This is a genomic window from Pseudomonas monachiensis (genome assembly GCF_047345015.1).
Lineage (GTDB): Bacteria > Pseudomonadota > Gammaproteobacteria > Pseudomonadales > Pseudomonadaceae > Aquipseudomonas > Aquipseudomonas monachiensis.
The window spans coordinates 4,631,155-4,744,115 of sequence record NZ_CP178857.1 but is presented as its reverse complement, the minus strand read 5'-3'; the positions used below and the strand labels follow the sequence as shown (position 1 = coordinate 4,744,115).

Genomic DNA, 112,961 nt, shown 5'->3' with positions numbered 1-112,961 from the left:
CCGGGTATCGACGGTCTGTTCTTCACCGGTTCCAGCCGCACCGGCAATCACCTGCACCAGCAGTTCGCCGGTCGTCCGGACAAGATCCTCGCGCTGGAAATGGGCGGTAACAACCCGCTGGTGGTCGATCAGGTCGCTGACCTCGATGCCGCGGTGTACACCATCATTCAGTCGGCGTTCATCTCCGCTGGCCAGCGTTGCACCTGTGCCCGCCGCTTGCTGGTGCCGCAAGGTGCCTGGGGTGATACGTTGCTGGCGCGCCTGGTGGCGGTCAGCTCGACCATTGAGGTCGGTGCTTTCGATCAGCAACCGGCGCCGTTCATGGGCTCGGTGGTTTCCCTCGGTGCGGCCAAAGCGTTGATGGATGCGCAAGAACATCTGCTGGCCAACGGCGCCGTGGCGCTGCTGGAAATGACTCAGCCTCAGGCTCAATCGGCCTTGCTGACCCCGGGCATCCTGGACGTGAGCGCCGTTGCCGATCGTCCTGACGAAGAGCTGTTCGGCCCGTTGTTGCAGGTGATCCGCTACGCTGATTTTGAAGCGGCGATCGCTGAAGCCAACGACACCGCCTACGGTCTGGCCGCCGGCCTGCTGTCGGATTCCGAAGCGCGTTACCAGCAATTCTGGCTGGAAAGCCGTGCCGGTATCGTCAACTGGAACAAGCAACTGACCGGCGCCGCGAGCAGCGCGCCATTCGGCGGCGTCGGCGCCTCGGGCAACCACCGCGCCAGCGCCTACTACGCGGCTGATTACTGCGCGTACCCGGTGGCCTCGCTGGAAACGCCGAGCCTGGTGATGCCGTCGGCCCTTACGCCTGGCGTGAAAATGGCGTAACGCCCATTCGCGGGCAAGCCCGCTCCCACAAGGACTGCGTCGAACACAAAATTTGTGAACACTGCTGAACCTGTGGGAGCGGGCTTGCCCGCGAAGGCCGCGACTCGGTCGCACTGAACAGTTAGTTACTGAAGCCTATAACAACAGATTCTCGTGGAGCCTCGCTGATGAAATCCTATGAAGTCAATTTTGACGGTCTAGTGGGGCCGACCCATAACTACGGCGGCCTGTCCTACGGCAACGTCGCGTCCCAGAGCAACAGCCAGCAGTCTTCCAACCCCAAGGAAGCGGCGCTGCAAGGCCTGGCAAAGATGAAAGCGCTGATGGAAATAGGTTTCCAGCAAGGCGTACTGGCACCGCAAGAGCGCCCGGATGTGGCCGCACTGCGTCGCCTGGGCTTTGGCGGCACCGACGCTCAAGTGATCGAGCGCGCCGCCAAAGACGCGATGCCGCTGCTGGTGGCCAGTTGCTCGGCCTCGAGCATGTGGGTGGCCAACGCCGCCACGGTCAGCCCGAGCGCCGACACCGCTGATGGTCGCGTGCATTTCACCGCCGCCAACCTCAACTGCAAATACCACCGCAGCATCGAACACCCGACCACCAGCCGCGTGCTGGGGGCGATGTTCGCTGACCAGCAACACTTCGCCCACCACGCCGCCTTGCCGGCCGTGGCGCAGTTCGGTGACGAAGGTGCGGCCAACCACACCCGTTTCTGCCGTGAATACGGCGAAGCCGGTGTCGAATTCTTCGTGTTCGGTCGCAGCGCGTTCGATACTCGCTACCCGGCACCGCAGAAGTACCCGGCGCGCCAGACCCTCGAAGCGTCCCAGGCCGTTGCCCGTTTGCACGGCTTGAGCGATGACGGCGTGGTCTACGCCCAGCAGAACCCGTCGGTGATCGATCAGGGCGTGTTCCACAACGACGTGATTGCGGTCGGTAATGGCGAAGTGCTGTTCTATCACGAGGACGCGTTCCTCGAGACCGAGAAGATGCTCGCTGAATTGCAGAGCAAACTCGCCAAGGTCGGTGGGAAATTTCAGTCCGTCTGCGTACCGCGCTCCGCAGTAAGCGTGGAAGACGCCGTTCGTTCCTACCTGTTCAATAGCCAACTGCTGTCGCGTCCTGACGGCTCCATGCTGTTGATCGTGCCGGAAGAATGCCGTGGCAACGAGCGTGTCTGGCAGTACCTGCAGGGTTTGACCGGCTCAGGCGGCCTGATCCGCGAAGTGAAGGTCTTCGATCTCAAGCAGAGCATGCAGAACGGCGGTGGCCCGGCTTGCCTGCGGTTGCGTGTCGCACTCAACGAAACCGAACTGGCGGCCGTCAACCCAGGGGTTATCATGACGGCACCGTTGTACGGCACACTGACCGAATGGGTCGAGAAGCACTACCGCGACCGCATGACCGAAAACGATCTGGCGGACCCGCAATTGCTGCTTGAGTGCCGGACGGCACTGGATGAACTGACGCAAATCCTTAAACTGGGCGCGGTTTATCCATTCCAGATCAATTGATCGACGGCGCGCCGCCTTCTATGGCAGCGCGCTGCTTCATCTCAAACGAGAGCGTAAAGATATGAGCGATACCCTGCAGCTGATCCTTGAAGACACCGACGGCACGCAACTGGAGACTTCCTGCACCCGCGTCGCGGTCCTGTGGCAAGGCAAAGAGCTGTGGATCCAGCAGGACGGCCGTGGCCAGTTGCTGATCGGCGTAGACGTCGAAGAAGGCGACGCCGAATACGCAAACCTGCTGTTGCGCCCATTGGCGACTAATCTGGTAAGTCTGCAACTGGAGATGGAATCGGCTGAACTCGGCGACGACGAGGATCACGTTCACGGCCCGGATTGCAACCACGACCACTAAGGAAACCGCTCTATGCTCGCCCTCGGCAAACTGCTTGAACTGACCCTCGCCGGCCGCGAACCGGCGGAGAAGACTCAACTGACTGTCGAAGGCGTGCGCATGCGCTGGTTGAGCGAAGGTGCGCTGGAAGTCCGGCCACCTGAAGCCCGTGACAATGGCCTGGACCTGCTGCTGTCGGCGGGGATCCACGGCAACGAAACAGCGCCGATCGAATTGCTCGATCGCCTGTTGCACGACATTGCCCGCGGCGACTTGAAGCCGCGCGCACGTATTCTGTTCCTGTTCGGCAACCCGGAAGCGATTCGCAAAGGCGAGCGTTTCGTCGAGCAGGACGTCAATCGGCTGTTCAACGGCCGTCATGAACAAAGCAGCGGTTGCGAAGCCCTGCGCGCCTGTGAACTGGAGCGTTTGGCAGCGAGCTTCTTCAGCCTGCCGGACCGTCAGCGCCTGCACTACGACCTGCACACGGCGATTCGTGGCTCGAAAATCGAGCAGTTCGCCCTGTATCCGTGGAAAGAAGACCGCCAGCATTCCCGTCAGGAGCTGGCGCGCCTGCGTGCTGCCGGCATGGAAGCGGTGCTGTTGCAGAACAAACCGTCCATCGTGTTCAGCTCCTACACCTACGACAAACTGGGGGCCGAGGCCTTCACCCTGGAGTTGGGCAAGGCGCGGCCGTTCGGTCAGAACGACGGGGTCAACGTCTCGCTGCTGGAGAAGCGCCTCAAGCAGATCATTGAGGGCACTGAACCGGAACTGACTGAGGACGCGCTGGACGGTTTGCAGCTGTACAGCGTGGCACGGGAAATCATCAAGCACAGCGACAGCTTCCGCCTGAACCTGCCGGCGGACATCGAGAACTTTTCGGAGCTTGAAGTGGGTTACCTGCTGGCGGAAGACATCGCCAACACCCGCTGGATCATCGAGGAAGAGGGCGCCCGGATCATCTTCCCGAACCCCAGGGTGAAGAATGGTTTGCGTGCCGGCATCCTGGTTGTGCCAACCACCGACGCAAACCTGGCCTGACACAACCCCTGTAGGAGCTGCCGAAGGCTGCGATCTTTTGATCTTGTTCTTTTCAGATCAAAAGATCGCAGCCTCGTTGCACTCGTCAGCTCCTACAGGGTTTTGCGGTGTTAGACCGCTACCGCACGCGGCTCACTGCGACGTAGCGTGCGGATCTTCATCAGCGTATCCGCACAGGTCTTCGCCGCTTCCTGGCCTTTATGCTGGAAATGTTCGAAGAAGAACTTCTGGTGCTCTTCACCGGCATGGAAGTGGTGCGGGGTCAGGGACACCGAGAACACCGGCACTTCGGTTTCCAGTTGCACCTGCATCAGGCCGCTGACCACCGACTGGGCGACGAACTCGTGGCGGTAGATGCCGCCGTCCACCACCAGGGCTGCGGCGACGATGCCGGCATAACGACCGGTCTTGGCCAGCAACTTGGCGTGCAAGGGCATTTCAAAGGCGCCGCCGACTTCGAAGAAATCGATGTCGGATTCCTGATAACCCTGGGCAATCATTTCGGCGACGAAGCCTTTACGGCTCTGATCGACAATATCCTTGTGCCAGCAGGCCTGGATGAACGCTACGCGCTCGCCATGATGGTGTTTGCTTTTGCTGTCGATTGCGGTGGGTTGCATGTTCTGACTCCTGTTTGTGTGAAAAACAGGGCGTTATGAATCGAAGGGGATCTGAGGGTGCGCTCGCACGAATGCCGGCGGACGGCCCTTTGTTGTCAATCCCGTTCTCTCTTCATCCGGACTATGACCGTCGGCCCCGGGATCACACCGGGTCTGCTGACCTTGTCGCCAACCACCGCCGAAGCAGCGTCGTCGCCAAGCGCTCGCGGGCTATGCGCTTTGCACGCAATTACCGCCGGTGGGGAGTTGCACCCCGCCCTGAGAACGTTTTTGCCGCCCAAATTGTTTGGCTGCGCAGCGTTTTTATCACATATTTGCGGTGTGCGCATGGCCCCTTTTGGATGATTGCTATCGAGTATTTCGCTTTATTAGTGAGCATTATCCCAGCCCAAGGGTTGATTAATCGTCGCCATGCCCGCAGTAATTCCTGACTGAAAGGGATTTCCCCTGCTTACCGAGGCCAGATTCATGAGCGTTATCGATCTTCGCAGCGACACCGTTACTCAACCTTGCGCCGGCATGCTCGACGCGATGGCCAAAGCCGCCACCGGCGATGACGTGTATGGCGAAGATCCGACGGTCAATCACCTGGAAGCCGAACTGGCCCAGCGCCTGGGTTTTGCCGCGGCACTGTTCGTGCCGACCGGCACCATGAGCAACCTGTTGGGGTTGATGGCCCATTGCGAGCGCGGTGACGAGTACATCGTCGGCCAGCAGGCCCACACTTATAAGTACGAAGGGGGTGGAGCGGCGGTGCTGGGGTCGATCCAGCCACAGCCGCTGGAAGTACAGGCCGATGGTTCGCTGGACCTGGCGCATGTTGCCGCCGCGATCAAGCCGGACGACTTCCATTTCGCCCGTACCCGTCTGCTGGCGCTGGAAAACACCATGCAAGGCAAGGTCCTGCCGCTGGAATACCTGGCCCGGGCGCGCAGTTTCACACGCGAACATGGCCTGCAACAGCACCTGGACGGCGCACGTCTGTACAACGCGGCAGTGAAACTGGGTGTGGATGCCCGGGAAATCACCCGGTATTTCGACTCCGTCTCGGTGTGCCTGTCCAAAGGCCTGGGCGCACCTGTCGGTTCGGTGCTGTGCGGCTCGGCCGAGCTGATCGGCAAGGCCCGGCGCCTGCGCAAGATGGTCGGTGGCGGCATGCGTCAGGCCGGGATTCTCGCGGCGGCGGGGCTGTATGCGCTGGATAACAATGTAGCGCGCCTGGCCGATGACCATGCCAACGCGCAGTTGCTGGCCGAGGGCCTGCGCGGGGCCGGGTTCGAGGTCGAGCCGGTGCAGACCAACATGGTTTACGTGCAGATGGGCGACCAGGCCGAGGCGATCAAGGCCTTTGCCGCCGAGCAGGGGATCAAGCTCAGTGCCGCCGAGCAGGGGATCAAGCTCAGTGCCGCCGCTCGTCTGCGCATGGTCACGCACATGGACGTCAGCCGTGCGCAAATCGAGCAGGTCGTCGCGACATTCGTCGACTTTTCGCGCAAGTGATAGCGTTAGCACTCCAATTGACCGTTTCTATCGTATAAACACGCTGTACCCCGCGCGCAGGGCCGATATAATGCGGCCCTTTGCCGTCGCTTCGTCTGTTGACGTTTCGAACAGGCCTTTGGCCGCAGCCTCCGTGGAAGAACCTAATGAAAAGCGCAGAAATCCGTGAAGCCTTCCTTCGCTTCTTCGAAGAGCAAGGCCACACCCGTGTAGCCTCCAGCTCTTTGATTCCGGGCAACGACCCAACCCTGCTGTTCACCAACGCGGGGATGAACCAGTTCAAGGACTGCTTCCTGGGCCAGGAAAAGCGCGCGTACACCCGCGCCGTCAGCAGCCAGAAATGCGTGCGCGCCGGCGGCAAGCACAACGACCTGGAAAACGTCGGTTATACCGCTCGTCACCACACCTTCTTCGAAATGCTGGGTAACTTCAGCTTCGGTGATTACTTCAAGCGTGACGCGATCACCTACGCCTGGAACTTCCTGACGTCCGACAAGTGGCTGAACCTGCCGAAGGAAAAGCTCTGGGTCACTGTCTACGCCAGCGATGACGAGGCGTACGACATCTGGACCAAGGAAATCGGGGTTCCAGCCGAGCGCATGGTGCGCATCGGCGACAACAAGGGCGCGCCGTACGCCTCCGACAACTTCTGGACCATGGGCGATACCGGCCCGTGCGGTCCTTGCACCGAGATTTTCTACGATCACGGCGCCGACATCTGGGGTGGCCCACCGGGCTCGCCGGAGGAAGACGGCGACCGTTACATCGAAATCTGGAACAACGTGTTCATGCAGTTCAACCGCACCGCCGATGGCGTGTTGCACCCGTTGCCAGCGCCGTCGGTCGACACCGGCATGGGCCTGGAGCGGATCAGTGCCGTGCTGCAGCACGTTCACTCGAACTATGAAATCGACCTGTTCCAGAGCCTGCTGAGCGCGTCGGCCAAGGCCATCGGTTGCACCAACGATGCCCAGGCTTCGCTGAAAGTCGTGGCTGACCACATCCGTTCCTGCGGCTTCCTGATCGCCGACGGCGTGCTGCCGTCCAACGAAGGCCGCGGCTACGTGCTGCGCCGGATCATCCGTCGCGCCTGCCGTCACGGTAACAAGCTGGGCGCCAAGGGCAGCTTCTTCTATCAGATCGTTGCGGCCCTGGTCGCCGAGATGGGCGAAGCGTTCCCTGAGCTGAAATCCCAGCAGGCGCACATCGAACGCGTGCTGAAGGCCGAAGAAGAGCAATTCGCCAAGACCCTGGAGCAGGGCCTGAAGATTCTCGAGCAGGATCTGGCTGAACTGAAAGGCGAAGTGGTGCCGGGCGACGTGGTGTTCAAACTCTACGACACCTACGGTTTCCCGATGGACCTGACCGGCGACATCGCTCGCGAACGCAGCCTGACCATCGACGAAGAAGGTTTCGAGCGTGAGATGGAGGCCCAGCGCGTCCGTGCCCGTTCCGCCAGTTCCTTCGGCATGGACTACAACAGCCTGGTCAAGGTTGACGTGGCCACCGAGTTCACCGGTTACATCGCTCATAGCGGTTCCGCCAAAATCGTTGCGCTGTATAAAGATGGCCAGTCGGTCGACGTATTGAGCGAAGGCGATGAGGGCGTGATCGTTCTCGACAAGACGCCGTTCTACGCCGAGTCCGGTGGCCAGGTCGGTGATTGCGGTTACCTGCAGGCGGGCAGCGCGCGTTTCGACGTGCGCGACACCACCAAGACCGGCGGTGCATTCCTGCACCACGGTATCCTGGATTCGGGTAGCCTGATCGTCGGTACGCCGGTCGAGACCCACGTTGACGCCGAGGTGCGTCACGCCACGTCGTTGAACCACTCCGCGACTCACTTGCTGCACGCTGCATTGCGCCAGGTGCTGGGCGATCACGTCCAGCAGAAGGGCTCGCTGGTCGACAGTCAGCGCCTGCGTTTTGACTTCAGTCACTTCGAAGCCATCAAGCCTGAACAACTGAAAGCGCTGGAAGACATCGTCAACGCCGAGATTCGCAAGAACTCCGAAGTTGAAACCGAAGAAACCGATATCGAAACCGCCAAGCAGAAAGGCGCCATGGCGCTGTTCGGCGAGAAATACGGCGACAACGTGCGTGTACTGAGCATGGGCGATTTCTCCGTCGAGCTGTGCGGCGGTATCCACGCCAACCGTACCGGCGACATCGGCCTGCTGAAAATCATCAGCGAAGGCGGTGTGGCATCGGGTGTGCGTCGTATCGAAGCCGTCACCGGTGCGCAAGCGCTGGCTTACTTGAATGCGGCGGAAGAACAACTCAAGGAAGCGGCCAGCCTGGTCAAGGGCAGCCGCGACAACCTGATCGACAAGCTGTCGGCTGTGCTGGAGCGCAACCGTCTGCTGGAGAAGCAACTCGAGCAGTTGCAAGCCAAGGCTGCCAGTGCCGCGGGCGACGATCTGTCGGCCCAGGCGCTGGACGTCAAGGGCGTGAAAGTGCTGGCCGTGCGTCTGGACGGTCAGGATGGCAAGGCGCTGTTGGCGCTGGTCGATCAACTGAAAAACAAACTCGGCCGCGCAGTGATCCTGCTCGGCAGTGTCCATGAGGAAAAGGTCGTTCTGGTTGCAGGCGTAACCAAAGACCTGACTGGCCAACTCAAAGCCGGTGATTTGATGAAGCAAGCCGCTGCGGCAGTGGGCGGGAAGGGTGGTGGTCGTCCAGACATGGCGCAAGGCGGCGGTACCGACGCTGGCGCACTGGATGCGGCACTGGCCCTGACCGTTCCGTTTGTAGAGCAGGGTCTATAAGGCAGTACTTGCGGCCCACAGTCTAGTGGTGGGCCGCGACGCTGTTTGAGTGATTATTTGGGCGCCCTTCATGGGCAGAGGCGGCTTTGAAATGGCTTTGATCGTACAGAAATTTGGAGGCACCTCGGTCGGCACTGTCGAGAGAATCGAGCAGGTCGCCGACAAGGTTAAGAAATTCCGCGATGCCGGCGATGACCTGGTGGTTGTGCTGTCTGCAATGAGCGGCGAAACCAACCGTCTGATCGATCTGGCCAAGCAAATCAGTGGCGACGGCCAACCGGTTCCGCGCGAGCTGGACGTGATCGTTTCCACCGGTGAGCAGGTGACGATTGCCCTGTTGGCCATGGCGCTGATCAAGCGCGGCGTGCCGGCGGTGTCGTACACCGGCAACCAGGTGCGGATCCTGACGGATAGCGCGCACAATAAAGCGCGTATCTTGCAGATTGATGACCAGAAGATTCGCGGTGACCTGAAGGCGGGTCGTGTGGTGGTTGTCGCCGGTTTCCAGGGCGTCGACGAGCACGGCAACATCACCACCCTGGGTCGTGGCGGTTCCGACACCACCGGCGTGGCGCTGGCGGCAGCCCTGAAGGCTGACGAATGCCAGATCTACACCGACGTCGACGGTGTCTACACCACCGACCCGCGTGTGGTGTCCGTGGCTCAGCGCCTGGACAAGATCACCTTCGAAGAGATGCTGGAAATGGCCAGCCTCGGCTCCAAGGTGTTGCAGATCCGCGCGGTCGAGTTCGCCGGCAAGTACAACGTTCCGCTGCGCGTACTGCACAGCTTCAAGGAGGGTCCGGGCACCCTCATTACTATTGATGAAGAGGAAACCATGGAACAGCCGATCATTTCCGGTATCGCTTTCAACCGCGATGAAGCCAAGCTGACCATCCGTGGCGTGCCAGACATCCCGGGCGTTGCCTTCAAGATTCTCGGCCCGATCAGTGCCGCGAACATCGAAGTCGACATGATCGTGCAGAACGTTGCGCACGATAACACCACCGACTTCACCTTCACCGTGCACCGCAACGACTACCAGGCGGCGCAAGCCGTGCTGGAAAAGACCGCTGGCGAGCTGGGTGCCCGTGAAGTCGTGGGCGACACCAAGATCGCCAAGGTGTCGATCGTCGGCGTTGGCATGCGCTCTCACGCAGGCGTGGCCAGTCGCATGTTCGAATCCCTGGCCAAGGAAAGCATCAACATCCAGATGATCTCGACTTCGGAAATCAAAGTCTCCGTAGTGATCGAAGAGAAGTATCTGGAACTGGCTGTGCGCGCTCTGCACACGGCTTTCGAACTGGACGCACCGGCCCGCCAGGGCGAGTGATGCGTTTGCCAAAAGGCGCGGTCTGACCGCGCCTTTTGTTTTTTTGAATGGCGTGACCCCCGAGGCTGTTCTTTTGCTCGCGCTAGTCAATACTCAGGCATGTAGGGCTGCGATCGCTCCGGTTGTGGGTCGAGTGCCTTTTTTTTGCAGACTGTTGTCCCTGAAATGTAATGCGTGAGGAGAAAGGTATGCTGATTCTGACTCGTCGGTGCGCAGAAAGCCTGATTATCGGTGATGGCGAAATCACCGTGACCGTGCTCGGCGTCAAAGGAAATCAAGTGCGCATCGGTGTTAATGCCCCCAAAGAGGTGGCTGTTCACCGGGAAGAAATTTACCTGCGTATCAAGAAAGAGAAGGACGAAGAACCAAGCCATTAATTTTTATCGTTTTTTATGTTTGCAAACGGGGAAGAAGCTGGTTAATATACGCCCCGTGTTGCGGAGAGCTGGCCGAGTGGCCGAAGGCGCTCCCCTGCTAAGGGAGTACACCTCAAAAGGGTGTCGGGGGTTCGAATCCCCCGTTCTCCGCCATTATTTGCGTAGTACGTTGTAATCTGGCTTCTTCGGTAAGTTGTTGAAATTACTAGAAAAAGTGTTTGACATAGAGATTAGACGGCCTATAATGCGCGGCAACAAATGCACTCGTAGCTCAGCTGGATAGAGTACTCGGCTACGAACCGAGCGGTCACAGGTTCGAATCCTGTCGAGTGCACCATTTAAGAGTTAGTTGCAGCAATGCAGGTAACTTGGCTTCAACCAGTTGTGATCTGGTATAAAAACACAAATGCACTCGTAGCTCAGCTGGATAGAGTACTCGGCTACGAACCGAGCGGTCACAGGTTCGAATCCTGTCGAGTGCACCATACAAACAAAAAGCCCGCATTTTATGCGGGCTTTTTGCCGTCCGGGATTTGGCTTTTCCTTTCGTGCATCCCCTCTCGTCGAACTCCACCTGTGCTGCGATCTCGCTGGTTGTCGTAGCGATAGCTGGTGGGCGAATTGCGAATGCTGATCCTGTCCGGCTTGCCGAGGGCGCTTTCGACGTCTTGCTGGCTCATGCCGGTGATTGATGATTGCCTCTACACGCTCCCCGGCGTCCTCCGTGACGTTCCTTTTCAAGGGTAGCGACTACAATTTCGAAAAGGAGGTGTGTTTTCTTTTCTGGAAGCGTCGTCGCATTTTCCAGGATCAGGACGATGCTCAAGTTTGTTGTGCAAGCGCTTGTTTCAGCCGAGATTTTTTAACGTTTAAAACCGTCAGGCGGTGTATCATTGCGCCCGTCAGCCCCGCCGGGGCTTGTGGAATACCTCCATGGACTTACCCAGTAGTTACTCAGTACCCCATTTCACCAATCATGAATTGACTGATTGATCCTTCCGGCGTGCCCCGCTGCTGGGAGTGGAGTTCGCCTATGTCCGATGTTGAAGTAAAGAAAACGCAGGAAAGCTTGCAGGATCGCCTGGCTCAGGTGGTCGAGTTGCTGCAGCGCCAGCGAGTTGTAGAAGACCTGACTCACCGCCAGGAAGGCCCGCATCATGACCGGGTCGAGAACCTGGTCCACCGGCAGAACCTTGTCGAGTTGCAACGCAAGCTCGATGACCTGCACTCCGCCGACGTCGCCTACATCCTTGAAGCCTTGCCGCTGGACGATCGTCTGACGCTCTGGCAATTGGTCAAGGCCGATCGCGACGGCGACATCCTCCTTGAAGTATCCGATTCGGTCCGTGAATCGCTGATCGCCGACATGGACGATCACGAGCTCCTGGCAGCCGCCAAGGACATGGATGCCGACGAACTCGCTGACCTGGCCTCCGAGCTGCCGCGAGACGTCGTCCATGAGCTCATGGAGACCCTCGACCAGCAACAACGCGAGCGTGTGCGTTCGGCTCTGTCCTACGACGAGGAGCAGGTCGGTGCGCTGATGGACTTCGAGATGGTGACCATCCGCGAGGATGTCAGCCTTGAAGTGGTCTTGCGTTATCTGCGCCGTCTCAAGGAGTTGCCGGGTCACACCGACAAACTGTTCGTGGTCGATTACGACGGCGTCCTCAAGGGGGTGTTGCCGATCAAGCGTTTGCTGGTCAACGATCCGGACAAACAGGTTTCCGAGGTGATGGCCAGCGATCCGGTGAGTTTCCACCCGGACGAAGACGCCTACGATGCCGCCCAGGCGTTCGAGCGTTACGACTTGATCTCCGCCCCCGTGGTCGACAAGAACGGCAAGCTGATCGGCCGTCTGACCATCGATGAAATGGTCGACCTGATCCGTGAAGAGAGCGAAAGCGAAGTTCTCAACATGGCGGGTTTGCGTGAAGAAGAAGACATTTTTGCGTCGGTCTGGAAATCCCTGCGTAACCGTTGGGCCTGGCTGGCGATCAACCTGATTACCGCGTTCGTGGCTTCTCGGGTCATCGGTTTGTTTGAAGGTTCGATCGAGAAACTCGTGGCGCTTGCGGCATTGATGCCGATCGTGGCGGGAATTGGCGGCAACTCGGGTAACCAGACCATCACCATGATTGTTCGGGCCATGGCGCTGGACCAGGTGAGCACCGGCAACACCTCGCGTCTGATGCGCAAGGAATTGGCGGTCGCGCTGATCAACGGCGTGATCTGGGGTGGAGTGATCGGTGTGGTTGCCTACCTGTTGTATGGCAGTTGGTCATTGGGTGTGGTGATGACCGCAGCGATGACGCTCAACCTGTTGCTCGCGGCGTTGATGGGGGTCTTGATTCCGATGACCCTGGCGAAAATGGGGCGCGACCCGGCGATGGGGGCCAGTGTGATGATCACGGCCGTGACCGACAGCGGTGGCTTCTTCATCTTCCTGGGGCTGGCGACAATCTTCCTGCTTTGAAGTCCGTTTCTCTAAAAAACCCGCCGTCTGGCGGGTTTTTTTGTGCCCGGATTTCAGGCAAAAAAAAGCCAGCGATCAGGCTGGCTTGGGCTTTCTGGCTGAATCAGGACGCGTCGGCGGCCATTTCAGCGTCATGGGCGATCAGCGAAACCAAGGCGTTCTGCTGTCGATGGGAGAGTTGGCGGAAGCGCTGCAGCAACTCACGTTCGTGCAAGGAAAGCTCCGGGCTGTCCAGGCGCATGCTCAACTCTTCTCCCAGTGCGCCTTCCTGAATAAGACTCTGCTCAAGGCGCGCAATGATTTCGGAGTTCATGCTGCGATGATGATTGCGAGCCACCTCGGCAATGCGTTCACGCATTCCGTCTGGCAGACGTACGACGAACTTGTCAGCCGTACGGCTGGAATAAATTGCCTGTTTCAATGGGCGCATATATTTAACCGGTTAGTTCAGGGGAGCGGTTTCGGGATTGGCCGCAGGATGTCTGGTAGGACAAGCGCTCTGACCAAATGTTCAACCTGAATTGATAGAGGCGCGCATCATGCCTCAAACCAGCCAGATCCTTGGCGTCAATTCTGTGACAAATATTGAACTGGATAAAGGCGTTCTGCCAGCACCAATTATCAGAAATGCGGACTGGTTTGAAAACTTCGACCAGGCCGTATCACTTCGTGCTTTCTCTACCCGACGAAAGGATTCCGGCGGGCAGGAAAAAGTGAACTCGATCCCTGTTCCTTGTCTTTACAGGATAGTGGCAAATTGCCGATTTACTAGGGGGAGTGGCATGGAGGGGGTGAATTCAGGATGGATGGCAGGCCCTGGCAGCGGGGCTGCCATGTCGGGATCAGCGCAGTACCGGATCAAACTTGATCTTGCGTCCGGCGATCAATGCGAGCACGAACAGCGTGCTGAATACGCCACAGGCGATCAGGGGGAGGGTGACGACCATGTCCTGGGTCAATGACAGATGAAAAATGCCGCTCGACAAGGCGAGGATGAAGAAACTCGCGGCTGATCTGGACATGCTGTACTCCTGGTGAGGGTCATTCAAAATACCAAACGTTCGGCAGGCGGAGCCGGCACCAGGATGTTTTCCTGGCTGACAAAGCCGTTCTGGTCGCTTGTCACAGCCAGCTGTGGCGCCTTCTGCAACTGAAGGTAATGCGGCATGCGTTGGGCAACCTGCGTAGTGCTGCTCTCGGGAACAAAATGAACTCCCGCTAAAGCCGCCAGTGCGATGGCATACGAGAGTGAAAGGGCGCTCTTCATGGGGGGCGGGTCTCGGTTGTTCTGTGAGAACAAAGGAAGCAGCTCGCATGCCAGAGTTTATCGGCAATTAAATTCTTTAAAAACAATGAATTAAGTTATTTTTGGTAAAGCGCCCATATTGCATTTTGCAATGATGGCTTTTTGCAGTGATGCAATTTGCACGGTAAACAAGTCCGCGCCCGACCGAGGCGTCTGCCTACACTTAAAAAGCCTACGGACGACATGACAAAAGCCAGCCCGGCCGTTAACATGCACGCCGTCCATCGCACCGCGTATCGTCGCGGTCAACCTGTGTCTCAGTAGCTCAATTGGATAGAGCATCCCCCTCCTAAGGGGAAGGTTGGCAGTTCGAACCTGCCCTGGGACACCATATTTTTCAGCTCCCCTCCTGTTCCAACGCTTCCTTTTCACGACGTGCAGATAACGTTCGAAATCTCAGGTCCCCGGGATCTATCGACGCCATCAACCCTGCCTTGGCGACTTTCCGTTTCCTCTTCCACGTAGTCTGAATCTCCCATCCCGTCTGGGAGTATCCGCCGATGTGCCGCCTGCGGCGCATGTTCATAGTTGTGACCAATAGATCAGAAAATGGTCCAAGGTCGACCTCGATGACTGGACCCCGCTCAGGAGAAAGTCATGACTATGCGCAAAAAAACCTCATCGCCAACGAATGACCTGACCAGTAACGCCGGTGACCATCTTTCGCCCGTCAGCCACGACTGGACTTTTACCTACATTCCGACCGTCACCACCAACCTTAATGACTACGCACCCGGCAGCACGGCCATCATCACGGCCAGTGGTTTCGCCGCCGGCAGCACAGTGACGCTCGAAGTGGACCACGCCATCGGTGCCGGCGCGGATGGTGTGTGGGGGACATCCGACGATGTGCTCGATACCAACACCGGCGCGGGTCACGAGCCCTGGTCCGTGACCGACGGCGGTGCTGGCGATCTAGATGGCCAGGTCAACGGCAGCGTCACCACGTCCTGGTACGTGAATCCCGACGATTCGGCAGGCGCAACGTTTCTGCTCACAGCAGCCGCTGCGGGCGCCGATGGCGTGGTCGGCACCGGTGACGACGCGGTGGCGTCAACCTCGTTTACGGACAGCGTTTTGGGCGTCCTGGCGACCGGCGAGGACGTCACGTTGGACGAAACGGCGGGGTTGCAGAACGCCACTGCCACTCCAGCCCCCGCGGGGGACGCTGACGACAACGATATTCTGGTGGCGTCCCTGCCTTCGACCTTCACTACCCGTTTAGCCGCACTGGGGGCCGGTACCGCCACGGGCGCGGCCTTGAGTGGCTATACCGGTGCCATTGGCAACACCGGCAGTAATGCATTCACCATCACCGCTGACCCCGGCGCAAGCATTACCGATATCAGCTTCGTCGGCACCACCGGCGCGCCGCTCAATGGCGAGGACAGTGGACTCGATACCCTCGATGGCACCAGCATCCTTCTCTATACGGATACGAACAACAACATCGTCGTGGGCCGAGCCGGGAGCGCCGCCGGCGCGATCGTGTTCGCTGCCTATATTGAAGAAACCGGAACACCGGTCACGGGTGGCAAGATCTGGACCGTGGAATACCAACCGCTCAAGCATCCCGTTATGACGAATGCCGATGACTCGCTCAATCTGGCGGATAAGCTTTTCATCGGCGCCAGCCAGGACCTGGAGTTCAGCCTGGCCAATGCGCCCTCCGGTCAGAACCTGTTCCTGATGTTCACGAAGGCGAACCCGAACGTTGTCGATGTCGGTGGTGTGTTGCGGATCACCGATCCCACCATCATCGCCACCGGCAAGGACCCCGCAGACCAGTCAAGTGGCGTCAATATAACGACTGGTGACACGATCAATACCAGCCAGGCGGGGGGGCCGACCACCTTCGGCACCAACAATCAGATGATTGTGGAGCAAGAGGGCATCCGCTTCTCGTTCGTCACGGGTGCCAGGCAGAATGTGACCATTCCCAACCTGGACCAGAACGAAGCCGATCTTGAAGCCAACGTCGACTTTACCGGTGTCTTCAATGCGAAATCGGCCAGTTTCGACGTCGTGCAACTGCAAAGCGGCAAGAGTGCCGTGGTAAGGGTCAGCGCATTCAGCACCGCTGCTGAGCCTGGTGTGAATTTCATCAATGGGTATGGCAATGATGCGTCTGTGTCCATCACCAATGTTCGCGTCTTCAACAGCACCGGGCAGGTGATCGAGAACTCAAACGGCTCGGTGAATGATCCGGGCATTGTCATCAGCTTTAATGCAGGGGTCGCGACCATCACCGGCGTTAAAGCCGGCTACCAGATTGAATACACCACTACGGGGGATCACAATCGCGTACTCGTGGAGAACGGGGCCGCCGTCAATGCCAAGGGCAATGAGCACGCCGATTTTGATATCGGTGGTTTCACGCTGGTCCAGGCCTCTGTTTCGACAGCCGAAATCGGCTCCAGGATCATCTTCGACGACGACGGGCCGAGCATCAGTACCACCGGTGTGGAGCCGACGCTGACGGTGGACGAAACGGTACTGGCGACCAACGATACCCAGAGCTTCGCCGCCAACTTCAACTCGGCGTTTGGCGCCGACGGGGCCGGTACCCTGACCTATGCGCTGGGCGTGGTGGCCGGGGCTTCCGGGCTGATCGACACGGCCTCGGGCCAGGCGGTGAACCTGTCGCTCAACGGCGCGGTGGTCGAAGGGCGTACAGCCCTCAGTAACCTGCTGGTGTTCACGGTCAGCGTGGCCGCCAATGGCAACGTCACGCTCGACCAGGCCCGCGCCGTGGTGCATGCCGACCCAAGCAATCCCGATGATTCGAGGAGTTTGACCTCGGACAACCTGGTAACGCTGACGGCGACCAAGACCGATGGGGACGGCGACAGCGCCCTGGCAACCCTGAACATCGGGCAGAACCTGGTGTTCAAGGACGACGGACCGAGCATCACCACCACCGGTGTGGAGCCGACGCTGACAGTGGACGAAACGATACTGACGACCGACGCCACCCAGAGCTTCGCCGCCAACTTCAACTCGGCGTTTGGCGCCGATGGGGCCGGTACCCTGACCTATGCGCTGGGCGTGGTGGCCGGGGCTTCCGGGCTGATCGACACGGCCTCGGGCGAGGCGGTGAACCTGTCGCTCAACGGCGCGGTGGTCGAAGGGCGTACGGCCCTCAGTAACCTGCTGGTGTTCACCGTCAGCGTGGCCGCCAATGGCAGCGTCACGCTCGACCAGAGCCGCGCCGTGGTGCATGCCAACACAAGCAATCCTGATGATTCGACGAGCCTGACCTCGGACAACCTGGTAACGCTGACCGCGACCAAGACCGACGGGGACGGCGACAGCGCCCTGGCGACGCTGAACATCGGGCAGAACCTGGTGTTCAAGGATGACGGACCGAGCATCACCACCACCGGCGTGGAACCGACGCTGACGGTGGACGAAACGGTACTGGCGACCAACGATACCCAGAGCTTCGCCGCCAACTTCAACTCGGCGTTTGGCGCCGACGGGGCCGGTACCCTGACCTATGCGCTGGGCGTGGTGGCCGGGGCTTCCGGGCTGATCGACACGGCCTCGGGCCAGGCGGTGAACCTGTCGCTCAACGGCGCGGTGGTCGAAGGGCGTACAGCCCTCAGTAACCTGCTGGTGTTCACGGTCAGCGTGGCCGCCAATGGCAACGTCACGCTCGACCAGGCCCGCGCCGTGGTGCATGCCGACCCAAGCAATCCCGATGATTCGAGGAGTTTGACCTCGGACAACCTGGTAACGCTGACCGCGACCAAGACCGACGGGGACGGCGACAGCGCCCTGGCAACCCTGAACATCGGGCAGAACCTGGTGTTCAAGGATGACGGACCGAGCATCACCACCACCGGCGTGGAACCGACGCTGACGGTGGATGAAACGGTACTGGCGACCAACGATACCCAGAGCTTCGCCGCCAACTTCAACTCGGCGTTTGGCGCCGACGGGGCCGGTACCCTGACCTATGCGCTGGGCGTGGTGGCCGGGGCTTCCGGGCTGATCGACACGGCCTCGGGCCAGGCGGTGAACCTGTCGCTCAACGGCACCGTGGTCGAAGGGCGTACAGCCCTCAGTAACCTGCTGGTGTTCACGGTCAGCGTGGCCGCCAATGGCAACGTCACGCTCGACCAGGCCCGCGCCGTGGTGCATGCCGACCCAAGCAATCCCGATGATTCGAGGAGTTTGACCTCGGACAACCTGGTAACGCTGACCGCGACCAAGACCGACGGGGACGGCGACAGCGCCCTGGCAACCCTGAACATCGGGCAGAACCTGGTGTTCAAGGATGACGGACCGAGCATCACCACCACCGGCGTGGAACCGACGCTGACGGTGGACGAAACGGTACTGGCGACCAACGATACCCAGAGCTTCGCCGCCAACTTCAACTCGGCGTTTGGCGCCGATGGGGCCGGTACCCTGACCTATGCGCTGGGCGTGGTGGCCGGGGCTTCCGGGCTGATCGACACGGCCTCGGGCGAGGCGGTGAACCTGTCGCTCAACGGCGCGGTGGTCGAAGGGCGTACGGCCCTCAGTAACCTGCTGGTGTTCACCGTCAGCGTGGCCGCCAATGGCAGCGTCACGCTCGACCAGAGCCGCGCCGTGGTGCATGCCAACACAAGCAATCCTGATGATTCGACGAGCCTGACCTCGGACAACCTGGTAACGCTGACGGCGACCAAGACCGACGGGGACGGCGACAGCGCCCTGGCAACCCTGAACATCGGGCAGAACCTGGTGTTCAAGGATGACGGACCGAGCATCACCACCACCGGCGTGGAACCGACGCTGACGGTGGATGAAACGGTACTGGCGACCAACGATACCCAGAGCTTCGCCGCCAACTTCAACTCGGCGTTTGGCGCCGACGGGGCCGGTACCCTGACCTACGCGCTGGGCGTGGTGGCCGGGGCCTCCGGGCTGATCGACACGGCCTCGGGCCAGGCGGTGAACCTGTCGCTCAACGGCGCGGTGGTCGAAGGGCGTACGGCCCTCAGTAACCTGCTGGTGTTCACGGTCAGCGTCGCCGCCAACGGCAGCGTCACGCTCGACCAGAGCCGCGCCGTGGTGCACGCCAACACAAGCAATCCGGATGATTCGACGACGTTGACCTCGGACAACCTGGTAACGCTGACCGCGACCATCACCGACAAGGAGGGCGACAGTGCCCTGGCGACGCTGAACATCGGGCAGAACCTGGTGTTCAAGGACGACGGCCCGAGCATCACCACCACCGGCGTGGAACCGACGCTGACGGTGGACGAGACGGTACTGGCGACCAACGATACCCAGAGCTTCGCCGCCAACTTCAATTCGGCGTTTGGCGCCGATGGGGCCGGCACCCTGACCTACGCGCTGGGCGTGGTGGCCGGGGCTTCCGGGCTGATCGACACGGCCTCGGGCCAAGCGGTGAACCTGTCGCTCAACGGCACCGTGGTCGAAGGCCGCACGGCCAGCGGCAACCTGCTGGTGTTCACGGTCAGCGTCGCCGCCAACGGCAGCGTCACGCTCGACCAGGCCCGCGCCGTGGTGCATGCCGACCCAAGCAATCCCGATGATTCGAGGAGTTTGACCTCGGACAACCTGGTGACGCTGACCGCGATCAAGACCGACGCAGACGGCGACAGCGCCCTGGCAACCCTGAACATCGGGCAGAACCTGGTGTTCAAGGATGACGGCCCGGCACTCAGTTTCGGCAACCTGATCGGGACCGGTAGCGTCCTGGCGCAATCCGGATTCTGGAATATGGCGACGGGAGCCGACGGGCTGGGTGCGGCCGGTCTGGACATCTCGTTGGTCAATGATCAGTTCACCCTCGTCAGGCCCGACAACACGACCACGACCGGGACCGGCACGCTCACCGAGCAGACGCCATCACCGGACGCCAATGGCGCGTACCAGTTCGCGGGAACCTTGACCGGTGATTTCGACAACAACGCTGCAACGGCGAATACCACCGTCGACTACACGCTGACTGCTTATACCGATGGTCACTATGCACTGGATCTGGTGCAGGGCTTCAGTTCGACGATCGTGCTCAGCAGTGCCGACGGCTCGCTCGCTGCCGGCGGCCCGGATTCGGTGCGCACCTTGTTGATTCCTCAGACGAATGACCCGGCTATTCCTTCGACATCCGAGGAGATCGTGTTCTTTTCCGCGAAGGCACTGGCCTCGACCGCGGACATCCTGAGCGGCATCGGGCTCGGAGCCCCCGACCCCACCGAAGCCACGCTACAGACCAACCCCCTGCCGTCGTACATCGACCCTGCATCCATGAACGTCAGCACGTCCGGCATCGGCGTCGGCAACAACGTCTTCCAGGGCGATAACCTGGCGGCCATCAGCGCCGCCGATGAAAGTTTCGTGATCAATCCAGAGACCCTGCTGACGGGCATGAAGGTCTTCATCGACAACTCCGTGGCGGGTTACAACACGGCGACCGAAGATCTGTACTACAGGATCTACTACGCCGATGGCACGTTTTCGAACCAGGTCGAGGTGAACACCCTGACGCCAGAGGCTGGCGGGCAGGCGTCCTTCCTCATCCAGAAGGAGGGTACGTCACTGATCGACGCTGTTCAGCTGACGATGGGCCGGGGCGATGTCAAGATCCCGGTGATCCAGTTCATTCAGCAGAGCGAGAGTCTGGCCAGCGATGCCCAGCTGGCGTTCAGCGCAACGCTGACGGACAAGGATGGGGACTCGGCGACCAGTGCGTTTGCCGCCAATTTGTTCGCCAACGACCCGACCAACGCATCCTTCGACTTCTCGCTGGCGGGCACGATCGGTAAGCAGGATGCGTTCAACATCGACCTGTCAGTCAATGACAACCTGTACCAGGTCACCGGCTTCGATACGGGTTCAGGCGTGCAAGACAAGCTGGTGCTCAACGGCGACCCGAACGCCGTTGTCCAATCGATCAACAACGCCGGCGCAGATAGCGTCGTGACGGTTGCCGAGACTGGCGGACAAACAACGACCATCACCGTGGTCGGGGCCCATGTTGAGAATACCGACATCTTTTTTGGCAGCGCCTGAGGCTTTGCGCGTGTGAACGGATGCGAGGGTGGCCCAGGAAACCACCCTCGCATTCTTTTTGCGGTTCCGATACGAGATCCCCATGATCGCTACGCTGTGAACTGGCGAGCAGCACAAGGCTTGAAAAGCGCGGCGGGTAGGTACGGGTGGACGTGGCAGATTTTACGAAAACGACATCAGTATTGCGGGGCACTCTGTCCCGGGATACCGACAAGGACGGCAAAACGGTGACGGTCTACTCCCTGAAAGTGGGGGGCAGACCGTTTTGTATCGACTTGAAACTCATTCCAGTTCCACCCAGGCGGACTCGGTCGGTGCTTCGTTGGTGAGCCCGTGTTTCAGCGCATACATCAGCAAGTCGATGCGGTTGATGAGATTAAGCTTTTGATAGATGTTGCTGAGGTGGTTGTGCACGGTGTGCTCGCTGATCCCCAGGCGCCCGGCGATGCTCACATATTTGGCGGACGGTTCGCCCACGATGGCGCGAATCAGTTCTCTCTCGCGCAGCGTCAACCGCGCCTGTTTTGCCCGCTCCAGATTGCATTTTATGGGTGTTTGCCCGGTCGCGGCATAACCGGAAAGGCCGCCAGCCCAAGCTCTATCCATTGCGAAGTCGCTATGGTGGACCTTGAGGATGGCCTGGATAATTGATTCCGTCGGGTCTTCCGCCAGCACGATGCCGCGAGCGCCAGCCTCTATCGCCTGGGCAGCGGGGACAACTTCATACAGGCCCTTGAGCAGCAGCACTTTCATTTCGGCGCTACGGGTGAGTCCCGCGACGACATCCAGAGGATTCAGCGCATCCGGAAAGAAACTGAAAAAAATCACATCGGGCCGCAGCTGATCGGCAAGATCCAGCGCCTGGGTATAAGTGGTGGCTTGCGCTGTCACTTCCATCCGGGGTTTTCTGGCATTGATCAAATCGTGAAGGCCCATGAGTACGAGGGGACGACAATCGATCAACATCACGCCAATTGACTCTCTTTGGTCAGTCATGATCTTCCTGACCCTCTTGAAAAACCAGTGAAGGCCTCCCCCCGCAGGACTTTGCGAGGCAGAAACTTGCCCACTTGGGCGGTGCGATTGAAGGACGGAATTGAACGCAGGGAGGCCGTAATGAAGCCCTCCCAGGCATTGGCAACCATCGACCCCGGGACCATTTCCATCAACAGCACTGGCACGTGGGGCGAACGTTTCCAGAAGGCAGTCAAAGCCCGGGAGAGAAGATCAATACGAATAATTATCAGTGGTTTACACATGATGATGTGCTCCCTCCCGCCTCTCAACTGATTCTAGGTCAGCTCGGAGCGCTTCCAACCTACCCATCCGTCAGTGCTCGATCCAGTCCCGGTGCGGACAGGCCTGACCGATGTTCTCGAGACGGGGAGTAACCCTCGAAAATCAAGGTATTAGGCCTGCCATAGATGGCCAGTGGCCAAGGTCGGATCCACATCATGATCGTCAATTAATCGACGAGTGGCGTTAACTTGGGAGCGCTAATATCGACTTAGTCAATTTGTCGGCGATATCTGGCTGGTTAGCCACCTTTTTTTGTGCACGAGGTCTCGTTTTCAGTAACGCCTTCGCATATTCAGATTGAGCGTTGGGGAAGGCTCTCAAGGGAATGCCATGGCTGGCCGATAACATGGGCAGTCAAGAGCCTCTTCGTCTCTTTCGGTCGATGCATATGCTGATTGGCGATGAGAAAGTGTGTTGATGGCTAAGGGCTACCAGCTATCATCTGCGCGCCAAAACAGGGGCTGCGAAGCTGAGTCCGTCCGTGTATTTGCCTTTGGGTTCTTCTTCTTAAATTGCCTGGAAATCTTCGATGCTGTCGTATCACCAAAAGCGTTTTCTGATCGTCGATGATTTCTCGGACTTCCGCAGTTCGGTCAGGTCGATGCTGCGTGAACTGGGCGTCAAGGAAGTGGACACTGCCGATACCGGCGAGCAGGCGCTGAAAATGTGCTCGCAGAAAGCCTACGATTTCATCTTGCAGGACTTTCACCTGGGTGACGGCAAGAAGAACGGCCAGCAGGTGCTCGAAGACCTGATGGAAGAAAAGCTGATCAGCCATGAATCGGTGTTCGTCATGGTCACCGCCGAAACCAGCCAGGCCATGGTGCTCAGTGCGCTGGAGCATGAGCCCGATGCCTACCTGACCAAGCCGTTCAACCGTTCCAGCCTGGCCCAGCGCCTGGAGCGCCTGGAGCAACGCAAGACCCTGCTCAAGCCGATCCTTCAGGCCCTCGACCGCGGTAAGCCGATGGAGGTGCTCAACGCCTGTATCGCCCTGTGCAAACAAGACATCCGCTATTCGCCACTGTGCCTGCGCTTTCGCGCCGATGCCCTGCGCGACCTGAATCAGAACGAAGCGCTGGAGCGTCTCTACGACAGCATCATCGCCGACCGCCCGTTGCCATGGGCGTTTGCCGGGTTGGGCAAGTTGTTGTTCAAGCGTGGCCAGGTCGGGCAGGCCAAGGGCATTTATGAAAAAGCCCTGAAAGTCTTCCCGATGATGCCGTCGCTGTATGACGGCATGGCGGATGTACTGGTCGCCGAAGGGGATACCAAGGGTGCGCAGCGCGTCCTGGAAGAGGCGATTCGCCTGTCGCCGCTGGCGGTGCGTCGCCAGGCATTGCTCGGCAAGCTGGCGATGACCAACGAGGACTTCGACACGGCGGCCAAGGCCTATCGCCAGGCAGTGAGCCAGGGCGCGCAGTCACGGTTCAAGGATGCTGAAAGCAACCTCGGCCTGGCCCATGCGTTGATCAGCAAGGGCAGCGAACGGGGCCTGGACACGCGGACCCGCCTGGAAATCAACACCACATTGAGTGCCGTGGCCAAGGAGAACCCCTCCGATCCGGGCCTGCAAATCCGGGCGCGCCTGATGAAGGCCACTAGCCTGTTGCTCAACGATGCAGAGACGGCCGACAAGCTCACCGAACAAGCCTTGTTGCGTCTGGACGGCATGGAGCAATTCATGAGCGCCGAAGCGGCCTTGCTGGTGGCCAAGCAGCTGAAACTGCTCGGGCAGACCGAAGCCGGCACCGCGATGCTGAAAAACTGCGTGGAAATCTACGGCGACGATCCGGTGGTCATGAAGGACATCGCCAAGCAGACCGACGACCCGAGCATCCTCAATTCCGGCAACGCCGCCGCGGAACTCAACCGTCAGGGCGTGCGCGTGTACAAGACCGGCAATCTGGTGGAGGCCCGGCAGGTATTCCGCAAGGCCCTGGCGATGCAACCGAAGAACATCAGTATCGCCCTGAACATGGCGCAGTCATTGCTGCATGGCACCGATACCAGCGTTCCTTCGGCGGAGCTGGAGGAGTGTCGGACCTGTCTGAAAATGGTCGGCCTGATGCCCGACACCGACGCGCGTTATCCGCGTTACCAGAAGCTGAAAAGCAAGGCGCTTGGCCAATGAATGACAACGAGCAGGCACTGGATTTCTCCACGGTGATCGCCTCTACCGTGCACGACATGAAGAACTCGCTGGCCATGCTGATGCAGGCTCACAGCCAGTGGCTGGGGCAATTGCCGGAGTCGGCGCGGCAAGCGCCGGAGCAGGGCGTGATGGACTTCGAATTCGCCCACCTCAACGGCATGCTGGTGCAGTTGTTGGGGCTGTACAAGCTCGGCGTCAACCAGATGCCATTGCAACCGGCCTACCATGAACTGGACGACTTCATCGAAGCTCAACTGGCCTGTCATCAGGAGGTGTTCGCCAGCCGCGGCATCATGGCCACCTATGAAGTGGACCCGCTGAGCCCTCTGGGTTTCTTCGATCGTGAGTTGATCGCGTCGGTATTGGCCAACTGCATCAACAACGCCATTCGCTTTGCACGGCATGCCGTTCTGATCAGCGTCAGCGACGATGCCGGGCAACTGGTGTTGACCATCAATGACGATGGCGAGGGGTATCCGGCGCAGATGATCGAGCGTCAGGCCGATTACGTGCAGGGGATCAATCAAAGCACCGGCAGCACCGGGCTGGGCCTGTACTTTGCCGGGCGAATTGCCGCGCTGCATCAACGCAACGGCGTGGGTGGGCGTACAGAAATCAGCAATGGCGGGCCGTTGGGCGGTGGAGTGTTTCGCCTTTACCTGCCCTGACCGGCAGCATATTTTTCGACGCTGCTTGAAATTCCGAACACGTGGAGCCTATTTTGTACGGTCGCCGTTCGCGGCCCGCACAATAACAAGGATAGCGTCATGACGACCGTTGGCCTGAGTTCACTCGCGCAGCGATTGACGGGCATTGATCAAGTTGAATGTGTCACGCCGGATTTGAATGGCGTTCCACGGGGCAAGGTGATGACCGCCGAGGGTTTTCTCGACGGTCGACGTTTGCAGATGGCGCGGGGCGTGCTGCTGCAATGCATCATGGGCGGATATCCGCCGGCGCGGTTTTACGGCAGCGACGATGGCGACCTCGCGTTGATCCCGGACCCTGCACAAATCCACCGCTTGCCCTGGAGCCATCCACCGCGGGCCTTGGCCATTTGCGATGCGGATGAACTGGGCACCACCACCAGCTCCAATCTGTCGACCCGTGGCCAGCTCAAGGCGGTGATTGCCCGTTACGCGGTTCGCGGCCTGGCGCCTGTGGTGGCGACCGAGCTCGAATTTTTTGTCTTCGCCCCCAACACCGATCCGACCCTGGCTTTTCAACCGCCACTGGGGCTGGACGGTCGCCGCGAAGACGGTCAGTCGGCGTTCAGCGTCAGTTCCAACAACGGCTTGCGGCCGTTCTTCAATGAAGTCTACGAGTGCATGGCGGCCCTGGGGTTGCCCCGCGATACCTTCATGCACGAAATGGGCGTCAGCCAGTTCGAGATCAATCTGCTGCACGGTGATCCGCTGTTGCTGGCCGACCAGACATTCCTGTTCAAGCACTTGCTCAAGGAAGTGGCACTCAAGCACGGCCTGAGCGTGGTGTGCATGGCCAAGCCGTTGGCGCATACGCCGGGCAGTTCGATGCATATCCACCAGAGCGTGGTCGAGATCGATTCGGGACGTAATGTGTTCAGCGACGAGGCGGGCCAGGAGACGGCCACTTTCCGCCACTTCATTGCCGGTCAGCAAACGTGCATGGCCGATTTCACCGCGTTGTTTGCGCCGAACGTGAACTCCTATCAGCGCTTGTGCCATCCTTACGCCTCACCGAATAATGCCTGCTGGTCCCACGACAACCGGGCGGCGGGCTTGCGCATTCCGGCCAGTTTGCCGGTGGCCCGTCGGGTCGAGAACCGCTTGCCGGGGGCCGATGCCAACCCGTACCTGGCGATTGCCGCAAGCCTGGCGGCGGGGTTGCATGGCATCCAGAAGGCATTGGAGCCGAGCGCGCCGATCCAGGGTGAGTTCGACGTGCCGGATAATCTTTCGTTGCCGTGTACCTTGCATGCGGCGCTTGAGCGTCTGAAACGTAGCCAGTTGGCCAAGGAACTGTTCGGCACGGAATTCATCGAAGGCTACATCGCTTCGAAGACCCTGGAACTGACCAGTTTCCATGATGAAATTACTCCCTGGGAAAGGCGTGTTTTAGCAACCCAGGCCTGACGTCCCGTCGACATCCGGCTATCGTTTAGCGATAGCCGATTCTCACTGCAAGGAGCCGCTCGGAACGCCGATGCGCCAAATCTGGAAATCCTTTCGAGCGCTGTATTTCGCCTCGCTGATGATGTTGATCGGCTCGGGCCTGTTGAGTACTTACCTGGCGTTGCGCCTGGCTGCCGACCATGTCGACAGTCTGTGGGTCGGTGCGCTGATGGCTGCCAACTATTTCGGCCTGGTGCTGGGAGGCAAGATCGGTCACCGGTTGATTGCCCGGGTCGGGCATATCCGGGCCTATTCGGCGTGTGCCGGGATCGTTGGCGCGGCGGTGCTCGGCCATGGCCTGGTGGACTGGTTGCCGGCCTGGCTGTTTTTGCGGGTGATCGTCGGCCTCGGCATGATGTGCCAGTACATGGTGATCGAGAGCTGGCTCAATGAACAGGCCGATGCCAATCAGCGCGGCATGGTCTTCAGCGGATACATGATCGCTTCGTACCTGGGGTTGGTGCTGGGGCAGTTGATTCTGGTCATGCACCCAGGGCTGGGGCTTGAATTGCTGATGTTGGTCGCCCTGTGCTTCGCGCTGTGCCTGGTACCCGTGGCCCTGACCCGGCGCATTCACCCGGCACCTTTGCACCCGGCACCGATGGAGCCGCGCTTCTTTATCAAGCGTGTGCCACAGTCCTTGAGTACGGTATTGGGCGCAGGGCTGATCATCGGTTCGTTCTATGGTCTTGCGCCGTTGTATGCCTCTCAACAGGGGCTGACCACCGAGCAGGTCGGTCTGTTCATGGGTAGCTGCATTTTTGCCGGGCTGTTGGTGCAGTGGCCGCTGGGCTGGTTATCCGACCGTTATGACCGGGCCTTGCTGATCCGCTGTTTTGCCATGTTCCTGGCGGTCGCGGCGTTACCGCTGGCGATCTTGCCCAAGGTGCCGCTGGAGGTGTTGTTCGCCGTCGGCTTCCTGTGCTCGCTGGTGCAGTTCTGCCTGTACCCGCTGGCGGTGGCGTTCTCCAATGACCATGTCGAGGGGGATCGCCGGGTGTCGCTGACGGCGATGCTGCTGGTGACCTACGGTGTCGGTGCCAGTATCGGGCCGCTGGCGGCCGGGGTGCTGATGAAGCTGTTCGGCAGCCAGAGCCTGTATGCATTCTTCACGTTCTTTGCGTTGGTGCTGGTCTGGCGGATCCGGCCGAAAGCCGTGACCAACCTGCATCAGGTGGACGATGCACCGTTGCACCACGTGGCAATGCCGGACAGTATGTCCAGTTCGCCGCTGGTGGCTGCGCTGGATCCGCGGGTCGATGAACAGGTGGTGCAGGACCAGATGTGCAATCCGGTGAATCCGGAACCGCCAGCCGAATCAGGACCTGAATCCGATCAGCCGCCAGAAGACCCTGACTCCGGCCGCGAGCAAAGCTTTACCGAAGCCAGGCCTTAATACCGGGGCACAAAAAAAACGGGCAGTCACCGCAAGGGACTGCCCGTTTTCTTGTTGGCGCTCTATCACATGTCGTCTTTGTCGAAGCGGCGTGCTTCGCGTTGCAACTGGTAGACAAAGCGTTCGACCTGACGCTGCACCAGCCCGCTCATGTTGTGAAAGCGAACGCCGGCGAAGGTGGTGGAAATCCTTTCTTCGAAGTGCAGATAACGCAACTCGACCGGTGCGGTCATCTTGCCGAAGGGCAGGTCGGCGTTGAAACGGTCGTAGACCTGACCCAGTTGCAGGCTGCCGGTGATGTCGCCGTCGAAGCGCAGTTTGCAGCCGGTAGCGGAAATATCCAGCAGCTTGCCGCTGATCGGCGCCTTGAGCTTTTCGCCGTCCAGGTTGACGTTGACCAGCTGTGCCAGCTTCAGCGCGGCGCGGAACGCATTGCGGCGCTGGTGGTACACCACTTCATGGGGCAGGGGGCCGCGGTAGCAGCGGCTGCCACCGGATTCGTCGATTTTCAACTGGCCGTTGCTTTCCCAGGCAATGCGTACGCCTTCGTGGAAGCCTTCGACCCTGAACGGCTCGCCCGCCAGCAGGTAACGCTCGCCATCACGGGGAATCATTTCGTCCAGGGCAATCATGTTGCTGTCACGGTCCAGGTCCACCAGGTAGCTCTGGAAGCGCTGGCTGCGCTCATGGAACGTGATGATCAGCGGGTCATGGCTTTCGAGCAGCTGGCGCAGGTTGCTGGAGATTTCCAAGGGCGTGGAGAGCACCTTGGGTGGCTGCGGAGCATCATCCACGGATAAGGCATTGGACACGGTTAATCAATCTCCAGACAAAATTTGACTACGGCAGACTAGCAGTTTGCCAGTATGTTGCGCGTCTTGATAGAGCGAGGGCGTTGACCGCTTCATGCCTGACTGAGCGGGCGTGGCTTGGCAAGCTTGGAGAATGTTCCGCTGGCATCGTAAAGCGCCGGGGTTTCACCGCCGGTGAGGATTTTCAGCTGGGTGGCTGTAGCGGCCTGCTGAGTGAGGATCGACTGGCCGTTGTTGGCGTTGATGGCCTGGCACTGGGCCAGGAGATCGGTCAGCACGTCACTTTGCGCCAGCAACTGCTCGCCAATGCTCGACTGGCCGGCCAATTGCTCAAGGCCGCTGCGGTTGGTCGGCAGGTTGAGGCTGGCGAGGATTTCACTGCGCTTGCGGCCATGCTGTTCGAGCAAAACGATCAACGCCTGTTTCTGCGCCAGGATGTTCTCGAGCAATGGCATGTCGCGGCCATGCAATGCGAGGGATTCGGTCTGCAGTAACTCCAGCAGGTGTTGCGCTGGGGCAAAGTCGTCGGTGATCAGTTGCAGTAGATGAGTGTCGTGCATGGCTGGCCTTGGGTTTTAAGCGTCCAAAAGCCTGGCGCCGGCGGTGGCCTAGCGCTGGGCTTCGAAGTTGAGCAGTTTGCTGGCTACACGGTTGCTGTCGACTTTATAGCTGCCATCGGCAATCGCTGCTTTCAACTCGGCCACGCGGGCGTTGTCGACGGCAGGCTGATCGCGCAGCTTGTCAGTGACCTTCTGCAACTGTTGAGCCTCATTGCTGAGATGTACCGATTCCCCGCTTTTGACGGTGCCGGCCTGTTCGGCCGCGGACTCCAGCGGCGCGGATTTGCCGGCTTCGGCGCTTTCCTTGCTGGCGCTGGTACGTGTACTGCCCGTCAGGGACGAGGAGCTGTTCAAACGGCTGAAATCGATGACCATGATAAAAAACCTCTGGGAATTTGGACGCTTGCCATGGTTTCGGCCATTCCCTGGAAAACTTTAGGCTCATTTATCAATGAACCTTGCGCGCGTCAGCGCTTGCCCTGCATGGAGCACAGTCTAGGGAACAGCCGCGGCAAGCGCCACATTCAGATGAACAGAGCGCCTTACATGGACACTTCCACCTGCCCCGGTGCCATGACCTGCGCCTTGATGACTCGTTGGGAGTTGAGGTTTTTCACCCGGATTTGCTCGCTCAGGCTGCCGTTTGACAGCGCTTCGCCCGGCATGCGCACGCTGAGGGTGCCGCTGCGGGCGGTTATCACCACTTGATCGCCCTTGCGAATGACTTCGGCCTGCTCGATGTTCACCAGGGTAATTACCTGGTCGGCGACCATTGGTCGGGTCAGTCGCTGGCCGATCGCCTGATCGAGGGAGGTCAGGTAGCCCTGGCTGATGAGGCTGATATCGCGCTCGCGCAGGATCACGTCTCCAGGTTCGACAATGGCGGCGCGGCGCAGTGGCCGGGCGCTGGTCACGACCTCGCGAAACAGGCGGACTTGAGCGGGTACGAACACTGTCCAGGGGGAAGTACCCTCGCAGCGAACCTTGACCGTGACCCGTCCCAGCGGCTTGGGACTCTCGAGCGTTGCTGTCAATTCCTTGTCGCACATGGGCATGTGCATGCGCGGATCGAGCGGGTTGACCTGGATCTCGTAGCGACCTTCCGTTTGACTGGTAGCCAGATAGTCTTCTACGGTGAATTCAAGAAAGCCCTGAGTGACGCCGATAAGCATGTCAGGCAAGGTAACCGCGTCAGCAAGGGCAGGGCTGCCAGCGTTGAACAGGCAAACAGCCGCCAGCACGCCGGGCAATTTGCGGTAGGGTGTGGTCAGGCGTCGAAAAAATGTCGGTTCTGTGTTCATAACGATTAAAAAAGCAAGCGCCGTGCCGTTTAGTGATGAAGGCGCGTCGCAACAACACTTGGCGTTGGTGTAGGAGTCTGGGCATGGCTGGTGTAATGGATTCGGTAAACCAGCGCACGCAACTGGTGGGGCAGAATCGCCTTGAGCTGTTGTTGTTCCGTCTCGACGGCCAGCAACTGTACGGGATCAACGTGTTCAAGGTTAGGGAGGTGCTGCAATGCCCCAAACTGACGCTGATGCCCAAATCCAGTCCTGTCGTGTGCGGCGTGGCGAACATCCGGGGGGCGACCATTCCGATCCTTGATCTGGCGATGGCGACCGGCTCCGGCGCGTTGAAGGACAAGAACAACCCCTTCGTGATCATCACGGAGTACAACACCAAGACCCAGGGGTTCCTGGTCCGTTCGGTGGAGCGCATCGTCAACATGAACTGGGAGGAGATCCATCCGCCGCCCAAGGGCACCGGGCGCGATCACTACCTGACGGCGGTGACGCGGGTCGACAATCAGTTGGTCGAAATCATCGACGTCGAAAAGGTGCTGGCGGAAGTGGCTCCGACGCCGGAAGCGATTTCCGTTGGTGTGGTGGATGTCGAAACCCAGCACAAGGCGCTTTCGTTGCGCGTGCTGACGGTCGACGACTCGTCGGTGGCGCGCAAGCAGGTCACGCGTTGCCTGCAAACGGTCGGCGTCGAAGTGGTGGCGTTGAACGACGGTCGGCAAGCGCTGGACTACCTGCGCAAACTGGTCGACGAGGGCAAGAAGCCGGAAGAAGAGTTCCTGATGATGATCTCCGACATCGAGATGCCGGAGATGGACGGGTACACGCTGACGGCGGAAATCCGCAACGACCCGCGCATGCAAAAGCTTCATATCATCCTGCATACTTCGTTGTCGGGGGTATTCAATCAGGCGATGGTCAAGAAGGTCGGTGCCGATGACTTCCTGGCCAAATTCCGTCCTGATGACCTGGCATCCCGGGTAGTCGACCGGATCAAGGCAGCAGATATCAGCTAGGGGCCCGTGCCCCTGGCAGTCAACACGATTTAAGAGGCGGCATCATTGTCTACGGGTAATTTGGATTTCGAACAGTTCCGGGTATTCCTGGAAAAAGCCTGTGGCATTTTGCTCGGTGAAAACAAGCAGTACCTGGTCTCCAGCCGTCTCAACAAACTGATGGAACAGCAAGGCATCAAGTCTTTGGGCGAACTGGTTCAGCGCATGCAGACCCAGCCGCGCAGCGGTTTGCGCGAGCAGGTGGTGGACGCCATGACCACCAACGAAACCCTGTGGTTTCGTGACACCTACCCGTTTGAAGTCTTGAAGAACAAGGTACTGCCCGAAGCGATCAAGGCCAGTCCCGGCCAGCGCCTGCGCATCTGGTCGGCGGCGTGCTCGTCGGGCCAGGAGCCGTATTCGCTGTCGATGTCCATCGACGAATTCGAGCGGGTCAACATGGGCCAGTTGCGGATGGGCGTGCAGATTGTTGCCACCGACCTGTCCGGTACCATGCTGAACAACTGCAAGACCGGCGAGTACGACAGCCTGGCCATCGGCCGCGGTCTTTCGCCCGAGCGCCTGCAGCGTTATTTTGACCCGAAAGGGCCGGGGCGCTGGGCGATCAAGGCGCCTATCAAAAGCCGTGTGGAGTTCCGTTCATTCAACCTGCTGGACAGCTACGCGAGCCTCGGCAAGTTCGACATCGTGTTCTGCCGCAACGTACTGATCTACTTTTCCGCCGAGGTGAAGAAGGACATCCTGTTGCGCATCCACAGCACGTTGAAGCCGGGCGGTTACCTGTTCCTCGGTGCTTCCGAAGCGCTGAACGGTTTGCCGGATCATTACCAGATGGTCCAGTGCAGCCCGGGGATCATTTACCAGGCGAAGTGATGCAAAAGCGCCGCGCATAAAAATGGGAGTCCTCCGGGACTCCTTTTTTATGCGCGGCGCTTTTGCATCACGTAGGAGCTGTCGCAGGCTGCGATCTTTTGATCTTGATCTTGAAAAGCAAAATCAAAAGATCGCAGCCTTCGGCAGCTCCTACAGGGGGGAGTGTGCGTAGGACAAGCGGCAGAAAAGCGGCATCCGGCGGAAAACCGTTGCCGCTTTTCTGGCATTGCCGCGTTGCCATGGCCGGCAAAGCCCCGGTTTCCGGGTTTTTTTGAATTGGCATGGGGCTTGCTAAGTTGATCCTACGAAAAATCAGGTCACCCGAAGGTTTCCCGACATGAGCATCAGCTTCGATAAAGCGCTCGGTATCCACGAACAAGCCCTGGGCTTCCGCGCCCAGCGTGCCGAAGTCCTGGCCAACAACATCACCAACGCCGATACCCCGAACTACAAGGCTCGGGATCTGGACTTCTCGAAAGTGCTCGCCGAGCAGAACGAGAAAACCAAAGGCGGCACCTTCGCCTTGAACATGACCAACAACCGTCATATCGAAGCTGAGGGCCTGGGCAATGGCGACGAGTCGTTGCTGTATCGCACGCCGATGCAACCGTCGATCGACCAGAACACCGTGGACGCCCAGCTTGAACAATCAGCGTACGCGGAAAACGCGATCGGTTTCCAGGCCAGCTTCACCCTGCTCAACAGCAAATTCAAAGGGCTGGTGTCAGCCCTGCGCGGAGAGTAAGCCATGTCTCTATCCAGTGTTTTCAACATTGCCGGTAGCGGCATGAGTGCGCAGACCACGCGTTTGAACACCGTCGCTTCGAACATTGCCAACGCCGAGACCGTCTCGTCGAGCATCGACCAGACCTACCGTGCGCGTCACCCGGTATTCGCCACCATGTTCCAGGGCGGGCAGAGCGGCGGCAGCGATTCGTTGTTCCAGAGCCAGGACGCCGCCGGTCAGGGTGTTCAGGTGCTGGGTGTAGTTGAAGACCAGAGCAACCTCGAGGCGCGCTACGAGCCGAATCATCCGGCGGCCGATGCCAAGGGTTACGTCTACTACCCGAACGTCAACGTGGTGGAGGAAATGGCCGACATGATTTCCGCGAGCCGTTCGTTCCAGACCAACGCCGAAATGATGAACACCGCCAAAACCATGATGCAGAAGGTCCTGACCCTCGGTCAGTGATAAGGGGCGACTCAGATGAGTGTTACCGATTCCACCAGTGGTTTGAGCCTCAACGACATCCTGGCCAACTCTTCGATCAAGACCACCACCACGACTGACGGCCTCGCGTCGGCCACCGGCAGCGCCACGGGCAGCAAGGCCCTGGGCAAGGATGCGTTCCTGCAGTTGCTGGTTACGCAGTTGAAAAACCAGAACCCGCTGGAACCCCAGGACAACGGCGAGTTTGTCGCTCAGTTGGCGCAATTCAGCAGCCTGGAAGGCATCACCACGCTCAACGATACGGTGACCGGCCTGGCCAGCAACTACAACTCGTCCCAGGCCCTGCAGGCGTCGTCGCTGGTGGGCCGTTCGGTCATCGCTCCGGGCGACAAGGCCGTAGTCGATACCACCAAGAGCCTCAGCGGCACGGTAGTCGTGCCGTCTTCAGTGGCGTCCGCCACCCTGAAGATCACCGACTCGGCCGGCAAGACCGTGCGCACCATCGACCTCGGTTCGCAGAAAGCCGGCAACGCCAGCTTCATCTGGGATGGCAAGAACGATGCGGGTGAGACGGTAGCCGCTGGCACCTACACCTTCGGTGCCACGACCACCATCGATGGCAAGTCCGTCGCGTTGATCACTAATCTGCCGGCGACCGTCAACAGTGTGACCATCAGCCAGACCGGTGGTGAGTTGATGCTCAATCTGGCCGGGCTGGGCAGCATTGCCCTGTCCAAAGTACAAACCATTGGTATGTAGAGCCGACTAACACGGCATAAAGGAGTGGATGATGTCTTTTAATATCGGCCTTAGCGGTCTCTATGCAGCCAACAAACAACTGGACGTGACCGGCAACAACATCGCCAACGTCGCGACCACCGGTTTCAAATCGTCCCGTGCAGAATTCGAAGACGTGTACTCGGCGACCCGCCTGGGCACCGGCAGCAAGACAGTCGGCAACGGCGTGCGCCTGGCTAACGTTTCCCAGCAGTTCGGCCAGGGTGACGTGAGCAACACCGGCAACGTGCTCGACATGGGTATCCAGGGCAACGGTTTCTTCGTACTGAGCAACAACGGTTCGTTGACCTACAGCCGTGCCGGTACGTTCAAGACCGATAAGGAAGGCTACGTCACCAACAGCGACGGCACTGCCCGTCTGCAAGGTTACGGCGTGGACTCCAACGGCAAGATCGTCAATGGCGTGCTGACCGACCTGCGGATCGACACCTCCAACCTGGCGCCGAAGTCCACCAGCACCGTGTCGTCGACGATCAACCTGAACTCCACCTCGGCGGTGATCGACCAGACGGTTGCGGCGAACAAGTTCGACCCGTCCAAGACCGAGACCTTTACCAAGTCGTTCAGTACTCCGATCTACGATACGCAGGGTAACCAGCACACCATGGATCAATACATGGTCAAGACTGGCGCGAACACCTGGGACACCTACACCCTGATCGATGGCCGCAATCCCGATGGCAGTGATCCAACCGTCACTGATCCGATCGCTTCGACCATGTCGTTCGACTCCACCGGTAAACTGACCTCGGTGAGCACGCCAGTGACGCCGCCAACCACGCCACCGACTTCGGTGATCAGCAGTGACCTGAAAATCACCAACTGGACCCCGGGCAGTGTCACCAATGGCGTCTGGACAGCCAACGGTGCCGCAGCCGATCCTGCAGGTCTGACTATCGCCATGGCCAACACCACCCAGTTCAACGCCGACACCGCGCGTTCGATTCCGGCGCAGAACGGTTACGCCACGGGCCAGATCACCAACTTGACCATTGATGGCAGTGGTGTGCTGCTGGCCAACTTCAGCAACAACCAGACCAAGCCGATCGGCCAGATTTCCCTGGCCAGCTTCACCAACGAGCAAGGCCTGCAGCCGGTAGGCGGCACCAGCTGGAAAGAAACCTACGCGTCGGGCATTCCGGGCTACGATGCGCCGGAGACCGGTACCCTGGGTTCGATCGTTTCCAACTCCCTGGAAGAGTCCAACGTCAACCTGACCAACGAACTGGTCGACCTGATCAAGGCACAGAGCAACTACCAGGCGAACGCCAAGACCATCTCCACCCAGAGCACCATCATGCAGACCATCATTCAGATGACTTGATGCTGGATTGAGCTGTGCAAGGAGCCCCTCGAAAGAGGGGCTTTTTTGTGGCCTGAGGTTTTATGCTGGATGTGATGGCCTCTTCGCGGGCAAGCCCGCTCCCACAGTTGATCGTGTTTATCTGGAAAGACTCGGTCCCCTGTGGGAGCGGGCTTGCTCCGGGCGGCGTTCCGACGAAAGCGTCAGATCAGTCACCCATTTCCTCGAGGCAAAAGAAAACCCCCGACCCGCCAGAGGCTGATCGGGGGTTTCGAGTAAGCGCCTTGCGGCGCTCACGGGCTCAGCTTATTGGCAAGCTTCGCAATCCGGCTCGTCGATGGCGCAAGCCTTTGGCACTGGAGCGGGACCTGCAGGAGCCGCCAGAACCGAGTCGTCACCGTGGTTGCCGCCGCTGGAAACAGCGTTCAGCTTGCCGGTGTTGATGGTCGACTTCTCGGTGCTGGTCGCGGCCAGGGCACGGAGGTAGTAAGTGGTTTTCAGACCACGGTACCAAGCCATGCGGTAGGTCACGTCCAGCTTCTTGCCCGATGCGCCGGCGATGTACAGGTTCAGCGACTGAGCCTGGTCGATCCACTTCTGACGACGGCTGGCGGCGTCGACGATCCACTTGGTGTCCACTTCGAAGGCGGTCGCGTAGAGCTCTTTGAGTTCTTGCGGGATGCGCTCGATCTGCTGCACCGAACCGTCGTAGTACTTCAGGTCGTTGATCATGACCGAGTCCCACAGGCCGCGAGCTTTCAGGTCGCGAACCAGGTACGGGTTGATCACGGTGAATTCGCCCGACAGGTTCGATTTCACATACAGGTTCTGGTAGGTCGGTTCGATCGACTGCGAGACGCCGGTGATGTTGGCGATGGTCGCGGTCGGTGCGATGGCCATGATGTTGGAGTTACGAATGCCTTTCTGTACACGGGCGCGAACCGGTGCCCAGTCCAGGGATTCGTTCAGGTCGACATCGATGTACTTCTGGCCACGGGCCTCGATCAGGATCTGTTGCGAATCCAGCGGCAGGATGCCTTTGGACCACAGCGAACCCTGGAACGTCTCGTAGGCGCCGCGCTCGTCAGCCAGGTCGCAGGAAGCCTGGATCGCGTAGTAGCTGACCGCTTCCATCGACTTGTCGGCGAACTCGACGGCAGCGTCGGAACCGTAAGGGATGTGCTGCAGGTACAAAGCGTCCTGGAAGCCCATGATGCCCAGTCCGACCGGACGGTGCTTGAAGTTGGAGTTCTTCGCTTGCGGCACCGAGTAGTAGTTGATGTCGATCACGTTATCGAGCATGCGCACGGCGGTGTTCACGGTGCGTTGCAGCTTGGCGGTGTCCAGCTTGCCGTCGACGATGTGGTTTGGCAGGTTGATCGAGCCCAGGTTGCAAACGGCGATCTCGTCCTTGTTGGTGTTCAAGGTGATCTCGGTGCACAGGTTCGAGCTGTGGACCACGCCCACGTGCTGCTGCGGGCTGCGCAGGTTGCACGGGTCCTTGAAGGTCAGCCATGGGTGGCCGGTTTCGAACAGCATGGACAGCATCTTGCGCCACAGGTCTTTGGCCTGGATGGTCTTGAACAGCTTGACCTTGCCTGGGTACTCGGTGAGGGCTTCGTAGTACTCGTAGCGCTCTTCGAAGGCTTTACCGGTCAGGTCGTGCAGGTCCGGTACTTCGGATGGCGAGAACAGGGTCCACTTGCCGTCGTCGAAGACACGCTTCATGAACAGGTCAGGGATCCAGTTGGCGGTGTTCATGTCGTGGGTACGACGACGGTCATCACCGGTGTTCTTGCGCAGTTCGATGAACTCTTCGATGTCCATGTGCCAGGTTTCCAGGTAGGCACACACAGCGCCTTTGCGCTTGCCACCCTGGTTAACGGCAACGGCGGTGTCGTTGACGACTTTCAGGAACGGCACGACGCCCTGGGACTTGCCGTTGGTGCCCTTGATGTACGAACCCAGCGCACGAACCGGTGTCCAGTCGTTGCCCAGGCCGCCAGCGAATTTCGACAGCATGGCGTTGTCGTGGATCGCATGGTAGATGCCCGACAGGTCATCCGGCACGGTGGTCAGGTAGCAGCTCGACAGCTGTGGACGCAGGGTACCGGCGTTGAACAGGGTCGGGGTCGAAGCCATGTAGTCGAAGGACGACAGCAGGTTGTAGAACTCGATCGCGCGGTCTTCTTTTTGCTTCTCTTCGATCGCCAGGCCCATGGCCACGCGCATGAAGAAGATCTGCGGCAGTTCGAAACGCACGCCATCCTTGTGGATGAAGTAACGGTCGTACAGGGTTTGCAGGCCCAGGTAGGTGAATTGCTGGTCGCGCTCGTGGTTGATCGCCTTGCCCAGTTTTTCCAGGTCGAAGGAGGCCAGCACAGGGTTCAGCAGTTCGAACTCGATACCTTTGGAGATGTAGGCCGGCAGCGCTTTGGCGTACAGGTCGGCCATCTCGTGGTGAGTGGCGCTCTCGGCCACACCGAGGAAGCCCAGGCCTTCGCCGCGCAAGGTGTCCATCAGCAGGCGCGCGGTCACGAACGAGTAGTTCGGCTCGCGTTCAACCAGGGTACGGGCAGTCATTACCAGGGCGGTGTTGACGTCGTTCAGGGCCACGCCGTCGTACAGGTTCTTCAGGGTTTCGCGCTGGATCAGGTCGCCGTCGACTTCTTCCAGGCCTTCGCACGCTTCGGTGACGATGGTGTTCAGGCGACCCATGTCCAGCGGCGCCAGGCTGCCGTCGGCACGGGTGATGCGGATCGACGGGTGAGCGTTGACCGCTTCTTCGGCCGGTGCGTGGGCAGCGCGTTCTTTCGAACGACCGTCACGGTAGATCACGTAGTCGCGAGCCACTTTCTGTTCGCCGGCACGCATCAGGGCCAGTTCGACCTGGTCCTGGATTTCTTCGATGTGGATGGTGCCGCCCGATGGCATGCGACGCTTGAAGGTCGCGGTGACCTGTTCGGTCAGGCGGGCAACGGTGTCGTGGATTCGCGACGAGGCAGCAGCGGTGCCGCCTTCAACTGCGAGGAACGCTTTGGTGATGGCGACGGTGATCTTGTCATCGGTGTAGGGAACGACAGTGCCGTTACGCTTGATCACACGCAGCTGACCTGGCGCGGTGGCGGACAGATCCGAATTCGAATCGGCGGCCTGCGGCAAGGTGCCCTGCGGGTTCTCGCGAGTTGTGTCGGTTTGCATGGGGGGGTGTCTCCACATTCTCTATGTTTGTTTGGGCACCATCACGGTGCCCACCGTTCCGTCCTGAAGCACTACAACCGGCGAGAGCCGGGCATAACAACTTCGGGACAGTAGGAAAAAGGCTAATGAGGCCGTCCTTGCCGAAGTCTTTGGCTACGAGCCTGGGCTCGAAACCGGATTCCTTTCGGGGGTGTCAGTCATGACTGCAACACCCGTACCGTTTTGGCCGCTCTGGCCTGAAAAAACGGTGCCATCCGCCAGCGCGGTTTGGGCTTGTAAGTTCACGCTTGGTTCAACCATAAACAGGCAATAAAGCGCTTGAGTTTCTGGTCTGAAATGTGGTTGGGCTTTTTAGTCAAAACCCTACATGTAGGGTTTTTTTTGCGCCGGGGTACAAGATAATGCGTTTTATGGGGGGGTGCAACATACTGCTTGTGGATAAACCTGTGCGTAAATTGTGTGTGAAAGAGGGAATCGGCGTGTAGGCCGCGACCTTGCTGGATCGAAGCTTTTTTCAGCGAATTTCAACGGGTGAAAACGCCAGGTCAGATTTTTAAGGGCGCGAACCCTACCACAAAAAACCCTGTTGTCCGAACGCATTTACCCGCTTGTGTTCTCGACGGGTGGCGTTTATACAATCGGCCCAGCGTGTATACATATTTATCCCCCCGAATCATTACAAAAAGACGGGCGGATCCTTCCTTATTAGTGTTTTTGGCAAGCAGAGGTCACCCGTGGAGCAAGAAGCCTGGCAGGTATTGATTGTGGAGGACGACCAGCGACTGGCCGAACTGACCCGCGATTACCTGGAAGCCAATGGCCTGCGTGTATTGATCGAAGGCAATGGTGCGCTCGCGGCGAATCGCATCATCAAGGAACAACCGGACCTGGTGATCCTCGACCTGATGCTCCCCGGTGAAGATGGTCTGAGCATTTGCCGCAAGGTCCGCGCCCGCTATGACGGCCCGATCCTGATGCTCACCGCCCGCACTGATGATACCGACCAGATTCTCGGCCTGGACCTGGGGGCTGACGACTACGTCTGCAAACCGGTACGCCCGCGCCTGTTGCTGGCGCGCATCCAGGCGCTGCTGCGCCGTAGTGAAACGCCCGAGGTCGCCCCGGAAAAACAGCGGCGTCTACAGTTCGGTCCGCTGATCGTCGACAACGCCTTGCGCGAAGCCTGGTTGCAGGGCAACGGCATCGAGTTGACCAGCGCCGAATTCGACCTGCTCTGGCTATTGGTGGCCAATGCCGGGCGCATTCTCTCAAGGGAAGAGATCTTCACCGCGCTGCGGGGCATCGGCTATGACGGTCAGGACCGCTCCATTGATGTGCGCATCTCGCGCATCCGCCCGAAGATCGGCGATGACCCGGAGCATCCACGGCTGATAAAGACCGTGCGCAGCAAGGGCTATCTGTTCGTTCCCGAGGCTTGCGTAGATCCGTCCCTGTGAACTCGATCTTCCTGCGTATCTATGGCGGCATGTGCGCCGCGCTGATTCTGGTGGCGGTGCTCGGTGTGCTGGCGTTGCACCTGCTCAATGAGGTGCGCAGCGAGCAATACCGCGAGCGCCTGGCCCACGGCACGTTCTCGCTGATGGCCGACAACCTGCAACCGATGAACCAGACTGAGCGCCACCGGGCCTTGCTGGTGTGGGAGCGGCTGCTGGGGATTCCGCTGGCGCTGAAAACCTTTGCCGAGACCGACCTCGACCTGACCCAGCGCACCCGTGTGTTGCGCGGCCAGGCATTGGTGGAGCAGACCGGGCCGCACGCTGCGAAGGTCTACAAGCTGGTCAGCGACAAGGAACAGTTGATGCTCACCGGGGAGGTGCAGCAGATCAGCGAGCAACTGGCCCGGGCGACCATCTACCTGTTGACCGATGAGCTGGTGCGCACCCCGGTCGCCGACCAGCCCTTGCGCCTGGCGCAATTGAAGGAAAGCAAGGGCTTCGGCTTCGACTTGCGCCTGGTCACGGTTGACCAGGCGGACATGGACGAAGACCAGAGCCGCCGGGTATCCGAGGGTGACACGGTGATGGCGCTGGGCAAGGGGGGCGATTCGATCCGGGTGTTTGCCGGCATGGTCGGCACGCCGTGGGTCCTGGAAATCGGCCCGCTGTATCAGATGAATCCTTATCCGCCGGAGTGGCTGGTGCTGATCGCTGCGCTGGGCCTGACGTTGATCGGTTTGATCGTCTATCTGCTTGTGCGCCAGCTCGAGCGACGCTTGCGTGGCCTGGAGGCCGCCGCCACGCGCATTGCCAAGGGCAGCCTGGAAACCCGCGTACCTGCTCGCGGTGCGGATTCGGTGGGGCGGCTGGCCTCGGCGTTTAACGGCATGGCCGAACACCTGCAGCAGTTGCTGGCGATCCAGCGTGAACTGGTGCGCGCGGTGTCCCACGAATTGCGTACGCCGGTGGCACGCCTGCGCTTTGGCCTGGAAATGATCGGCTCGGCCAGCACGCCGCAAGCCCTGGAAAAATACTGCCAGGGCATGGACCACGACATCGAGGACCTCGACCGGCTGGTGGACGAGATGCTGACCTACGCGCGGTTGGAACAGGGCTCGCCGGCGCTGAACTTTCAGCGGATCGATCTGGATGCCTTGGTCGACCAGGTGATCGAAGAACTGGCGCCGTTGCGCGCGGACGTCACGGTGCAACGCGGGTTATGCCTGTCGGCCGCCGACAACGACGACGCCTGGGTCGAGGCTGAGCCGCGCTACTTGCATCGGGCGATCCAGAACCTGGTGACTAATGCCATGCGCCACGCGCAATCACGGGTGACCATCAGCTATCAGGTGGGGCAGCAGCGATGCCGGGTAGATATCGAGGATGACGGGCCGGGCGTGCCGGAGTCGGCGTGGGAGAAGATCTTTACGCCGTTCCTGCGTCTCGACGACAGCCGCACCCGCGCGTCTGGAGGCCATGGGTTAGGCCTGTCCATTGTGCGACGGATCATCCATTGGCATGACGGTCGCGCGTTGATCGGCAAGAGCAAGAGCCTGGGCGGGGCGTGCTTCAGCCTGAGCTGGCCGCGCAATCAGGAGAAGCGTTGAGCCTTGTGTTGTCTGTTGCGGCCCCATCGCGAGCAAGCTCGCTCCCACAAGGATTTGTGGCGTGACATAGATCCAGTGTGGGAGCGAGCTTGCTCGCGATGGGGCCCGAACAGGCGCCAATAAACCTCAGGCCCTGATGCTGACCAGACTCAGCAACTGCCCGTCCCTGACCCCGAACTGCGCATCCAGTTCGGTGCCATTGCGCCATTCGCTGGACAAGTCCGTGAGCAATCGCAACCGCACCTCGCCCGATTCACGCCACTCCAGCACTTCGGCGTGTTCGAAATAAAAGCGTTGTTGAACGATCGGATACAACGCCTTGAACAGGCTTTCCTTGACCGAGAACGTCAGGGTGACCAGCAACGCCCGTTGATCGTGATCGCCCGCCGCCATGCGCTGTAGCTCCGGCGGATTGAGGATTTCCCCGGCCAGGCGTTCGGCCCGTTCGGCATTGAGCAGGTTTTCCAGGTCCATGCCCAGGCCGCGCCAATGGCTTTTGTTCGCCACGATCGCCGCGGCCCGGCCAGTGCTGTGGGTGATCGAGCCCGTGATATGACCAGGCCAGACCGGTGCCCGGTCTTCACCGATGGCCGGAATGAAACTCAAGCCTTCCAGTCGCTGTAGCGCGGCCCGGGCGCACACTCGCCCGGCGAGAAACTCCGCCTGCCGTTTGGCCACCGAGCGCTGGATGCTCGCCGGCACTTCTACAGCGCTGCGCTGAAAGTCATCGCTGGCCAGTCGGGCGCTATCGAAGTGAGTACTCAGCAGGACCGTATCGGGCAGCACAAACGGCAGCGGCCAATGGTCATCGAGGGGTGTGCAGCAGGTGGGCAGGGCGGGGGTTGGATTCATATCAGGCATTTTGCCGGGTTGGCTTGAGGCTGGGTAGTGCAAAGCTTCTGACGAATTGGTAGTCGGCGCCGGACTTGTCCTTTGCAGGGTCGGATCTCCTGTTGAAACGTGTCGAAACATTCGGATGAGGGCGGTTCAGCCCAGGTTCAGAGTGCGTTCAGGGGGAGTTCAGGGCGCGGTGCGTAACCTTGCCCCGTACCCAAAAAACAAACGGCACATGAGGAAACTCCCCAATGACTGGATTCAAAAAACTGCTTCTGGCATTCACGGTTCTGGGCGCAAGCACCGCAGCTTTCGCATCCGACGACAACTTCGCCAGCCTTACTCTTGGACAGACCAGCGACAAGGTCAAAAAATCCCACGCCCTGAACGACAACCTCAATCACCCGAACGCCGATGGCGTAATCGGCAAGGACACCACCTGGGGTGTTCGTCTGGGCCAGCAAAATACCAAGGGCCGCTACTACGCCACTTACGACAATGTGTCGGGCACCCACAACGGCATTAAGCTGCGTCAGGAAAACCTTCTGGGCAGCTACGATCTGTTCTACCCGGTAAGCGGCACCACCAGGCTGTTCGGTGGCGCCACGGCCGGCCTGACAAAAATGACTCAGGAGTCGCCAGGCTTCAGCCGCGACAGCGATATCGTCTACGCAATCGGTGGCCAGGTGGGTGTGCTGCAACAGGTTTCGCAGAACACCTCGGTTGAACTGGGTTACCGTTACCTGCGCAGCAACGCCAGCACCGAGATGAGTGAGCGCGGCGGCAGCAAACAGGGTTCGCTGGACCTGACCAGCAGCGCCCAGACTTACCTGTCCGCCAACTACGCTTTCTGACAAGCGTTCCATGAACGGCCTGCGCCGGATCAGTCCGAATGACTGATCCGGCGTTGCCATGTTAGTTATTGAGGTGCGACGTTGCGCCTCTGGAGATGTTGATTTGCCCGGGAGAGCAATATGAAATTGCTGGTCGTCGAAGATGAAGCGCTGCTGCGTCATCACCTGCAAACCCGCCTGACGGAGAGCGGCCATGTGGTCGAGTCCGTGGCCAACGCCGAGGAGGCGCTGTACCAGACCGCGCAGTTCAACTTTGACCTGGCGGTGATCGACCTCGGTCTGCCGGGCATGAGCGGGCTCGACCTGATCCGCCAGTTGCGCTCAAGTGGCAAGAGCTTCCCGATCCTGATCCTCACCGCGCGCGGCAACTGGCAGGACAAGGTCGAAGGCCTGGCCGCCGGCGCCGATGATTACCTGGTCAAGCCGTTTCAGTTCGAAGAACTGGAGGCCCGCCTGAATGCCTTGCTGCGACGCTCCAGCGGTTTCACCCAGTCGACCATCGTCGCTGGCCCCTTACTGCTGGACCTGAACCGCAAGCAAGCTTCCCTCGACGATCAGCCATTGGCATTGACCGCGTATGAGTACCGCATTCTCGAATACCTGATGCGCCATCATCAGCAAGTGGTGCCCAAGGATCGCTTGATGGAGCAACTCTATCCGGATGACGACGAGCGTGATCCGAATGTGATCGAGGTGCTGGTCGGCCGTCTGCGCCGCAAACTGGAGGGGCCGGGCGGGTTCAAGCCGATCGACACCGTGCGTGGCCTGGGTTATCTGTTCAACGAGCGTTGCACTTGATCCGTTCGCTGCGCATACGCTTGATGCTCGCCGCCACGCTGTTGGCGGTGTTGTTCATGCTGGCGTTGCTGCCGGCGATGCAAGGCGCCTTCAGCCTGGCGCTGCAGGACTCCATCGAGCAGCGCCTGGCATCCGACGTGACCACGCTGATCTCGGCCGCCCGGGTGGAGAACAACAGCCTGCAGATGCCGGCGCAACTGCCCGACGAGCGCTTCAACCTCACCGACAGTCGATTGCTCGGCTACATCTATGACCGTGAAGGGCATCTGGTCTGGCGTTCGAAGGCGACCCAGGAAGAACGCATCAACTACAAGCCACGCTACGACGGACGTGGCAGCGAGTTTGCGCGGATCCGCGAAGCCAATGGCCAGGAGTTCTTCGTCTACGACGTCGAGGTCAAGTTGCTCGGGGGCAAAAGTGCAGCCTTCAGCATCGTGGCGTTGCAGCCGGTTCGCGAGTACGAACTGACCCTCGAAGGCCTGCGGGAAAATCTCTATCTGGGGTTTGGCGCGGCACTGCTGGTGCTGCTGGCGTTGCTGTGGATTGGTCTGACCTGGGGCTTGCAGGCATTGCGGCGCTTGAGCCAGGAACTGGACCAGATCGAAGGTGGCACCCGCGAAAGCCTCAGTGAGGAACATCCCCGGGAATTGCTGCGCTTGACCGGTTCCCTCAACCGTTTGCTGCACAGCGAACGTGAGCAGCGCAGTCGCTACCGCGATTCCCTCGACGACCTGGCCCATAGCCTGAAAACGCCGCTGGCGGTGTTGCAAGGCGTCAGTGAAGACATGGCCCAGCGTCCCGAGGATCGCGATCAGGCCTGGGTGCTGCAAGCCCAGATCGAACGCATGAGCCAGCAGATCAGCTACCAGTTGCAGCGCGCCAGCCTGCGCAAAAGCGGCCTGGTACGCCATCAGGTGCACTTGCGACCGGTACTGAAAAGCCTGTGCGACACGCTGGACAAGGTCTATCGCGACAAGCGCGTGCATGTCGCGTTCGACTTGCCCGATCCGTGCTATGTGCCGATCGAGCAGGGCGCTCTGCTGGAGATGATGGGCAACCTGCTGGAAAACGCCTATCGCCTGTGCCTGTGCGAAATACGCATCAGCGTGCGTGAAACCCTCAGTGGTACCGAGTTGTGTGTCGAGGACGACGGCCCTGGCGTACCACAGGATCAGCGCGCACGGATTCTCGAGCGCGGAGAGCGCCTGGACCGCCAGCACCCGGGGCAGGGCATCGGCCTGGCGGTGGTCAAGGACATCATCGAGAGCTACAGCGCCAAGCTGACCCTGGGGGATTCACCGATGGGCGGGGCGGTGTTCAGGATTCACTTTCCGGCAGTTTGAACGGGTATTTGATAGCGGTCTTTTACGGCCGCTAAAAGCATCAATCGTTAAACGACCGGCAACAAAGTTTTGTTGGCGTTCAGCCGTTTGGTGGCAGGTAATAGGCTTCGCCTCATTGACAACATGCACACGCAAAGCCTGTGTTGGTGCATGAGTGGATATGGGCTGAAGCGTTCCATGCCATCAAAGGAGATAAAAATGGAAAGGAAGAAAGTTTGGCTGACGTTTGACGACGGTCCTCGGCAAATCCAGACCGACACCGTGCTCGAAACACTGGCGCAGTTTGATATCAAGGCAACGTTTTTTGTTGTTGGCAATCTGGTTGCCAGGCATGGCGAGCGTATCAAGCGCATCCTCTGCGAAGGACACCGGATCGGTAATCACACTTACGATCATCTAAGGCTGGTTGGCCAGGACAAAGACACCATCATCGATCAAATCAAAATGACGGAGCAGGCACTGGCTCCCTACCAGCAGCCGGACCTGATCATGAGGCCGCCTTATGGCGCTCACGATGCGATGGTCGATCGCACTGTCGCCGAGTTGGGGTACCGGCAGGTTCTGTGGAGCGTGGATACCCTGGACTGGAACAGCAACTACCAACCGGGAGGCTGGGTATCCCATGGTGTTGAGCAAATAAGGAAAAGAAAGAACTCCATTGTGCTGATGCATGACATACACGCGACCACGGCCAACAATCTTGGCCGGTTCATCGAACAGGTAAACCAGCTAGGCGATGTGGACTTCGAATCACCGGCCACACTGGCGATTCCACCGGTCAGTCAGTTGAATATGTATGTGGTTGTAAAGGGCGATACATTGTCCAAAATTGCCAGAGAGTTTTATGGTGATGCTGCCAAGTACCCACTGATCTTCAATGCGAACAGGTCGGTGCTGGAGCATCCGGATAAAATTTACCCTGGCTTGTCGCTGATCATCCCGCCTCAGGAGTAAGCGTCCGCAAAACCTGGACGGGGTATTTCGGAGTGCGCTTGGGAGGACGCTAGTGATCACTGCGCAACGCGGGTGCTGAAACTCAGCTCTCCTGCGCCCGATAAGCCCCCGGCGTCAGCCCCGTCCACTTCTTGAACGCCCGGTGAAACGCCGACGGCTCGGAAAACCCCAACTGCTCGGCGATCTGTTGCAACGACAGGTCCGCGCGGCTCAGATGATAAATCGCGATGTCCCGGCGCAACTGGTCCTTCAATTCCTGAAAGCTCGAACCCTCTTCCCGCAAATGCCGGCGCAAGGTCTGTGGGCTGATGTGCAGATGGGCGGCTACGGCTTCCAGGTCGGGCCAGTGTGAACTGTCGCGACTGAGCAAGCGCCGCAGGCGGCTGCTCAAGCTGTCGCCATCGTCGGGGCGCGAGAGCAGGTCGGCGGGGGAGCGCTCAAGGAAATGCTTGAGGGTGCGTTCGTCCTGCAACAGCGGCATGGCCAGGTAGCGGCTGTGAAACAACAGGCTGCTCTGGGGCCTGGAAAACTCAAGCGGACAGGAAAACAACAGGTCGTATTCGGCGCCATGTTCGGGGCGGGGGTAGCTGAACGTGGCCTGTTCCAGGCGAATGCGCTGGCCGATCAGCCAGCTGCCGAAACGGTGCCAGATCACCAGCAGGCTTTCGCTGAGGAAATGATCCGGGTCCCAGAGTTGCGAGTCGTCCAGGCTCAGGCGCACCCATTCATCTTCACGGCTCAAGGTCAAACGCGGAACCCCGGGGAATAGGCTATAAAACAATAAGCCGCGATGGAGTGCCTTATCCAGGTTGCGGCAGTGAATCACGGCATGGCACATCATCGCGAAGCTGCCCGGCCTGCTTGGGGCTTGCCCGAACCCCAGGTACTCGTCGTCCAGCGCCAGCCATAAGGCCTGGATCAGTTGGGTGAATTGCTCCGGAGCGATGCGTGCCCGGGGCTCGTCCAGCAACTCGGGGCTGATTCCCAGTTGCTGTAGCAGGCTTGAATAGTCGTAGCCGTGCCGACGCGCCCCCCCAAGGGCGGCGCGGGCGAAATGACTGGCGATGGTGCGTTCGCGCATGGCAGCAGATCTGACCGTTGATCGACGGATGGTAGCTGTGCACCGCGGGCGTGAACAGGGCGGATATCCGCCAAATAGCAGGACGACTTTTAATGGAAGGGCGGAAATCCGCCACATGCTTGTAACCGTCCGGTGTCAGGGAATTCGCTGCAACCCCGCAGATCAAAAGGCTTGCAGGGATTTTGCGGAAGGTGGCACGGGCCTTGCGATACATCGTGCAGATGCCTGCCGTTGCGCAGCTCGAAAAAACAAATCCCTCCAGTGCAGGAGGGTTCGCAATTGCGGTGTTGCGGGCAACAGATGGATGTTGTCACCTGGCACCCTTGAGGAACTTTGCAATGACGACTCGTCAGCCACTGTACAAATCCCTGTATTTCCAGGTGATCGTTGCAATTGTCATCGGTATCGCGCTCGGTCACTTCTACCCTCAGCTCGGTGTGGCCGTTAAGCCACTGGGTGACGGGTTCATCAAGCTGATCAAAATGATCATCGCCCCGATCATCTTCTGTACCGTTGTCAGCGGTATCGCTGGTATGCAGGACATGAAATCGGTCGGCAAGACCGGTGGTTACGCGCTGCTGTACTTCGAGATCGTTTCGACCATCGCCCTGCTGGTCGGTCTGGTCGTGGTCAACATCGTGCAGCCGGGCAATGGCATGCACATCGACGTTGCCACCCTCGATGCCTCCAAGATTGCCACTTATGTTGCAGCCGGTGCTGACCAAAGCGTCGTCGGCTTCCTGCTGAACGTGATACCGGCCACTATCGTCGGCGCCTTCGCCACCGGTGACATCCTGCAAGTGCTGATGTTCTCGGTGATCTTCGGTTTCGCCCTGCATCGCCTGGGTGCCTACGGCAAGCCGCTGCTGGACTTCATCGATCGCTTCGCCCACGTGATGTTCAACATCATCAACATGATCATGAAGCTCGCGCCAATCGGTGCCTTCGGTGCGATGGCCTTCACCATCGGTGCCTACGGTGTCGGCTCGCTGGTGCAACTGGGTCAGTTGATGGCGTGCTTCTACATCACCTGCCTGCTGTTCATCCTGATCGTGCTGGGCTCCATCGCCCGCTTGCATGGCTTCAGCGTGCTGAAAATGATCCGCTACATCCGTGAGGAACTGCTGATCGTGCTGGGTACTTCTTCTTCGGAATCGGTACTGCCACGCATGCTGATCAAGATGGAGCGCCTGGGCGCGCAAAAATCTGTCGTGGGTCTGGTGATCCCGACTGGCTACTCGTTCAACCTTGACGGTACCGCCATCTACCTGACCATGGCCGCGGTGTTCATTGCCCAGGCAACCGATACGCACATGGACATCACGCACCAGATCACCCTGCTGGTGGTGTTGCTGCTGTCGTCCAAGGGCGCTGCGGGCGTAACCGGTAGCGGTTTCATTGTACTGGCTGCCACCCTGTCTGCCGTGGGCCACTTGCCGGTTGCCGGCCTGGCGCTGATCCTCGGCATCGATCGCTTCATGTCCGAAGCCCGTGCCCTGACCAACCTGATCGGCAACGCCGTTGCCACTGTCGTTGTGGCCAAGTGGGTCAATGAACTGGACACCGACGTACTGCAAGCCGAGCTGGCTTCGGGCGGTCGCGGCATTGCCGACGAGCCTAAAGACGATGTACTGGGCCACGTCGAAGAGGTAGCCCCGGTTAACGCCAAGTAAGCCTTGTTGTAATGAAAAACCCGCTTCGGCGGGTTTTTTCATGCCCGGTGTTTGAGCGTAACGGTCACTGCACGTGGCATATAAGGTGATTGCTGCAAAGCGATCAGCTGCCTAGGCTGTGGGCATCGTCAAGGGAGAACGTTCATGCTCGGTCCACTGGCATCACTCAAGGTTCTGGATTTCTCGACACTGCTGCCGGGGCCGTTCGCTTCGTTGCTGCTGGCGGACATGGGCGCCGAAGTGCTGCGCATCGAATCACCGACCCGCATGGATCTGTTGCGGGTGTTGCCGCCCCACGATCAAGGCGTGTCAGCCAGTCATGCCTACCTCAACCGCAACAAGCGCAGCCTCGCCCTGGACCTCAAGCAACCTGAGGCACTGGAGGTGATCAGGTCGTTGCTGCAGGACTACGACATTGTGCTCGAGCAGTTCCGCCCGGGCGTCATGGAGCGTCTGGGCCTGGGTTACGAAGCCCTGAAGGCGATCAATCCGAAATTGATTTATGTGTCGATCACCGGCTATGGCCAGACCGGTCCCTACAAGGACCGCGCCGGCCATGACATCAACTACCTGGCCCTGTCCGGGCTGGCGAGTTATACCGGCCGTGCCGACTCTGGGCCGCTGCCGTTGGGCATGCAGGTGGCGGATGTCGCCGGTGGTTCGTTGCACGGGGTGATTGGCTTGCTGGCGGCGGTCATTGCCCGGCAGCAAACCGGTCAGGGTCAGCACCTGGATGTCAGCATGACCGACTGTGCGTTCAGCCTGAATGCGATGGCGGGTGCCGGGTATCTGGCCTGTGGCGTCGAGCCGGGACCGGAAAATCAGGTGCTCAACGGCGGCAGTTTCTACGATTACTACCGCTCCCGGGATGGGCGCTGGCTGTCGGTGGGCAGCCTTGAGCCGGCCTTCATGAAACAGTTGTGTACGGCGTTGGGGCTGGAGGAGTTGGCCGGCCTTGGCCTGTCACCGCAACCGGCGCAGCAGAAACAGCTTAAAGACGCGCTGAAGGTCGAATTCGAAAAACATGACTTCGCCGAATTGTGCGCGCTGTTCGCCGAATTGGATGCTTGTGTCGAACCTGTGTTGAGCCTGGGAGAAGCGCTGTGTCATCCGCAGTTGCAGGCGCGGGAGTTGGTGGCCGAAGTGCCCCGTGGCGATGGCTCGTCCCAGGCGCAGATGGCTTGTCCGCTGAAGTTTTCGCAAGGGTTGCCTGAGCCCCGGTATATTGGCGCGGCGCTGGGGCAGCATACGGACCAGGTGTTGGGGGAGTTGGGGTTCAGTGCTGAGCGGATCGAACAGTTGCGTCGGGTCAAGGTGATTCTTTAGTGCCTGTCAGGCCGCCATCGCGAGCAAGCTTGCTCCCACAGGGGATCTGTGGCGTGACACAAACTCAATGTGGGAGCGAGCTTGCTCGCGATGAGGCCAGTGCAGTCACCAAAAAAACAACTACTCGACCCGCATTTCCCCACTGAACACCAGGGTATTACGACACCGCCGGCACAGGTACCGCCGTCCCTGCCGAACCAGGCTGTGGCGCTGGGCCGAAAACGGGAAGTCGCTGTCGGCGCACGGGCACTTGTAGATGTAGCGGGTCACGCTGCGGCGTTTGACATCATAGGTGTGGCAGCGGTTGGGCGGCAGTTCGTACACGCCGCGCATGATCAATTGCCACTCTTCGCCATGGGGCTGGATGCGGTCACCGAACAGCTGGTGGGCGATCAGGTGCGCGACTTCATGGGCCACGGTCTGCTTGAGGAAATCTTCGGTGTTTTCCCGGTACAGCTGCGGGTTGAAGCGCAGCAGGTTCTCGTGCAAATGCGCGACACCGGCTTTTTGCCCGCGCAGCTTGAGGCTCACCACGGGGCGCTTGAAAGGTCGTTTGAAAAAGGATTCGGCTAGTTGGAAACAGTCTTCGACGCGGGTATTGAGTTGCTCGGGCATGCTTGATGGATCTCCAGAGCGCTCAAGTATGCCGCAACCCTCGGACCTTGCGAATCGCCAGGTTGCCGAATGGTCGTGTGCGTTCTCGTTGCTGAAGAATGAAAAGGCCGCCTTGCGGCGGCCTTTGTCGGCAGTTCCGATGTTCAGTGATGAGCGGTTAGCTGGTGTAGACCGGGCCCACGCCGAGTCCCCAGACAATGACGGTGAACGCCATGATGGCGACCAGCACCACCAGGCCTACGGCGAGCACCGAGCTTGAAAACAGGAAGCCCTCGTCAGATGGAATGTTCATGAACGTCGGCAAGCCCACGTACAGCAAGTACACCGTGTAGCAGATGGCGGCGGTACCGATGATCATCCCCAGCCACAAGTGCGGGTACAAGGCGGCGAGACCACCGATGAACAGCGGTGTAGCGGTGTAGGTGGCAAACGCAATGCAGCGGGCCAGGCTTGGGTTGGCGTCATAGGTGCGGGCCATCCAGTGGATGAACGCGCCCATTACCGCGACACCGCCGAGCATCGCCAGGTACGACATGATCGTCATCCATATCGCGCTTTCTACGGTCAGCATGACGGGAGGTCGGTTGCCGATGACCCAGCCGACCTGTGTGGTGCCAATAAAGGCAGACACTGCGGGAATCGCCGCCAGGATCAGTGTATGGGTCAGGTACATGTGGCTGATGCTTTCCTCCTGGTCGCCACGGATTTCCTTCCATTCTTGGTCAGGGTGGGTGAAGAGCCCCACTACGTGATGGATCATGCCAGTCACTCCTCTTGTTTTTACCGTCGCCCCCCAGCGGAGCGCCTACGGGCCAATGCGGCCAAGTAAGTCATAGGTCTGAATTTGTATGTGACCTTATGTCGCAGTATAGGGAGGAATTTCCCCAGAGGGAGTAGGGGCTTTAGAGCAAATCGCGCTGTAAACGCAGTTGTTAATCGCCGCCGGGTCTGTGGCGAACGGCCCTTTTGGCCAGGCACTTCGCCCCTGAGGCATTTTTGCGTAAAATGCCGGCCTTTCGTCACACCTCACGGATTTCGCGTCATGGGCACTCTCACGGTCAACCAGAACAAACTGCAAAAGCGCCTTCGCCGACTGGCCGGCGAGGCGGTTGCCGATTTCAACATGATTGAAGACGGTGACAAGGTCATGGTCTGCCTGTCAGGTGGCAAGGACAGCTACACCATGCTCGATGTGCTGATGCACTTGCAGAAGGTCGCGCCGATCAAGTTCGAGATCGTGGCCGTGAACATGGACCAGAAGCAGCCGGGCTTCCCGGAGCACGTGCTGCCGGCCTACCTCAAGGAACTGGGGATCGAGTACCACATCGTCGAGAAAGACACTTACTCGGTGGTCAAGGAGCTGATTCCGGAAGGCAAGACCACCTGCTCGCTGTGCTCGCGCCTGCGTCGCGGCACGCTCTACACCTTCGCCGATGAAATCGGCGCGACCAAGATGGCTCTCGGTCACCACCGCGACGACATTGTCGAAACGTTCTTCCTGAACATGTTCTTCAACGGTTCGCTCAAGGCCATGCCACCGAAGCTGCGCGCCGACGATGGTCGTAACGTGGTGATTCGTCCGCTGGCCTACTGCAACGAAAAAGACATCCAGGCTTACTCGGACTTCAAGCAATTCCCGATCATCCCGTGCAACCTCTGCGGTTCCCAGGAGAACCTGCAGCGTCAGGTGGTCAAGGAAATGCTGCTGGACTGGGAACGCAAGACTCCGGGTCGTACCGAAAGCATTTTCCGCAGCCTGCAGAACGTGATCCCGTCGCAACTGGCGGATCGCAACCTGTTCGACTTTACCAGTCTGAAGATCGACGAAAGCGCCGCATCGCGCTTCGTCAATGTCGTCAACCTCTGATCCAGCTGTGGGAGCGGGCTTGCTCGCGAAATCGGTGTGTCTTCAGCATTGATGTTGGCTGACACTACGTCTTCGCGAGCAAGCCCGCTCCCACAGGTTTTTCGTTTACCTCAGGAGAGGGCATGCGCGACTACAAGTGGCTGAACGAGTATTGCTTGAACCGCTTCGGTTCGGCGGCTGAACTGGAAGCCCATCTGCCCGTTCCCAAGACCCCGGCGCAACTGCGCAAGATCAGCGACGATCGCTACCTCTCGACGATGGCGTTGCGGGTATTCCGTGCCGGGCTCAAGCACAGCCTGGTGGATGCCAAGTGGCCGGCCTTCGAAGAAGTGTTCTTCAGGTTCGACCCGGAAAAAGTCGTGCTGATGAGCGCCGAGCACCTTGAGCGCCTGATGCAGGACACGCGGATCATACGTCACTTGGGCAAACTCAAGAGCGTGCCGCGCAATGCGCAGTTCATACTGGACGTGGCCCATGAAAAGGGCAGTTTCGGTGCGCTGATCGCCGATTGGCCGGTGACCGATATCGTCGGGCTCTGGACCTTCCTGAAAAAGCGCGGACATCAGTTGGGCGGGCTGTCAGCCCCGCGCTTCCTGCGCATGATCGGCAAGGACACCTTTGTACCGAGCTATGACGTGGTGGCGGCGCTGAATGCTCAGGACATCATCGACAAGGTGCCGAGCAGTCTGCGCGACCTGGCGTTGGTGCAGGACGTGTTCAACCAGTGGCATGAGGAAAGTGGCGGGCGGCCGATGAGCCAGATTTCGATGATGCTGGCGTACACCGTCAATCATTGAGACCGAGTCGCCCCATTCGACTTGCTCGCGAAGGCGTCAGATCAGGCGACGGAGGGTTCGCCTTCACCCGCCAGCTTTCGGTTCAACTGATACCGCCACCGCACATACAACAGCGCCGAGCAAAACACCGCCAGGCTCGCGCCCATCTCCAGCAAACCGAAGATCTGCCGGTTCGGGTCATAGGCAGCCAATGCGCCCTTGATGAAATAAAGGTTCACCACAAAGCACATCCACGAATGCCCGCGAGGGCTGCCGATGATCATCCCCGGTGCCAGAATCAGCAGTGGCACCAGCTCGATCAACAGGATCACCCAGGGGCGTGCCCCGTGCAGGTCGGCAATCGCCAGGTAGTAAACACACAGCAATCCCACCAGGCCGAAAAAGCACAGCAGGCTGATGGCGCGCATCGCCTTGACCCGTGGTTCGAGCCATTCGAGGGCGGGCAGGATCTTCGGTTTCTTGGCCACCTCAGCTCTCCAGTTTCTGTGCGGTCTTGGCCAGGCGCATACCCAGCGCGCGGCACAGCGCCACTTCATGGGCATCCAGACCGCTTTTGCCGTCGGCACCGGCGTGGTGGCTTGCGCCGTATGGCGTACCGCCGCCCTGGGTTTCCAGCAGCGCCGATTCGCTGTAGGGCAGGCCGGTGATCAGCATGCCGTGGTGCAGCAACGGCAGCATCATCGACAGCAGCGTGGTTTCCTGGCCGCCGTGCAGGCTCGCGGTGGAGGTGAAAACACCCGCCGGTTTACCCACCAGGGCGCCGGTCAGCCACAGGTTGCTGGTACCGTCGAGGAAGTATTTGAGCGGTGCAGCCATGTTGCCGAAGCGGGTCGGGCTGCCGAGAGCCAGGCCGGCGCAGTTCTTCAGGTCGTCGAGGCTGGCATACAGCGCACCTTCGTCGGGAATCTCCGGGGAAACGGCTTCGCACTCGGTGGAAATCGCCGGCACCGTGCGCAAGCGCGCCTCAAGCCCTGCCTGTTCGACGCCACGGGCGATCTGCCGGGCCATTTCGTTGGTCGAGCCGCTGCGGCTGTAGTACAGAACCAGAATGTACGGTGCGCTCATGGCAACAGTTCCAGGATCTGCTCCGGTGGGCGGCCGATGATGGCCTTGTCGCCGACTTCGAGAATCGGTCGCTCCATCAGTTTCGGGTGGGCGGCGATGGCGGCGATCAATTGCGCTTCGCTCAGGCTGCTGTCGGCCAGGTCGAGGGTCTTGTACTCGTCCTCGCCGGTGCGCAGCAATTGCCGGGCGCTGATCCCGAGTTTGCCCAGCAGGTTCTGGATCTGCGCGGCGTCCAGTGGGGTTTCCAGGTAGCGGACCACAGTCGGGGTCAGGCCACGGGCTTCAAGCAGTTCGAGCGCACCGCGGGATTTCGAGCAGCGCGGATTGTGATAAAGCGTCAGATCGGTCATGAGCGGGTCGCATCTTGCGTAAGGTGGCGGCTATTCTAACTGTGCAGCGCGCATTCCAGAACCGTGAGAGGCGATGGGTCGCAGGTGCATTCAATTTTTGACAAGGAACACGACATGACAAGGCGACTGGCAGCAGCATTGGCGATCATCGGAGCGTTGATGCTGGGGGGCTGCGGTAATGACTATGGCATCGACCAGGACGGTCATAAAATCGCCTCTGACCGCCTGGACGGAAAATGGCTGGTCCTCAACTACTGGGCAGAATGGTGCGGGCCTTGCCGCACGGAGATCCCGGAGTTGAACGCCCTGGCCGAGCAGCTCAAGGACAGGAAAATCGGTGTGTTCGGGGTCAACTTCGACAACGTTCAGGGGCAAGAGCTGAAGAGCGCGAGCGAGAAACTGGGGATCAGGTTCACCGTGCTGGCCCAGGACCCTTCCGAACTGTTCGAGCTGCCGCGCAGCGAGGCGTTGCCGGTGACCTACATCATCGATAACAAGGGCAAGGTGCGTGAGCAGTTGATGGGTGAACAGACGGCGGCGGGGGTGATGGCCAAGCTTGAGGCGTTGCAGGCGAAAAATTAAAGCAAAAAGATCGCAGCCTGCGGCAGCTCCTACATGGATTGTCGTACACCCTGTAGGAGCTGCCGCAGGCTGCGATCTTTCAGGGGATCAGCCCTCCTCAAGCCACCAACGCAGCGGCTTGCCTTCGGTTGGCCAGAAGCGCATCTGCTCGATCGGGGAGACGTCCCAGCGCTGGACATTTTCCAGCGCCTGGAGGAAGCGTTTTTCCTGTTCCATCAGCGCTGGCGCGCACAGTTTGCGGGTGCTGCCGATTTTGCCGAAGGTCAGCTTGTGGCCTTCGAGGGTGTACGGTGCGAACCAGTGGTTGCAGCCGCCATTGCCGTAGGCCCGGCCGTCTTCGCCGAGGGTGATGGTCAGGTGGCTGTAGTCCATCAACGGCCGCTCGCCGATCCACTCCAGAATGTAGCTGCGGTTCTGTTGCAGTTGCACCGGCTCGGCGGCGCAACCCAGCAGGCTGGCGCCGACCATGGCGCTCAGAGCGAGGCGTTTCATCACGCAGGCTCCTGGCATTTCGGGCACAGGTGTTTCTCGCCGACGCTGGTCCAGCCCAGCTCGGCAATCCGCGCGGTGGCGGCAGGCTTTTCGGCCTTGTTGCCCAGCTTGGCATCGACGGCGAACTCGAAGCTCAGCTCTTTGGCGCAGCTGTCACAGTTCACTTGCCAGGTGTGGATGGCCAGTTCGCCGAACACCGGGCCACTGGCTACCGCGACCCATTGGCCGGGCGGGTTGATCAGGTGGCGAACCGTTTCGACGGTCAGGCGCATGGACAAGTCCTTGGCACCCTTGAGGGTCACGACCAGCACGTCATTGTTGCGAATCGAACCACCGTTGCCGGTGACTTGATAGCGCCCCGGCACCAGGGCGCGGCATTCGGTGAGGGTGTGTTGCGGGTTCATCAGGCTGTAGCGGAAATCGTGTTCGACCATGGGTCCTCCAAATATGCGCGATATGCTAGCACGGGCTTGCACGCCGCATCGCGCAGGCAGATGACCTTCGATCCGTTTCAGTCTCCCGTCACCAGGTTTTCCGGGGTGCCCGCCGTCCAGGCTGCAATGTTGCGCAACGTGGTGGCGGCAATCGCATCCAGCGCTTCGCGGGTCAGGAAGGCCTGGTGCGCGGTGACGATCACGTTAGGAAAGGTCAGCAGCCGTGCCAGCACATCGTCTTGCAGTGGCAGGTCGGAGCGGTCCTCGAAGAACAACTGCGCTTCTTCCTCATACACATCCAGCCCCAGGTAACCCAGGCGACCGTCTTTCAAGGCATCGATCAGCGCCGGGGTGTCCACCAGGCCGCCACGCCCGGTATTGATCAGCATCGCACCCGGTTGCATGTGCGCCAGGGACTCGCGGTTGATCAAGTGCTTGCTCTGCTCGTTGAGCGGGCAGTGCAGGCTGATGATCTGCGATTCGGCCAGCAGTTGCGGCAGGCTCAGGTAGCGAGCGCCGAGGGCTTCGACCTGTGGGTTGGGGTAGGGGTCGTAGGCCAGCAACTGGCAACCAAACCCGCTCATGATTTTGGCGAAGGTGGCACCAATCTGACCGGTGCCGACCACGCCGACGGTCTTGCCCACCAGGTCGAAACCGGTCAGCCCCTGCAGTCTGAAGTCCCCGTCTCGGGTGCGGTTGTAGGCGCGGGGCAAGCGGCGGTTGAGTGCGAGGATGAGCGCTACCGCATGTTCGGCCACCGCGTGGGGGGAATAAGCCGGGACGCGTACGATGGCCAGTCCCAGACGTTTTGCCGTCGGCAAGTCGACATGGTTGTAACCGGCCGAGCGCAGGGCGATCAGGCGCGTGCCTCCAGCGGCCAGGCGTTCGAGCACTGCCGCGCCGAGGTCATCATTGATGAACGCGCAGACCGCTTCATACCCTTGGGCGAGCGCTACCGTGTCGAGGCTCAGGCGCGCAGGCTGAAATTGCAGCTCGATGCCGGCCGGCTGCCCGGCCGCGAGAAAACTGTCGCGGTCGTAGTTCTGGCTGCTGAAAAGAATCGTACGCATGCGGTGCTCCTTGAAGGTGGCCTGCGCCGTTGAGCAAGCCGGCATTCGACAGTCGTCAGGTTAGCTCGCCGGCAACCCTTGGCGATTGCGCTGCATCAAGCATTCATGCGCGCCTGGGCAGCCAGGCGATTGATTGCCCGGTCGAGCTCATCCAGTGCCACGCTGGCTTTCGGGTCCTGTTGCTTGAGCAGGGTTTCGCTGCGTTGGCAGGCCGCACGCAATTGCGGTACGCCGCAGTAACGCGTCGCGCCATGCAGGCGATGGACCCGTTCGATCAGGGCGTTGTGGTCGTTGCTTTGCTGAGCGAGGCGGATGGCTTCTCGGTCGGCTTCCAGGGACGCGAGCAGCATCGCCAGCATGTCTGCAGCCAGGTCAGCCTTGCCAGCGGCCAGGCGCAATCCTTCGTCGTGGTCGAGTACCATCAGGTCATGGGCACCCGCATGCCCATCGCCTGCGCGCTCCGGGCTGTGATTGCGCAGCGCCAGGCCGCTCCACTTGAGCACCACCTGGGCCAATTGCCGCTCGCTGATCGGTTTGGTCAGGTAGTCGTCCATGCCGCTTTGCAGCAGCGCGCGTTTTTCGTTGGCCATGGCGTGGGCAGTGAGCGCCACGATCGGCAGCGGTGTGCAATGGCGCTCGCTTTCCCACTGGCGGATTGCCTCGGTGCTCTGGCGGCCGTCCATGCCGGGCATTTGCACGTCCATCAGCACCAGATCGAATGTCTCGTTTTGCACTGCCTTGATGGCGGCATAACCGCTTTCCACCGCGAGCACCTTGGCGCCCATGTCTTCGAGCAGGGTCTGCACCAGCATCAGGTTGGCCGGATTGTCGTCGACGCAAAGCACCTTCGGGGCACGGCTGGACAACGGTTCGCCCGGCTCGCTGCGTATCGGTCGCGGGTTGACCAGGTCAGACAGGGCGCGTCGCAGCTTGCGGGTGCAAGCCGGTTTCGCCTGGAGCTGGCTGTGGGGGTTGGGCACGGAAAGATGGAACAGCGTCTGTTCCGTAGTCGGGCACAGCACCAACACCTTGCAGCCAAGATGCTCGAGGTCCCAGATGTGCTGGTTGAGGCGTTCCGGCGGCATGTCGTTACTGGTGATGCCGAGCACGGCAAGCTCGATCGCCTGGTCGGTCTGGTGGGCGGCGGTGACACCATTGGTCAGGTTTTCAAGGGTATTGAACGGTGTGGTGCTGAGGCCGCAGTCTTCCAGTTGATGCTGCAACGCCTGCCGCGCCAGCTCGTGGTTTTCCAGTACCGCCACCCGTCGCCCGAGCAAGGGCGCGCAGGGCAGGTCTTCGGCATCGTCGCGGGTTTTCGGCAGGCTCAGGCTGATCCAGAATTCCGATCCTTCCCCAGGCGTGCTGTCGACGCCGATCTCACCGCCCATCTGTTCGACCAGGCGCTTGGAAATCACCAGGCCCAGGCCAGTACCGCCGGGTTGCCGCGACAGCGAGTTGTCGGCCTGGCTGAAGGCCTGGAACAGGGCGCGCACGTCCTGGTTCGACAGACCGATGCCGGTGTCCTGAATGCTGATGCGCAACTGCACGGTGTCTTCGTGTTCTTCTTCGAGCATGGCGCGGGCGACGATGGTGCCTTCGCGGGTGAACTTGATCGCATTGCTCACCAGGTTCGTCAGGATCTGCTTGAGCCGCAGCGGGTCGCCCACCAGTGACAGTGGCGTGTCCCGGTACACCAGGCTCACCAGTTCCAGCTGTTTGGCGTGGGCGGCCGGGGCGAGGATGGTCAGGGTGTCCTGGAGCAGGTCGCGCAGGTTGAACGGAATATGGTCAAGCACCAGCTTACCGGCCTCGATTTTCGAGAAGTCGAGAATCTCGTTGATGATCCCCAGCAGACTGTCGGCGGACTTTTCGATGGTACCCAGGTAGTCGAGTTGGCGTGGGGTGAGCTCGCTTTTTTGCAGCAGGTGGGTGAAGCCGAGAATGCCATTGAGCGGTGTGCGGATTTCATGGCTCATGTTGGCCAGGAATTCGGACTTGATCCGGCTCGCTTCCAGGGCTTCCTTGCGCGCCAGGTCCAGCTCGATGTTCTGGATCTCGATGGTTTCCAGGTTCTGGCGCACGTCTTCGGTGGCTTGGTCGATGCTGTGCTGCAACTCTTCCTGGGCATTTTGCAGGGTGCCGGCCATGCGGTTGATGCCCGAGGCCAGCTCGTCCAGCTCCTGACTGCCGAGGGGCGGCAGGCGGGTTTCCAGATGACCGTCCTTGAGCTGGGCCACGGCCTGCTTGATCTGGCTCAGCGGCTGATTGATCGTGCGCCCCATGCGCAGGGCCAGCAGTGCCGCACCCGTCAGTCCCGCAATGATCAGTATCAGGCTGGCGAACAGGCTGCGGTAGCCCCGCAACAGCATGCTGTTATGGGACAGTTCCAGTTCGACCCAGCCCAGCAGGCGGTCGGCTTCTTCGGGAATCACGTCCCCGGCCAGGTTGCGGTGTTTGCCGAATACCGGCAGCAAATAGCGGGTCGCATCGTTGCCACTGCGGCGCAGCATCTGCGTGCCACTGCCGGAGGGGGTCTGGTTGAGCATGGTCGGGCCGGCGTGGGCCAGTAGCGTGCGATCAGGAGCCAGGAAGGTCACGGCTCGTACGTCGGTTTGTTCCAGGGCCTGGGTGGCAATGCGTTCGAGCAGTTCGTTGTCCTGATGGCCCATGGCGGGAGCCGCCAATGGCGCCAACTGCTCGGCGATCATTTCGCCACGCTGCATGAGCTGGATGTGCAGGTCCGCCTGTTGCATCCAGGTAAAATACCCCCCCAGCACCAACGCCATCAGGCTGGTTGGCAATAGGGTCAGCAACAGCACGCGGCCTTTGATTCCCAGTTTCTTGAGCACGCATCTCTCCTGCATCCCGCTATTTATAGAGCTGTACATGCATCCGCCATGCACCACTTGCGCAGTGTAGCGATTTGCTCGCGGGCAATCCTCGTAAAAATGGTGCCGTCATTCGTCGGCCCGAATGACTTAATGGCGATATGGACAAACGGTGGGTTGCCCCTGGCGAGGCAATCTTGAATAATTGCTCAACTGAGAATTATTTGCAGATAGTCATGACTCCCATCACTGCCGGTCTCCCCCGAATCCTGTCCATCGAAGACGACCTTGTGCTCGGCGCCTACGTGCATGAGCATCTGGACCGTAGCGGTTTCCAGGTGACCTGGTGCCAGAACGGCCGGGAAGGCCTGGATATTGCCCGCAGGGAAGCTTTCGACGTGGTGCTGATGGATATTCTGCTGCCAGGCATGGACGGCCTGGCGGTGCTGACCCAATTGCGCCAGAGCCATTCCACCCCGGTGTTGTTGATGTCGGCCCTCGGTGCCGAGGCCGATCGCATCAGCGGCTTTCGACTGGGGGCCGATGATTACCTGCCAAAGCCCTTCAGCATGGTGGAGTTGGGGGTACGCATCGAAGCCATTCTGCGGCGGGTGGCACTCGACCGCCGTCCCGCACCCGCGGTGCCGGCCCCATCGATGGACAGCCTGCGTTTCGACGATGAAAGCTACGAGGTCTTTTATGGCGAACAGGCCGGTGGCTTGACCCGCAGCGAGTATCGGTTGCTGGAGACGCTGCACCGCAGCGCCGACGAAGTACTGAGCAAAGCCTTCCTTTATCAACAGGTGCTGCAACGCGGTTACGCGGCCCATGACCGCAGCCTGGACATGCACATCAGCCAGATCCGCCGCAAGCTCAAGGCCATTGGCTACACCGAGCGCGAAGTACGCACGGTATGGGGCAAGGGCTACATCCTGAGCCACGCTGATGAAGTGTAACTTGCCCGGCAGGCATTCGCTGTTCTGGAAACTGGCCTGTCTATTGGTCGCTTTCTGCCTGCTGATGATCTGGCTGAGTTGGTCCTGGGGCCGTTACATGGAGCAGCGCAACCAGTTCCTCTCCGATGAGGCCCGCGGCACCCTGGCGCGCTACGCCGCCGAAGCCGAGCAGGTCTGGCAGCAGCGCCAGAGCGCTGGTGTCGATGACTGGCTGCAAGGCATGCATCAGCGGGAAAAAGGCTGGGTCGGTGTCATCGGTGGTGATTTGCAGTCCTTGAGCAACCAATCGCTGACGGACAAGGAAGTCGAACGCCTGACCTTTTTGCGCGGCCTCGATTGGCCCATCCACAAGAAAGGTCGGCCGTGGATGCGCATACCGTTTCCCGGTGACCCGTCCGCCGGCAGCCTTGTGATCGAGCTGCCCAAGCGCTTTGTACCCGGGCGTTATCGGGTGTTCTGGCGGGTGATCACCAACGGCGTGATTCCGGGATTGTTCACCTTGCTGCTATGCGTCGGGCTGTATCGCCTGTTGGTGGTCCCGCTCAATCACTTGCGCGCGCAGGCCAATGCCTGGCGTGCCGATCAACTGAACGTACGGCTGTCGGCCCGGACCACCAATCGATCGGATGAGCTGGGTGAGTTGGGTCGGGCGTTCGATCACATGTCCGAACGCCTGCAAAGTACTGTAGCCCTGCAGCAGCAACTGCTGCGCGACCTGTCCCACGAATTGCGCACGCCCTTGAGCCGACTGCGGGTGGCCAGTGAAAGCGAGCAGGGGCTGGAGCCATTGCGCGAGCGCATCGGGCGTGAGGTCGATGGCATGCAGCGCCTGGTGGAAGACACGCTGCAACTGGCGTGGCTCGATACCGAGCGCACCCGATTGCCCGACGAAGCGATCCAGATCCAGGCCCTGTGGGAAATGCTCACGGAAAACGCCTGCTATGAAAGTGGCTGGCCCGATACGCAGTTGCAATGCACGGTGGATTCATCCTGCTGGGTTCGCGGTCATCTCAACACCCTGGCCCAGGCATTGGAAAACATTCTGCGCAATGCGATTCGGCATTCACCGGCCGCAGGCATTGTCCAATTGGGTGGTCGTCGTGATGGCGATTTCTGGCACCTGTGGCTGGAAGATCACGGCGGCGGCGTGGCGCAAGCGGATCTGGAGCGGATCTTCCTGCCGTTCACCCGGCTCGACGGTTCGCGGCCGGGGGACGGTGGATTCGGGCTGGGCTTGAGTATCGCCCGCAATGCGGTGCAGCGTCAGGGCGGACAGCTGTGGGCGCAGAACACCGGGACCGGGTTGCGCCTGAATATGCGCTTGTTGGCGGATGTTAATAGCGCCAGTGCCGACGCCTTCGCGAGCAAGCCCGCTCCCACATTGGGCGTGTTCCAACCGCAAAACGTATGATCACCCCGGTACCCTGTGGGAGCGGCGGTGCGGCGATCCGACTTGCCCGCGAAGAGGCCCTCATGTTCACCGCAAAATATCTGCTTATTCCCATAAACCATAAGCACCACACTTTGCGTGATATGGCCTGGGAACGTTTGCCGGTATGATAGTCGCCCCCGCAGTCTGGATTGCGAATACGCCATGACCTTGCAGTACCCAACCATCGCCGATTGCGTCGGCAACACTCCGCTGGTCCGTTTGCAGCGCCTGCCCGGCGCCACCAGCAATACCCTATTGCTCAAGCTCGAAGGGAACAACCCGGCGGGTTCGGTCAAGGACCGGCCGGCGCTGTCGATGATCACCCGCGCCGAACTGCGCGGGCAGATCCACGCCGGCGATACGCTGATCGAGGCGACCTCGGGCAACACCGGGATCGCCCTGGCCATGGCCGCTGCGATCAAGGGTTACAAGATGATCCTGATCATGCCGGACAACTCCAGTGCCGAGCGCAAGGCAGCCATGACGGCCTATGGCGCCGAGCTGATTCTGGTCAGTCAGGAGCAGGGCATGGAAGGCGCCCGTGATCTGGCGCAGAAAATGGAAGCTGAAGGTCGCGGCAAGGTGCTGGACCAGTTCGCCAACGGTGATAACCCCGAGGCGCACTACACCACCACCGGCCCGGAAATCTGGCGCCAGACCCAGGGCACCATCACCCATTTCGTCAGCTCCATGGGCACCACCGGCACCATCATGGGTGTGTCGCGCTACTTGAAAGAGCAGAACGACAACGTGCAGATCATCGGTCTGCAACCGATGGAAGGCTCGGCGATCCCGGGTATCCGCCGCTGGCCTCAGGAATACCTGCCGAAGATCTACCAGGCCGACCGCGTGGACCGGATCGTCGACATGGCCCAAAGCGAAGCCGAAGACGTGACCCGTCGTCTGGCCCGCGAAGAAGGCATTTTCTGTGGCGTGTCCTCGGGCGGTGCCGTGGCGGCCATGCTGCGCCTGTCCAAAGAAGTTGAAAACGCGGTGATCGTCGCGATCATCTGCGACCGTGGCGACCGTTACCTGTCGACCGGCATTTTCGACGCGCCCAACTGATGGCCAAACATGAAAGAGGCCTGCGCTTCCAGCCCACTGGCGGCAGCAAGGCCCCGCAAGTCCCGACCGGCAAAAAGCAGCGCCTGACCATCGAGCGCCTGGCCAATGACGGTCGCGGTATCGCGTTTTTCGAAGGCCGCACCTGGTTCGTCATCGGCGCATTGGCCGGTGAAGAGATCGAGGCGCGGGTGCTCGGTGCCCACGGCAAAGTGGTCGAGGCGCGTACCGAGCGGGTGTTCAAGGCCAGTGAGTTACGCCGGCCTGCACCGTGCGCCCATGCCGGCCGCTGCGGCGGTTGCAGCGTGCAGCATCTGCCCCACAACGAACAGCTTGCCCTGAAACAGCGCATGCTCGCCGAGCAGTTGTCGAGGGTCGCGGGCGTCGAACCCGAAGAGTGGGCAGCGCCATTGAGCGGTGCGGAATTCGCTTACCGGCGTCGTGCCCGAGTCGCTGTGCGCTGGGACATGAAGGCGAAAAAACTCGAAGTCGGTTTCCGTGCCGCCGGCAGCCAGGACATCGTGGGCATCGATGACTGCCCGGTGCTGGTACAGCCCTTGCAACCGATCATGGCCCGCTTGCCCCAGATGCTGCGGCGCTTGAGCAAACCCCAGGCGCTCGGGCATGTGGAGTTGTTCAGTGGCTCGACGCTGGCTGTGTTGCTGCGGCACATGGCACCGTTGTCCGACGCCGACCTGACGATCCTCAAGGAATTCTGTGCGTTCCATGAAGCCCAGTTGTGGCTGCATGGCGACGGCGAACCGCAACCGGTCGAGGCCGATCAGTCGTTGGGCTATCGCCTTGAACAGTGGGACCTGGAGTTGGCGTATCGTCCAGGGGATTTCATCCAGGTCAACGCCGCCGTTAACGAAGCGATGGTCGCCCAGGCGCTGGACTGGCTGAAGCCGACAGCGGATGAGCGGGTACTTGACCTGTTCTGTGGCCTGGGCAACTTTGCCTTGCCGTTGGCCAAGGCCGCTCGTGAAGTGGTAGCGGTCGAAGGCGTGCAGGTGATGGTCGATCGGGCCGCGGCGAATGCGGCTAGCAACAATCTGCATAACGCGAAGTTTTTTCAGGCCGATTTATCCCAGCCTTTGACAGGCGCCGAATGGGCCGCCGAAGGCTTTTGTGCGGTACTCTTGGACCCACCGCGTGACGGTGCTTTCGAGGTCGTGCGCAAGCTCAAGAGCCTTGGCGCCGAGCGATTGGTGTATGTGTCGTGCAACCCTGCAACTCTGGCGCGCGACACGGTCGAATTGATCAAGCAGGGCTACCGGTTAAAACGTGCCGGGATTCTCGATATGTTTCCTCAAACGGCACATGTCGAGGCCATGGCGTTATTTGAAGCGAGCTAGGATGCTCGTCTGGTCCGACTGGCCCGCCCGTGCAGCCGCGCACCCAGCCCGACGTGGGCGCACGGGCAACGAAGGTCAGCGATTTGACGCATTGAATCTGCGTCGTAGGGAAGGTAAGCAAGATGGTACAGGTGAGAGCACACCAGCCGATCAACACCGACGGCAGTATCAATCTCGAGGCTTGGCTCGATCATGCGGTCAGTGTCGATCTGGCACTGGATCGCGAAGCCTTGAAAGAGGCCTGCGAGTACGCTCGGGAGGCCGAACAACAAGCCAATGCGGCACAGAATCTGTGGTCGGAAGGTAACTCGACTTTCCGTACCGGGCTTGAGATCGCCGAGATCCTCGCCGATCTCAAGCTCGACCAGGACTCCTTGGTCGCCGCGATCCTGTATCGAGGCGTGCGCGAAAATCAGATCAAGTTGCCGGCCGTCAGCCAGCGCTTCGGTCCGGTGGTGTCCAAGCTCATCGACGGCGTGCAGCGCATGGCCGCGATCAGCGACAGCCTGAGCCCGCGCAAATCCCTGGTGCTGGGCACTCAGGGCCAGGTGGAAAACCTGCGCAAGATGCTGGTGGCCATGGTCGACGACGTTCGCGTCGCCCTGATCAAGCTGGCCGAACGCACGTGCGCGATCCGCGCGGTGAAAACCGCCGACGACGAAAAACGCAACCGCGTGGCCCGTGAAGTCTTCGACATCTACGCACCGCTGGCCCATCGCCTGGGTATCGGTCACATCAAGTGGGAACTGGAAGACTTGTCCTTCCGTTACCTTGAGCCCGACCAGTACAAGCAGATTGCCAAGTTGCTCCATGAGCGGCGACTGGATCGCGAGCGTTTCATCAGCGACGTGATGAGCCAGCTGAAAAACGAATTGCAGGCCACCGGTGTCGATGCCGACATCAGCGGCCGGGCCAAGCACATCTATTCGATCTGGCGCAAAATGCAGCGCAAGGGTCTGGAGTTCAGCCAGATCTACGACGTGCGTGCCGTTCGCGTGCTGGTGCCGGAAATGCGCGATTGCTACACCGCGCTCGGCATCGTTCACACCCTGTGGCGACACATCCCGAAAGAGTTCGACGACTACATCGCCAACCCCAAGGAAAACGGCTATCGCTCGCTGCACACGGCGGTAATCGGGCCCGAGGGCAAGGTGCTGGAAGTGCAGATCCGCACCCATGCGATGCACGAAGAAGCCGAACTCGGCGTTTGCGCGCACTGGCGCTACAAGGGCACCGACGTCAAGTCCGGCTCCAATCATTACGAAGAGAAAATCTCCTGGCTGCGCCAGGTGCTCGAATGGCACGAAGAGCTGGGCGACATCGGTGGCCTGGCGGAACAGCTGCGGGTCGATATCGAGCCGGACCGGGTCTATATCTTCACCCCGGACGGTCACGCCATCGACTTGCCGAAGGGCGCGACCCCGCTGGACTTCGCCTACCGCGTCCACACCGAAATCGGTCACAACTGCCGTGGCGCCAAGATCAACGGGCGCATCGTGCCGCTCAACTACAGCCTGCAAACCGGTGAACAGGTCGAGATCATCACCAGCAAGCACGGCACCCCGAGCCGCGACTGGTTGAACCCGAACCTGGGCTACGTCACTACGTCGCGGGCACGGGCCAAGATCGTTCACTGGTTCAAGTTGCAGGCTCGTGACCAGAACGTCGCGGCCGGTAAAACGCTGCTTGAGCGCGAGCTTAATCGCCTCGGTCTGCCGGCGGTGGATTTCGACAAGCTGGCCGACAAGGCCAATATGAAAACCGCCGAAGACCTGTTCGCGGCCCTCGGTGCTGGCGACTTGCGCCTGGCGCAACTGGTCAACCTGGCGCAGCAACTGGTCGAGCCGGAGCGTGGCAACGAACAGCTTGAACTCATACCGCGCAAGGCCACTGGCTACAAACCGGGCAAGCGCGGCGATATCCAGATCCAGGGCGTCGGCAACCTGATGACCCAGATGGCCGGCTGCTGCCAGCCGCTGCCGGGAGATGCCATCGTCGGTTACATCACCCAGGGCCGCGGGGTGAGCATTCACCGCCAGGACTGCGCCTCGGTGCTGCAACTGAGCGGGCGTGAGCCAGAGCGGATCATCCAGGTCAGTTGGGGCCCGGTGCCGGTGCTCACCTATCCGGTGGACATCGTCATCCGCGCCTACGACCGTTCCGGGTTGCTGCGTGACGTCTCGCAGGTCTTGCTCAATGAGCGAATCAACGTGCTGGCGGTCAACACTCGCTCGAACAAGGAGGACAACACTGCGTTGATGTCCCTGACCATCGAGATTCCGGGGCTGGATGCGTTGGGGCGGTTGTTGGGGCGGATTTCCCAGTTGCCGAACATCATCGAAACCCGGCGTAACCGTACGCCATGATCGGCACCCTTGTAGGAGCTGCCGCAGGCTGCGATCTTTTGATCTTGTTTTTTAACATCAAAAGATCGCAGCCTGCGGCAGCTCCTACAGGGGCCTGCGTCTAAATGAGATTGTCGATGCACAGCCTTGAAGACCTGCTTCACCTGATGAACCGACTGCGCGACCCGCAGTACGGTTGCCCGTGGGACATCAAGCAAACTTACGCCACCATCGTCCCCCACACTCTGGAAGAAGCCTACGAAGTCGCCGACGCCATTGAGCGCGGTGATTTCGATCACTTGCAGGGTGAACTCGGTGACCTGTTGTTCCAGGTGGTGTATTACAGCCAGTTGGCCCGGGAGGAAGGGCGCTTCGAGTTTGATGGCGTGGTCGACAGCATCACCCGCAAGCTGATCCGTCGTCACCCCCATGTGTTCCCTGCGGGCGATCTCTATGCGCCACTGGATGTCCCGCGCCTGAGCGAAGAGCAGGTCAAGCAGCGTTGGGAAGAGATCAAGGCCGAGGAGCGCGCAGAGAAGTCCTCGGCGCCCGAACAGCTGTCATTGCTCGATGACGTCCCCGCTGCATTGCCGGCGTTGTCACGTTCGGCGAAATTGCAAAAGCGCGCGGGGCAGGTCGGGTTCGACTGGCCGGACGCCTTGCCGGTGCTCGACAAAGTGCGTGAGGAGCTCGATGAAGTCCTTGAAGCCATGTCGGAAAATGATCCCGAGGCCGTGGCCGACGAGATCGGTGACCTGCTGTTCTCCGTGGTGAATCTGGCGCGGCATCTCAAGGTTGATCCGGAAACCGCACTGCGTGGCGCCAACGGCAAGTTTGAAAGACGCTTTCGTTTTATCGAACAGGCATTGCGCGACACCCGCCGTCCCATGGAAGATTGTACCCTCGAAGAGTTGGACGCCTTGTGGGGCGAAGCCAAACGTCAGGAAAAGAATTTGCCCAGCTGCGGTTGAGCAGTGGCCTAAGTGAGTAATAAGCACCATGAGCATTTCCCTTCGCGACCAGTTGCTCAAAGCAGGGCTGGTCAACCAGAAGCAGGCCAAGCAGGTCAGCAAAGACAAGCAGAAACAGCAACGCCTGGCCCACAAAGGCCAGATCGAACTGGATGACTCCCAACAGCGGGCGGCACAGGAAGCCATGGCCGAGAAGGTCAAGCGCGACCAGGAGCTCAACCGCCAGCAGCAGGAAAAGGCCGAGGCCAAGGCCCGTGCCGCGCAGGTCAAGCAATTGATCGAAGTCTCGCGCCTGCCGAAATTGACGACCGAGGATTACTACAACTTCGTCGACGACAAGAAGGTCAAGCGCATCTGCGTCAACAACCTGATGCGCAACAAGCTCAGCAGCGGTTCTCTGGCCATCGTGCATCACGCCGGCGGCTACGAAGTGATTCCGCGCGAGGCGGCGCTGAAGATTCAGGAGCGTGACCCGCAACGCATCGTGCAGTTGAATGTGCAGACCGAAGAAGTCAGCGTCGAGGACGATCCGTACGCGGCCTACAAGATCCCTGATGATCTGATGTGGTAAATAGTTCGCCAGTACTAAATATTTGCTAGTACTTTGCAGGATTAAAAATTTGAACCCGAAAGCTCGTATCGATACGATCTTTCGGGTTTTCTTTTGCCAAAAATAATCGCTCTTGAATGAGTGGTTAGCTGTTTGGCGGGAGGAACTAATGGAATGAATTTAAATGGATAAGGATATCTTTGATGCTGGTAAGTATCGCTTCGTTACGTCAACCCACTTTCAAATCGCAGTTGTCGCACCCGCGAATGCCCGAACAATCCATTCTCGATTATCTGGACAGTGAACTGGCCGAGCGCGCTTACCTGGTGCGCCGAAAAATCAAGATCGCTGCTAAGACCGCCCGTGAGAAACATGGTGAGACTGCGTGTGTTTTCTTTACCCTGCCTGAGTTTTTCTGGAATATTCCCTGGCACCAGATCCGCAGTGAAGAAGAACTGCACGAGCTGAGTTCTGCATACCTGGAGAAGGTACCTGAGTGTGTGACGCTGTTGATCAGCGAACTACCAATGGAGCAATACGGCAAGATCGTTTTGCTGGCGGGAAGCTGTGCGACGCTTATCAAGGTAGGAGAGGGGGAGTCGAGTTACTACGATGTTATCAATTACATGCTGACAATTACCAACAAGGAATATGAGGTCGATATGCCATTGATGTCGATGTGGCCGAAACGCTACGTATCAGGTATCGATTTCGGCAACCATGTTGGCGATGAAGACGGCTATTGGTTATTTAAGTTGTTTGACGAGGTTGTAGTCAGGGTAAAGGCAGTGAGTAGTGTGCGGGCCGAGCATAGTTATTTTGGTGGATATGAAGGGATGTTTATTAACAGCCTCGTTCCGGGCTGCCCATTCAGTATCAATTTATGTCTCGATTATGCAGAGTTGAAAGACGGTGAGCGGGACAAGGAAATTGAACTGGCGGGGGCGAAGATCGATTTTCTGATTGCCTGCGGCATGAAATTCAACTACGGCAAACTGCATCCGTCTTCGCTCCAGTACGCGATCCGTAATGACGGCGCGGGCGACGGTGAATGCGAGGTGGTGAAACTTGAAGCGGGGCGGATCGTCAGTGTTGTCCCTGCGCTGGTGATCGACGACTCCCTTCATTTGGCGGCTGTTCACATTACCTGAGCCAAGTGGCCCGGTTGCAGCCTGCCCCTGCGTGGGGGGGGCAAGCTGCAAGTCTGTAGAGTCTGTCCTCAACCGGTTGCGAGCTCGCGTTTGCGCTCGAGCATTTCCAGTTCGGCCCTGTAGTTTTGCGCGTCGGTCTCGGAGTGGAACATCCCGACCAGCAGGTCTTGTTGATGCACGTCCCAGATCCGGATACCGGCGGCTACACCCTCGTGGGATTTATGTGAATCGTCGCGTTCAGTTACTTTTACAGTCATCTGCTAGCTCCAATCTCTGTTATCTGCAGCAAGGCGTGTGCAGGACTCTGTTATAGAGTTTGGTAGCTTGCTAAGTAAATGATTGGGTTTGGTAAGGGTTTTTTGCAAAAACGGCAACAGTGCTGCAGCCCGCGGAATCCGCGACATTCAGTCGCAGGGCATTTGGTTTCATGACAAAAGCTTCATCTTCAGAGGGTTTTCTCAAGGCAAAAAAACGCCCCGAACCAGTCGGGGCGTTTTCTTGCGCGGCGTTATGGCGGGGTATTACTTGCCCTGCCAGCGCTTCAGTACCAGGGTGGCGTTGGTGCCACCGAAACCGAAGCTGTTGCTCATCACGGTGTTGATGGTGGCGTTTTCGCGGGTCTTGGTCAGCACCGGCAGGTCGGCCACTTCAGGGTCCAGCTCGTCGATGTTGGCGGAGCCGGCAATGAAGTTGCCTTCCATCATCAGCATGCAGTAGATCGCTTCATGAACGCCGGCGGCGCCCAGGGAGTGACCCGACAAGCTCTTGGTGGAGCTGATGGCCGGTGCCTTGTCGCCGAACACTTCACGCACACCTTTCATTTCCGCGACGTCGCCGACCGGGGTCGAGGTGCCGTGGGTGTTGAGGTAGTCGATCGGGGTGTCGACGGTGGACAGCGCCTGCTGCATGCAGCGGATCGCGCCTTCGCCACTAGGGGCAACCATATCGTAGCCGTCGGAGGTCGCGCCGTAGCCAACGATTTCCGCATAGATCTTGGCGCCGCGGGCCAGAGCGTGTTCCAGCTCTTCAACCACGACCATGCCGCCACCGCCGGCGATGACGAAACCGTCACGGTCAGCATCGTAGGCACGGGAGGCTTTTTCCGGGGTGTCGTTGCGCTTGCTGGACAGGGCGCCCATGGCGTCGAACAGGAACGACTGACTCCAGTGCTCTTCTTCACCGCCACCGGCGAAGACGATGTCCTGCTTGCCCATCTGGATCTGTTCCATGGCGGTACCGATGCAGTGAGCACTGGTGGCGCAGGCAGAAGCGATGGAGTAGTTCAGGCCCTTGATCTTGAACGGAGTGGCAAGGCATGCCGAAACGGTGCTGCTCATGGTCCGCGTGACGCGGTATGGGCCGACGCGCTTGACGCCTTTCTCGCGCAGGATGTCCAGCGCTTCCATCTGGTTCAGGGTCGATGCGCCACCGGAACCGGCGATCAGGCCGGTACGCGGGTTGGACACCTGTTCTTCGGTCAGGCCGGAGTCGGTGATGGCGTCTTTCATGGCCAGGTAGGCATAAGCTGCCGCGTGGCCGACGAAGCGATAGATCTTGCGATCGATCAGTTCTTCAAGGTTGAGGTCAATGGAGCCGGAAACCTGGCTACGCAGACCCATTTCGGCATATTCCGGGTTGAACCGGATGCCAGGGCGGCTTGCACGCAGGTTAGCGGAGACGGTCTCTTTGTCATTGCCCAGGCAAGAAACGATGCCCAGACCAGTGATAACGACGCGGCGCATGCGGATAACCCTTAGAAGTTGTCAGTGGAGGTGAACACGCCGACCCGGAGGCCTTCGGCGGTATAGATTTCGCGACCGTCGACAGTGACCGAACCGTCGGCGATGGCCAGGTTCAGCTTGCCCTTGAGGACGCGCTTGATATGAATGTTATAGGTGACTTTCTTGGCGGTCGGCAGGACCTGGCCGAAGAATTTCACTTCGCCCGAACCCAGCGCACGGCCACGGCCCGGCAAGCCTTGCCAGCCCAGGAAGAAGCCTACCAGTTGCCACATGGCGTCGAGGCCCAGGCAGCCCGGCATCACCGGATCGCCTTCGAAGTGGCAGGCGAAGAACCACAGGTCCGGATTGATATCCAGCTCGGCGACCAATTCACCTTTGCCGTACTTGCCACCTTCTTCGCTGATCAGGGTGATGCGATCAACCATCAGCATGTTCGGGGCGGGCAGTTGCGCGTTACCAGGGCCGAACAGCTCACCGCGACTGCAGCGCAGCAGGTCTTCCCGGGTAAAGGCGTTTTGTTTGGTCATGCGAGCTCCTCAATAGTCCCATGCGGCAGGTGGGGCAAATCTTCCCGGCCGATCGAAGCGTTCATGCCTCGAACCGGCAGCCTACTCATAGACTATTGCGTTGTGGTGAAAGTCACAGCACCAAGGACATGAATGTACACTTGTGCACTGAAATTTTTATTCAAGCCCCTTTTCGGGCCTGTTCGGGTGCCTAAGACTGCCGCACTTTCGCCTTTCACGCCAGTCACAGATGGTCGAAAGGCCTGTACTACTGCACCCAACGTTGCAGAATTTGCTGCAGATCAGTCCGTTTGAACGGCTTGGCCAGGTAATCGTTCATCCCCGCCGACAGGCAGGCTTCGCGATCGCCCTGCAAGGCGTTGGCGGTCAGGGCGATGATCGGCAGGTCGGTGCAACCGGGTAGCTTGCGGATTTGTCGGGTGGCTTCATAGCCATCGATGATCGGCAAGCGGCAATCCATCAGGATCGCTTCGAAAATCAGGCTTTCGGCACTGCGTACCGCCTGCGCGCCGTCGGCGGCGACACTGACCTTGAAGCCCAGGCTGCGCAACATGGCTTCGATGACCGTCTGGTTAACCGGGTTGTCTTCGACCAACAGCACATTGCGCCCTTCGCCGTTGCTGTTGCGCGATTGCGCGCGAGGGGGCAACAGCGGTTGTGTCTGCTGGTGCAGTGCCAGGGGAATTTCCAGGGTGAACACCGAACCGCGGCCTTCCTCACTCTGCGCGCGCAAGGTGCCGCCCATGCGTTCGGCCAGGGTACGGGCTATCGGCAGGCCCAGCCCCGTGCCGCCGTAGCGTCTGGAGATAGAGCTGTCGGCCTGCTGGAAAGCGTTGAACATCAATTCCAGGCTTTGCGCCGGGATGCCGATGCCGCTGTCGCGCACGGTGCAGGTGAACCACAGCAACTCGTGGTCCAGCGACTGCCACTGCGCCTCGATGGTGACGCGGCCCTTTTCGGTGAACTTCAGCGCGTTGCCAACCAGGTTGACCAGTATCTGCCGGATACGCGTCGGGTCGCCCTTGACCTGCAAGCCGCGCATGTCGTCGGGGATCATCAGTTGCAGGTCCAGACGGCGTTGCACGGCGCTGTGCTGGAACGACTGGGCGCAACTGCCGATCAGATCGGCGAGGTTGAACGCAATGTGCTCCAGTTCCAGCTCTGAACGTTCGATCCGCGAGAAATCCAGGATGTCGTTGATGACCTTGAGCAAGTGCTCGGTGGACTCCGAGGCCAGCGCCGCGTACTCCACCTGTTCCTCGGTCATGTCGGTGGTTTCCAGCAACTGCAGCATGCCCAGTACGCCATTCATCGGCGTGCGCAGTTCATGGCTCATCATGGCGAGGAAATCGGATTTTGCGTTGTTGGCCTTTTCCGCTTCTTCGCGGGTCTGGATCAGTTGCGCCATGGCCTGATGCTGTTCGCGGCTGGCCTGCTCGAGACCGCTGGCGAGGTTGTTGATGTGTTGCGACAGCGCCCCCAGCTCGGTGTCGTCGACTATGGGCAGCGGTGTCTTGTAGTCGCCTTCCTGGATCGCCTTGACGGCATTGCCGATATCACGGATCGGTTGCGACAGGCTGCCCGCCAGGCGCCGGGCCACGAGGAAGGTAAACAGCAGGGCAAACAGCGCCAGGATGGCCGCCTTGAGCACGATTTCCTGTTGGCGCCGGCTGAAGGCGTCGTTGGACAGCCCGACGATCACCCGGCCCAGATAGTCTTCTGTGGGGGCGGCAGTGGCGGTTTTGCTGCTCTGGAAAAAATCATTGTGCAACGCGATGCGCTGGAGCCGTATCGGTGCCTGGAACACTTCGAGTTGTAGCGCGCGATTGTGGTGTTCGTTTGGTTGTTCGACGTACACCAGAACCCGGTTGGCGCTGTCCTGGATTTCCAGAAAGCTCACGTTGGGTGTGGCCAGCGTCGCCTTGAGCAAGGTTTCGAGCACTTCGATGTTGCCCGAAATCACTCCGTATTCGGTGGCCGGGGCCAGTTGATTGGCGATCAACTGCCCGGTGTGGGTGATTTCCTGACGCAGATCCTGAATGCGCACGAACGTGAAGAAACTGATCAGCAACAAGGTCAGCAGCAGCGCAGGGCCAAGGCTGATGAGTTGGGTGCGGGTGTTGATGTCCCAGCGACGGCGCAAGCTCATGGGCGGCGTTCTCCTTCAGCCAGCAGTGTGGCGACAGACGTTTCGTCTATCTGTTCGATGCCCAATGAACGTGCCACCTGCGGATTGCTCGCGACCTTGAATCGATGGGGATAGAGCGTGCGCGGCCAGGTGGCCGGTGGCCGGTCGAGCAATTCGTCGAGGACCGCCAGCCAGTCGCTCTGGTCGCTATAAGTGCTGGCCAGGCTCCCGGCCTTGACGAATCCGGCGTTGGGTCCGATCAGCGCCACTTGCCGCGAGTAGCTGCTCAGCAGCAGGTTCTTTGCGGTTTGCGGGTTGTACAGGTCGGCATCGTCCAGACCCAGCAACACGTCGCTTTTGCTTAGCAGTGCTTGTAGTGGACGACTGTCGTGAATGTTGTCCCAGCGCTGGGTGACCACTTCAAGACCCAGGGGGAGGGCGGCCTGACGCAGCTCATTCAAGAGGAATTCACTGTGGGTGTCGTAGAGCACGCCGATGCGTCTGGCCTGAGGCAACAGGGTGCGGGTCAAGCGTAACTGGCGGTCCAGTGGCGGATCGCTCCATAGCAGGCAAAGGCGCGCAGGCAACGTGTTGTTCAAGCGTTGCCGGGCTTGCAGGCGGCTGATGCGCAATACGAGAGTTGCCGGGCCCTGGGTGTTCTGCAGGCGCCAGTCGAGGCTGGGCAGGTCGAGCAGTATCAAGCGGATGTTTTCCGGCAGCTTGTCCGGTATCGGCATTTTGGCCAGCGTCTGGAAGCGTACGTTATCGCGTGGTCGCAACTCGCTCAGGGCCTGGGTAAACGCCCGCACAGCCGGGCTGTCTTCGGCCCCCGTGAGCAAAATGTCGGCCGCGTTACTCGCCAGGCTGCCCAGCAGGCCGCTTGTCAGCAGGCAGAGTATGGCCAGCAGCCGACCCAGGGTCGGTATTGCGCAGGCTGGACGATTCGGCATCTTAAAGCTCCAGCTCCGCGCTGAAGTACATCACGTGGCGCTGGTCATAATTGTTGTCGATGAAGGTGGTCGGCTGATTGTCCAGCCGTTGCTGGAGCACTCCGGCCAGTTCAAGGCTGGTCTTGCCCAAGGCGATACGTTTGGCGATGCGCACATCGACCCGTTCGAAGCGGTAGCCGTTGAGGGCATCATCGCCATAATAGAAAAGCGCACTGTTCCAGCCTTGGCCCCAATCGCGCAGCCATCCGGCCGAGCCACTGTTGCTTGCAGTCTGCCTGGCATCCAGCGGATTGCTGGCGTCCGTATCGACGTAGGCATAGGTCAGGCGCAGGCGATCGAGGCTGCCGATACGCCAGTCGAGCTGGGTTTCGACCCCCGAAAAACGCGCCTTGTTGGCGTTGCTGGCGATGTACTGATTATTGCGCAGCGGTTCACTGATCATGCCGGTGATTTCGTCGTGGAACAGCTTCACGTCGAGCGCCAGCCCCGGTTCGGGAAAATAGCCGTTGTAGCCCAGCTCCCGGGAGCGCATGTGCTCTTGATCGAGGTCGCCGGGGCCACGGGTCTTGACGAAATAGCGGGCGCTGGATTGGCCAAAGGCGCCGGGCTTGAGGTTAGTGACCTGATAACTCCAGTTGACGTTGTTCTCGAACATGTCCGGCGAACGGACGGCCTCGGAGTACACCGCACGCAAGCCATGGCGCGGATTGATCAGGTAGTTGACCGCCATGCGAGGTGTCAGTGAGCTGCCGATCAATCGGGTGTCCTCGAACATGGCACCGCCTTGCAGCAGCCAGTGTTCGGTGGCACGCCACTCGAACTGGCCGAACGCCCGCCAGATGGTGTCATCGAGCGTGCCATTGAAGTAAGTCTCGGAATCGGCCCGGTCGTAACGATAGTTCAAACCGCTGACCAGCCGCAGGTTATCGGCAAGGCTCAGGGTGTCCTGCAGTTCGAGGTCGTAGCGCGACTCTCGGGTGCTCTGGTCGATGTCGCCGCAAACGGTCTGGCTCGCGCCGTTACGCCATTGATCGAGCACCTGATTGGCCAGCGCCTGCTCGGCGGGCGTGCCGGCCGGCGCGCCAGGGCCGATGAAACGCGTGATATTGCGGGCCAGGCGTTCGGTGTAGTTCGGGTTCAATTGCCAGAGTTCGGTCAGTTGCGGGCTGAAGGATATTTCAGCATCGCAGGCGCGCCAGGTTTGCTGGCGATCCCAGTGTTGGGCCGAACCCTGGATATACAGGCTGTGGTCGGGATTGATGTCCAGATTCCAGCGCAATGAACCGGCGTAGTCCTTGGCGGTGACGTCGGAGTCGTTGCCCGCGCGGGTAATCCCCGGGAACACCGGCCGGTAGGTATAGGGTCGCTGGTTGGTGCCGTCCTTGGCATTCAACTGCCAGTCGAGGCTTTGCCGTTCGTCGAGGCTCTGGCTGACGGCGAGATTGAAGCGATCAAGGCGACGGCTGTCATGGTAGTCCGCGCCGGTTCGGTCGGTGTCGAAGCCGTCGTCTTGCTGGCCGGACAGGGACAGGCGCATGTCACCGTCTTCCCAGCCCAGGCCCTGGCTGGCGTAAAAGTCGTTGATGCCGCGCTGGCCCCGGGTGACCTTCATGCGTGTACCGTGACTGTCGGCCGGCCGCCGGGTAATGATGTTGACCACCGCCATCAGGGCATTGGCGCCGTAGCTGACGGTATTCGGCCCGCGAAAGACTTCAATGCGCTCGATGTCCTCCATGGCCACCGGAATGTCGCTCCAGTCCACGGTGGCCAGGCCGGCGCGATACACCGAGCGCCCGTCGATCAGCACTTGCATGCGTCGCGCTTCAGTTGCGTTGGTGCCGTGGTAGTTCACCGCTGCCTGGTTGCCGCTGATGTTGCCGACCATCATTCCCGGCACCAGGCGCAGCAATTCGCTGATGTCGCGGGCACCGCTGGCGTGGACCAGGGCGCTGTCGATCACCGTCATGCTTCCCGGTACGGCCGCCGGCGACTGCTTCAGGCGCGTGGCGGTGAGCACTTGCGGCAGCGGTTCACTGTCCAGGAACAAGTCGTCGGCCAGCGCCGGCGAGCTGAAAATCAGCGCCAGTAACAGAGGCGAACGCGGCGAAGGAGAGCCCGGAGACACAACAGATCCCTGTCAGTGATTGTTGGCGCGCATGTTAACCGAGCCGAATGACTTTTCCATTCACGATGTCGGCATTTTCCTCGGTTTTATTGCTCTTCTTCCTACTGGTGCAGGTATTTGATGCCGGGGCTGGCCGCCGATGGGCTGCCCCGTATAATGCCGACATCGCCACTGGTATGGATTAACGGATTGCATATGACTGAACAGCGCCCGATTGCGGTCCTGGGAGGCGGAAGTTTTGGAACCGCCGTGGCTAATCTGCTGGCCGAGAACGGGCATCAGGTCCTTCAGTGGATGCGTGACCCCGAACAGGCCGAGGCCATTCGGGTCAATCGCGAGAACCCGCGTTACCTCAAAGGCATCAAGATTCTGCCCGGCGTTACGCCGGTCACCGACCTGCAAGCCACCCTGGACGCCTGCGACCTGTGTTTCGTCGCGTTGCCCTCCAGCGCGCTGCGCTCGGTGCTGGTGCCGCACGCTGAACGCTTGACCGGCAAATTGCTGGTGAGCCTGACCAAAGGCATCGAAGCCCACACGTTCAAGTTGATGAGCGAGATCCTCGAAGAGATCGCCCCGCAGGCGCGCATCGGCGTCCTGTCCGGACCCAACCTGGCCCGTGAAATCGCCGAGCACGCGCTGACCGCCACAGTGGTCGCCAGTGAGGACGAAGAACTCTGCCAGCGGGTACAGGCCGCACTGCACGGGCGCACCTTTCGTGTGTACGCCAGCGCCGACCGTTTCGGCGTGGAGTTGGGCGGGGCGTTGAAAAACGTCTACGCGATCATCGCCGGCATGGCGGTGGCGCTGGGCATGGGGGAAAATACCAAGAGCATGCTGATCACCCGGGCATTGGCGGAAATGACCCGCTTCGCGGTGAATCAGGGCGCCAACCCGATGACCTTCCTGGGGCTGGCGGGCGTGGGCGATCTGATCGTGACCTGTTCGTCGCCCAAGAGCCGCAACTATCAGGTCGGCTTCGCCCTCGGCCAGGGCCTGAGCCTGGACGAGGCGGTCACGCGCCTGGGTGAAGTCGCCGAAGGGGTCAACACCCTTAAAGTACTCAAGGCCAAGGCCCAGGAGGTTGGTGTGTACATGCCGCTGGTCGCCGGGCTGCACGCGATCCTGTTCGAGGGCCGCACGCTGGAGCAGGTCATCGGTCTGTTAATGCGTGGCGAGCCGAAAACCGACGTCGACTTTATTTCCACCAGTGGTTTCAACTAATCACGCTTGCCAGAAAAGCAGGGAGTTGCGCATGAACGATCCAAAAGTAGAAGCCAAGTACGAGTCTATCCTGCTGCGGGTGCTGTGGATGATCCTCTTCGTGCTGGTGTGGCAAGTGGCGCAGTTCATCCTCGGCGCCGTCGTGCTGGTGCAGTTGATCTATCGTTTGTTCTATGGCGCCCCAAGCGCCAGCCTGATGAATTTCGGCGACAGCCTGAGCCAGTTTTTGGCGCAGATCGGTCGTTTCGGCAGCTTTCACAGCGACCAGAAGCCTTGGCCGTTCGCCGACTGGCCGACGCCGCGTACACCGGAAGGCGAGGCGCCGCATGTCGTGGCACCGGCACCCCATCCGGCCCGAGATGAGGAACCCAAGCTATGAAACTCTGGGTATTGCGTCATGGTGAAGCTGTACCACACGGTTCCCGCCCCCACGATTCGGAGCGGGAATTGACGGATAACGGTCGTAAGGAAGTATTGAAAGTCGCCGCAGAGCTGGTGGGTCAGCCGCTGACCGGCATTTACGCCAGCCCGTACCTGCGAGCGCAGCAAACAGCGCAACTGGTACGAGAGGCGTTGGGTTTCGAACCGGAAATCCGCACCGTCGAGTGGCTGACACCGGACACGGAACCGGACAAGGTGGCCGAACAGATGGTCGCGGTAAGCAACGTGCTGCTGGTCAGTCACAACCCGCTGGTGGGGAATCTGTTGAGCTACCTGCAGCATGGTGCCGGGCATCTGCCAGAGCGGATCAGCACCGCCGGCCTGGCCGAGCTCGAGAGCAATGAGTTGTTGGTCGGGTCGATGAGGCTCAACGGCATCAAGCACCCATAAAAGCAAAGATCGCAGCCTGCGGCAGCTCCTACAAGATGCACGCCATTTCCATGTAGGAGCTGCCGCAGGCTGCGATCTATTGATTTTGTTTTTCCGTTAAAAATTCAACCAAGCACTTGCTTGGTTGACTACGCTTGCTCCAGACCAAAAAAACAGGAGCGAGTCGCATGTCTGCTGCTTTTCGTTTGCCGCTGGACGTTTTCTACGAGCGTGAGGCCCGTCATCCCCGCCAGCGCTTTCTGGTCCAGCCTGTCGGCGGTGGTCAGGTCGAGACCTTGACCTGGGCCGATGTCGGTCATCAGGCACGCTGTGCAGCTCACTGGCTGCGAGCGCGGGAACTGCCGCAGGGTAGCCATATCGCCCTGATCTCGAAAAACTGTGCGCACTGGATCATTGCCGACCTGGCGATCTGGATGGCCGGGCATGTCTCGGTGCCGCTGTACCCCAACCTGACCGCCGAGACCGTTGCCCAGGTACTCGAACATTCAGAAGCGGCGCTGGCATTCATCGGCAAGCTCGACGACTGGCCAGGCATGTCCCATGGCGTCAGCTCCGACCTGCCGACCATCAGCCTGCCCCTGCATCCCCCAGGCGACTTTGATTTCAGCTGGACCGACCTGCAACGCAACTCGCCCATCCAGGATAATCCCAAGCCTGCCGCCGACCAACTGGCGACCATCATCTACACATCCGGCACCACGGGCATGCCCAAGGGCGTGATGCACAGCTTCGGCAATCTGGGGTTCGCCACCACACGCGGCACTGCGTTGTTCGGCCTCAACGAGTCGGACCGGCTGTTGTCCTACCTGCCGCTGTGCCACGTTGCCGAGCGGATGTTCGTCGAACTGGCGTCGATCTATACCGGCCAAACAGTGTTTTTCGCCGAGAGCCTCGACACCTTCCTCACCGACCTGAAGCGTGCGCGGCCGACCGCACTGTTTGGCGTGCCGCGCATCTGGACCAAATTCCAGATGGGCGTGTACAGCAAGATCCCGGCAAAACGCCTCGACTTCCTGCTCGGCCTGCCGATCATCGGCAAACGGGTCGGGCATAAAGTCCTCGCCGGGTTGGGGCTGGATGCGTTGCGCATCGCCTTGTCCGGCGCGGCTCCGGTGCCGCAGACCTTGTTGCAGTGGTACCGCAAACTGGGGCTGGACGTGCTGGAGGTCTACGGCATGACCGAGAGTTGCGGCTACTCCCACATCGGCATGCCGGGCCAGAACAAACCGGGCTGGATCGGCAAGCCGTGTCCAGAGGTCGAAGTGCGGATTGCCGAGACGGGGGAGGTCATGGTGCGCAGTGGTGCGACCATGCTCGGGTATTACAAGGAGCCGGAAAAAACCGCCGACACCATTACCGAGGACGGCTTCCTGCGTACCGGCGACAAGGGCGAGGAGGACGCCGAAGGCAATCTGCGCCTGACCGGACGCTTGAAGGAGATCTTCAAGACCAGTAAAGGCAAGTACGTGGCTCCGGCACCGATTGAAAATCGCCTGGCCGTGCATTCGCGCATCGAACAGGTTTGCGTGGTGGGCGACGGCTTGAGTGCGCCGCTGGGGTTGTGCGTGTTGTCGGCGGTCGGCCAGCAGGATGCCGGCGGGGCCGCGCGCGCCGGCCTGCATTCGAGCCTGGAAAAACTCCTGGAAGAGGTCAACGGCGCCCTCGACAAGCATGAACAGCTGCGACGCCTGGTGGTGGTCAAGGACAGTTGGGCCGTGGAAAACGGCTTTCTCACTCCGACCCTGAAGATCAAGCGCAACGTGATTGAAGCGGCTTACGGTGAGTGCTTTGAGGAATGGAGCGAGCGCAGCGAAGCGGTGCTGTGGCAGGATTGATCCACGAACAAAACCAACAAGGAACCTCTGCGATGAGCCTGTGGCGCACCATCCCGAACATCGAGCAGTTGAACGCGATCCAGAAAAATACCATTGGCGAAGTGCTGGACATCCGTTTCGAAGCCTTCGACGACGAGTCCCTGACTGCCAGCATGGTCGTCGATCACCGCACCCATCAGCCTTATGGATTGCTGCATGGCGGTGCCTCGGTGGTGCTGGCCGAATCGGTCGGCTCGATGGCCAGCTACCTGTGCATCGATGCCAGCAAATTCTATTGCGTGGGCCTGGAAATCAACGCCAACCATTTGCGCGGTCTGCGCAGCGGACGGGTGACGGCGGTGGCCAAGCCGATCCACATTGGCCGCACGACCCATGTCTGGGACATTCGGCTGACCAGCGATGAGGGCAAGGCCAGTTGCGTGTCGCGACTGACCATGGCGGTGGTGCCGTTGGGTGAGAATCCGCCGGTACGTTGACGGTTTGAAATCAAAAGATCGCAGCCTGCGGCAGCTCCTACCACCATTCCTGGTAGTTATGGTCATTGCTGTAGGACGCGGTCTTGCGGACAATCAACGCCTGTTCTAACTCATGGATTTGCAGGTATGTCGCAACAGATCTTTTTCGCCCACGCCAATGGTTTTCCTTCGGGGACCTACGGCAAGTTGTTTGCGGCGCTGGCACCCGAGTTTGAGGTGACGCATCTGGAGCAGCACGCCCACGACCCGCGCTTTCCGGCGGACGACAACTGGTACAACCTGGTGGATGAGCTGATCCATCACCTGCAACAACAGGCCGAGCCTGTGTGGGGCGTCGGTCACTCCTTCGGTGGCGTGTTGCACCTGCATGCCGCTTTGCGCTGCCCTGAGTTGTATCGCGGGGTGGTGATGCTCGACTCGCCAGTGCTGACACGCACCGACCGATGGGTCATACGGGCGGCCAAACGCTTTGGTTTCATCGACCGTTTGACCCCGGCCGGGCGTACCCTGGGCCGCCGTGAAGAATTCGCCGACCTGGACAGCGCCCGCAAGTATTTCGCTGGCAAGACCCTGTTCCGCGGCTTCGACCCGGAATGCTTCGATGCCTACCTGCAACACGGCTTGCATCAGGTCGGCGACAAGCTGCGCCTGCGCTTCGACCCGGCCACGGAAATCAGCATCTATCGCGGCGTGCCGCACACAAGCCCGGGCAGCACCCGGCAGTTGCAAGTGCCGCTGGCGGTGGTTCGCGGGCATGACAGCCGCGTGGTGATGCGTCATCACGCCAGTTCGGTCGACCGCCTGCCGCTGGGAGAGTCGTTGACCATGCCCGGCGGCCACATGTTTCCGCTCGAACGTCCCCTTGATACCGCTGGCATGCTCAAAGGCCTGTTCTATCGCTGGGGCGGCCGTCGACAGCAGGATTGCGCATGAACCACGTCGTCGAAGAGGTTCGCCTGAGCCTGCCGCACATCGAACTGGCGGCGCACCTGTTCGGCCCTGAAGACGGATTGCCGGTGATTGCCCTGCATGGCTGGCTGGACAACGCCAACAGCTTTGCCCGCCTGGCACCCAAACTCAAAGGCCTGCGCATCATCGCACTGGACATGGCCGGTCACGGTCATTCCGGGCATCGCCCGCCGGGCGCTGGCTACGCCATGTGGGACTATGCCCACGATGTGCTGCAAGTCGCCGAACAGCTTGGCCTGCGCAAATTTGCGCTGATGGGGCATTCGATGGGCGCCATTGCTTCGCTGATCATCGCCGGGTCGATGCCCGAGCGGGTTACCCACCTGGCGTTGATCGACGGCATCATTCCTCCTACAGACAAAGGTGAAAACGCTGCCGAGCGCATGGGCATGGCCCTGCAAGCGCAACTGGATCTGCGGGAAAAGCGCAAACCGGTCTACGACACTCTCGACCGGGCCATCGAAGCGCGCATGAAGGGCCTGGTGGCGGTCAGCCGCGAGGCCGCCGAACTGCTGGCGCAGCGTGGCCTTATGCCGGTGCCGGGCGGTTACACCTGGCGCACCGACAATCGCCTCACGCTGCCATCGCCGCTGCGTCTTACCACCGAACAGGCCATGGCCTTCGTCCAGCGGATCAAGTGTCCTGCAACATTGGTGGTTGCTGCCGACGGCATGCTCGCCAAACACCCGGAGTTGCTGGAGCGTCTACCCTTTAGCCGGGAACAGCTGCCAGGCGGCCATCATTTGCACCTCAATGACGAGTCCGGTGCTGATCTTGTCGCAGACTGTTTCAATCGGTTCTTCGCCACTCCTTGACTTGCGCCGGGCAACTGTCGAGGCTTGGCGGGTTGAAAAGGGAGACAACCATGATAGATCTCTACACCGCTGCGACCCCGAATGGCCACAAGGTCTCTATCGTGCTCGAGGAACTCGGCCTGCCCTACACGGTGCATGCCTTGAGTTTCGACAAAAAGGAGCAGAAGTCCGCGGACTTCCTCAAGATCAACCCCAATGGCCGGATTCCGGCGATTGTCGACCGCGCCAACGGCGATTTCGCCGTGTTCGAATCCGGCGCCATCCTGATTTACCTCGCTGAACAAACCGGCAAACTGATGCCATCGGACCCGAAGGGACGTTCGCTGGTATTGCAGTGGCTGATGTTCCAGATGGGCGGGATCGGCCCGATGCAGGGCCAGGCCAACGTGTTCTTCCGCTACTTTCCGGAAAAGCTTCAGGGCGCCATCGACCGCTATCAGCATGAAACCCGTCGCCTCTACGAAGTGCTCGACACCCGGTTGCAAAGCGTGGAGTTCCTCGCCGATCAGTACAGCATTGCCGACATCGCCACCTTTCCCTGGGTGCGCGGCTACGAGTGGTCGGGCGTCTCGGTGGAGGGCTTGACGGCGTTGCAACGCTGGATGGCAACCCTGGAGGCCCGGGCGGCGGTGCAGCGTGGTTTGCAAGTACCCAAACGCGCCGATGAAGCCAGTGTCATCAAGGGTGCCCAGGCCATGCTGATCCGATGAGTCTATCCATGCGTTCATTCAGTTTATTGGTGCTGTGCAGTTTCAGTCCCTTGTTGTTCGCCGCCGATGTTCCGGGCAGTCAGGACCTGCCGATAGTACCGCGCATGGTCGACGCCCAGATTGTCGACTATCGTCCTGCCGCCGAACTGGAGCGGATCTACCCGCTGGGCTCGATCCGGAAAATCAGTGGCCAGTTACGTTTCGACGGCCAGGTCAGTGCCCGCGGCAACGTCACTTCCGTGACCTACGAGTTGCCACCGGAGCATTCATCCATCGAGGCGTTCACCGCTGCCCGCGAGGCCTTGCAACAGCAGGACGCCGGCTTGCTGTTTTGGTGCCAGGCGCGCGATTGCGGTGAAAGCAGCCTATGGGCCAATGAAGTCTTCGGCAACGCCAAGCTGTACGGCGCCGACGATCAACAAGCCTATCTGCTGCTGCGACTTGCCGCTCCACGGGACAACACGCTTATCGCGCTGTACAGCATCACCCGGGGTAATCGCAAAGCCTACCTGCATGTCGAGCAGTTCGACGCTTCGGCACCGCTGGGCGAGTTGTTGCCGACCTCCGCGACCTTGCTGCGTGAACTCAAGAGCACCGGCGAGCTCGATTTTTCCACGTTGAACAGCGCACCTGACGAGACCTGGCTCCGCCTGATTTCTCGCGGGCTGAACCTGGACACCACCTTGCGGGTCAGCATTTCCGGAGCGAATGCCGAAGCCTGGCGTCAGGCACTGATTGGCCAGGGCGTGCGTGCCGCGCGGATGGAAGCTGGCAGTGCCGGAGGCTCTGGCCTGCACATCGAGCTATTGCGCTAGGCTGTACCGGGCGAGCGCGTACATCGCGTTCGCCTACTCTTTTGCTGACTGACTTTTTCGAGACTTTTGATGATCAATAACGATCGCCTATTGGTGCAGATCCTGCTCGTGGTGTTGTTCGGCGCGAGCTTCTGGGTGATGGCGCCGTTCTGGTCGGCGATGTTCTGGGGCGCGGTACTGGCGTTTGCCAGTTGGCCGCTGATGCGCTTGCTGACCCGTTGGCTCAATGGCCGCGAGTCGCTGGCGGCGGCATTGCTGACCCTGGGCTGGATGGTGCTGGTAGCTGCACCCTTGGTGTGGCTGGGTTTCAATCTTGCCGATCATGTGCGCGATGCCACGGCTTTCATCAAGGATGCGCAGGTCGAGGGGCTACCCGAAGCGCCGCTGTGGCTGGGTTCGATTCCCCTGGTGGGCGGACGGCTGGTGGGGATCTGGAACAGCATCGATGAGCAGGGCGCGGCGATGATGGTGTCGCTCAAGCCTTATCTGGGGCAGATGGGTAACTGGTTGCTGGCGCGCAGCGCGCAGATCGGCGGCGGTATTCTCGAACTGACCCTGAGCGTCGTCTTCGTGTTCTTTTTCTATCGTGACGGGCCGCGCCTGGCGGCGTTTGTACACACGTTGCTGGAGCGGCTGATCGGTCAGCGGGCCGGCTATTACATCGAATTGGTGGCGGGCACGGTTCAGCGGGTGGTGAACGGCGTGATCGGTACCGCCGCGGCCCAGGCGATCCTGGCGCTGATCGGGTTCCTGATTGCCGGCGTACCGGGAGCGTTGGTACTCGGCATTGTGACGTTCATGCTCAGCCTGATCCCGATGGGCCCGCCGCTGGTGTGGATTCCGGCGACCGCGTGGCTGGTCTGGAAAGGCGAGTACGGGATGGCCATATTCCTCGGGATCTGGGGCACATTCGTCATCAGCGGTGTCGACAACGTGCTCAAGCCATACCTGATCAGCCGTGGCGGTAACCTGCCGCTGGTCATTGTGCTGCTTGGGGTATTTGGCGGGTTGATTGCCTTTGGTTTTATCGGCCTGTTCATTGGCCCGACATTGCTGGCGGTGGCCTACAGCCTGTTGATCGACTGGAGCAAGCCTCAGGCGCGGGTTGACGATCGTCGGCCCTGAGATTTGTATTCTGCTTGGGGAACTCGACACAATGGCCTCAAGGACTGGCCTTGCCTGAGCCGTCGCGACGATTTACCGATCATCGGGTCCCGCAGCGGCGCTGGTTCCGCTACAATGCGCGCCGATTTCGACTTGCCTGAGAGCCCACTCATGTCCGCCTGCCAGACTCCCATCATCGTCGCCCTGGATTTCCCTACCCGTGACGCCGCACTGAAGCTGGCCGATCAGTTGGACCCGAAGCTGTGCCGGGTCAAAGTCGGCAAGGAACTGTTCACCAGTTGCGCCTCGGAAATCGTCGGTACCCTGCGTGACAAGGGTTTCGAAGTGTTTCTGGACCTCAAGTTCCACGACATCCCGAACACCACCGCGATGGCCGTCAAGGCGGCTGCGGAAATGGGCGTGTGGATGGTCAACGTGCATTGCTCCGGCGGCCTGCGCATGATGGCTGCGTGCCGTGAAGTGCTGGATCAGCGCACCGGTCCGAAACCACTGCTGATCGGCGTGACCGTGTTGACCAGCATGGAGCGTGAAGACCTGGCGGGCATCGGTCTGGACATCGAGCCCCAGGAGCAGGTGCTGCGCCTGGCCGCCCTGGCGGAAAAAGCCGGGATGGACGGCCTGGTGTGCTCGGCCCTGGAAGCCCAGGCACTGAAAGCGGCGCATCCGTCACTGCAACTGGTGACCCCGGGGATTCGTCCGGCGGGCAGTGCCCAGGACGATCAGCGCCGCATTCTGACCCCGCGTCAAGCGCTGGATGCCGGTTCCGACTATCTGGTGATCGGCCGTCCGATCAGCCAGGCGGCGGATCCAGCCAAGGCGCTGGCTTCAGTTGTGGCTGAATTGGCCTGATCAGACACCGCAGAACCCATTGTGGGAGCGGGCTTGCTCGCGAAGAGGGCGTGTCAGTCGACGAAGATGTTGTCTGGCACACCGCATTCGCGAGCAAGCCCGCTCCCACATTGTTTTTAGGGTGACTTCAAAAATCGGGTTACACCTTCAACACCAGCTTCCCGAAATTTTCGCCGCTGAACAATTTCATCAGCGTCTCCGGGAACGTCTCCAGTCCTTCGACGATGTCTTCCTTGCTCTTGAGCTGTCCCTTGGCCATCCAGCCGGCCATTTCCTGGGCGGCGCTGGCGTACTGGGCGGCGTAGTCCATCACCACAAAGCCTTCCATGCGCGCGCGGTTGACCAGCAGTGACAGGTAGTTGGCCGGTCCCTTGACCGCCTCTTTGTTGTTGTACTGGCTGATGGCACCGCAAATCACCACCCGCGCCTTCATGTTCAGGCGGCTCAACACTGCGTCGAGAATGTCGCCACCGACGTTATCGAAATACACGTCGACGCCTTTCGGGCACTCGCGCTTGAGGCCGGCGAGGACGTCTTCGCTCTTGTAGTCGATAGCGCCATCGAAACCCAGCTCATCGATCAGGAACTTGCACTTGTCGGCGCCGCCGGCGATGCCAACCACCCGGCACCCTTTGATCTTGGCGATCTGCCCGGCGATGCTGCCCACGGCGCCGGCTGCGCCCGACAGCACCACGGTGTCACCGGCCTTCGGAGCGCCGACGTCGAGCAGGGCGAAGTACGCCGTCATCCCGGTCATGCCCAGCGCGGACAAGTAACGTGGCAGCGGTGCCAGTTTCGGATCGACCTTGTAGAAACCTCGCGGCTCGCCGAGGAAGAAATCCTGCACGCCCAGGGCGCCGTTGACGTAATCCCCGACCGCGAACCCCGGGTTGTTCGAGGCAATGACTTTGCCCACACCCAAGGCGCGCATGACTTCGCCGAGCCCGACCGGCGGGATGTAGGACTTGCCTTCGTTCATCCAGCCACGCATGGCCGGATCCAGGGACAGGTATTGGTTCTCGACCAGGATCTGACCCGCCGCCGGCTCGCCGACCGGTACTTCCTGGTAGGTGAATGTCTCACGGGTCGCCGCGCCAACCGGACGTTTGGCGAGCAGGAATTGGCGATTGATCTGGGAGGTCATGGCAGGCACTCAGGATGAATGAAGCTTTGTTGATAGCCGGTCAGCGCCGATGCCGCAAGTTCGGCTGATGCGGCGAATGCAGCCTGATCCAGTGCAGTGATAGTTGGTACGGCAGTTCCATCACTGCAACTCATGGGCACCCAACCGGAGCCTTGATAGTGCTGCCGTGTTCAAGACCTCCATGGCTAGACTGGTCCTACGCGATTCCCCGCATTCTTCTTTTGAGGACATAACAATGAGCATGACGTTTTCCGGCCAGGTGGTCGTGGTGACAGGCGGGGCGGCCGGTATTGGCCGCGCGACCGCGCAGGCATTTGCCGCAGAGGGCCTGAAGGTCGTGGTGGCCGATATGGACGCGGCGGGCGGAGAGGGCACGGTGGCGCTGATTCGTACAGCCGGTGGTGACGCGACCTTCGTGCGCTGCAACGTTACCCTGGAAAGCGATGTAAAAAATCTGATGGAGGAGGTGATCAACTCTTACGGTCGCCTCGACTATGCCTTCAACAATGCCGGCATCGAAATCGAGAAAGGCAAGTTGGCCGAAGGTACGCTCGACGAATTCGACGCGATCATGGGCGTCAACGTCAAAGGTGTCTGGCTGTGCATGAAATACCAGTTGCCGCTGTTGCTGGCGCAAGGGGGCGGCGCGATCGTCAACACAGCATCGGTGGCAGGCCTTGGCGCGGCGCCGAAAATGAGTATCTACGCAGCCTCTAAACACGCAGTGATCGGCCTGACCAAGTCGGCGGCCATTGAATACGCCAAGAAGAAGATCCGGGTCAACGCGGTGTGCCCGGCGGTGATCGACACGGATATGTTCCGTCGCGCTTATGAAGCCGACCCGAAAAAAGGCGAGTTCGCCAACGCCATGCATCCGGTCGGTCGCATCGGCAAGGTCGAAGAGATCGCCAGCGCGGTGCTGTACCTGTGCAGCGATGGCGCGGCGTTCACGACTGGCCATTCGCTTGCGGTGGATGGTGGCGTTACTGCGTTCTAAAGCAACGCATCTCTACCAAAGAAGAGTTGCAACCTGTGGGAGCAAGCTAGCTCCCACAGTTTTTTTGGTTACGCTAAAGGACCAGGCAATGTGTTTCAAATGATTAGATCCTATGGTTTTGGCGGCGTTGTCGCACATGTCTTCGAACACTCCTGTGATTAACTGCTTCTCGCAAAATCAACAGGAGTTTGCTTGCTCATGGAATTGAGAATCGACCGACAGGCGCTGGTGCCCGTCGTACAGCAAATTGTTGACGCGCTGACCTGCTGGCTTCATTCCAGCGGGGTATCGCCCGGTACGCGCCTGCCTTCGGTGCGACAGATCGCGCGGATCAACTTGCTCAGTCAGGTCAGTGTTGCCCAGGCTTGTGAACGCCTGGTGACGCAGGGGATGCTGGTGTCAGGTCATGGGGCGGGCTATACGGTTGCCGACCCGGTATTGGCCGCGGGTGCAAAGCACGAGCCGGTGTGGTTCGAGGGAGCTGAGCCCGAGATCAGGCCCTGTTCGACTGAGTTGAGGCTGGGCTGTGGTGGGCTGCCTGAAAGCTGGCGCGAGACAGACGATCTGATTTACGCGATTCGGCAAGTCAGTCGTTCCGACACGGCCAGCCTGTTCAACTACAGCACGCCGCTGGGTTTGCCGGCCTTGCGACAACAGATCCTCAAGCACCTCAGGCAGCTGGATATCCGGGCGCAGGACAACCGGATCATGACCACGGCGGGCGCCAGTCAGGGGCTTGACCTGATCGTGCGGACACTGTTCAAGGCCGGTGATTGTGTGGCTGTGGAGAGTCCCGGCTATCCGGTGCTGTTCGATCTGCTCAGGCTGCACGGCATCCACATGGTCGAAGTACCGCGAACACCGCGCGGGCCGGACGTGGACGTGCTCGAATCGGTGCTGGTCAAACACCGGCCTCAAGGGCTGCTGATCAATAGCTTCTATCACAACCCGACCGGCAGCAGCCTTGCACCGTTGGTGGCGCGCCGCGTGCTGCAGCTGGCCAGGACCTTCGACGTACAGGTGATCGAAGACGACGTCTATGCGGATTTGCACAGCGGTTCCGGTATGCGTCTGGCTGCGCTGGACGACAACGTGATCTACGTGGGCAGCTTTTCCAAGACCCTCAGCAGTTCCTTGCGGGTCGGTTTCGTGGTGGCTGGTGCCGAAGTCATTACGCGCCTGGCCGAGGTCAAGATGATCAGTGGCATGGGCGCCTCGCGTTTTTGCGAGTCGGTGCTGGCGTGCCTGTTGGCTAATGGTGCCTACCGCAAACTGGTGCAGCGTCAGCGCCAACGCTTGAGCTGCGACCGGCTGGCGGTGCTGCAATTGCTCGAGGATGCCGAATGGGAAGTTTTCGGCAAGCCGGCGGGAGGCTTGTTCATCTGGGCGCGATCACGAATGTCCGACTACGATCAGCTGCGGACCCAGGCGCGGCGCCTGGGTGTGCTGCTGTCATCGAAGACCGCCTTCAACCCCTCGGGTGAGGCCAGTGACTGGCAGCGTATCAACGTGGCCTATGCCTGCGATCCGCGAGCCCGGGCGTTCTTTCAGGCCACTGCACGGGATCGACCTCAAGCGTTCTGAAAACGACGTTGGCGTAGCTTTTTGCCATTATTCCGGCGCCAGAGCCTTGTGTTGCCACCGGCCCGTTGCGAATCTGCGTCTACAGACTTTGGCAGGGGACTAAGTGCAATGAATTCGGCCGTGCAAGGACGTTTTGCCAACCTCGGTATGGCGAAAAAACTGGGTGTCGGGTTTGTCCTGGTACTGTTGTTGACTGCATTGGTGGCGGGCATTGGCGTTTGGTCCCTGCAAACCATCAGCCAGCGCTTCGACGGGCTCAAGCAGATGTCATCGCTCAACAGCGGTTTGCTCAAGGTGCGGCTGCTGGAGCAGGAGTACGCCTTGCACGGCAGTCCGAAAACCGTCGATGCCCTGCACGAGGGCGTCGATGGCCTGATCGCCCTGGCCGGCCAGCTCAAGGCCGCTTCTGCGGCCAACGTGCCGGTGATGAATGATGTCGAACAGTCCCTGGGGGACTATCGCAAGGCTTTCGACGAGTTTGTCTCGCTTACCCAGGCCAAGGACCTGGCCCTGGAAATGGCCAGTTGGTCGGTGTCCAGCGTGGCCAATAACCTTGATGTATTGCAATCCGGGCTCGTCGATGACGGCGCCTATACGCTGAAAGAGTCCGAAGGCAAGGACGGTGCGCAATTCATCGAGCAGGCCAGCCAGGTCAGCCAGGTTTCACGCTTGATGCTGCAAGCCATGAATGAAGCGCGCGTGCGCCTGGATCAAAGCCGCAAAGGTGACGATAGCGCCGGGCAGGGCAAGATCGAACAGGCCAGCCAGGCACTGGCCCAGGCCGAGCAGCTCAAGACCACGGTCAAGGATGAGGGCTATCAGACCGTCCTCAATGAGGTAATGGGCCATATCGTCAGTTTCAGCGACAAACTTGCCGAGTACACCGGGCTGCTGGAGCAGGAAAAAACCGTCTATCAACAATTGCACCAGCGCGCAGCCCAAGTGGTCGAACGGGTGGATCAGGCTTATGTTGCACAAGACATGGCGATGCAGGCTGAACTGAAAAAGAACTCGTTGCTGATCATCGGCTCCTCCGCCCTGGCTTTGCTGGTCGGGTTGGTTGCCGCGTGGTTTATCACCCGGTTGATCGTGGCACCGCTGCGCCGTGTGATTGAGGTGGCGCAGCAGATTGCCTCAGGGGATTTGAGTGCGACCATTGACGTGACCCGTCGTGACGAAATCGGCCAGTTGATGCAGGCAATGCAACAAATGGGCGCGGGGCTCAGCCATATAGTCAGCGGCTTGCAGTCGGGTATCGAGCAGTTGGCGACTTCCGCCCAATCGCTGTCGGCGGTGACTGAACAGACCAACCTCGAAGTCAGCACGCAGAAGGAGGAAACCGAACAGGTCGCCACTGCAATGAATCAGATGACGGCCACGGTGCATGATGTCGCGCGTAATGCAGAGGAGGCGGCCCTGGCAGCGCAAACGGCTGACGGCAAGGTTGAAAGTGGCCAGCAGGTGGTGCGCCAGAGCATGGCGCGGATTGAACAACTGGCGAACTCGGCCACCTCGGCCAGTTCGAGCATCGAAAGCCTGAGTGCGGAAATCCAGAACATCGGCACGGTTTTGAGTGTGATCAAAAGTGTGGCGGAGCAGACCAATCTGCTGGCATTGAACGCGGCGATCGAGGCGGCCCGGGCTGGCGAGCAGGGCAGGGGGTTTGCGGTGGTGGCCGATGAAGTGCGTGCGTTGGCCAAGCGAACCCAGCAATCGACCGAGGAAATCGAACGCCTGGTCAGCGCCTTGCGTTTGGCGGCGCAGTCGTCGGTGCAGCAGATCCAGAGCAGTGGCGAGTTGGTGAAGCTGGCGGTCAGCGATGCCTTGCAGACCGAGAGTGCGCTGGGAAGCATTGCGGCGGCGGTGTCGCTGATCCAGCAGATGAACCAGCAGATCGCCGCGGCGGCGGAGGAGCAGAGCTCGGTGGCCGAGGAGATCAATCGCAGTGTCACCAGCATTCGCGCCAGTGCCGATCAGTCATCGCTGGCGATGCAGGGCAATGCCGCGTCCAGTATCCAGTTGGCGCAACTGGGGGTTGAACTGAAGGGAATGGTGGGGCATTTCAGGCTTTGAAACGATCATCGGCCAGGCCAAAAAAGCCGCGGATGATTTCGCGGCCGACGATTATCGTCGTTTCAGCCCGCGCTTCCAGGGCGAAAACTTCGCGAAAAACCTGCTGCTGGTGCAACAGGTACAAGCGCTGGCGGCAGAAAAAGGCGTGACGGCGGGCCAACTGGCGCTGGTGTGGGTGCTGGCCCAGGGTGACTGCCTGATTCCGATTCCGGGCACCAAGCAACGTAAATACCTGGAAGAAAACGTGGCCGCACTGGAGGTGACGCTGAGTGGCGAAGAACTGCACGCGCTGGAAGCGATCTTTGCGGCCAATGCCACCGCAGGCCTGCGTTATCCGGAAGAAGTCATGAAACTGCTCGACCGCTAAGGGTTGCCGGCCCGTTCGATGAACCGGGCGGGCCGGGCAACACCGCGTCAGGCCTTGGCCGGCAGACCATTTCCCGATCGCAAAAGCAAGATCAAAAGATCGCAGCCTTCGGCAGCTCCTACAGGGGAACGCGTACACCACCATACAACGAGGTCGAGCGTTAGCTCGCCTCGCGGTGCTGTTGCGGTGCACGCCCCCTCGAGAGGCCGAGCGCAGGTTCTGCGCAGTGGGCAACCCGGCATGGATGCCGGGTTAGCCGCGTACGGCCATGGATGGCCGATCGCGGCGGGCCCACGGAGCAGGACCGGAGCAAGGGGATGCCGAGCCTAGGCGAGGCACCGAACGTAAGGGGCAAAAGCGTTTGGTTACTTGGCGCTTTTCCAAGTAACCCGCTGTAAAAGCGGAACCATAGGAGGCCGTTACCGCAGAAATGAATATGTACACCACCAATAAAATACTCCAGCCAGGAGGCCGCCATCGCCAGCAAGCCGTCTCCTACAGGTATCGGTGTTCCCCGGAATTGCGTGAAGAACCCAAAAAAAGCCACCTCTCGGTGGCTTTTGTGATTTCGCTGATCAGTCGTAGATCACTTTCTTCTTCCAGTCCGCATCAGCCTCGACGTCCTTGAGGCCTTCGGTCAATTGGTTGACCTCGCCTTCGACCGGTGCGATGCGATCCATGACCTGGTCGTTGGCGCGGGCCAGGAGTTTTTCCAGGTACCCCAGTTGCTCGGCGTAGACCTGTGGGTCCTGTTGTTTGCGCAGGTATTGCACGCCGCGCTCGAATGCCAGGCGAGCCTGTCCGGGCTGGTTCTGTTGCAGGGAGTGCTGGCCGAGGTTGTTAAAGAACTCGATGTGCAGCAGTACCAGGATGTGGCGCACTTCACGAATCCAGCGCTTGGCTTCGTTGGGGGGCAGGAAACCGTCCTGTGCCGCACGGGTAATCTGGCCGTGCAGGGCTTCGAGCAGGAAGCGTACATCCTTGGCCTTGGCTTCCGTCTGGATCGGTGCTGGCGGATTGTTGACCGGGATGGATTCACCCTGGCCGACAAGGGCCTCCAGTTCGGCGATCCGCGCCTTGAGGTTGGCGCTGGATTTTTCCAGGTTGAGCAGGCGCTGGCAGACGTTCAGTTCCAGACGGGCCAACAGTAGCTTGAGGGCCGGGGTCATCAGCTGGCCGGGGAATGTCTCGGTGATCTCGCCGCAGCGTCGCAGGCGATCGTTGAGCTCGATCTTGGTACGGGCCTTTTCCAGCTTGTTGTTTTCCACCACATGGTTCATGTAGCCAATGGCGATCAACAGTGCGATCCCGACTACAACTAGCAGGGTGATCATGAGTGGCGTCACCGGTAAGACCTCTTTATAGGTTACGCATGGGAGTCTGGTGGCTTGGCAATTGAGCGCCCAGGCCCGCACGACGGGTTGGATCGGACATGCTTGTACTTATATCGGCCGGAGCCCCGTTTCTATAAATGATGGCACTCGATATACAGATTGCCATCACCCCGTGGACTATAACGTCTTGGCGGGTGCCAGAATATAGGCGTCAAACGCCGGGCAGCGGAAAAACCGCAACGGCTCCCAAAAGCAGGTCGAAGTCATTGATTTAAATAAATTTATATCAGGGGGTTGACGACCTCTCAATCCATCCATAGAATGCGCGCCACTTGCAGCGTAAAGCACACAGCGAAACGAAGCAGGGAGTGAATGTTGTACGTGTGTCCCCTTCGTCTAGTGGCCTAGGACACCGCCCTTTCACGGCGGTAACAGGGGTTCGAGTCCCCTAGGGGACGCCAATGCGGGAATAGCTCAGTTGGTAGAGCACGACCTTGCCAAGGTCGGGGTCGCGAGTTCGAGTCTCGTTTCCCGCTCCAATTTTAAACAGCGTTGCTTTCGGGCAGGGCTGAGTGAAACCAGAACCAAGTCTTCGGATGCGGCTCTGGACACCGAAACACACACCATGTGTTCCGGGTAGCGTGTCCCCTTCGTCTAGTGGCCTAGGACACCGCCCTTTCACGGCGGTAACAGGGGTTCGAGTCCCCTAGGGGACGCCATTTGCGGGAATAGCTCAGTTGGTAGAGCACGACCTTGCCAAGGTCGGGGTCGCGAGTTCGAGTCTCGTTTCCCGCTCCATATTTAACGAAAACGCCGCTCATTGAGCGGCGTTTTCGTTTGCGCGTAAAAAGCAGGATCAACCGCTGAGGGTTTGTACCAGGCTTTCGAGCGCTTCAGTGGTTTTCTCATCCTGCACCTGTTGCGCAGCTGCAGCCGCTTTGAGTTGGCGTGTCAGTCGGTATTCGCTGGGCGTACAGTTGGCGAACTGCTTGAAGGCACGGGCGAAGTAGGAAGGATCCTTGAAGCCGGCTTCATAGCCGATGCTGGTAATCGGCATCTGGCTGTTGTCGAGCAGGTCTTTGGCGAAGTTCATGCGCTTGTCCAGGATGTAATCCGTGAAGCCCTGCCCATTGGCTTCCTTGAACAGGCGGCTGAAGCGAAATGTCGTCATGCCGCAGCGCTGCGCCAGGTCCCTCTGATCGATGCTGTCACGAAAGTGCTGTTCGATGTACAGCATGACATTGCTCAACGCCTGGTGTTTTTGGTGTCCTGAGGTCAGCCGGATGCTGTCCGGCAGAGTCGGGGAGTGGTCGATCTGCGATGACTTGCCCTGGCCGTGGGCATTTCGGCGCAGCTCGCAGAGCTGCAGCACTGCCGTCAGGTAACGCTTCCTCTCGGTGGTCGAGAGCGGAAGCACCATGTATTCCCAGACGCTGGAGCGCATGGCCCATACAGCCAGTTCCTCTGAGTGCTGCACGGTGAACATGGTGATCGGGATGGTGGGGGTTGTGCGTTTGATCTCCAGCAATAGCTTCAAACCTGGAGTGTCGGGGCGATCGAAATGGACGCAGATCATGTCTGCGTGTTCCCTGATGGGCAACACGGAGTTTTTCGCCAGATTGCACTCGCAGGCGTCCTCGAACTGCGTGACGAGTTCTTTCGTGGACCGATCATGAGTCAGATCGAACCACAGGAGCGATGGCCTTTTGGTCAAATTGGACGTCATGTCTCTACTCGGTGGTTCTAGTGACTCTCTTCGCCAGTATTGCCAATGTGCTATCACTTTGCAGATTTAATCCCGATAGAAAAGACGGTTTTTAGTTCCATTCGCTCTATGGGTTGCCTGGAAGTCTGTCCAGGGCGAGTGTTTGCTCGTGAGTCTTCGAAAAAACCGGGTTGAACCGCCTGTCGCTTGTGAATCAGTGGCAATTGCCTTTGCGTTTCAATGCCTTGTTTACCCCTCCCGTTACTGCTGCAAAGGCCAATGCTGCGTATTTGGTCGTCCCGCAAAAAAGTCCTAGCGATGCGCAAAATCTTCCTAACGCTCATGCCTTGCTCCTGACTAGTGTTGCACTCAGGCAGCGCAGAACGTACTGCCTCAGAAAAAACAACATTCGAGTGAGGTGGGCAAAATGATCATGCAAACAATCAAGGCTTCGGTAGTGAAGTTCGTCAAAGACGAAGATGGCCTGACCGTTGTGGAGTACGCGGTAGCCGGTGGGTTGGTTACGGCGCTTGTCGTCACAATTTTCACGAACCTTGGCTTAGCGGTTCAGACAAAAATGCAGACACTGTGCACCGCGATCAAAGGTTCCGCTTGCTGATAGTTCCCGCTGGGGGACGCGTCGATGTCCACGGAGCAGCCGGTTGCCGCTATTTCTGATAGGGCGCCGGCAACTTTCTTAATGGGCTTCACGTTGTCCCTGTTCCAAATCACTGCGTTGTTCAAGGCCGCCAACAGCAACGTTGTGTGCTAACGATTAATACCCGCAGGGAGACATGCCATGTCCACGGAACTGGTATCGATGGTTTTACTGATAGGACTTTTGGGCGTGGCGGTGGTGAGCGATCTGCTTAGCCACCGTATTCCCAACATGCTTGTCCTGGTGGGGCTTACCTTGGGATTGATCGGTCAAATGTACACAGGTGGTGTCAGCGGATTGGGTGACGGCCTGCTGGGTATCCTGATCTGTTTTGCGCTGTTTCTGCCGATGTACGCCTTCGGTGGCATGGCCGCCGGTGACGTCAAGTTAATGGCCATGGTCGGCAGTTTTCTACCGTTCCAGCTCGCGTTGTGGGCTGCAATGTTCAGCCTGATAGCTGGCGGCGTATGCGGTTTATTGATCGTGCTGGTTCGCGGTCAATTGCGTCAGACCCTGGGGCGCTATTGGCTGATTCTAAGGGCGCAGGCTTATCTGGCGCCAACTTCAGATGAAGTCGCTGGCAAGCCTTTCCCATATTCGATTGCAATATTGATCGGCACTTTGAACATAGTCTACTGGCAAGTTGCCGGTGGATTCGGAGGTTAGACATGCACGTCATCGTCGATAGTGATGCCTACCCCAGCGATCGGGGAGCGGTGCAAAGATTGGCTCCTCAGCCGTGCACAATCCGCGAAACCGGTCTGACCGACAGTTTTCTCGGCGAATTGGTGTGCAAGCATTTGTTTGATGCCGGGGTGCTGGACATGTCGCGGCTGGTGGAACGCCTGGCGCTGACCGGCGCGGTACTAGAGGAGGTCCTGGCGTTTCTGCGCAAGGATGGCCGTGTCGAAGTGCTGGGCCAGGTGAGTCAAACGGGCGGGCAGATGCTGCGTTATGGCCTGACCGAACGTGGTCGCAGTGCCGCCCGCGATGCCCTGTCGCGTAGCGGTTATATAGGCGCAGCACCGTTTCCGGTGAGTACCTACCGGTCCCTGATCAAACTGCAGACCATTCACCATGGTCGCATCAACGCCAACGATATGCGCAATGCCCTTGCTGGCGTAGTGCTCACGGAGGAGATGCTGGATCAGTTGGGTGTGGCGATGAACTCCGGGCGCGCGATCATGATTTATGGCCCCGCGGGTACCGGCAAGACTTATGTCAGCAGTCGGCTGATCCGTCTGTTCGCCGAGGCCATCTGGATCCCCCATGCCATCGTCATCAACGAGTCGGTGATCGAGATCTATGACCCGCAGGTGCATCAGCGGCTCGATGATAACGCTCAACAGAACACTTTGATGCTCAACGAAGGCATCGACCGTCGACTGCTGTGCTGCAAACGCCCGATCGTCATCACTGGCGGTGAGTTGAGCATGGAACAGCTGGACGTTCGCTATGACCCTTTCACCCGTCAATACCAGGCTGCCTTGCAGCTCAAGGCCAGCAATGGCCTGTTCATCATTGACGACATGGGGCGCCAGCGCATGGCTCCCGCCGAGCTGCTCAATCGCTGGATCGTCCCGATGGAAGAGAAGCGCGACTTCCTCAACCTGGGCGGTGGTCGGCATTGTGAGTTGCCGTTCGATCTGATTCTGGTGTTTTCCACCAACCTCAATCCCCTGGAGCTGGCCGATGAGGCCTTCCTTCGCCGGATTGGCTACAAGCTGCAATTCGGTTACCTGAAGCCTGAGGAGTACGAAAAGATCTGGCGTCAGGAAAGCGAGCGTCTGGGCATTTCCTATGACCCGCTGCTGGTGCGTTATGTGCTGCAAAGGCTTTATGCAAGTGAAGGCATGCCCCTGGTGCCTTGCCATCCCCGCGATCTCCTGAACATGGCACTCGATCGCCAGCGTTATATGGGCGGTTCCGGACCACTGTCACCGAAAGAGTTGGAATGGGCCTGGCACAACTACTTCGTCCAGCTCGACTTTCTTTGATACGGAGATACTGACATGAGCTCTCGCACGCTTACCCTGATAGGCGTTTCCCTGGCCATGGGCCTAGGGGCTGCATGGATGGCCGACTCCTGGCTGAGCGCGCGGCTCAATGCCAGCCCGGATGACCACCTTCGAAACGTGGTGGTCGCCACGGTAGAAATTCCATTCGGGCAAATGGTCGAGGCCCAGCAGGTCACGACCGTACGCATGCCCTTGGATACGATCCCGGACGATGCCTTCGATGCCAGTGAAAAAGCCGTGGGCAAGATCGCAACCTTCGACATTCTGCGGGGCGACATTGTGCGCGGCGCACGGCTGAGCGAACACCTGGGGGGCAGCACCCTGGCCTCGTTGATTGCGCCTGACAAACGCGCCATTTCGGTACGGGTGGACGATGTGGTCGGCGTCGGTGGATTCCTGTTGCCGGGTAACCGGGTCGATGTACTGGCGACCAAAACCACCAATGCCGGCAGTAACAGCGCCACGTCCAGGACCATCCTCGAGAACTTGCGGGTGCTGGCGGTGGATCAGACTGCGGGCACCGACAAGACCCAACCGGTAGTGGTGCGCGCAGTGACCCTGGAGATGTCGGCCGCTGAAGCGGAAACCCTGGTCACGGCGCAGACGGAAGGCAAGTTGCAACTGGCGCTGCGCAACCCGCTGAACCTCGAGAAGAAAAGCCCGGCCGTTGCGCCTGCCACGCCTGCCACGCCTGTCGCACCTGTTGCCCCGGCCATGGCCGTGGCCACCGCCGAGGCGCCAAAACGTGTGGTACAGCGCAGCAGTGGCGAGGGCGCGGGTATCACCGTTATCCGCGGGACCGACGCCAAAGTGGTCAACATTCGCTGACAGTGTGCAACAGGTGCCTGGGCACCAGGGTATTGGCGGAGCCGATCCGGATCAGTGTCGGCAATCGAGGGCTTGATGATGAATCTTCGTATTCAGCGGCCGTTCACTTCGACGCCAAGGCGCCAGGAAGGATCGGTGAGTGTTTTGATGGTGATCGCGTTGGCGGCGATGGCCATGATGGCGGCGTTGGCTTTGGATGGTGGGCATATTCTGCTGAACAAAACGCGCCTGCAGAATGTGGTGGATGCCGCCGCCCTGAGTGGCGCCAAAACCCTGAGCCAGGTGGCGGGTGGCAGCAACAGCGCCAGCACGACGCGCACCGCCGCGCTCAATACGCTGGTACAGAATGCCAATGCCCTGGGCAACAACGAACTGGCCACGGCTGTGGGCGGCAACGCCGCTGCATTTGCGGTGGTGGAGCTGGCAAGCAGCGTCTATGGCCCGTTCTCCTATCCCGGCCCGTCGGATGCCAAGTACGTCCGGGTATCGGTACCGAGCTACAGCCTGACAGGATTTTTCTGGAACTTCGCCCAGGTATTTGGCGCTGGCGGTCTGGGAGCCAAAGCGGTGGCGGCGATAGCCACCGCCGGACCCAGCCCCACCAACCCATGTGATGTCGCACCGTTGATGATCTGTGGCGACTCGACTCAATACGACCCGGCCGCCGGCATGTTCTGGGGCTTCCAGTTTGGTGATTTGCAGGTGTTGAAGTCAGCTGCCAACAATTCGTCCGCCATTGGCCCTGGCAACTTCCAATTGCTCGATTTCGGTTCGGGCGGCAGTTCGGTCAGAGAAGACCTGGCCGGTGGCGGCTCGGTCTGCCGCAATGTGGGGGAGACTGTCCAGACCTCACCCGGCAACACGGTCGGCCCTGCGTCTCAAGGCTTGAATACGCGCTTCGGCATCTACAACGGCCCGGTCAGTGCCTCGAACTATCCGCCAGACATGGTGACGTCGTCGAGCAATCCCGCGATCACTTACAACGACTCGGTTACCCCGGCGCAGACGCTGTACCAGGGGCAACCCGTCATCTCGAGTGGTGGCAATCTCACTGCGGGCAGCAACGCGATACTGGACTACAACGACTGGAAGGCAAGTGTTGCCGCCTGTGTAGCGGGGTCCGGCAGTGGTTGTCAGGGCGGTGGGGTATTCGAGCGCCGGATGCTGAAAATCGTCGTTGGTGACTGCACCGGCAAACAGGGCGGTTCAACTACGATCCCTGTCCTGGGCTTTGGCTGCTATTTCGTGGTGCAGCCCATGGATGGCGGCGGCACGCAAGCGCAGATCTTCGGCCAGTTTGTGCGCGAGTGCGAAGGCGACAATGTGGCCGGCCCGTCGCCGTCGACCGATTCCGGCCCGCAGATCATCCAGCTCTACAAAACCTATATCAACGGCAGCGGCACTCCGAGCACTGACTCGTAGGAGGTGTCATGAGACTTCACGGATTTAAGCATTCACAGCGCCAGCAAGGCCTGGCCTTGGTCGAGTTCACCCTCGTCCTGCCGGTATTACTGTTGCTGATGCTGGCCTTCGGTGAGTTCGGCCGCATGCTCTACCAGTACAACTTATTGCTGCAGGCCAGCCGCGATGCCGACCGATTTGTCGCCAGTCAGGCCTGGAACTCGACGCTTGGCATGGTTGCCCTGAGCAGTACGCTGCTGACCGAGACGAAAAACGTTGCGGTGTATGGCGTGCCGGCCAACACCGGGACCGCTGTGGTGTCAGGGTTGACGACTGCCAACGTGGACGTCGTAGCAGTGGGCACCGACCATGTGCGGGTCACTATCACTTACACGTTCTGCCCGGTGATTGGCGGTGGCAACTGCACCGGATCGCTTCCCGGTTTTATTGGTAATCAGATTGCGCTGAGCATTCCGCTGGTCGCCACTACCGTGATGAGGGCCCTGTGATGAACCGAAAACACATGCGCGGCACCTATACCGTGGAGTTCGCCTTCATTGGTCTGCTGATGTTCACGCTGTTGTTCGGCGTGTTGGAAATGGGCCGCCTGTACTTCACGGTCAATGCGCTGGATGAAGCCGTGCGCCGTGGGACACGTTTGGCAGCGGTGTGCAATATCAGCGATCCGGTGGTGTTGCAGCGGGCTATCTTCAACGCGGCGGGCGATGCGGGTACGAGCCAACTGATTGGAAATCTGAGCACTACCAACCTGACGCTGAGCTATCTGGACGCAACCGGTGCGCTGGTAGCCAACCCCACCGACACGAGTGGGGCCAATGGATTTCGTGCCATCCGCTATGTCCGGTTGAGTCTGCAAAACTTCGTTTTCAATCTGTTCATTCCCGGGTTCGGCGTGTCCATTACCTTGCCTGCATTCAGGGCAACGTTGCCACGCGAAAGCCTCGGGCGTCATTCCGATTCCGGGGAGATCACGCCATGCTGAATACCAAGGACACTCCACTCTCTGCCTCGACCGGCAAAGCCGGGCTCAGGTTGCTGATCAGCAGCCGTGATGCCACGTCGTTGCGCGACCTGCAAAGCGTCTGCCAACGCATGCCCAGCCTGGAGGTCAGCACTCGCCTGGTGAGCAATGGGCATGTCGACCCGCTCTATGGCCTGGACCGGATGCCCGACTTGTTGCTGTTGCGCGTCAGCCACCTGTGGCGCGAGGAATTGGCGGCCCTGTTGCAGCACCCGGCCCATGAGCGTCCACCAATGCTGGTGTGCGGGCTGCTGAGCGAGCAGGAAGGCATGCGCCTGGCGATGCAGGCCGGCGCCCGTGACGTGCTGCCCGAGCCAGTAGCCGAGGCAGAACTGGTCGCCGCCTTGAATCGGCTGGTCGTGGAGGTTCGGAACGGCAGTGGGACTGAAGGCAAATTGATCGCCGTGACCAGCTCCAAGGGCGGATCCGGCGGCACCATGCTGGCTTGCAATCTGGCTCAGCAGCTCAGCATGAAGGGTGGCAGTGCCCTGTTGCTGGATATGGACCTGCAATTTGGCAGCGTGACGCATTACCTGGATGTGGCGCAAACCCACAGCCATCTTGAGGTGTTGCATCAGATCGACGGCATGGACAGTGTCGCGCTACGGGGTTTTTGCAGCCACTTCAGCCCGACCTTGCATGTGCTGGGTGGCCGGGCCGGTGAGCTGTGTCTGCCGCAGGATGCCCAACCCGAGCAACTTGACACCTTGTTGCAGTTGGCCCGCGCCACCTATGACTGGGTAGTGATCGATCTGCCACGGCAGATCGATCACCTCACCGGCTCCGTGCTGGAGCAGGCGGACCGGGTGTACGTGGTGGTGCAGCAGAGCGTCAGCCATCTGCGCGATGCCAGCTCCCTGGTGCGGATTCTTCGCGAAGACCTGGGCGTGCGTGGGGATCAATTGCAGATAGTGGTCAACCGCTATGACAAGTCGGCAGCGGTCAGTCTCAAGGATATCGGCGAGGCGCTGCGCTGCACGAACCTGTCGAAATTACCCAACGACTTCAACTTGGTCAGCCAGAGCCAGAACACTGGCGTGCCGTTGGGGCTGCATGCGCCGAAGGCAGCGATCACTGCTGCACTGCGCGACATGACCGAGAACCTGATCGGTCAACAGGCTGCCGGGAACAAAAGCTTACTCAAACGCGCCTTCAACCGTTTTTTCGGGGGATGACCCATGATCAGCGACTTTCGTAACCGCTTGCGCAAACAGTCCGGTAAAACCGCCTCATCGTCGGTGACCCCGTTGGACGGTGACCAGCCGGATCCGGCAGATGAACTGATGGCTTGGGAGCACGCAATCCCGGATGTCATGTACGAAACCAGAACCCAGGTCACCCCGGTGGAAGCCGAGTGGCGAGAAAAGATCTACCAGCAGTTGCTCAAGGTCATGGACCTGTCCCTGCTGGACTCCCTTGAACAGGCTGAGGCCACGCGGCAGATTCGCGATATTTGCCAGCGCCTGCTCGATGAGCATTCGGCGCCGGTGAGTACTTCCAGCCGCCAGTTGATCATCAAGCAGATCACCGACGAGGTGCTCGGCCTTGGCCCCCTGGAGCCGTTGCTGGCCGATCACAGCGTGTCCGACATTCTGGTCAACGGCTTTTCCTCGGTCTATGTCGAGCGCTTCGGCAAGCTGCAACGCACCGATGTGCGCTTTCGCGATGATCAGCATTTGCTGAACATCATTGACCGTATCGTTTCCAGCCTGGGGCGGCGTATCGACGAGTCTTCGCCCTTGGTGGACGCCCGGCTCAAGGACGGTTCGCGGGTCAACGCGATTATCCCGCCACTGGCCATCGACGGCCCGAGCATGTCGATCCGGCGCTTTGCGGTGGACCTGCTCAATACCGACAGCCTGATCCAGGTGGGGACGTTGACCCCGGCCATTGCCCTGCTGCTCAAGGCGATTGTCCGTGGGCGCTTGAACGTGCTGATTTCCGGCGGTACCGGCAGCGGCAAGACCACCATGCTCAATGTCCTGTCCAGTTTCATTCCGCACAACGAGCGGATCGTTACCATCGAGGATTCGGCTGAACTGCAACTGCAGCAGCCCCACGTGGTGCGCCTGGAAACCCGGCCTTCGAATATCGAGGGGCGCGGCGAGGTGAGCCAGCGGGAGTTGGTGCGCAACAGCCTGCGGATGCGCCCGGACCGCATCGTGATCGGCGAAGTGCGCGGCGTCGAGGCGCTGGACATGCTGACCGCGATGAACACCGGCCACGACGGCTCGTTGACCACGATCCATGCCAACACCGCGCGCGATGCGTTGGGGCGGGTCGAGAACATGGTGTCGATGACCGGGGCGACCTTCCCGATCAAGGCCATGCGTCAACAGATTGCTTCGGCCATCGATGTGGTTATCCAGCTGGAGCGTCAGGAGGACGGTAAGCGCCGCCTGGTCAGCGTGCAGGAAATCAACGGCATGGAGGGTGAGATCATCACCATGACCGAAATCTTCTCCTTTGCACGCCATGGCATGGGCGAAAACGGCGAAGTGTTGGGTGATTATCGGCCCAGCGGCATGATCCCCGCCTTCCGCGATGTGCTTGCCAAACGCGGCATCGAATTGCCGCTTGCGATGTTCAGGCCTGAGTGGATGGAGGCACGGCAGTCATGAGCAGTATTCCTGGTGAATTCATTCTGATGTTCCTTGGCATGGTGTTTATCGCCGTCTTCCTCCTGTCCCAGAGCGTTGCGGTGCCGGTATTCGGCGAGGCCGGCAAGATGCGCAAGCGCATCCGCGGCCGCTTGAATGTAATGGAGAAAGCCAACAATCAGCCCAACATGCAGACAGTGTTGCGACAGAAATACCTGACGCGTCTGTCGCCACTGGAGGCCAGTCTTGAACAACTGCCCTTCATGGAAGCATTGACGCAAATGATAGAGCAGTCCGGGCACGAGTACCGAGCCTATCGGGTATTGTTGCTCGGGCTGGTACTGGGGGGCTGGGTGGGTATCCTGGTCTGGATGGTTTCGTCAGTCTGGTGGATGGCGCTGGTGGCGGGTTTCGCGGTTTTCTGGTTACCCATACTGAAAATATCTCGTGACCGTAGCAAGCGTTTCGCTGAGTTCGAGGAAGGCTTGCCGGATGCGCTGGATGCCATGTGCCGCGCTCTGCGCGCCGGGCACCCCTTCAACGAAACCTTGCGCCTGGTGGCCGAGGAGCACAAAGGGCCGGTGGCTCATGAGTTCGGCCTGACCTTCTCCGATATCAACTATGGCAACGATGTGCGCCGGGCCATGCTCGGCCTGCTGGAGAGGATGCCGAGCATGACGGTGATGATGCTCGTGACTTCGATCCTCATCCATCGCGAGACTGGCGGCAATTTGACCGAGGTGCTGGAACGTTTGAGTCGCTTGATCCGTGGGCGCTTTCGCTTCCAGCGCAAGGTCAAAACCCTGTCGGCCGAGGGGAGGATGTCAGCCTGGATACTGGTGACCATTCCCTTTGTGCTGGCGATCGCGATCATACTCACCACTCCCAGTTACTTGCCTGTGCTGATCAATGACCCCACCGGTCACAAGCTGATCATCGGGGCGTTCTGCGCCATGTTGATCGGGATTTTCTGGATACGCAAAATCATCAGGATTCAGGTTTAAGCGGTGTTCGCTACCGGGAGGTACAGATAATGGACTTTTTGCTCGGGTTGTTCAGTCGGGTCACGGAGAACGAGGAGATGGCGCGCCTGTTGTTCCTTGGCGCGGTCGGCTTGAGTACGGTGCTTGTGGTCGTCGCCGTGATCTTGCTGATGCAGGGGCTTCAGGACCCGGTGCAGCGTCGTCTGGCGCTGATCAAGCGTGGTCATTTCGGCAATACGACGGGGCAGGAAGCGCCGGGTAACTTGCAACTGTTGCTGGAGCGGGTCGGCCAGCGCTTTGGCTCGGCCGAGTCGGCTCAGACTAGTATCACCCAGACCCTGTTGATGCATGCGGGGTACCGTTCCTCGTCGGCGGTGCAGATGTACTGGGCGGTGCGCTTGATGCTGCCTCTGTTATTGATCGGTATTGCGTTGTTGCTGTTGCCGATGATTCCCAAGGTTTCCCTGATCATGGGGATGTCGTTGGTGTTCATGGTGGCCGCTATCGGATGGTTGGCGCCAGCGCTGTATGTCACCAAGCGCAAGCAGTTGCGACAAGGTCGGCTGCGTGCCGCGTTTCCGGATGCGCTGGATCTGATGGTAGTGTGCGTGGAGTCTGGCCTGGCCTTGCCCACGACGATCGAACGGGTGGCTGAGGAAATGTCAGTCAGTCAGGTCGAACTGGCTGAAGAACTGGCTCTGGTCAATGCGCAAATCCGCGCGGGCATTAGCAGTACCGAGGCACTCAAGCAATTGGCTGTGCGCACCGGTCTGGATGACGTACAAGGGTTGGTTGGCCTGTTGGCGCAGAGCATCCGCTTTGGTACCAGCGTGGCCGACACCCTGCGTATCTATGCCGATGAATTCCGTGACCGGCGTACCCAAGCCGCCGAAGAGGCGGGGGCGAAAATCGGTACCAAACTGATATTCCCGTTGATTTTCTGCCTGTGGCCGAGCTTCTTTCTGGTTGCCATCGGCCCGGCCCTGATCGGGGTATTGAGAGCATTCGGGTGAGGTCAAGGGGCTTGAGGCTGTCGAGTGCGACGGCCTTGCCACTCGAGCCTGATCTGCACTTTCCTGCCAGGGATCTAAACATCTGCTCCGGGGTAATCCGTCCTGGGATGGATAATGCGTAGATGCCACTGCTTTCCTGCACACGACATCAAGCCCGGCTTTGCAGCCAGGCCTATCTAGACTACGTCAGAGGCTGATCACCCATCGACATGCCTCAGTTGCCGCCGCTGACGCTCATATCTCCCGCTGCATCCTGGTCAAAAAATTCCGGTATCGGAAAGTTGAAACTGTTCAGCCAGCGCTGCATGGCCAGGTCACGTTCGGTGGCCGAGGCGGTTTGCAGGTGCGGGGAGGCAACCACACCGCGAATCTGCAGCTGCAACCACTGCTCGGTGCCTTGTTGATACGGCGAGGAGGGCCCCGGCCCAATGGCCCAGGCACTGGTGGACAGGCAAGCCATGCACACGATCAACAGCCTTTTGGTATTCATCTCGACTCCTCGTACGTTCTACTTGTTCGCACTGGAAGAGGCATCGGCTACCTCAGTCTTGCGATTCCCCTCGGAGGCCACCACTTTTTTGGCGGAGGTCTTGAGTTTTTCCGCGCGGGTTTGAGCCTCTACGACTTGCTTGGGGCTCAAGTCGGCGCGGGTCACGAGTTCGGCTGCCGCCTTCCAGTTATCCTGATAGATCAGCAACGTCACCATATTGAGTGCCGCCAGTGTGTTTGCCTGCTTGAGCTCCATGGCGGTCATGAACTCAATGCGTGCTTCGGGGATCCGTCGTTGATTGAGGTAGACGACCCCCAGGTCATTTCGCATCCTGTCGTCGGTGGGGGCCATCCACACCGCACGCTCAAGGTGAGTGGTAGCGGTGGCGTTATCATTTCTGGCGGCGGCCAACTGGCCCAGGCCATGTTCCCCTTCAGCTGCCAGACAGGTGCCGAGCAAGCTTTGATACAACGGCTCCGCCTCCGAGTTACGCCCCATCAAGCGCAGCACCCGAGCCTTGCGCAGGCGAACCTGAACCACGCTATCGGGCAAACCTTCCAGATTCGCCAGGCTGGCATACAAGCGGCCTTCGCTGGCCATGTTGTCGGCAAGGTTCAGGGTCAATTCCTGGTCCGAACCGGGCTTGGCACAGCTACCCGGTCGCGAAGACAGGCCATTGCTGGCACAACCTGCGAGCATCAATGTCGCCGCTATTGCAATGACTGCTTTCATTGAATGTCCCCTGACTACAACACGTTGAACGCCTGGCCAATGGCAGCACAGCTGGCCCGGCAAGCGTTCAAAGTCACCGTTACGAGTGAGGGCGAGGTCAGTGCGGTTCAGGCTTCGTTTCATTGCGAGAGCCCGCTGAGACTGTCGAAGTCGCCATTTTCCAGGAAAAACATGCGATAGAAGTTCGGGTCGTAATTGCGCAGCTGCTCGCCAGGCAATGACGGTAGTGGTGCATCGGCAGCCAATGGCTGGACCAGATGCGGGGTGACGATCATCAGCAGTTCGCGCTCTTCACGGTTGATGGTGTTGTCGCGGAAAAACGCGCCCAGAATCGGGATATCGCCCAACCCCGGAAACTTGTTCACCTGGGAGTCGTTGTGGGTGCTGATCAGGCCGCTGATGACGAAGCTTTCGCCGTCGGCCAGGGAGATGCTGGTATCGGTACGGCGCACGGTCAGGGCCGGGACTATCGTGCCGGCGATGCTTACGGCGTTGGTGAAGTCCAGTTCACTGACTTCCGGCGCCACCTTCAGTGCGATACGGTTTTTCCCGACGATGGTCGGCGTCAGGGTCAGGCGTATACCGAATTCCTTGTACTCGATGGACACGTTATCGCTGCCTGAACTGGGCACTGGAATTGGTACTTCACCGCCGGCCAGAAAGCTCGCACTCTGCCCGCTGAGCGCAACCAGGCTTGGTCGCGCCAGGGTGTAGGCGAAACCGCTGCCTTCCAGCGCGTTGATCGCCACCAGGGTACTGCCGGTAGCAAACGTGAGGTTGAACTGGTCGTTTCTCACCGGTATCGCCGGCGTGACTATGCCGCCGATGGTGGGCAAGGTTCTCGGCGAGCCGAACAGCCAGTTGCCCCGGACGCCGAAAATCGAGGCGGAGGCTTCCTTGAGCTTGGTCCGGCTGACTTCAACGAAGCGGACATCAGTCTGCACCTGGCTCGGCAGCAGCGGGTCGTCGGAAGGCACCGACGGCACGCTGGTCAGCGCCGACGTGGCCTTGCCCTTGACGAACACCATGCTTTGGCGCGGCGTTTTCGAACAGGCGGTCCAGACCATCAGGCTGGTGGTTCCCGGTGCAATGCCCGTGAGAATGAACGCGTTGTTGCCGCTGGGTTGCACGTCGGCAATTTTCGGGTCACCCACCGCCAGTTGCGTTACCGGAACGGGGCTGCGCAGTTCATTCTGCAGTCCCTGACCGACCTCGTACGTTGTCGGCCAATTGTCCAGCTGCGGGCAATTGGCTGGCGCGGCCTGAGCCGCATCCACGCTGAGGCCCATCCAGAACAGGCCATGGATAATTCGCTTGAAAGCGGGCTCGGTACGAAAGCTCATCAAGTACATCCTCGCTGGATAGGCCATCTTTAGGCTGACAGAGTTGTCTCGGATCACTTCATGGGGATCGGACTATCCCCCCCAATGCGCCAGACCACTCATCCATGGCCCAGGCGTTATTCCTTGCGTGCTACACACGAGCGGGCGCCATTCGCTGATCTGGCTGGATAGCGAGCGACCTTTGCTGAAACGGTTTTCAGTGATTCGGTAACCTGGACTGCGCGCCAGAGCGATACCCGCGCCTGGGGATGGCACTGTCTGCTGTCCTGGTTTCCCCTGAAACAAATCGGCAATACAGGAACAGAGCCGGAAAACGCCTGCCAGGATCATGGTGAGGTAACTCCTTTTGCCAATCCGCTATCTGATCACTGAAGCTAACGTGGAAACTCGAGCCGTTATGACTTCTTGTAGTTTGAAGGTAGTTCAATCAAACCAAAGTGCCATGAATTTAAACAAAACCCTTGGTGCAAAGGCTGGATTCAGGCAGGCGGATGAGGGGGGCGGGCAAGGTCGCAGCACGGTGCGGTTGCCTGAAACTGGCGGGTTACGCTCAAGGCAATAAAAAAGGCCCGCATGCTCAAGCATGCGGGCCTTTGGCATCACTGATCTTCAATCAGTGCTTGCTGTCCTGGTTCGACAGCGCCAGCAGTTGCTTTTCCTGGTTCCAGTCGAAAGGTTCGTCGTTCTGTTCAGCTTCGAAGCGGCGTTCTTCCAGTGCCTGATACAGGTCGATTTCTTCATCGGACAAGTAGTGCAGGCAGTCACCGGCGAAATACCACAGTAGATCCCGTGGAATCAGGTGGGCGATTTGCGGATAACGGGAAATGACTTGAGTCAGGATGTCCTGGCCCAGGTATTGGCTTTCGATCGGCTCGATCGGCAGTGACGCCAGCAGTTCGTCGAAGCGCTCAAGGAACAAGGCATGGCTTTCTTCGGGAACCTGCTCGGCCTCACCTACGGCGACCAGGATGCTGCGCAGGTGGTCGAGTAAAACGAGATGATCGGCAACGATGTTGGACACGAGATAAGTCCTCAAGAGCAAAACGGGCGCGGGAGTATAAAGCGCCCGCGCCCGTTTTTACATGCTTGACGGGATCAGCGGACTTTTCCCTCGGCCAGCGCCAAGGCCTCTTGGTCAAAGTCATCGACATCGATGACCTTGCGCCGGGCCGCTTCGGCTTCGCGCAGGGTTTGGGCTTCCACCGGCTGCAACACGCCAGCTTCGAGGGCGGCATCGATCACCGACTCGCCGGCCACCGGTTTGACCTGGCCACTCTTGAGTGCCACATGCAACTTCTTCTGCAACGGCTGTGCGGCGCTCAACAGATTGCAGGCGTGCTGCAATGCACCGACCGGATCGTCGCTCGCTTGCGGGCGGTAGCAACCCAGGAGCACTTCCTCCAGTGCCGGGTCGCCTTTGGCGCGGCCAATTACCCCGGCAACTTCGGCACCGAGTTTGTCCGATGGCCCTTTGTGTCGGCGACCGAACGGGAACACGATCACTCGCAACAGGCAGCCTGCGACTTTGTTCGGGAAGTTGCTCAGCAGTTCATCCATGGCCCGTTCCGCCTGGCCCAGGCTTTCTTCCATGGCCCAGCTCAGCAGTGGTGTCATGTACTGCGGTGAGTCGAGATCGTTGTAGCGCTTGAGTGCGGCCGAGGCCAGGTAAAGGTTGCTCAGGACATCGCCTAGCCGTGCGGACAGGCGTTCGCGACGTTTCAGTGCGCCGCCCAGCAACATCATGCTGAGGTCGGCGAGCAGGGCGAATGCAGCGGCCTGACGGTTGAGGGCACGGAAATATCCCTGGCTGAGCTTGTCGCCCGGTGTGTGTTCCAGGTGCCCGAAACCGAGATTGAGCACCAGCGTACTGGCGGCGTTGCCCACGGCAAAACCGATGTGCTTGAGCAGCAGGTCGTCGAATTCCCTGAGCGCCTGATCCTTGTCTTCACGGCCGGCGAGGGCCATTTCCTTGAGCACGAAGGGATGGCAGCGAATAGCGCCCTGGCCGAAGATCATCAGGTTGCGCGAAAGAATGTTCGCGCCTTCGACGGTGATGAAAATCGGCGCGCCGTTCCATTTGCGACCGAGGTAGTTGTTCGGCCCCATGATGATCGCCTTGCCGCCGTGCACATCCATGGCATCGCTGATGCAGTCGCGGCCGCGTTCGGTCAGGTGGTACTTGAGAATCGCCGACAGCACCGACGGTTTCTCGCCCAGATCGACCGCATTGGCGGTCAGCATGCGGGCGGCGTCCATCATCCAGGCATTGCCACCAATGCGGGCCATGGCTTCCTGGATGCCTTCGAACGAAGCAATCGGCACATTGAACTGCTCGCGAACCTGGGCGTATTGGCCCGTGACCAGACTGGTGAACTTGGCCATGCCGGTGCCCACCGCCGGCAGGGAAATCGAACGCCCGACCGACAGGCAATTCATCAGCATCATCCAGCCTTTGCCGAGCATTTCCTGGCCGCCGATGAGGAACTCCAGCGGGACGAACACGTCC

99 protein-coding genes, 8 tRNA genes, 3 pseudogenes and 1 riboswitch (2 of these 111 only partly in view) are annotated in these 112,961 nt (G+C 59.9%); of the genes and pseudogenes, 74 read left to right on the top strand and 36 right to left on the bottom strand.

What is annotated here, in order from left to right; translation table 11 throughout:
* From astD to astE, 4 genes are all read left to right on the top strand, one after another.
* Positions 1 to 834, top strand: the 3' portion of a protein-coding gene (gene astD / locus ACMDB8_RS21215; protein ID WP_409078428.1) for a succinylglutamate-semialdehyde dehydrogenase. It extends 636 nt beyond the left edge of the window; the window shows 834 of its 1,470 coding nt (coding positions 637-1,470); its start codon lies beyond the left edge, outside the window; it ends in the stop codon at positions 832 to 834.
* A gap of 167 nt (positions 835 to 1,001) precedes the next feature.
* A complete protein-coding gene (gene astB, locus ACMDB8_RS21210; protein ID WP_409078346.1) occupies positions 1,002 to 2,348 on the top strand; it encodes an N-succinylarginine dihydrolase in 1,347 nt (448 codons plus the stop codon).
* A gap of 61 nt (positions 2,349 to 2,409) precedes the next feature.
* Positions 2,410 to 2,700 (top strand): topoisomerase II, encoded by a 291-nt coding sequence (locus ACMDB8_RS21205; RefSeq protein WP_409078345.1) that lies wholly within the window; start codon positions 2,410 to 2,412, stop codon positions 2,698 to 2,700.
* A 12-nt stretch (positions 2,701 to 2,712) separates the two neighbouring features.
* Complete coding sequence (gene astE / locus ACMDB8_RS21200; protein ID WP_056724150.1) at positions 2,713 to 3,723, top strand: succinylglutamate desuccinylase; 1,011 nt, start codon at positions 2,713 to 2,715, stop codon at positions 3,721 to 3,723.
* A gap of 110 nt (positions 3,724 to 3,833) precedes the next feature.
* Here astE and ACMDB8_RS21195 read toward each other — a convergent pair whose 3' ends face one another.
* The gene (locus ACMDB8_RS21195; RefSeq protein ID WP_056724151.1) at positions 3,834 to 4,343 is read right to left on the bottom strand and encodes a 6,7-dimethyl-8-ribityllumazine synthase; all 510 of its coding nucleotides are present in this window, start codon (positions 4,341 to 4,343) and stop codon (positions 3,834 to 3,836) included.
* 99 nt (positions 4,344 to 4,442) lie between these two features.
* A riboswitch (FMN riboswitch) is annotated at positions 4,443 to 4,613 on the bottom strand.
* Positions 4,614 to 4,811: 198 nt separating this feature from the next.
* Between ACMDB8_RS21195 and ltaE the strand changes: the two genes are divergently transcribed.
* From ltaE to ACMDB8_RS21160, 7 genes are all read left to right on the top strand, one after another.
* Positions 4,812 to 5,843, top strand: coding sequence for a low-specificity L-threonine aldolase (ltaE, locus tag ACMDB8_RS21190; protein ID WP_409078344.1), 1,032 nt, complete (start codon positions 4,812 to 4,814; stop codon positions 5,841 to 5,843).
* 146 nt (positions 5,844 to 5,989) lie between these two features.
* Positions 5,990 to 8,611, top strand: coding sequence for an alanine--tRNA ligase (gene alaS, locus ACMDB8_RS21185; RefSeq protein WP_409078343.1), 2,622 nt, complete (start codon positions 5,990 to 5,992; stop codon positions 8,609 to 8,611).
* A gap of 91 nt (positions 8,612 to 8,702) precedes the next feature.
* Positions 8,703 to 9,944, top strand: a complete 1,242-nt coding sequence (locus ACMDB8_RS21180; RefSeq protein ID WP_007971040.1) for an aspartate kinase — start codon at positions 8,703 to 8,705, stop codon at positions 9,942 to 9,944.
* 188 nt (positions 9,945 to 10,132) lie between these two features.
* Positions 10,133 to 10,321, top strand: a complete 189-nt coding sequence (gene csrA, locus ACMDB8_RS21175; protein ID WP_002554426.1) for a carbon storage regulator CsrA — start codon at positions 10,133 to 10,135, stop codon at positions 10,319 to 10,321.
* Positions 10,322 to 10,383: 62 nt separating this feature from the next.
* Positions 10,384 to 10,474 (top strand) — tRNA-Ser (locus ACMDB8_RS21170).
* Between the two features lie 107 nt (positions 10,475 to 10,581).
* Positions 10,582 to 10,658 (top strand) — tRNA-Arg (locus tag ACMDB8_RS21165).
* A gap of 71 nt (positions 10,659 to 10,729) precedes the next feature.
* Positions 10,730 to 10,806 (top strand) — tRNA-Arg (locus ACMDB8_RS21160).
* A gap of 26 nt (positions 10,807 to 10,832) precedes the next feature.
* Here ACMDB8_RS21160 and ACMDB8_RS21155 read toward each other — a convergent pair.
* Positions 10,833 to 11,019 (bottom strand): annotated as a pseudogene (locus ACMDB8_RS21155) (cell envelope protein SmpA); the annotation flags it as partial.
* Positions 11,020 to 11,354: 335 nt separating this feature from the next.
* Here ACMDB8_RS21155 and mgtE point away from each other — a divergent pair.
* Entirely contained in the window at positions 11,355 to 12,797 is a 1,443-nt protein-coding gene (gene mgtE, locus ACMDB8_RS21150) for a magnesium transporter (RefSeq protein WP_056724156.1), read from the top strand.
* Between the two features lie 103 nt (positions 12,798 to 12,900).
* On the opposite strand, the gene ACMDB8_RS21145 is transcribed toward mgtE, so the two are convergent.
* The 3 genes from ACMDB8_RS21145 to ACMDB8_RS21135 form a co-directional block, all read right to left on the bottom strand.
* On the bottom strand, positions 12,901 to 13,227 hold the full coding sequence (locus ACMDB8_RS21145) for an Arc family DNA-binding protein (RefSeq protein ID WP_003178899.1): 327 nt from the start codon (positions 13,225 to 13,227) through the stop codon (positions 12,901 to 12,903).
* Between the two features lie 412 nt (positions 13,228 to 13,639).
* Positions 13,640 to 13,819 (bottom strand): PA3371 family protein, encoded by a 180-nt coding sequence (locus ACMDB8_RS21140; RefSeq protein ID WP_409078342.1) that lies wholly within the window; start codon positions 13,817 to 13,819, stop codon positions 13,640 to 13,642.
* A gap of 23 nt (positions 13,820 to 13,842) precedes the next feature.
* Positions 13,843 to 14,064 carry a hypothetical protein gene (locus ACMDB8_RS21135; protein ID WP_056724160.1) on the bottom strand — a complete coding sequence of 74 codons (222 nt, stop codon included), beginning with the start codon at positions 14,062 to 14,064 and terminating at the stop codon, positions 13,843 to 13,845.
* A 293-nt stretch (positions 14,065 to 14,357) separates the two neighbouring features.
* On the opposite strand from ACMDB8_RS21135, the gene ACMDB8_RS21130 reads away from it, so the two are divergent.
* Positions 14,358 to 14,434: transfer RNA gene (locus tag ACMDB8_RS21130), tRNA-Arg, on the top strand.
* A 266-nt stretch (positions 14,435 to 14,700) separates the two neighbouring features.
* Entirely contained in the window at positions 14,701 to 21,138 is a 6,438-nt protein-coding gene (locus ACMDB8_RS21125; RefSeq protein WP_413966563.1) for a DUF5801 repeats-in-toxin domain-containing protein, read from the top strand.
* A gap of 282 nt (positions 21,139 to 21,420) precedes the next feature.
* Here ACMDB8_RS21125 and ACMDB8_RS21120 read toward each other — a convergent pair whose 3' ends face one another.
* Positions 21,421 to 22,134 (bottom strand): response regulator transcription factor, encoded by a 714-nt coding sequence (locus ACMDB8_RS21120; protein ID WP_223541038.1) that lies wholly within the window; start codon positions 22,132 to 22,134, stop codon positions 21,421 to 21,423.
* 832 nt (positions 22,135 to 22,966) lie between these two features.
* Between ACMDB8_RS21120 and ACMDB8_RS21115 the strand changes: the two genes are divergently transcribed.
* From ACMDB8_RS21115 to ACMDB8_RS21100, 4 genes are all read left to right on the top strand, one after another.
* Entirely contained in the window at positions 22,967 to 24,571 is a 1,605-nt protein-coding gene (locus ACMDB8_RS21115; RefSeq protein ID WP_056728077.1) for a tetratricopeptide repeat-containing response regulator, read from the top strand.
* The gene (locus tag ACMDB8_RS21110) at positions 24,568 to 25,260 is read left to right on the top strand and encodes a sensor histidine kinase (RefSeq protein WP_056728076.1); all 693 of its coding nucleotides are present in this window, start codon (positions 24,568 to 24,570) and stop codon (positions 25,258 to 25,260) included. The genes ACMDB8_RS21115 and ACMDB8_RS21110 overlap by 4 nt, the downstream gene beginning before the upstream one ends.
* A gap of 201 nt (positions 25,261 to 25,461) precedes the next feature.
* Positions 25,462 to 26,706, top strand: a complete 1,245-nt coding sequence (locus ACMDB8_RS21105; RefSeq protein ID WP_409078950.1) for a glutamine synthetase family protein — start codon at positions 25,462 to 25,464, stop codon at positions 26,704 to 26,706.
* Between the two features lie 70 nt (positions 26,707 to 26,776).
* A complete protein-coding gene (locus tag ACMDB8_RS21100) occupies positions 26,777 to 28,141 on the top strand; it encodes an MFS transporter (protein WP_056728072.1) in 1,365 nt (454 codons plus the stop codon).
* Positions 28,142 to 28,206: 65 nt separating this feature from the next.
* Here ACMDB8_RS21100 and ACMDB8_RS21095 read toward each other — a convergent pair whose 3' ends face one another.
* From ACMDB8_RS21095 to flgA, 4 genes are all read right to left on the bottom strand, one after another.
* Positions 28,207 to 28,953 carry a flagellar brake protein gene (locus ACMDB8_RS21095; RefSeq protein ID WP_056728070.1) on the bottom strand — a complete coding sequence of 249 codons (747 nt, stop codon included), beginning with the start codon at positions 28,951 to 28,953 and terminating at the stop codon, positions 28,207 to 28,209.
* 92 nt (positions 28,954 to 29,045) lie between these two features.
* Positions 29,046 to 29,513: a flagella synthesis protein FlgN gene (locus tag ACMDB8_RS21090; RefSeq protein ID WP_056728067.1), complete on the bottom strand. Its 468-nt coding sequence runs from the start codon at positions 29,511 to 29,513 to the stop codon at positions 29,046 to 29,048.
* A gap of 48 nt (positions 29,514 to 29,561) precedes the next feature.
* Entirely contained in the window at positions 29,562 to 29,888 is a 327-nt protein-coding gene (gene flgM / locus ACMDB8_RS21085) for a flagellar biosynthesis anti-sigma factor FlgM (RefSeq protein WP_056728065.1), read from the bottom strand.
* A gap of 167 nt (positions 29,889 to 30,055) precedes the next feature.
* On the bottom strand, positions 30,056 to 30,814 hold the full coding sequence (flgA, locus tag ACMDB8_RS21080) for a flagellar basal body P-ring formation chaperone FlgA (RefSeq protein WP_056728063.1): 759 nt from the start codon (positions 30,812 to 30,814) through the stop codon (positions 30,056 to 30,058).
* 83 nt (positions 30,815 to 30,897) lie between these two features.
* Between flgA and ACMDB8_RS21075 the strand changes: the two genes are divergently transcribed.
* The 6 genes from ACMDB8_RS21075 to flgE all read left to right on the top strand — a co-directional run bounded on the left by ACMDB8_RS21075 (position 30,898) and on the right by flgE (position 35,996).
* Positions 30,898 to 31,830, top strand: a complete 933-nt coding sequence (locus tag ACMDB8_RS21075) for a chemotaxis protein CheV (protein WP_007980130.1) — start codon at positions 30,898 to 30,900, stop codon at positions 31,828 to 31,830.
* 45 nt (positions 31,831 to 31,875) lie between these two features.
* On the top strand, positions 31,876 to 32,703 hold the full coding sequence (gene cheR, locus ACMDB8_RS21070; RefSeq protein WP_007980127.1) for a protein-glutamate O-methyltransferase CheR: 828 nt from the start codon (positions 31,876 to 31,878) through the stop codon (positions 32,701 to 32,703).
* A gap of 337 nt (positions 32,704 to 33,040) precedes the next feature.
* On the top strand, positions 33,041 to 33,448 hold the full coding sequence (flgB, locus tag ACMDB8_RS21065; protein WP_056728058.1) for a flagellar basal body rod protein FlgB: 408 nt from the start codon (positions 33,041 to 33,043) through the stop codon (positions 33,446 to 33,448).
* A gap of 3 nt (positions 33,449 to 33,451) precedes the next feature.
* Positions 33,452 to 33,895, top strand: a complete 444-nt coding sequence (gene flgC, locus ACMDB8_RS21060) for a flagellar basal body rod protein FlgC (RefSeq protein WP_007980123.1) — start codon at positions 33,452 to 33,454, stop codon at positions 33,893 to 33,895.
* Positions 33,896 to 33,910: 15 nt separating this feature from the next.
* Positions 33,911 to 34,633, top strand: coding sequence for a flagellar hook assembly protein FlgD (gene flgD, locus ACMDB8_RS21055; RefSeq protein WP_056728055.1), 723 nt, complete (start codon positions 33,911 to 33,913; stop codon positions 34,631 to 34,633).
* Between the two features lie 31 nt (positions 34,634 to 34,664).
* Positions 34,665 to 35,996, top strand: coding sequence for a flagellar hook protein FlgE (gene flgE / locus ACMDB8_RS21050; RefSeq protein WP_317850363.1), 1,332 nt, complete (start codon positions 34,665 to 34,667; stop codon positions 35,994 to 35,996).
* A 285-nt stretch (positions 35,997 to 36,281) separates the two neighbouring features.
* Here the strand turns inward: flgE and ACMDB8_RS21045 are convergent, their stop codons facing one another.
* On the bottom strand, positions 36,282 to 39,176 hold the full coding sequence (locus tag ACMDB8_RS21045) for a ribonucleoside-diphosphate reductase subunit alpha (protein WP_056728050.1): 2,895 nt from the start codon (positions 39,174 to 39,176) through the stop codon (positions 36,282 to 36,284).
* 734 nt (positions 39,177 to 39,910) lie between these two features.
* On the opposite strand from ACMDB8_RS21045, the gene ACMDB8_RS21040 reads away from it, so the two are divergent.
* Positions 39,911 to 40,633, top strand: a complete 723-nt coding sequence (locus ACMDB8_RS21040) for a winged helix-turn-helix domain-containing protein (protein WP_056728048.1) — start codon at positions 39,911 to 39,913, stop codon at positions 40,631 to 40,633.
* Complete coding sequence (locus ACMDB8_RS21035) at positions 40,630 to 42,240, top strand: ATP-binding protein (RefSeq protein WP_056728045.1); 1,611 nt, start codon at positions 40,630 to 40,632, stop codon at positions 42,238 to 42,240. The genes ACMDB8_RS21040 and ACMDB8_RS21035 overlap by 4 nt, the downstream gene beginning before the upstream one ends.
* 126 nt (positions 42,241 to 42,366) lie before the next feature.
* On the opposite strand, the gene ACMDB8_RS21030 is transcribed toward ACMDB8_RS21035, so the two are convergent.
* Positions 42,367 to 43,092 carry a 4'-phosphopantetheinyl transferase family protein gene (locus ACMDB8_RS21030; protein ID WP_409078947.1) on the bottom strand — a complete coding sequence of 242 codons (726 nt, stop codon included), beginning with the start codon at positions 43,090 to 43,092 and terminating at the stop codon, positions 42,367 to 42,369.
* A 233-nt stretch (positions 43,093 to 43,325) separates the two neighbouring features.
* Here ACMDB8_RS21030 and ACMDB8_RS21025 point away from each other — a divergent pair, with 233 nt between their 5' ends.
* The 4 genes from ACMDB8_RS21025 to ACMDB8_RS21010 all read left to right on the top strand — a co-directional run bounded on the left by ACMDB8_RS21025 (position 43,326) and on the right by ACMDB8_RS21010 (position 47,023).
* Positions 43,326 to 43,928: a hypothetical protein gene (locus tag ACMDB8_RS21025; protein WP_409078946.1), complete on the top strand. Its 603-nt coding sequence runs from the start codon at positions 43,326 to 43,328 to the stop codon at positions 43,926 to 43,928.
* A gap of 120 nt (positions 43,929 to 44,048) precedes the next feature.
* Positions 44,049 to 44,726 carry a response regulator transcription factor gene (locus tag ACMDB8_RS21020; RefSeq protein ID WP_056728039.1) on the top strand — a complete coding sequence of 226 codons (678 nt, stop codon included), beginning with the start codon at positions 44,049 to 44,051 and terminating at the stop codon, positions 44,724 to 44,726.
* Positions 44,723 to 46,069, top strand: a complete 1,347-nt coding sequence (locus tag ACMDB8_RS21015; protein WP_056728037.1) for an ATP-binding protein — start codon at positions 44,723 to 44,725, stop codon at positions 46,067 to 46,069. The genes ACMDB8_RS21020 and ACMDB8_RS21015 overlap by 4 nt, the downstream gene beginning before the upstream one ends.
* Before the next feature lie 198 nt (positions 46,070 to 46,267).
* Complete coding sequence (locus ACMDB8_RS21010; protein ID WP_056728035.1) at positions 46,268 to 47,023, top strand: polysaccharide deacetylase family protein; 756 nt, start codon at positions 46,268 to 46,270, stop codon at positions 47,021 to 47,023.
* Positions 47,024 to 47,105: 82 nt separating this feature from the next.
* Here ACMDB8_RS21010 and ACMDB8_RS21005 read toward each other — a convergent pair whose 3' ends face one another.
* Positions 47,106 to 48,104, bottom strand: a complete 999-nt coding sequence (locus ACMDB8_RS21005) for an AraC family transcriptional regulator (protein ID WP_409078945.1) — start codon at positions 48,102 to 48,104, stop codon at positions 47,106 to 47,108.
* Positions 48,105 to 48,442: 338 nt separating this feature from the next.
* Between ACMDB8_RS21005 and ACMDB8_RS21000 the strand changes: the two genes are divergently transcribed.
* Both ACMDB8_RS21000 and ACMDB8_RS20995 read left to right on the top strand, forming a co-directional pair.
* Positions 48,443 to 49,777: a dicarboxylate/amino acid:cation symporter gene (locus ACMDB8_RS21000; protein ID WP_056728032.1), complete on the top strand. Its 1,335-nt coding sequence runs from the start codon at positions 48,443 to 48,445 to the stop codon at positions 49,775 to 49,777.
* A 144-nt stretch (positions 49,778 to 49,921) separates the two neighbouring features.
* Positions 49,922 to 51,103 (top strand): CaiB/BaiF CoA transferase family protein, encoded by a 1,182-nt coding sequence (locus ACMDB8_RS20995; protein ID WP_409078944.1) that lies wholly within the window; start codon positions 49,922 to 49,924, stop codon positions 51,101 to 51,103.
* A 120-nt stretch (positions 51,104 to 51,223) separates the two neighbouring features.
* On the opposite strand, the gene ACMDB8_RS20990 is transcribed toward ACMDB8_RS20995, so the two are convergent.
* Positions 51,224 to 51,718: a SprT family zinc-dependent metalloprotease gene (locus ACMDB8_RS20990; RefSeq protein ID WP_046043022.1), complete on the bottom strand. Its 495-nt coding sequence runs from the start codon at positions 51,716 to 51,718 to the stop codon at positions 51,224 to 51,226.
* Between the two features lie 157 nt (positions 51,719 to 51,875).
* On the bottom strand, positions 51,876 to 52,478 hold the full coding sequence (locus tag ACMDB8_RS20985) for a Yip1 family protein (protein ID WP_056728028.1): 603 nt from the start codon (positions 52,476 to 52,478) through the stop codon (positions 51,876 to 51,878).
* Between the two features lie 282 nt (positions 52,479 to 52,760).
* Here ACMDB8_RS20985 and ttcA point away from each other — a divergent pair, with 282 nt between their 5' ends.
* Complete coding sequence (ttcA, locus tag ACMDB8_RS20980; RefSeq protein WP_008051493.1) at positions 52,761 to 53,585, top strand: tRNA 2-thiocytidine(32) synthetase TtcA; 825 nt, start codon at positions 52,761 to 52,763, stop codon at positions 53,583 to 53,585.
* A 122-nt stretch (positions 53,586 to 53,707) separates the two neighbouring features.
* A complete protein-coding gene (locus tag ACMDB8_RS20975; RefSeq protein WP_056728025.1) occupies positions 53,708 to 54,382 on the top strand; it encodes a DNA-3-methyladenine glycosylase I in 675 nt (224 codons plus the stop codon).
* Positions 54,383 to 54,423: 41 nt separating this feature from the next.
* Here ACMDB8_RS20975 and ACMDB8_RS20970 read toward each other — a convergent pair whose 3' ends face one another.
* From ACMDB8_RS20970 to arsC, 3 genes are read right to left on the bottom strand one after another with little or no spacing between them, the layout of a single operon-like run.
* On the bottom strand, positions 54,424 to 54,849 hold the full coding sequence (locus tag ACMDB8_RS20970; protein ID WP_056728024.1) for a DUF2069 domain-containing protein: 426 nt from the start codon (positions 54,847 to 54,849) through the stop codon (positions 54,424 to 54,426).
* 1 nt (position 54,850) lies between these two features.
* A complete protein-coding gene (wrbA, locus tag ACMDB8_RS20965) occupies positions 54,851 to 55,447 on the bottom strand; it encodes an NAD(P)H:quinone oxidoreductase (RefSeq protein ID WP_046043016.1) in 597 nt (198 codons plus the stop codon).
* Positions 55,444 to 55,797: an arsenate reductase (glutaredoxin) gene (gene arsC, locus ACMDB8_RS20960; protein WP_056728022.1), complete on the bottom strand. Its 354-nt coding sequence runs from the start codon at positions 55,795 to 55,797 to the stop codon at positions 55,444 to 55,446. The genes wrbA and arsC overlap by 4 nt, the downstream gene beginning before the upstream one ends.
* A gap of 114 nt (positions 55,798 to 55,911) precedes the next feature.
* Here arsC and ACMDB8_RS20955 point away from each other — a divergent pair, with 114 nt between their 5' ends.
* Positions 55,912 to 56,379 (top strand): TlpA disulfide reductase family protein, encoded by a 468-nt coding sequence (locus ACMDB8_RS20955; RefSeq protein WP_056728020.1) that lies wholly within the window; start codon positions 55,912 to 55,914, stop codon positions 56,377 to 56,379.
* An 87-nt stretch (positions 56,380 to 56,466) separates the two neighbouring features.
* On the opposite strand, the gene ACMDB8_RS20950 is transcribed toward ACMDB8_RS20955, so the two are convergent.
* From ACMDB8_RS20950 to ACMDB8_RS20935, 4 genes are all read right to left on the bottom strand, one after another.
* The gene (locus ACMDB8_RS20950; protein WP_409078943.1) at positions 56,467 to 56,871 is read right to left on the bottom strand and encodes an META domain-containing protein; all 405 of its coding nucleotides are present in this window, start codon (positions 56,869 to 56,871) and stop codon (positions 56,467 to 56,469) included.
* Positions 56,871 to 57,305, bottom strand: a complete 435-nt coding sequence (locus ACMDB8_RS20945; protein WP_056728017.1) for a hypothetical protein — start codon at positions 57,303 to 57,305, stop codon at positions 56,871 to 56,873. The genes ACMDB8_RS20950 and ACMDB8_RS20945 overlap by 1 nt, the downstream gene beginning before the upstream one ends.
* Positions 57,306 to 57,382: 77 nt before the next feature.
* The gene (locus ACMDB8_RS20940) at positions 57,383 to 58,375 is read right to left on the bottom strand and encodes a 2-hydroxyacid dehydrogenase (RefSeq protein ID WP_056728015.1); all 993 of its coding nucleotides are present in this window, start codon (positions 58,373 to 58,375) and stop codon (positions 57,383 to 57,385) included.
* A gap of 95 nt (positions 58,376 to 58,470) precedes the next feature.
* Positions 58,471 to 61,224 (bottom strand): response regulator, encoded by a 2,754-nt coding sequence (locus ACMDB8_RS20935; RefSeq protein WP_223541048.1) that lies wholly within the window; start codon positions 61,222 to 61,224, stop codon positions 58,471 to 58,473.
* Positions 61,225 to 61,439: 215 nt separating this feature from the next.
* Between ACMDB8_RS20935 and ACMDB8_RS20930 the strand changes: the two genes are divergently transcribed.
* From ACMDB8_RS20930 to ACMDB8_RS20895, 8 genes are all read left to right on the top strand, one after another.
* Entirely contained in the window at positions 61,440 to 62,159 is a 720-nt protein-coding gene (locus ACMDB8_RS20930; RefSeq protein WP_223541049.1) for a response regulator transcription factor, read from the top strand.
* Positions 62,149 to 63,570 (top strand): sensor histidine kinase, encoded by a 1,422-nt coding sequence (locus ACMDB8_RS20925; RefSeq protein ID WP_223541050.1) that lies wholly within the window; start codon positions 62,149 to 62,151, stop codon positions 63,568 to 63,570. The genes ACMDB8_RS20930 and ACMDB8_RS20925 overlap by 11 nt, the downstream gene beginning before the upstream one ends.
* Positions 63,571 to 63,753: 183 nt before the next feature.
* On the top strand, positions 63,754 to 64,656 hold the full coding sequence (gene cysM, locus ACMDB8_RS20920) for a cysteine synthase CysM (RefSeq protein WP_056728010.1): 903 nt from the start codon (positions 63,754 to 63,756) through the stop codon (positions 64,654 to 64,656).
* Positions 64,656 to 66,008 carry a 23S rRNA (uracil(1939)-C(5))-methyltransferase RlmD gene (gene rlmD / locus ACMDB8_RS20915; RefSeq protein WP_056728009.1) on the top strand — a complete coding sequence of 451 codons (1,353 nt, stop codon included), beginning with the start codon at positions 64,656 to 64,658 and terminating at the stop codon, positions 66,006 to 66,008. The genes cysM and rlmD overlap by 1 nt, the downstream gene beginning before the upstream one ends.
* 122 nt (positions 66,009 to 66,130) lie before the next feature.
* Complete coding sequence (gene relA, locus ACMDB8_RS20910; protein ID WP_056728008.1) at positions 66,131 to 68,374, top strand: GTP diphosphokinase; 2,244 nt, start codon at positions 66,131 to 66,133, stop codon at positions 68,372 to 68,374.
* Between the two features lie 116 nt (positions 68,375 to 68,490).
* The gene (gene mazG, locus ACMDB8_RS20905) at positions 68,491 to 69,324 is read left to right on the top strand and encodes a nucleoside triphosphate pyrophosphohydrolase (protein WP_056728007.1); all 834 of its coding nucleotides are present in this window, start codon (positions 68,491 to 68,493) and stop codon (positions 69,322 to 69,324) included.
* A 28-nt stretch (positions 69,325 to 69,352) separates the two neighbouring features.
* Positions 69,353 to 69,895 carry a DUF2058 domain-containing protein gene (locus tag ACMDB8_RS20900; protein WP_056728006.1) on the top strand — a complete coding sequence of 181 codons (543 nt, stop codon included), beginning with the start codon at positions 69,353 to 69,355 and terminating at the stop codon, positions 69,893 to 69,895.
* A 182-nt stretch (positions 69,896 to 70,077) separates the two neighbouring features.
* The gene (locus ACMDB8_RS20895) at positions 70,078 to 71,025 is read left to right on the top strand and encodes a hypothetical protein (protein ID WP_409078942.1); all 948 of its coding nucleotides are present in this window, start codon (positions 70,078 to 70,080) and stop codon (positions 71,023 to 71,025) included.
* A gap of 68 nt (positions 71,026 to 71,093) precedes the next feature.
* On the opposite strand, the gene ACMDB8_RS20890 is transcribed toward ACMDB8_RS20895, so the two are convergent.
* From ACMDB8_RS20890 to ACMDB8_RS20865, 6 genes are all read right to left on the bottom strand, one after another.
* Positions 71,094 to 71,282, bottom strand: coding sequence for a hypothetical protein (locus tag ACMDB8_RS20890; RefSeq protein ID WP_056728002.1), 189 nt, complete (start codon positions 71,280 to 71,282; stop codon positions 71,094 to 71,096).
* A 264-nt stretch (positions 71,283 to 71,546) separates the two neighbouring features.
* The gene (gene fabB / locus ACMDB8_RS20885) at positions 71,547 to 72,767 is read right to left on the bottom strand and encodes a beta-ketoacyl-ACP synthase I (protein WP_046042997.1); all 1,221 of its coding nucleotides are present in this window, start codon (positions 72,765 to 72,767) and stop codon (positions 71,547 to 71,549) included.
* Positions 72,768 to 72,778: 11 nt separating this feature from the next.
* Entirely contained in the window at positions 72,779 to 73,294 is a 516-nt protein-coding gene (fabA, locus tag ACMDB8_RS20880; RefSeq protein WP_003227150.1) for a 3-hydroxyacyl-[acyl-carrier-protein] dehydratase FabA, read from the bottom strand.
* A gap of 247 nt (positions 73,295 to 73,541) precedes the next feature.
* A complete protein-coding gene (locus ACMDB8_RS20875; RefSeq protein ID WP_056728000.1) occupies positions 73,542 to 75,443 on the bottom strand; it encodes an ATP-binding protein in 1,902 nt (633 codons plus the stop codon).
* Positions 75,440 to 76,372, bottom strand: a complete 933-nt coding sequence (locus ACMDB8_RS20870; protein ID WP_056727997.1) for an ABC transporter substrate-binding protein — start codon at positions 76,370 to 76,372, stop codon at positions 75,440 to 75,442. Before ACMDB8_RS20870 ends, ACMDB8_RS20875 begins: the two co-directional genes overlap by 4 nt.
* A gap of 1 nt (position 76,373) precedes the next feature.
* Complete coding sequence (locus ACMDB8_RS20865) at positions 76,374 to 78,497, bottom strand: TonB-dependent receptor plug domain-containing protein (RefSeq protein WP_056727996.1); 2,124 nt, start codon at positions 78,495 to 78,497, stop codon at positions 76,374 to 76,376.
* 195 nt (positions 78,498 to 78,692) lie between these two features.
* Here ACMDB8_RS20865 and ACMDB8_RS20860 point away from each other — a divergent pair, with 195 nt between their 5' ends.
* The 11 genes from ACMDB8_RS20860 to pyrF all read left to right on the top strand — a co-directional run bounded on the left by ACMDB8_RS20860 (position 78,693) and on the right by pyrF (position 88,143).
* Positions 78,693 to 79,718, top strand: coding sequence for an NAD(P)H-dependent glycerol-3-phosphate dehydrogenase (locus ACMDB8_RS20860; protein ID WP_409078941.1), 1,026 nt, complete (start codon positions 78,693 to 78,695; stop codon positions 79,716 to 79,718).
* Positions 79,719 to 79,749: 31 nt separating this feature from the next.
* Positions 79,750 to 80,097, top strand: a complete 348-nt coding sequence (locus ACMDB8_RS20855) for a DUF4389 domain-containing protein (protein WP_056727994.1) — start codon at positions 79,750 to 79,752, stop codon at positions 80,095 to 80,097.
* Entirely contained in the window at positions 80,094 to 80,549 is a 456-nt protein-coding gene (gene sixA, locus ACMDB8_RS20850; protein WP_056727993.1) for a phosphohistidine phosphatase SixA, read from the top strand. The genes ACMDB8_RS20855 and sixA overlap by 4 nt, the downstream gene beginning before the upstream one ends.
* 167 nt (positions 80,550 to 80,716) lie before the next feature.
* Positions 80,717 to 82,384, top strand: coding sequence for an AMP-binding protein (locus tag ACMDB8_RS20845; protein WP_409078940.1), 1,668 nt, complete (start codon positions 80,717 to 80,719; stop codon positions 82,382 to 82,384).
* A 32-nt stretch (positions 82,385 to 82,416) separates the two neighbouring features.
* On the top strand, positions 82,417 to 82,860 hold the full coding sequence (locus tag ACMDB8_RS20840; protein WP_056727989.1) for a hotdog fold thioesterase: 444 nt from the start codon (positions 82,417 to 82,419) through the stop codon (positions 82,858 to 82,860).
* A 126-nt stretch (positions 82,861 to 82,986) separates the two neighbouring features.
* Complete coding sequence (locus ACMDB8_RS20835; protein WP_056727987.1) at positions 82,987 to 83,793, top strand: alpha/beta fold hydrolase; 807 nt, start codon at positions 82,987 to 82,989, stop codon at positions 83,791 to 83,793.
* A complete protein-coding gene (locus ACMDB8_RS20830; protein WP_056727985.1) occupies positions 83,790 to 84,644 on the top strand; it encodes an alpha/beta hydrolase in 855 nt (284 codons plus the stop codon). Before ACMDB8_RS20835 ends, ACMDB8_RS20830 begins: the two co-directional genes overlap by 4 nt.
* Positions 84,645 to 84,694: 50 nt before the next feature.
* Positions 84,695 to 85,354, top strand: coding sequence for a glutathione S-transferase family protein (locus ACMDB8_RS20825; protein ID WP_056727983.1), 660 nt, complete (start codon positions 84,695 to 84,697; stop codon positions 85,352 to 85,354).
* Positions 85,355 to 85,362: 8 nt separating this feature from the next.
* Positions 85,363 to 86,169 carry a DUF4892 domain-containing protein gene (locus tag ACMDB8_RS20820; RefSeq protein WP_409078939.1) on the top strand — a complete coding sequence of 269 codons (807 nt, stop codon included), beginning with the start codon at positions 85,363 to 85,365 and terminating at the stop codon, positions 86,167 to 86,169.
* A gap of 69 nt (positions 86,170 to 86,238) precedes the next feature.
* Entirely contained in the window at positions 86,239 to 87,294 is a 1,056-nt protein-coding gene (locus ACMDB8_RS20815) for an AI-2E family transporter (protein ID WP_056727980.1), read from the top strand.
* A 150-nt stretch (positions 87,295 to 87,444) separates the two neighbouring features.
* Positions 87,445 to 88,143 carry an orotidine-5'-phosphate decarboxylase gene (pyrF, locus tag ACMDB8_RS20810; protein ID WP_008016546.1) on the top strand — a complete coding sequence of 233 codons (699 nt, stop codon included), beginning with the start codon at positions 87,445 to 87,447 and terminating at the stop codon, positions 88,141 to 88,143.
* Between the two features lie 139 nt (positions 88,144 to 88,282).
* On the opposite strand, the gene ACMDB8_RS20805 is transcribed toward pyrF, so the two are convergent.
* Complete coding sequence (locus ACMDB8_RS20805; RefSeq protein ID WP_056727978.1) at positions 88,283 to 89,287, bottom strand: NADP-dependent oxidoreductase; 1,005 nt, start codon at positions 89,285 to 89,287, stop codon at positions 88,283 to 88,285.
* 235 nt (positions 89,288 to 89,522) lie between these two features.
* Between ACMDB8_RS20805 and ACMDB8_RS20800 the strand changes: the two genes are divergently transcribed.
* The 5 genes and pseudogenes from ACMDB8_RS20800 to ACMDB8_RS20780 all read left to right on the top strand — a co-directional run.
* Positions 89,523 to 90,284 carry an SDR family oxidoreductase gene (locus ACMDB8_RS20800; protein ID WP_056727976.1) on the top strand — a complete coding sequence of 254 codons (762 nt, stop codon included), beginning with the start codon at positions 89,523 to 89,525 and terminating at the stop codon, positions 90,282 to 90,284.
* Positions 90,285 to 90,482: 198 nt separating this feature from the next.
* Positions 90,483 to 91,868: a PLP-dependent aminotransferase family protein gene (locus ACMDB8_RS20795; RefSeq protein WP_056727974.1), complete on the top strand. Its 1,386-nt coding sequence runs from the start codon at positions 90,483 to 90,485 to the stop codon at positions 91,866 to 91,868.
* A 108-nt stretch (positions 91,869 to 91,976) separates the two neighbouring features.
* Positions 91,977 to 93,080 (top strand): annotated as a pseudogene (locus ACMDB8_RS20790) (HAMP domain-containing protein); the annotation flags it as partial.
* Positions 93,060 to 93,941 carry a methyl-accepting chemotaxis protein gene (locus ACMDB8_RS20785; RefSeq protein WP_409078949.1) on the top strand — a complete coding sequence of 294 codons (882 nt, stop codon included), beginning with the start codon at positions 93,060 to 93,062 and terminating at the stop codon, positions 93,939 to 93,941. The pseudogene ACMDB8_RS20790 and the gene ACMDB8_RS20785, both read left to right, overlap by 21 nt.
* A gap of 16 nt (positions 93,942 to 93,957) precedes the next feature.
* A pseudogene (locus ACMDB8_RS20780) lies at positions 93,958 to 94,308 on the top strand (aldo/keto reductase); the annotation flags it as partial.
* Between the two features lie 575 nt (positions 94,309 to 94,883).
* Here the strand turns inward: ACMDB8_RS20780 and ACMDB8_RS20775 are convergent.
* Positions 94,884 to 95,642, bottom strand: a complete 759-nt coding sequence (locus ACMDB8_RS20775) for a hypothetical protein (protein WP_056727275.1) — start codon at positions 95,640 to 95,642, stop codon at positions 94,884 to 94,886.
* Positions 95,643 to 96,027: 385 nt separating this feature from the next.
* Here ACMDB8_RS20775 and ACMDB8_RS20770 point away from each other — a divergent pair.
* From ACMDB8_RS20770 to ACMDB8_RS20755, 4 genes are all read left to right on the top strand, one after another.
* Positions 96,028 to 96,103 (top strand) — tRNA-Glu (locus ACMDB8_RS20770).
* A gap of 2 nt (positions 96,104 to 96,105) precedes the next feature.
* Positions 96,106 to 96,181, top strand: a tRNA-Gly gene (locus ACMDB8_RS20765).
* 104 nt (positions 96,182 to 96,285) lie between these two features.
* Positions 96,286 to 96,361: transfer RNA gene (locus tag ACMDB8_RS20760), tRNA-Glu, on the top strand.
* Positions 96,362 to 96,364: 3 nt separating this feature from the next.
* Positions 96,365 to 96,440: transfer RNA gene (locus ACMDB8_RS20755), tRNA-Gly, on the top strand.
* A gap of 58 nt (positions 96,441 to 96,498) precedes the next feature.
* Here the strand turns inward: ACMDB8_RS20755 and ACMDB8_RS20750 are convergent.
* Complete coding sequence (locus ACMDB8_RS20750) at positions 96,499 to 97,368, bottom strand: AraC family transcriptional regulator (protein ID WP_409078938.1); 870 nt, start codon at positions 97,366 to 97,368, stop codon at positions 96,499 to 96,501.
* A gap of 406 nt (positions 97,369 to 97,774) precedes the next feature.
* Here ACMDB8_RS20750 and ACMDB8_RS20745 point away from each other — a divergent pair, with 406 nt between their 5' ends.
* The 11 genes from ACMDB8_RS20745 to ACMDB8_RS20695 all read left to right on the top strand — a co-directional run bounded on the left by ACMDB8_RS20745 (position 97,775) and on the right by ACMDB8_RS20695 (position 107,890).
* The gene (locus ACMDB8_RS20745; protein ID WP_056727267.1) at positions 97,775 to 97,966 is read left to right on the top strand and encodes a Flp family type IVb pilin; all 192 of its coding nucleotides are present in this window, start codon (positions 97,775 to 97,777) and stop codon (positions 97,964 to 97,966) included.
* A gap of 180 nt (positions 97,967 to 98,146) precedes the next feature.
* The gene (locus tag ACMDB8_RS20740; protein WP_056727265.1) at positions 98,147 to 98,671 is read left to right on the top strand and encodes an A24 family peptidase; all 525 of its coding nucleotides are present in this window, start codon (positions 98,147 to 98,149) and stop codon (positions 98,669 to 98,671) included.
* A gap of 2 nt (positions 98,672 to 98,673) precedes the next feature.
* On the top strand, positions 98,674 to 100,002 hold the full coding sequence (locus ACMDB8_RS20735; RefSeq protein ID WP_056727263.1) for a hypothetical protein: 1,329 nt from the start codon (positions 98,674 to 98,676) through the stop codon (positions 100,000 to 100,002).
* 15 nt (positions 100,003 to 100,017) lie between these two features.
* A complete protein-coding gene (gene cpaB / locus ACMDB8_RS20730) occupies positions 100,018 to 100,851 on the top strand; it encodes a Flp pilus assembly protein CpaB (protein ID WP_056727262.1) in 834 nt (277 codons plus the stop codon).
* 75 nt (positions 100,852 to 100,926) lie between these two features.
* On the top strand, positions 100,927 to 102,273 hold the full coding sequence (locus tag ACMDB8_RS20725; RefSeq protein WP_056727260.1) for a pilus assembly protein TadG-related protein: 1,347 nt from the start codon (positions 100,927 to 100,929) through the stop codon (positions 102,271 to 102,273).
* An 8-nt stretch (positions 102,274 to 102,281) separates the two neighbouring features.
* The gene (locus tag ACMDB8_RS20720; protein WP_056727259.1) at positions 102,282 to 102,761 is read left to right on the top strand and encodes a TadE/TadG family type IV pilus assembly protein; all 480 of its coding nucleotides are present in this window, start codon (positions 102,282 to 102,284) and stop codon (positions 102,759 to 102,761) included.
* Complete coding sequence (locus ACMDB8_RS20715; protein WP_056727257.1) at positions 102,761 to 103,255, top strand: TadE/TadG family type IV pilus assembly protein; 495 nt, start codon at positions 102,761 to 102,763, stop codon at positions 103,253 to 103,255. The genes ACMDB8_RS20720 and ACMDB8_RS20715 overlap by 1 nt, the downstream gene beginning before the upstream one ends.
* Entirely contained in the window at positions 103,249 to 104,469 is a 1,221-nt protein-coding gene (locus tag ACMDB8_RS20710; protein ID WP_409078937.1) for an AAA family ATPase, read from the top strand. The genes ACMDB8_RS20715 and ACMDB8_RS20710 overlap by 7 nt, the downstream gene beginning before the upstream one ends.
* A 3-nt stretch (positions 104,470 to 104,472) precedes the next feature.
* Positions 104,473 to 105,915 carry a CpaF family protein gene (locus ACMDB8_RS20705; protein ID WP_056727253.1) on the top strand — a complete coding sequence of 481 codons (1,443 nt, stop codon included), beginning with the start codon at positions 104,473 to 104,475 and terminating at the stop codon, positions 105,913 to 105,915.
* Positions 105,912 to 106,898 carry a type II secretion system F family protein gene (locus ACMDB8_RS20700; RefSeq protein ID WP_409078936.1) on the top strand — a complete coding sequence of 329 codons (987 nt, stop codon included), beginning with the start codon at positions 105,912 to 105,914 and terminating at the stop codon, positions 106,896 to 106,898. Before ACMDB8_RS20705 ends, ACMDB8_RS20700 begins: the two co-directional genes overlap by 4 nt.
* 29 nt (positions 106,899 to 106,927) lie before the next feature.
* Entirely contained in the window at positions 106,928 to 107,890 is a 963-nt protein-coding gene (locus ACMDB8_RS20695) for a type II secretion system F family protein (protein ID WP_056727250.1), read from the top strand.
* Positions 107,891 to 108,104: 214 nt separating this feature from the next.
* Here ACMDB8_RS20695 and ACMDB8_RS20690 read toward each other — a convergent pair whose 3' ends face one another.
* From ACMDB8_RS20690 to ACMDB8_RS20670, 5 genes are all read right to left on the bottom strand, one after another.
* Positions 108,105 to 108,380 (bottom strand): DUF3613 domain-containing protein, encoded by a 276-nt coding sequence (locus ACMDB8_RS20690; RefSeq protein WP_056727248.1) that lies wholly within the window; start codon positions 108,378 to 108,380, stop codon positions 108,105 to 108,107.
* Between the two features lie 18 nt (positions 108,381 to 108,398).
* The gene (locus ACMDB8_RS20685) at positions 108,399 to 109,112 is read right to left on the bottom strand and encodes a hypothetical protein (RefSeq protein WP_056727246.1); all 714 of its coding nucleotides are present in this window, start codon (positions 109,110 to 109,112) and stop codon (positions 108,399 to 108,401) included.
* A 119-nt stretch (positions 109,113 to 109,231) separates the two neighbouring features.
* On the bottom strand, positions 109,232 to 110,455 hold the full coding sequence (locus ACMDB8_RS20680) for a type II and III secretion system protein family protein (protein ID WP_056727244.1): 1,224 nt from the start codon (positions 110,453 to 110,455) through the stop codon (positions 109,232 to 109,234).
* A 613-nt stretch (positions 110,456 to 111,068) separates the two neighbouring features.
* Complete coding sequence (locus ACMDB8_RS20675) at positions 111,069 to 111,476, bottom strand: PA2817 family protein (protein ID WP_056727242.1); 408 nt, start codon at positions 111,474 to 111,476, stop codon at positions 111,069 to 111,071.
* 74 nt (positions 111,477 to 111,550) lie between these two features.
* Positions 111,551 to 112,961 carry the 3' portion of an acyl-CoA dehydrogenase gene (locus ACMDB8_RS20670; RefSeq protein ID WP_409078948.1) on the bottom strand. The gene runs 1,037 nt beyond the window's last position, so 1,411 of the gene's 2,448 nt are visible here — the last part of the coding sequence; its start codon lies beyond the right edge, outside the window — the gene reads right to left on this strand; it ends in the stop codon at positions 111,551 to 111,553.

Excerpts from the sequence above, each read along its gene's own strand:
- astB (WP_409078346.1), top strand. The coding sequence starts at position 1,002 with ATGAAATCCTATGAAGTCAATTTTGACGGTCTAGTGGGGCCGACCCAT.
- ACMDB8_RS21205 (WP_409078345.1), top strand. The coding sequence starts at position 2,410 with ATGAGCGATACCCTGCAGCTGATCCTTGAAGACACCGACGGCACGCAA.
- astE (WP_056724150.1), top strand. The coding sequence starts at position 2,713 with ATGCTCGCCCTCGGCAAACTGCTTGAACTGACCCTCGCCGGCCGCGAA.
- ACMDB8_RS21195 (WP_056724151.1), bottom strand. The coding sequence starts at position 4,343 with ATGCAACCCACCGCAATCGACAGCAAAAGCAAACACCATCATGGCGAG.
- ltaE (WP_409078344.1), top strand. The coding sequence starts at position 4,812 with ATGAGCGTTATCGATCTTCGCAGCGACACCGTTACTCAACCTTGCGCC.
- alaS (WP_409078343.1), top strand. The coding sequence starts at position 5,990 with ATGAAAAGCGCAGAAATCCGTGAAGCCTTCCTTCGCTTCTTCGAAGAG.
- ACMDB8_RS21180 (WP_007971040.1), top strand. The coding sequence starts at position 8,703 with ATGGCTTTGATCGTACAGAAATTTGGAGGCACCTCGGTCGGCACTGTC.
- csrA (WP_002554426.1), top strand. The coding sequence starts at position 10,133 with ATGCTGATTCTGACTCGTCGGTGCGCAGAAAGCCTGATTATCGGTGAT.
- mgtE (WP_056724156.1), top strand. The coding sequence starts at position 11,355 with ATGTCCGATGTTGAAGTAAAGAAAACGCAGGAAAGCTTGCAGGATCGC.
- ACMDB8_RS21145 (WP_003178899.1), bottom strand. The coding sequence starts at position 13,227 with ATGCGCCCATTGAAACAGGCAATTTATTCCAGCCGTACGGCTGACAAG.
- ACMDB8_RS21140 (WP_409078342.1), bottom strand. The coding sequence starts at position 13,819 with ATGTCCAGATCAGCCGCGAGTTTCTTCATCCTCGCCTTGTCGAGCGGC.
- ACMDB8_RS21135 (WP_056724160.1), bottom strand. The coding sequence starts at position 14,064 with ATGAAGAGCGCCCTTTCACTCTCGTATGCCATCGCACTGGCGGCTTTA.
- ACMDB8_RS21125 (WP_413966563.1), top strand. The coding sequence starts at position 14,701 with ATGACTATGCGCAAAAAAACCTCATCGCCAACGAATGACCTGACCAGT.
- ACMDB8_RS21120 (WP_223541038.1), bottom strand. The coding sequence starts at position 22,134 with ATGACTGACCAAAGAGAGTCAATTGGCGTGATGTTGATCGATTGTCGT.
- ACMDB8_RS21115 (WP_056728077.1), top strand. The coding sequence starts at position 22,967 with ATGCTGTCGTATCACCAAAAGCGTTTTCTGATCGTCGATGATTTCTCG.
- ACMDB8_RS21110 (WP_056728076.1), top strand. The coding sequence starts at position 24,568 with ATGAATGACAACGAGCAGGCACTGGATTTCTCCACGGTGATCGCCTCT.
- ACMDB8_RS21105 (WP_409078950.1), top strand. The coding sequence starts at position 25,462 with ATGACCGCCGAGGGTTTTCTCGACGGTCGACGTTTGCAGATGGCGCGG.
- ACMDB8_RS21100 (WP_056728072.1), top strand. The coding sequence starts at position 26,777 with ATGCGCCAAATCTGGAAATCCTTTCGAGCGCTGTATTTCGCCTCGCTG.
- ACMDB8_RS21090 (WP_056728067.1), bottom strand. The coding sequence starts at position 29,513 with ATGCACGACACTCATCTACTGCAACTGATCACCGACGACTTTGCCCCA.
- flgM (WP_056728065.1), bottom strand. The coding sequence starts at position 29,888 with ATGGTCATCGATTTCAGCCGTTTGAACAGCTCCTCGTCCCTGACGGGC.
- flgA (WP_056728063.1), bottom strand. The coding sequence starts at position 30,814 with ATGAACACAGAACCGACATTTTTTCGACGCCTGACCACACCCTACCGC.
- ACMDB8_RS21075 (WP_007980130.1), top strand. The coding sequence starts at position 30,898 with ATGGCTGGTGTAATGGATTCGGTAAACCAGCGCACGCAACTGGTGGGG.
- flgB (WP_056728058.1), top strand. The coding sequence starts at position 33,041 with ATGAGCATCAGCTTCGATAAAGCGCTCGGTATCCACGAACAAGCCCTG.
- flgC (WP_007980123.1), top strand. The coding sequence starts at position 33,452 with ATGTCTCTATCCAGTGTTTTCAACATTGCCGGTAGCGGCATGAGTGCG.
- flgD (WP_056728055.1), top strand. The coding sequence starts at position 33,911 with ATGAGTGTTACCGATTCCACCAGTGGTTTGAGCCTCAACGACATCCTG.
- flgE (WP_317850363.1), top strand. The coding sequence starts at position 34,665 with ATGTCTTTTAATATCGGCCTTAGCGGTCTCTATGCAGCCAACAAACAA.
- ACMDB8_RS21045 (WP_056728050.1), bottom strand. The coding sequence starts at position 39,176 with ATGCAAACCGACACAACTCGCGAGAACCCGCAGGGCACCTTGCCGCAG.
- ACMDB8_RS21030 (WP_409078947.1), bottom strand. The coding sequence starts at position 43,092 with ATGAATCCAACCCCCGCCCTGCCCACCTGCTGCACACCCCTCGATGAC.
- ACMDB8_RS21025 (WP_409078946.1), top strand. The coding sequence starts at position 43,326 with ATGACTGGATTCAAAAAACTGCTTCTGGCATTCACGGTTCTGGGCGCA.
- ACMDB8_RS21020 (WP_056728039.1), top strand. The coding sequence starts at position 44,049 with ATGAAATTGCTGGTCGTCGAAGATGAAGCGCTGCTGCGTCATCACCTG.
- ACMDB8_RS21010 (WP_056728035.1), top strand. The coding sequence starts at position 46,268 with ATGGAAAGGAAGAAAGTTTGGCTGACGTTTGACGACGGTCCTCGGCAA.
- ACMDB8_RS21005 (WP_409078945.1), bottom strand. The coding sequence starts at position 48,104 with ATGCGCGAACGCACCATCGCCAGTCATTTCGCCCGCGCCGCCCTTGGG.
- ACMDB8_RS21000 (WP_056728032.1), top strand. The coding sequence starts at position 48,443 with ATGACGACTCGTCAGCCACTGTACAAATCCCTGTATTTCCAGGTGATC.
- ACMDB8_RS20995 (WP_409078944.1), top strand. The coding sequence starts at position 49,922 with ATGCTCGGTCCACTGGCATCACTCAAGGTTCTGGATTTCTCGACACTG.
- ACMDB8_RS20990 (WP_046043022.1), bottom strand. The coding sequence starts at position 51,718 with ATGCCCGAGCAACTCAATACCCGCGTCGAAGACTGTTTCCAACTAGCC.
- ACMDB8_RS20985 (WP_056728028.1), bottom strand. The coding sequence starts at position 52,478 with ATGATCCATCACGTAGTGGGGCTCTTCACCCACCCTGACCAAGAATGG.
- ttcA (WP_008051493.1), top strand. The coding sequence starts at position 52,761 with ATGGGCACTCTCACGGTCAACCAGAACAAACTGCAAAAGCGCCTTCGC.
- ACMDB8_RS20975 (WP_056728025.1), top strand. The coding sequence starts at position 53,708 with ATGCGCGACTACAAGTGGCTGAACGAGTATTGCTTGAACCGCTTCGGT.
- wrbA (WP_046043016.1), bottom strand. The coding sequence starts at position 55,447 with ATGAGCGCACCGTACATTCTGGTTCTGTACTACAGCCGCAGCGGCTCG.
- arsC (WP_056728022.1), bottom strand. The coding sequence starts at position 55,797 with ATGACCGATCTGACGCTTTATCACAATCCGCGCTGCTCGAAATCCCGC.
- ACMDB8_RS20955 (WP_056728020.1), top strand. The coding sequence starts at position 55,912 with ATGACAAGGCGACTGGCAGCAGCATTGGCGATCATCGGAGCGTTGATG.
- ACMDB8_RS20950 (WP_409078943.1), bottom strand. The coding sequence starts at position 56,871 with ATGAAACGCCTCGCTCTGAGCGCCATGGTCGGCGCCAGCCTGCTGGGT.
- ACMDB8_RS20945 (WP_056728017.1), bottom strand. The coding sequence starts at position 57,305 with ATGGTCGAACACGATTTCCGCTACAGCCTGATGAACCCGCAACACACC.
- ACMDB8_RS20940 (WP_056728015.1), bottom strand. The coding sequence starts at position 58,375 with ATGCGTACGATTCTTTTCAGCAGCCAGAACTACGACCGCGACAGTTTT.
- ACMDB8_RS20930 (WP_223541049.1), top strand. The coding sequence starts at position 61,440 with ATGACTCCCATCACTGCCGGTCTCCCCCGAATCCTGTCCATCGAAGAC.
- ACMDB8_RS20925 (WP_223541050.1), top strand. The coding sequence starts at position 62,149 with ATGAAGTGTAACTTGCCCGGCAGGCATTCGCTGTTCTGGAAACTGGCC.
- cysM (WP_056728010.1), top strand. The coding sequence starts at position 63,754 with ATGACCTTGCAGTACCCAACCATCGCCGATTGCGTCGGCAACACTCCG.
- rlmD (WP_056728009.1), top strand. The coding sequence starts at position 64,656 with ATGGCCAAACATGAAAGAGGCCTGCGCTTCCAGCCCACTGGCGGCAGC.
- relA (WP_056728008.1), top strand. The coding sequence starts at position 66,131 with ATGGTACAGGTGAGAGCACACCAGCCGATCAACACCGACGGCAGTATC.
- mazG (WP_056728007.1), top strand. The coding sequence starts at position 68,491 with ATGCACAGCCTTGAAGACCTGCTTCACCTGATGAACCGACTGCGCGAC.
- ACMDB8_RS20900 (WP_056728006.1), top strand. The coding sequence starts at position 69,353 with ATGAGCATTTCCCTTCGCGACCAGTTGCTCAAAGCAGGGCTGGTCAAC.
- ACMDB8_RS20895 (WP_409078942.1), top strand. The coding sequence starts at position 70,078 with ATGCTGGTAAGTATCGCTTCGTTACGTCAACCCACTTTCAAATCGCAG.
- ACMDB8_RS20890 (WP_056728002.1), bottom strand. The coding sequence starts at position 71,282 with ATGACTGTAAAAGTAACTGAACGCGACGATTCACATAAATCCCACGAG.
- fabB (WP_046042997.1), bottom strand. The coding sequence starts at position 72,767 with ATGCGCCGCGTCGTTATCACTGGTCTGGGCATCGTTTCTTGCCTGGGC.
- fabA (WP_003227150.1), bottom strand. The coding sequence starts at position 73,294 with ATGACCAAACAAAACGCCTTTACCCGGGAAGACCTGCTGCGCTGCAGT.
- ACMDB8_RS20875 (WP_056728000.1), bottom strand. The coding sequence starts at position 75,443 with ATGAGCTTGCGCCGTCGCTGGGACATCAACACCCGCACCCAACTCATC.
- ACMDB8_RS20870 (WP_056727997.1), bottom strand. The coding sequence starts at position 76,372 with ATGCCGAATCGTCCAGCCTGCGCAATACCGACCCTGGGTCGGCTGCTG.
- ACMDB8_RS20860 (WP_409078941.1), top strand. The coding sequence starts at position 78,693 with ATGACTGAACAGCGCCCGATTGCGGTCCTGGGAGGCGGAAGTTTTGGA.
- ACMDB8_RS20855 (WP_056727994.1), top strand. The coding sequence starts at position 79,750 with ATGAACGATCCAAAAGTAGAAGCCAAGTACGAGTCTATCCTGCTGCGG.
- sixA (WP_056727993.1), top strand. The coding sequence starts at position 80,094 with ATGAAACTCTGGGTATTGCGTCATGGTGAAGCTGTACCACACGGTTCC.
- ACMDB8_RS20845 (WP_409078940.1), top strand. The coding sequence starts at position 80,717 with ATGTCTGCTGCTTTTCGTTTGCCGCTGGACGTTTTCTACGAGCGTGAG.
- ACMDB8_RS20840 (WP_056727989.1), top strand. The coding sequence starts at position 82,417 with ATGAGCCTGTGGCGCACCATCCCGAACATCGAGCAGTTGAACGCGATC.
- ACMDB8_RS20835 (WP_056727987.1), top strand. The coding sequence starts at position 82,987 with ATGTCGCAACAGATCTTTTTCGCCCACGCCAATGGTTTTCCTTCGGGG.
- ACMDB8_RS20830 (WP_056727985.1), top strand. The coding sequence starts at position 83,790 with ATGAACCACGTCGTCGAAGAGGTTCGCCTGAGCCTGCCGCACATCGAA.
- ACMDB8_RS20825 (WP_056727983.1), top strand. The coding sequence starts at position 84,695 with ATGATAGATCTCTACACCGCTGCGACCCCGAATGGCCACAAGGTCTCT.
- ACMDB8_RS20820 (WP_409078939.1), top strand. The coding sequence starts at position 85,363 with ATGCGTTCATTCAGTTTATTGGTGCTGTGCAGTTTCAGTCCCTTGTTG.
- ACMDB8_RS20815 (WP_056727980.1), top strand. The coding sequence starts at position 86,239 with ATGATCAATAACGATCGCCTATTGGTGCAGATCCTGCTCGTGGTGTTG.
- pyrF (WP_008016546.1), top strand. The coding sequence starts at position 87,445 with ATGTCCGCCTGCCAGACTCCCATCATCGTCGCCCTGGATTTCCCTACC.
- ACMDB8_RS20805 (WP_056727978.1), bottom strand. The coding sequence starts at position 89,287 with ATGACCTCCCAGATCAATCGCCAATTCCTGCTCGCCAAACGTCCGGTT.
- ACMDB8_RS20800 (WP_056727976.1), top strand. The coding sequence starts at position 89,523 with ATGAGCATGACGTTTTCCGGCCAGGTGGTCGTGGTGACAGGCGGGGCG.
- ACMDB8_RS20795 (WP_056727974.1), top strand. The coding sequence starts at position 90,483 with ATGGAATTGAGAATCGACCGACAGGCGCTGGTGCCCGTCGTACAGCAA.
- ACMDB8_RS20785 (WP_409078949.1), top strand. The coding sequence starts at position 93,060 with ATGCAGGCAATGCAACAAATGGGCGCGGGGCTCAGCCATATAGTCAGC.
- ACMDB8_RS20775 (WP_056727275.1), bottom strand. The coding sequence starts at position 95,642 with ATGATCACCCTGCTAGTTGTAGTCGGGATCGCACTGTTGATCGCCATT.
- ACMDB8_RS20750 (WP_409078938.1), bottom strand. The coding sequence starts at position 97,368 with ATGACGTCCAATTTGACCAAAAGGCCATCGCTCCTGTGGTTCGATCTG.
- ACMDB8_RS20745 (WP_056727267.1), top strand. The coding sequence starts at position 97,775 with ATGATCATGCAAACAATCAAGGCTTCGGTAGTGAAGTTCGTCAAAGAC.
- ACMDB8_RS20740 (WP_056727265.1), top strand. The coding sequence starts at position 98,147 with ATGTCCACGGAACTGGTATCGATGGTTTTACTGATAGGACTTTTGGGC.
- ACMDB8_RS20735 (WP_056727263.1), top strand. The coding sequence starts at position 98,674 with ATGCACGTCATCGTCGATAGTGATGCCTACCCCAGCGATCGGGGAGCG.
- cpaB (WP_056727262.1), top strand. The coding sequence starts at position 100,018 with ATGAGCTCTCGCACGCTTACCCTGATAGGCGTTTCCCTGGCCATGGGC.
- ACMDB8_RS20725 (WP_056727260.1), top strand. The coding sequence starts at position 100,927 with ATGATGAATCTTCGTATTCAGCGGCCGTTCACTTCGACGCCAAGGCGC.
- ACMDB8_RS20720 (WP_056727259.1), top strand. The coding sequence starts at position 102,282 with ATGAGACTTCACGGATTTAAGCATTCACAGCGCCAGCAAGGCCTGGCC.
- ACMDB8_RS20715 (WP_056727257.1), top strand. The coding sequence starts at position 102,761 with ATGAACCGAAAACACATGCGCGGCACCTATACCGTGGAGTTCGCCTTC.
- ACMDB8_RS20710 (WP_409078937.1), top strand. The coding sequence starts at position 103,249 with ATGCTGAATACCAAGGACACTCCACTCTCTGCCTCGACCGGCAAAGCC.
- ACMDB8_RS20705 (WP_056727253.1), top strand. The coding sequence starts at position 104,473 with ATGATCAGCGACTTTCGTAACCGCTTGCGCAAACAGTCCGGTAAAACC.
- ACMDB8_RS20700 (WP_409078936.1), top strand. The coding sequence starts at position 105,912 with ATGAGCAGTATTCCTGGTGAATTCATTCTGATGTTCCTTGGCATGGTG.
- ACMDB8_RS20695 (WP_056727250.1), top strand. The coding sequence starts at position 106,928 with ATGGACTTTTTGCTCGGGTTGTTCAGTCGGGTCACGGAGAACGAGGAG.
- ACMDB8_RS20690 (WP_056727248.1), bottom strand. The coding sequence starts at position 108,380 with ATGAATACCAAAAGGCTGTTGATCGTGTGCATGGCTTGCCTGTCCACC.
- ACMDB8_RS20685 (WP_056727246.1), bottom strand. The coding sequence starts at position 109,112 with ATGAAAGCAGTCATTGCAATAGCGGCGACATTGATGCTCGCAGGTTGT.
- ACMDB8_RS20680 (WP_056727244.1), bottom strand. The coding sequence starts at position 110,455 with ATGAGCTTTCGTACCGAGCCCGCTTTCAAGCGAATTATCCATGGCCTG.